The organism is Paenibacillus sp. JL3B1040 (assembly GCF_057063165.1).
On record NZ_CM169317.1, the window covers coordinates 100001 to 215343 of the forward strand.

The 115343-nt window shown below is 54.1% G+C and carries 97 protein-coding genes, 11 tRNA genes, 5 rRNA genes, 1 other RNA gene and 2 riboswitches (2 of these 116 running past the window's edge); of the genes, 89 read left to right on the forward strand and 25 right to left on the reverse strand.

Annotation, left to right across the window (positions count from 1 at the left end):
• Window positions 1-1492, forward strand: a 23S ribosomal RNA gene (locus tag ACZF99_RS00440) (it extends 1443 nt beyond the left edge of the window).
• 110 nt (window positions 1493-1602) lie between these two features.
• Window positions 1603-1719, forward strand: a 5S ribosomal RNA gene (rrf, locus tag ACZF99_RS00445).
• A gap of 666 nt (window positions 1720-2385) precedes the next feature.
• On the opposite strand, the gene tnpC is transcribed toward rrf (ACZF99_RS00445), so the two are convergent.
• Window positions 2386-3849 carry an IS66 family transposase gene (gene tnpC, locus ACZF99_RS00450; protein WP_483608110.1) on the reverse strand — a complete coding sequence of 488 codons (1464 nt, stop codon included), beginning with the start codon at window positions 3847-3849 and terminating at the stop codon, window positions 2386-2388.
• Window positions 3850-4440: 591 nt separating this feature from the next.
• On the opposite strand from tnpC, the gene ACZF99_RS00455 reads away from it, so the two are divergent.
• The 11 genes from ACZF99_RS00455 (at window position 4441) to ACZF99_RS00505 (ending at window position 15847) form a co-directional block, all read left to right on the forward strand.
• On the forward strand, window positions 4441-5265 hold the full coding sequence (locus tag ACZF99_RS00455; protein WP_483608112.1) for an RNA polymerase sigma factor: 825 nt from the start codon (window positions 4441-4443) through the stop codon (window positions 5263-5265).
• 18 nt (window positions 5266-5283) lie between these two features.
• Window positions 5284-5874: an ATP-dependent Clp endopeptidase proteolytic subunit ClpP gene (clpP, locus tag ACZF99_RS00460; protein ID WP_483608114.1), complete on the forward strand. Its 591-nt coding sequence runs from the start codon at window positions 5284-5286 to the stop codon at window positions 5872-5874.
• A gap of 377 nt (window positions 5875-6251) precedes the next feature.
• Window positions 6252-7709 (forward strand): IMP dehydrogenase, encoded by a 1458-nt coding sequence (gene guaB, locus ACZF99_RS00465; RefSeq protein ID WP_483608116.1) that lies wholly within the window; start codon window positions 6252-6254, stop codon window positions 7707-7709.
• Between the two features lie 124 nt (window positions 7710-7833).
• Entirely contained in the window at window positions 7834-9264 is a 1431-nt protein-coding gene (locus ACZF99_RS00470) for a D-alanyl-D-alanine carboxypeptidase family protein (RefSeq protein ID WP_483608118.1), read from the forward strand.
• A gap of 89 nt (window positions 9265-9353) precedes the next feature.
• Window positions 9354-10235 (forward strand): pyridoxal 5'-phosphate synthase lyase subunit PdxS, encoded by an 882-nt coding sequence (gene pdxS, locus ACZF99_RS00475; protein ID WP_068784387.1) that lies wholly within the window; start codon window positions 9354-9356, stop codon window positions 10233-10235.
• Between the two features lie 144 nt (window positions 10236-10379).
• Entirely contained in the window at window positions 10380-10958 is a 579-nt protein-coding gene (pdxT, locus tag ACZF99_RS00480) for a pyridoxal 5'-phosphate synthase glutaminase subunit PdxT (protein ID WP_483608120.1), read from the forward strand.
• Between the two features lie 141 nt (window positions 10959-11099).
• Window positions 11100-12386 (forward strand): serine--tRNA ligase, encoded by a 1287-nt coding sequence (serS, locus tag ACZF99_RS00485; RefSeq protein WP_483608122.1) that lies wholly within the window; start codon window positions 11100-11102, stop codon window positions 12384-12386.
• A gap of 62 nt (window positions 12387-12448) precedes the next feature.
• Window positions 12449-12537 (forward strand) — tRNA-Ser (locus ACZF99_RS00490).
• A gap of 851 nt (window positions 12538-13388) precedes the next feature.
• Entirely contained in the window at window positions 13389-13544 is a 156-nt protein-coding gene (locus ACZF99_RS00495) for a small acid-soluble spore protein P (RefSeq protein WP_483608124.1), read from the forward strand.
• A gap of 235 nt (window positions 13545-13779) precedes the next feature.
• Window positions 13780-14667 carry a YitT family protein gene (locus ACZF99_RS00500; RefSeq protein WP_483608126.1) on the forward strand — a complete coding sequence of 296 codons (888 nt, stop codon included), beginning with the start codon at window positions 13780-13782 and terminating at the stop codon, window positions 14665-14667.
• Window positions 14668-14773: 106 nt separating this feature from the next.
• Window positions 14774-15847, forward strand: coding sequence for a hypothetical protein (locus tag ACZF99_RS00505; protein ID WP_483608128.1), 1074 nt, complete (start codon window positions 14774-14776; stop codon window positions 15845-15847).
• A gap of 81 nt (window positions 15848-15928) precedes the next feature.
• Here ACZF99_RS00505 and tadA read toward each other — a convergent pair whose 3' ends face one another.
• The gene (tadA, locus tag ACZF99_RS00510; RefSeq protein ID WP_483608130.1) at window positions 15929-16426 is read right to left on the reverse strand and encodes a tRNA adenosine(34) deaminase TadA; all 498 of its coding nucleotides are present in this window, start codon (window positions 16424-16426) and stop codon (window positions 15929-15931) included.
• A gap of 354 nt (window positions 16427-16780) precedes the next feature.
• Between tadA and ACZF99_RS00515 the strand changes: the two genes are divergently transcribed.
• Complete coding sequence (locus ACZF99_RS00515) at window positions 16781-18679, forward strand: ATP-binding protein (protein WP_483608132.1); 1899 nt, start codon at window positions 16781-16783, stop codon at window positions 18677-18679.
• Between the two features lie 40 nt (window positions 18680-18719).
• Window positions 18720-19424, forward strand: coding sequence for a 23S rRNA pseudouridine(2604) synthase RluF (gene rluF / locus ACZF99_RS00520; protein ID WP_483608134.1), 705 nt, complete (start codon window positions 18720-18722; stop codon window positions 19422-19424).
• Window positions 19425-19471: 47 nt separating this feature from the next.
• Here rluF and motB read toward each other — a convergent pair whose 3' ends face one another.
• Both motB and motA read right to left on the reverse strand, forming a co-directional pair.
• Window positions 19472-20281 carry a flagellar motor protein MotB gene (gene motB, locus ACZF99_RS00525; RefSeq protein ID WP_483608136.1) on the reverse strand — a complete coding sequence of 270 codons (810 nt, stop codon included), beginning with the start codon at window positions 20279-20281 and terminating at the stop codon, window positions 19472-19474.
• Window positions 20265-21068, reverse strand: coding sequence for a flagellar motor stator protein MotA (gene motA / locus ACZF99_RS00530; protein WP_483608138.1), 804 nt, complete (start codon window positions 21066-21068; stop codon window positions 20265-20267). Before motA ends, motB begins: the two co-directional genes overlap by 17 nt.
• Before the next feature lie 190 nt (window positions 21069-21258).
• On the opposite strand from motA, the gene ACZF99_RS00535 reads away from it, so the two are divergent.
• Both ACZF99_RS00535 and ACZF99_RS00540 read left to right on the forward strand, forming a co-directional pair.
• Window positions 21259-21552 carry a hypothetical protein gene (locus tag ACZF99_RS00535; protein ID WP_483608140.1) on the forward strand — a complete coding sequence of 98 codons (294 nt, stop codon included), beginning with the start codon at window positions 21259-21261 and terminating at the stop codon, window positions 21550-21552.
• A gap of 169 nt (window positions 21553-21721) precedes the next feature.
• Window positions 21722-22021 carry a 4a-hydroxytetrahydrobiopterin dehydratase gene (locus tag ACZF99_RS00540; protein ID WP_483608141.1) on the forward strand — a complete coding sequence of 100 codons (300 nt, stop codon included), beginning with the start codon at window positions 21722-21724 and terminating at the stop codon, window positions 22019-22021.
• A gap of 88 nt (window positions 22022-22109) precedes the next feature.
• On the opposite strand, the gene ACZF99_RS00545 is transcribed toward ACZF99_RS00540, so the two are convergent.
• From ACZF99_RS00545 to ACZF99_RS00570, 6 genes are all read right to left on the reverse strand, one after another.
• Window positions 22110-22469, reverse strand: a complete 360-nt coding sequence (locus ACZF99_RS00545; RefSeq protein WP_483608142.1) for a c-type cytochrome — start codon at window positions 22467-22469, stop codon at window positions 22110-22112.
• Between the two features lie 164 nt (window positions 22470-22633).
• Complete coding sequence (locus ACZF99_RS00550; RefSeq protein ID WP_483608144.1) at window positions 22634-23131, reverse strand: GNAT family N-acetyltransferase; 498 nt, start codon at window positions 23129-23131, stop codon at window positions 22634-22636.
• 269 nt (window positions 23132-23400) lie between these two features.
• The gene (locus ACZF99_RS00555; protein ID WP_483608146.1) at window positions 23401-23892 is read right to left on the reverse strand and encodes a C40 family peptidase; all 492 of its coding nucleotides are present in this window, start codon (window positions 23890-23892) and stop codon (window positions 23401-23403) included.
• 4 nt (window positions 23893-23896) lie between these two features.
• A riboswitch (cyclic di-AMP (ydaO/yuaA leader) is annotated at window positions 23897-24114 on the reverse strand.
• A gap of 242 nt (window positions 24115-24356) precedes the next feature.
• Window positions 24357-24848, reverse strand: coding sequence for a C40 family peptidase (locus ACZF99_RS00560; protein ID WP_483608148.1), 492 nt, complete (start codon window positions 24846-24848; stop codon window positions 24357-24359).
• Window positions 24849-24852: 4 nt separating this feature from the next.
• Window positions 24853-24989, reverse strand: a riboswitch (cyclic di-AMP (ydaO/yuaA leader).
• A 220-nt stretch (window positions 24990-25209) separates the two neighbouring features.
• Entirely contained in the window at window positions 25210-26043 is an 834-nt protein-coding gene (locus tag ACZF99_RS00565) for a hypothetical protein (RefSeq protein WP_483608150.1), read from the reverse strand.
• A 77-nt stretch (window positions 26044-26120) separates the two neighbouring features.
• Complete coding sequence (locus tag ACZF99_RS00570) at window positions 26121-28121, reverse strand: M1 family metallopeptidase (RefSeq protein WP_483608152.1); 2001 nt, start codon at window positions 28119-28121, stop codon at window positions 26121-26123.
• 771 nt (window positions 28122-28892) lie between these two features.
• Here ACZF99_RS00570 and ACZF99_RS00575 point away from each other — a divergent pair.
• Complete coding sequence (locus tag ACZF99_RS00575; RefSeq protein WP_483608154.1) at window positions 28893-29405, forward strand: YwhD family protein; 513 nt, start codon at window positions 28893-28895, stop codon at window positions 29403-29405.
• Between the two features lie 174 nt (window positions 29406-29579).
• Here the strand turns inward: ACZF99_RS00575 and ACZF99_RS00580 are convergent, their stop codons facing one another.
• From ACZF99_RS00580 to ACZF99_RS00595, 4 genes are all read right to left on the reverse strand, one after another.
• Entirely contained in the window at window positions 29580-31817 is a 2238-nt protein-coding gene (locus ACZF99_RS00580; protein WP_483608156.1) for a heavy metal translocating P-type ATPase, read from the reverse strand.
• Window positions 31818-31821: 4 nt separating this feature from the next.
• Entirely contained in the window at window positions 31822-32187 is a 366-nt protein-coding gene (locus tag ACZF99_RS00585) for an ArsR/SmtB family transcription factor (RefSeq protein WP_483608158.1), read from the reverse strand.
• Window positions 32188-32288: 101 nt separating this feature from the next.
• Complete coding sequence (locus ACZF99_RS00590) at window positions 32289-32978, reverse strand: DNA-3-methyladenine glycosylase (protein WP_483608160.1); 690 nt, start codon at window positions 32976-32978, stop codon at window positions 32289-32291.
• Window positions 32979-33065: 87 nt separating this feature from the next.
• Window positions 33066-35141 carry a transglycosylase domain-containing protein gene (locus ACZF99_RS00595; protein ID WP_483608162.1) on the reverse strand — a complete coding sequence of 692 codons (2076 nt, stop codon included), beginning with the start codon at window positions 35139-35141 and terminating at the stop codon, window positions 33066-33068.
• A gap of 208 nt (window positions 35142-35349) precedes the next feature.
• Here ACZF99_RS00595 and speE point away from each other — a divergent pair, with 208 nt between their 5' ends.
• The 5 genes from speE (at window position 35350) to argS (ending at window position 40383) form a co-directional block, all read left to right on the forward strand.
• On the forward strand, window positions 35350-36177 hold the full coding sequence (gene speE, locus ACZF99_RS00600; RefSeq protein WP_483608164.1) for a polyamine aminopropyltransferase: 828 nt from the start codon (window positions 35350-35352) through the stop codon (window positions 36175-36177).
• A gap of 14 nt (window positions 36178-36191) precedes the next feature.
• Complete coding sequence (gene speB / locus ACZF99_RS00605) at window positions 36192-37061, forward strand: agmatinase (RefSeq protein ID WP_483608166.1); 870 nt, start codon at window positions 36192-36194, stop codon at window positions 37059-37061.
• Window positions 37062-37195: 134 nt separating this feature from the next.
• Entirely contained in the window at window positions 37196-38125 is a 930-nt protein-coding gene (locus ACZF99_RS00610) for a hypothetical protein (RefSeq protein WP_483608168.1), read from the forward strand.
• A 158-nt stretch (window positions 38126-38283) separates the two neighbouring features.
• Window positions 38284-38703: a YwiB family protein gene (locus ACZF99_RS00615; RefSeq protein ID WP_483608170.1), complete on the forward strand. Its 420-nt coding sequence runs from the start codon at window positions 38284-38286 to the stop codon at window positions 38701-38703.
• Entirely contained in the window at window positions 38704-40383 is a 1680-nt protein-coding gene (gene argS / locus ACZF99_RS00620; RefSeq protein ID WP_483608172.1) for an arginine--tRNA ligase, read from the forward strand.
• 149 nt (window positions 40384-40532) lie between these two features.
• On the opposite strand, the gene ACZF99_RS00625 is transcribed toward argS, so the two are convergent.
• Window positions 40533-41681 carry a S8 family peptidase gene (locus ACZF99_RS00625; protein WP_483608174.1) on the reverse strand — a complete coding sequence of 383 codons (1149 nt, stop codon included), beginning with the start codon at window positions 41679-41681 and terminating at the stop codon, window positions 40533-40535.
• Window positions 41682-42106: 425 nt separating this feature from the next.
• On the opposite strand from ACZF99_RS00625, the gene rpoE reads away from it, so the two are divergent.
• From rpoE to ACZF99_RS00680, 11 genes are all read left to right on the forward strand, one after another.
• A complete protein-coding gene (gene rpoE, locus ACZF99_RS00630) occupies window positions 42107-42676 on the forward strand; it encodes a DNA-directed RNA polymerase subunit delta (protein WP_483608176.1) in 570 nt (189 codons plus the stop codon).
• Window positions 42677-43015: 339 nt separating this feature from the next.
• Window positions 43016-44617 (forward strand): CTP synthase, encoded by a 1602-nt coding sequence (locus ACZF99_RS00635; protein ID WP_483608178.1) that lies wholly within the window; start codon window positions 43016-43018, stop codon window positions 44615-44617.
• Window positions 44618-44785: 168 nt separating this feature from the next.
• Window positions 44786-45163, forward strand: coding sequence for a response regulator (locus ACZF99_RS00640; protein ID WP_483608180.1), 378 nt, complete (start codon window positions 44786-44788; stop codon window positions 45161-45163).
• A 189-nt stretch (window positions 45164-45352) separates the two neighbouring features.
• Window positions 45353-45943: an SH3 domain-containing protein gene (locus tag ACZF99_RS00645; RefSeq protein ID WP_483608182.1), complete on the forward strand. Its 591-nt coding sequence runs from the start codon at window positions 45353-45355 to the stop codon at window positions 45941-45943.
• An 11-nt stretch (window positions 45944-45954) separates the two neighbouring features.
• A complete protein-coding gene (locus tag ACZF99_RS00650) occupies window positions 45955-46668 on the forward strand; it encodes a hypothetical protein (protein ID WP_483608184.1) in 714 nt (237 codons plus the stop codon).
• A 353-nt stretch (window positions 46669-47021) separates the two neighbouring features.
• Complete coding sequence (gene fba, locus ACZF99_RS00655; protein WP_483608186.1) at window positions 47022-47876, forward strand: class II fructose-1,6-bisphosphate aldolase; 855 nt, start codon at window positions 47022-47024, stop codon at window positions 47874-47876.
• Between the two features lie 198 nt (window positions 47877-48074).
• Window positions 48075-49331, forward strand: a complete 1257-nt coding sequence (locus ACZF99_RS00660) for a UDP-N-acetylglucosamine 1-carboxyvinyltransferase (RefSeq protein ID WP_483608188.1) — start codon at window positions 48075-48077, stop codon at window positions 49329-49331.
• Window positions 49332-49443: 112 nt separating this feature from the next.
• On the forward strand, window positions 49444-50808 hold the full coding sequence (gene rho / locus ACZF99_RS00665; RefSeq protein WP_483608190.1) for a transcription termination factor Rho: 1365 nt from the start codon (window positions 49444-49446) through the stop codon (window positions 50806-50808).
• Window positions 50809-50861: 53 nt separating this feature from the next.
• Window positions 50862-52130 carry a radical SAM family protein gene (locus ACZF99_RS00670; protein WP_483612463.1) on the forward strand — a complete coding sequence of 423 codons (1269 nt, stop codon included), beginning with the start codon at window positions 50862-50864 and terminating at the stop codon, window positions 52128-52130.
• Between the two features lie 101 nt (window positions 52131-52231).
• A complete protein-coding gene (gene rpmE / locus ACZF99_RS00675) occupies window positions 52232-52429 on the forward strand; it encodes a 50S ribosomal protein L31 (protein ID WP_155608687.1) in 198 nt (65 codons plus the stop codon).
• Window positions 52430-52449: 20 nt separating this feature from the next.
• Entirely contained in the window at window positions 52450-53226 is a 777-nt protein-coding gene (locus ACZF99_RS00680) for a DUF559 domain-containing protein (RefSeq protein ID WP_483608193.1), read from the forward strand.
• Between the two features lie 675 nt (window positions 53227-53901).
• Here the strand turns inward: ACZF99_RS00680 and ACZF99_RS00685 are convergent.
• Window positions 53902-55167 carry a stalk domain-containing protein gene (locus tag ACZF99_RS00685; protein WP_483608195.1) on the reverse strand — a complete coding sequence of 422 codons (1266 nt, stop codon included), beginning with the start codon at window positions 55165-55167 and terminating at the stop codon, window positions 53902-53904.
• A 186-nt stretch (window positions 55168-55353) separates the two neighbouring features.
• Here ACZF99_RS00685 and ffs point away from each other — a divergent pair.
• The 25 genes from ffs to ACZF99_RS00810 all read left to right on the forward strand — a co-directional run bounded on the left by ffs (window position 55354) and on the right by ACZF99_RS00810 (window position 71626).
• Window positions 55354-55620: signal recognition particle sRNA large type (gene ffs, locus ACZF99_RS00690), an RNA gene on the forward strand.
• Between the two features lie 125 nt (window positions 55621-55745).
• Window positions 55746-57512, forward strand: a complete 1767-nt coding sequence (gene dnaX / locus ACZF99_RS00695) for a DNA polymerase III subunit gamma/tau (RefSeq protein ID WP_483608197.1) — start codon at window positions 55746-55748, stop codon at window positions 57510-57512.
• 26 nt (window positions 57513-57538) lie between these two features.
• The gene (locus ACZF99_RS00700; RefSeq protein WP_483608199.1) at window positions 57539-57850 is read left to right on the forward strand and encodes a YbaB/EbfC family nucleoid-associated protein; all 312 of its coding nucleotides are present in this window, start codon (window positions 57539-57541) and stop codon (window positions 57848-57850) included.
• Window positions 57851-57877: 27 nt separating this feature from the next.
• A complete protein-coding gene (gene recR / locus ACZF99_RS00705; protein WP_059040434.1) occupies window positions 57878-58477 on the forward strand; it encodes a recombination mediator RecR in 600 nt (199 codons plus the stop codon).
• A 147-nt stretch (window positions 58478-58624) separates the two neighbouring features.
• On the forward strand, window positions 58625-58915 hold the full coding sequence (locus ACZF99_RS00710; protein WP_483608201.1) for a DUF2508 domain-containing protein: 291 nt from the start codon (window positions 58625-58627) through the stop codon (window positions 58913-58915).
• Between the two features lie 26 nt (window positions 58916-58941).
• The gene (locus tag ACZF99_RS00715; RefSeq protein ID WP_483608203.1) at window positions 58942-59205 is read left to right on the forward strand and encodes a pro-sigmaK processing inhibitor BofA family protein; all 264 of its coding nucleotides are present in this window, start codon (window positions 58942-58944) and stop codon (window positions 59203-59205) included.
• Window positions 59206-59532: 327 nt separating this feature from the next.
• Window positions 59533-61086 (forward strand): 16S ribosomal RNA (locus ACZF99_RS00720).
• Between the two features lie 102 nt (window positions 61087-61188).
• Window positions 61189-61305: ribosomal RNA gene (gene rrf / locus ACZF99_RS00725) — 5S ribosomal RNA — on the forward strand.
• A 38-nt stretch (window positions 61306-61343) separates the two neighbouring features.
• Window positions 61344-61420 (forward strand) — tRNA-Ile (locus tag ACZF99_RS00730).
• A 47-nt stretch (window positions 61421-61467) separates the two neighbouring features.
• Window positions 61468-61543 (forward strand) — tRNA-Ala (locus ACZF99_RS00735).
• Between the two features lie 295 nt (window positions 61544-61838).
• Window positions 61839-64771: ribosomal RNA gene (locus tag ACZF99_RS00740) — 23S ribosomal RNA — on the forward strand.
• The 16S, 23S and 5S rRNA genes sit together here with 10 tRNA genes alongside, the layout of an rRNA operon.
• Before the next feature lie 128 nt (window positions 64772-64899).
• Window positions 64900-64991 (forward strand) — tRNA-Ser (locus tag ACZF99_RS00745).
• A gap of 20 nt (window positions 64992-65011) precedes the next feature.
• Window positions 65012-65088, forward strand: a tRNA-Met gene (locus ACZF99_RS00750).
• 9 nt (window positions 65089-65097) lie between these two features.
• A tRNA-Val gene (locus ACZF99_RS00755) sits at window positions 65098-65173 on the forward strand.
• 35 nt (window positions 65174-65208) lie between these two features.
• Window positions 65209-65284 (forward strand) — tRNA-Thr (locus ACZF99_RS00760).
• A 10-nt stretch (window positions 65285-65294) separates the two neighbouring features.
• Window positions 65295-65371 (forward strand) — tRNA-Asp (locus ACZF99_RS00765).
• Between the two features lie 83 nt (window positions 65372-65454).
• A tRNA-Phe gene (locus ACZF99_RS00770) sits at window positions 65455-65527 on the forward strand.
• A gap of 52 nt (window positions 65528-65579) precedes the next feature.
• Window positions 65580-65665: transfer RNA gene (locus tag ACZF99_RS00775), tRNA-Tyr, on the forward strand.
• Between the two features lie 7 nt (window positions 65666-65672).
• Window positions 65673-65745 (forward strand) — tRNA-Lys (locus ACZF99_RS00780).
• A gap of 130 nt (window positions 65746-65875) precedes the next feature.
• The gene (locus ACZF99_RS00785; RefSeq protein ID WP_483608205.1) at window positions 65876-66973 is read left to right on the forward strand and encodes a PucR family transcriptional regulator; all 1098 of its coding nucleotides are present in this window, start codon (window positions 65876-65878) and stop codon (window positions 66971-66973) included.
• Window positions 66974-67101: 128 nt separating this feature from the next.
• The gene (locus ACZF99_RS00790) at window positions 67102-68223 is read left to right on the forward strand and encodes an ABC transporter ATP-binding protein (RefSeq protein WP_483608207.1); all 1122 of its coding nucleotides are present in this window, start codon (window positions 67102-67104) and stop codon (window positions 68221-68223) included.
• Window positions 68224-68480: 257 nt separating this feature from the next.
• Window positions 68481-69422, forward strand: a complete 942-nt coding sequence (gene hprK, locus ACZF99_RS00795) for an HPr(Ser) kinase/phosphatase (RefSeq protein ID WP_483608209.1) — start codon at window positions 68481-68483, stop codon at window positions 69420-69422.
• Between the two features lie 11 nt (window positions 69423-69433).
• Complete coding sequence (gene lgt / locus ACZF99_RS00800) at window positions 69434-70477, forward strand: prolipoprotein diacylglyceryl transferase (protein WP_483608211.1); 1044 nt, start codon at window positions 69434-69436, stop codon at window positions 70475-70477.
• Between the two features lie 7 nt (window positions 70478-70484).
• Entirely contained in the window at window positions 70485-71138 is a 654-nt protein-coding gene (ppaX, locus tag ACZF99_RS00805; protein WP_483608213.1) for a pyrophosphatase PpaX, read from the forward strand.
• Window positions 71135-71626 (forward strand): acyltransferase, encoded by a 492-nt coding sequence (locus ACZF99_RS00810; protein ID WP_483608215.1) that lies wholly within the window; start codon window positions 71135-71137, stop codon window positions 71624-71626. Before ppaX ends, ACZF99_RS00810 begins: the two co-directional genes overlap by 4 nt.
• A 408-nt stretch (window positions 71627-72034) precedes the next feature.
• Here ACZF99_RS00810 and ACZF99_RS00815 read toward each other — a convergent pair whose 3' ends face one another.
• Complete coding sequence (locus tag ACZF99_RS00815; RefSeq protein WP_483608217.1) at window positions 72035-73426, reverse strand: DUF4179 domain-containing protein; 1392 nt, start codon at window positions 73424-73426, stop codon at window positions 72035-72037.
• Complete coding sequence (locus tag ACZF99_RS00820; RefSeq protein ID WP_483608219.1) at window positions 73419-73943, reverse strand: sigma-70 family RNA polymerase sigma factor; 525 nt, start codon at window positions 73941-73943, stop codon at window positions 73419-73421. Before ACZF99_RS00820 ends, ACZF99_RS00815 begins: the two co-directional genes overlap by 8 nt.
• Window positions 73944-74160: 217 nt before the next feature.
• On the opposite strand from ACZF99_RS00820, the gene ACZF99_RS00825 reads away from it, so the two are divergent.
• From ACZF99_RS00825 to ACZF99_RS00880, 12 genes are all read left to right on the forward strand, one after another.
• A complete protein-coding gene (locus ACZF99_RS00825) occupies window positions 74161-75378 on the forward strand; it encodes an acyltransferase (RefSeq protein WP_483608221.1) in 1218 nt (405 codons plus the stop codon).
• A gap of 249 nt (window positions 75379-75627) precedes the next feature.
• Window positions 75628-76827, forward strand: a complete 1200-nt coding sequence (locus tag ACZF99_RS00830; protein ID WP_483608223.1) for an ATP phosphoribosyltransferase regulatory subunit — start codon at window positions 75628-75630, stop codon at window positions 76825-76827.
• Between the two features lie 63 nt (window positions 76828-76890).
• Entirely contained in the window at window positions 76891-77517 is a 627-nt protein-coding gene (gene hisG / locus ACZF99_RS00835) for an ATP phosphoribosyltransferase (protein WP_483612465.1), read from the forward strand.
• A gap of 57 nt (window positions 77518-77574) precedes the next feature.
• Entirely contained in the window at window positions 77575-78885 is a 1311-nt protein-coding gene (hisD, locus tag ACZF99_RS00840; RefSeq protein ID WP_483612467.1) for a histidinol dehydrogenase, read from the forward strand.
• Window positions 78872-79483 (forward strand): imidazoleglycerol-phosphate dehydratase HisB, encoded by a 612-nt coding sequence (hisB, locus tag ACZF99_RS00845; RefSeq protein ID WP_483608225.1) that lies wholly within the window; start codon window positions 78872-78874, stop codon window positions 79481-79483. Before hisD ends, hisB begins: the two co-directional genes overlap by 14 nt.
• A 4-nt stretch (window positions 79484-79487) precedes the next feature.
• Entirely contained in the window at window positions 79488-80123 is a 636-nt protein-coding gene (gene hisH / locus ACZF99_RS00850; protein WP_483608227.1) for an imidazole glycerol phosphate synthase subunit HisH, read from the forward strand.
• 366 nt (window positions 80124-80489) lie between these two features.
• The gene (locus tag ACZF99_RS00855) at window positions 80490-81650 is read left to right on the forward strand and encodes an IS4 family transposase (RefSeq protein ID WP_483608229.1); all 1161 of its coding nucleotides are present in this window, start codon (window positions 80490-80492) and stop codon (window positions 81648-81650) included.
• Window positions 81651-82003: 353 nt separating this feature from the next.
• On the forward strand, window positions 82004-82747 hold the full coding sequence (hisA, locus tag ACZF99_RS00860; protein ID WP_483608231.1) for a 1-(5-phosphoribosyl)-5-[(5-phosphoribosylamino)methylideneamino]imidazole-4-carboxamide isomerase: 744 nt from the start codon (window positions 82004-82006) through the stop codon (window positions 82745-82747).
• 28 nt (window positions 82748-82775) lie between these two features.
• On the forward strand, window positions 82776-83534 hold the full coding sequence (gene hisF, locus ACZF99_RS00865) for an imidazole glycerol phosphate synthase subunit HisF (RefSeq protein ID WP_483608233.1): 759 nt from the start codon (window positions 82776-82778) through the stop codon (window positions 83532-83534).
• Window positions 83531-84253, forward strand: coding sequence for a bifunctional phosphoribosyl-AMP cyclohydrolase/phosphoribosyl-ATP diphosphatase HisIE (gene hisIE / locus ACZF99_RS00870; protein ID WP_483608235.1), 723 nt, complete (start codon window positions 83531-83533; stop codon window positions 84251-84253). The genes hisF and hisIE overlap by 4 nt, the downstream gene beginning before the upstream one ends.
• 18 nt (window positions 84254-84271) lie before the next feature.
• A complete protein-coding gene (gene hisJ / locus ACZF99_RS00875) occupies window positions 84272-85102 on the forward strand; it encodes a histidinol-phosphatase HisJ (RefSeq protein ID WP_483608237.1) in 831 nt (276 codons plus the stop codon).
• A 103-nt stretch (window positions 85103-85205) separates the two neighbouring features.
• Window positions 85206-86153, forward strand: coding sequence for a ribose-phosphate diphosphokinase (locus ACZF99_RS00880; protein WP_483608239.1), 948 nt, complete (start codon window positions 85206-85208; stop codon window positions 86151-86153).
• A 98-nt stretch (window positions 86154-86251) separates the two neighbouring features.
• Here ACZF99_RS00880 and ACZF99_RS00885 read toward each other — a convergent pair whose 3' ends face one another.
• Window positions 86252-86650, reverse strand: a complete 399-nt coding sequence (locus ACZF99_RS00885; protein WP_483608241.1) for an iron chaperone — start codon at window positions 86648-86650, stop codon at window positions 86252-86254.
• A 317-nt stretch (window positions 86651-86967) separates the two neighbouring features.
• Here ACZF99_RS00885 and ACZF99_RS00890 point away from each other — a divergent pair, with 317 nt between their 5' ends.
• The 14 genes from ACZF99_RS00890 to ACZF99_RS00955 all read left to right on the forward strand — a co-directional run bounded on the left by ACZF99_RS00890 (window position 86968) and on the right by ACZF99_RS00955 (window position 104545).
• Complete coding sequence (locus tag ACZF99_RS00890) at window positions 86968-88704, forward strand: tetratricopeptide repeat protein (protein WP_483608243.1); 1737 nt, start codon at window positions 86968-86970, stop codon at window positions 88702-88704.
• A gap of 111 nt (window positions 88705-88815) precedes the next feature.
• Window positions 88816-89775, forward strand: a complete 960-nt coding sequence (gene trxB, locus ACZF99_RS00895) for a thioredoxin-disulfide reductase (protein ID WP_483608245.1) — start codon at window positions 88816-88818, stop codon at window positions 89773-89775.
• 1541 nt (window positions 89776-91316) lie between these two features.
• Entirely contained in the window at window positions 91317-91502 is a 186-nt protein-coding gene (locus ACZF99_RS00900; protein ID WP_483608247.1) for a hypothetical protein, read from the forward strand.
• A gap of 166 nt (window positions 91503-91668) precedes the next feature.
• Window positions 91669-92529 carry a MurR/RpiR family transcriptional regulator gene (locus tag ACZF99_RS00905; protein WP_483608249.1) on the forward strand — a complete coding sequence of 287 codons (861 nt, stop codon included), beginning with the start codon at window positions 91669-91671 and terminating at the stop codon, window positions 92527-92529.
• A gap of 295 nt (window positions 92530-92824) precedes the next feature.
• The gene (locus ACZF99_RS00910; RefSeq protein ID WP_483608251.1) at window positions 92825-94126 is read left to right on the forward strand and encodes an ABC transporter substrate-binding protein; all 1302 of its coding nucleotides are present in this window, start codon (window positions 92825-92827) and stop codon (window positions 94124-94126) included.
• Window positions 94127-94186: 60 nt separating this feature from the next.
• Window positions 94187-95086: a carbohydrate ABC transporter permease gene (locus tag ACZF99_RS00915; protein ID WP_483608253.1), complete on the forward strand. Its 900-nt coding sequence runs from the start codon at window positions 94187-94189 to the stop codon at window positions 95084-95086.
• Between the two features lie 197 nt (window positions 95087-95283).
• The gene (locus tag ACZF99_RS00920) at window positions 95284-96114 is read left to right on the forward strand and encodes a carbohydrate ABC transporter permease (RefSeq protein ID WP_483608255.1); all 831 of its coding nucleotides are present in this window, start codon (window positions 95284-95286) and stop codon (window positions 96112-96114) included.
• Between the two features lie 48 nt (window positions 96115-96162).
• Entirely contained in the window at window positions 96163-97704 is a 1542-nt protein-coding gene (locus ACZF99_RS00925; protein ID WP_483608257.1) for a DUF4127 family protein, read from the forward strand.
• A gap of 75 nt (window positions 97705-97779) precedes the next feature.
• The gene (locus ACZF99_RS00930) at window positions 97780-98481 is read left to right on the forward strand and encodes an N-acetylmannosamine-6-phosphate 2-epimerase (RefSeq protein WP_483608259.1); all 702 of its coding nucleotides are present in this window, start codon (window positions 97780-97782) and stop codon (window positions 98479-98481) included.
• Between the two features lie 31 nt (window positions 98482-98512).
• Entirely contained in the window at window positions 98513-99418 is a 906-nt protein-coding gene (locus tag ACZF99_RS00935) for an ROK family protein (RefSeq protein ID WP_483608261.1), read from the forward strand.
• Between the two features lie 24 nt (window positions 99419-99442).
• Window positions 99443-101038, forward strand: coding sequence for an FAD-dependent oxidoreductase (locus ACZF99_RS00940; protein WP_483608263.1), 1596 nt, complete (start codon window positions 99443-99445; stop codon window positions 101036-101038).
• Window positions 101039-101237: 199 nt separating this feature from the next.
• Window positions 101238-102647, forward strand: a complete 1410-nt coding sequence (locus tag ACZF99_RS00945) for an ABC transporter substrate-binding protein (protein WP_483608265.1) — start codon at window positions 101238-101240, stop codon at window positions 102645-102647.
• Between the two features lie 71 nt (window positions 102648-102718).
• Window positions 102719-103687 (forward strand): carbohydrate ABC transporter permease, encoded by a 969-nt coding sequence (locus ACZF99_RS00950; protein WP_483608267.1) that lies wholly within the window; start codon window positions 102719-102721, stop codon window positions 103685-103687.
• 3 nt (window positions 103688-103690) lie between these two features.
• Window positions 103691-104545: a carbohydrate ABC transporter permease gene (locus ACZF99_RS00955; RefSeq protein WP_483608269.1), complete on the forward strand. Its 855-nt coding sequence runs from the start codon at window positions 103691-103693 to the stop codon at window positions 104543-104545.
• 108 nt (window positions 104546-104653) lie between these two features.
• Here the strand turns inward: ACZF99_RS00955 and ACZF99_RS00960 are convergent, their stop codons facing one another.
• The 5 genes from ACZF99_RS00960 to ACZF99_RS00980 form a co-directional block, all read right to left on the reverse strand.
• A complete protein-coding gene (locus ACZF99_RS00960; RefSeq protein ID WP_483608271.1) occupies window positions 104654-105394 on the reverse strand; it encodes an ABC transporter permease in 741 nt (246 codons plus the stop codon).
• Between the two features lies 1 nt (window position 105395).
• Window positions 105396-106112 (reverse strand): ABC transporter permease, encoded by a 717-nt coding sequence (locus tag ACZF99_RS00965; protein WP_483608273.1) that lies wholly within the window; start codon window positions 106110-106112, stop codon window positions 105396-105398.
• The gene (locus ACZF99_RS00970) at window positions 106109-107023 is read right to left on the reverse strand and encodes an ABC transporter ATP-binding protein (protein WP_483608274.1); all 915 of its coding nucleotides are present in this window, start codon (window positions 107021-107023) and stop codon (window positions 106109-106111) included. Before ACZF99_RS00970 ends, ACZF99_RS00965 begins: the two co-directional genes overlap by 4 nt.
• Window positions 107024-107094: 71 nt before the next feature.
• A complete protein-coding gene (locus ACZF99_RS00975; protein ID WP_483608276.1) occupies window positions 107095-108489 on the reverse strand; it encodes a sensor histidine kinase in 1395 nt (464 codons plus the stop codon).
• Window positions 108486-109166, reverse strand: a complete 681-nt coding sequence (locus tag ACZF99_RS00980) for a response regulator transcription factor (protein ID WP_483608278.1) — start codon at window positions 109164-109166, stop codon at window positions 108486-108488. The genes ACZF99_RS00975 and ACZF99_RS00980 overlap by 4 nt, the downstream gene beginning before the upstream one ends.
• Window positions 109167-109361: 195 nt before the next feature.
• Between ACZF99_RS00980 and ACZF99_RS00985 the strand changes: the two genes are divergently transcribed.
• Entirely contained in the window at window positions 109362-110645 is a 1284-nt protein-coding gene (locus ACZF99_RS00985) for a DUF438 domain-containing protein (RefSeq protein WP_483608280.1), read from the forward strand.
• A gap of 333 nt (window positions 110646-110978) precedes the next feature.
• Window positions 110979-111929 (forward strand): ROK family glucokinase, encoded by a 951-nt coding sequence (locus tag ACZF99_RS00990; RefSeq protein ID WP_483608282.1) that lies wholly within the window; start codon window positions 110979-110981, stop codon window positions 111927-111929.
• A 380-nt stretch (window positions 111930-112309) separates the two neighbouring features.
• Here the strand turns inward: ACZF99_RS00990 and ACZF99_RS00995 are convergent, their stop codons facing one another.
• Window positions 112310-113500: an IS4 family transposase gene (locus ACZF99_RS00995; RefSeq protein ID WP_483606373.1), complete on the reverse strand. Its 1191-nt coding sequence runs from the start codon at window positions 113498-113500 to the stop codon at window positions 112310-112312.
• 473 nt (window positions 113501-113973) lie between these two features.
• Here ACZF99_RS00995 and rapZ point away from each other — a divergent pair, with 473 nt between their 5' ends.
• Window positions 113974-114864 carry an RNase adapter RapZ gene (rapZ, locus tag ACZF99_RS01000; protein ID WP_483608284.1) on the forward strand — a complete coding sequence of 297 codons (891 nt, stop codon included), beginning with the start codon at window positions 113974-113976 and terminating at the stop codon, window positions 114862-114864.
• A 123-nt stretch (window positions 114865-114987) separates the two neighbouring features.
• On the forward strand, window positions 114988-115343 hold the beginning of the coding sequence (locus ACZF99_RS01005; RefSeq protein ID WP_483612468.1) for a gluconeogenesis factor YvcK family protein. The gene runs 589 nt beyond the window's last position; only the first 356 of its 945 coding nucleotides appear in the window; the start codon lies at window positions 114988-114990; the stop codon falls past the right edge of the window.

Sequence of the window (115343 nt, forward strand, 5' to 3'; positions counted from 1 at the left end):
TTCCTGTACCACCGTAATCCGTTATGAGCGATGGGGTGACGCAGCAGGGTAGTGACGCGGGGCGATGGAATGCCCCGTCCAAGCAGTGAGGCTGGTGTGTAGGTAAATCCGCACACCGTAAGGCTGGGCTGTGATGGGGAGGGAAAATTTACAGTACCGAAGGTCATGATCTCACACTGCCGAGAAAAGCCTCTAGCCAGGAGAAGGTGCCCGTACCGCAAACCGACACAGGTAGGCGAGAAGAGAATTCTAAGGCGCGCGGAAGAACTCTCGTTAAGGAACTCGGCAAAATGACCCCGTAACTTCGGGAGAAGGGGTGCCCCGGTAGAGTGAATAGCTCGAGGGGGCCGCAGTGAAAAGGCCCAAGCGACTGTTTAGCAAAAACACAGGTCTGTGCGAAGCCGCAAGGCGAAGTATACGGGCTGACGCCTGCCCGGTGCTGGAAGGTTAAGGGGAGCGGTTAGGAGGCAACTCCGAAGCTGTGAACCGAAGCCCCAGTAAACGGCGGCCGTAACTATAACGGTCCTAAGGTAGCGAAATTCCTTGTCAGGTAAATTCTGACCCGCACGAATGGCGTAACGACTTGGGCGCTGTCTCAACGAGAGATCCGGTGAAATTTTAATACCTGTGAAGATGCAGGTTACCCGCGACAAGACGGAAAGACCCCATGGAGCTTTACTGCAGCTTGATATTGGACTTTGATACGATTTGTACAGGATAGGTGGGAGCCTAGGAAGCCGGAGCGCCAGCTTCGGTGGAGGCGCCGTTGGGATACCACCCTGATCGTATCGGAGTTCTAACCTGGTACCGTAAGCCGGTACGGGGACAGTGTCAGGCGGGCAGTTTGACTGGGGCGGTCGCCTCCTAAAGAGTAACGGAGGCGCCCCAAGGTTCCCTCAGAATGGTTGGAAATCATTCGCAGAGTGCAAAGGCAAAAGGGAGCTTGACTGCGAGACTGACAAGTCGAGCAGGGACGAAAGTCGGGCTTAGTGATCCGGTGGTACCGCATGGAAGGGCCATCGCTCAACGGATAAAAGCTACCCTGGGGATAACAGGCTTATCTCCCCCAAGAGTCCACATCGACGGGGAGGTTTGGCACCTCGATGTCGGCTCATCGCATCCTGGGGCTGAAGTAGGTCCCAAGGGTTGGGCTGTTCGCCCATTAAAGCGGTACGCGAGCTGGGTTCAGAACGTCGTGAGACAGTTCGGTCCCTATCTGTCGTGGGCGTAGGAAATTTGAGAGGAGCTGTCCTTAGTACGAGAGGACCGGGATGGACGCACCGCTGGTGCACCAGTTGTTCCGCCAGGAGCACAGCTGGGTAGCTAAGTGCGGACGGGATAAGCGCTGAAAGCATCTAAGCGTGAAGCCCCCCTCAAGATGAGATTTCCCAGTATGTAAGACCCCTTGAAGACGACGAGGTTGATAGGCCTGAGGTGGAAGTGCAGCAATGTATGGAGCTGACAGGTACTAATCGGTCGAGGGCTTATCCAAAACAACTCCAAAAAGTGGCGTCAGGCTGAACAAGCCGATCCGAGCACTTGCGGAGACTAAAACGCAAATGAAGTTTCGTATCCAGTTTTCAAGGATTAAACCTTGAACCGTTTGGTGGCGATGGCGGAGGGGTTCCACGCGTTCCCATCCCGAACACGACCGTTAAGCCCTCCAGCGCCGATGGTACTTGGACCGCAGGGTCCTGGGAGAGTAGGACGCCGCCAAGCAAAGGGAAAGAGCACTACCGTTCATCCGGTGGTGCTCTTTTATTTGAACAATAAGTGCAGATCTGCAGTTATTTCCCGACAATCCGCCGTTTATGGGAGATTAGTTGCCTGTATGCAGTTATTTTCGGCGATGATCGCGGAATGCGGCCGTTTGAACGAATTTAGATGCATTGGTGCAACTATTGAGCCTGATTTGCCGAAAAGGTGAGAATTAACTGCACAGGCACAACTATTTCAGTAACTAGCTCTACTTCGTCAAGGGATGACAACAAAGAGCACTACCGTTGATCCGGTGGTGCTCTTTTAGTTTTTTACAATAAGTGCGGATCTGCAGTTATTTCCGGACAATCCGCCGTTTTTGGGGGATTAGTTGCCTGCATGCAGTTATTTTCGGCGATGATCGCGGAATGCGGCCGTTTGAGCGAATTTAGATGCATTGGTGCAACTATTGAGCCTGATTTGCCGAAAAAGATGAGAATTAACTGCACAGGCACAACTATTTCAGTAACTAGCTCTACTTCGTCAAGGGATGACAACAAAGAGCACTACCGTTGATCCGGTGGTGCTCTTTTAGTTTTTTACAATAAGTGCGGATCTGCAGTTATTTCCGGAGAAACAGCCGTTTATGGGAGATTAGTTGCCAATCTGGTTACTACTTAGGTGCTGTTAGAAACTGAATTGACCTTGAAGTGCAGAAATCAGGGAGTTTAAGATGGGGAGTTGTTTTTTGCGAAACGTGGAGATGACGCCGCGGATGCGAGCGAATTGCTCCGCACCTTGCGAAGTGCGGAATCCACCAGATATCTTCGTTTTGACTTTCACCATACGGATATCTCGCTCCGCTTGGTTGTTGTCAAAAGGAATTCGGGCATCACAAAGAAAGGCGAGTACGGCGTCTTTGTACGCCAGAAACCTCCCACCTAGATTGGCTGCTTTGCTCTTGGATTTTCTTCCGCGAGGTCCCGTTTTCTCGGGCACGGCATCTTTCGCCCATTCTTCACGACCTCGCTGCAGAATATCATCATAACGGGATCTGAATGCTTGGACCACCGCATCAGATAGAGGCTGTTGAAGGCTGCGAGCTATGCGTGCAGCTTTCCAACTCTCTTGCAACAGCGTCGTCATATCGGTTGCCCATTGATGGTTATCGTACTGGGCAATTTCTTTACAATCCCGCAGCAGGTGCGCATTGCAAAGCACATGACGGAAAGCATACTGGTCTTTAAAGTAAGAGGCGTAGCAGTCATGAACGAGATTCCCCTTATAGTGGGGTAATACATTCATGGCATCCATTCCTTTGCTTCCGCGGCTGGGATGGGCGAACAAGAGTGTCCACTCTTGGTTACACACGGTATGCATCCAGTACCCTTTTCCGTTGACGCGAAATCCCGTTTCATCGGCGTGTACCACGGGGCTGGCTAACAGCTGCTCGCGAATGGTTCGCTCTAGCGGCTGAAGACGACTTGTCATCTCTTCCAGTTGAGCAAGTAAGGTGGCCTCGCTCGGGCGGTATCCCGTGAGATCGGCATAGAGCTGTCCAATACGCTCAAGCGGCAACAATTGATAGGCATGAAGATAAGCCGTCCATGCTGCCATTTCTCTTCCGTATTGCACAGACGCTCGAACATGAGAAGGAAAGGAAGCGGTCTGTTGGACGCAGCATTGCGGGCAACATTTCTTTTCAGCCTGATGTTCGGTGATGACCATGCGAGGGGCTGGTAAGTCAAAGACTTGTCGCTTCTCTAGCTCTTGTGCGGGTACCTGTTTCAAGGAAAAACCGCAGCTGGAACAGGTTTCAAGCGGATGAACCATGACATAATCCGGGTTCGTAACCACATGCAGCGTATGACCTTCGTGACCTTTAGGAGCGCCTTTTTTCCCTCCTGGTTGGCGTAAATTGGTTGGTTTACGGAATCCGTCACTCGAAGGCGGTTTGCTGCTGTTCTGACTATTCTGGCCGAGTTGGCGCTCCAGTTCCTGAACTCGCTTCTCCAATTGTTGAATGCGTTTGGCTTGCTTCTCTACGATTTGGGTGAGCTTCTCATTTTGATCCAGCAGCGCATGAAAGTAACTGGCAATCTCCTGATCGCCTTTACAAATAGTATTGACCTGTTGTTTCGTCAGCTTCATACGGCTCACCTCATGATTCAATGGATAATATTACATTCGACGTTTGCATGGGAATTACTGCTTGAGACAAAAAAAAATCTCCTCGCGATAGGAGGAGACCTAAGTAGTAACCGGATCTGCAGTTATTTCCGGAGAAACCGCCGTTTATGGGAGATTAGTTGCCTGCATGCAGTTATTTTCGGCGATGATTGCGGAATGCGGCCGTTTGAGCGAATTTAGATGCATTGGTGCAACTATTGAGCCTGATTTGCCGGAATCGTGCGAAATAACTGCGCTGGTGCAACTATTTCAATAACTTTGCCATAGGTATATTTCGAATCGGGGGCAACTCGGGGGGGTGAGCCTCAAAAGCCAATGGAGGATCCTTCGATCCGTTCGTGAATAGTGTATGATAGGAGTATCCTTATGACGGTTTAAATTTTTGGGGGAGGGGCGTATCGATTCCGCCGAATTTTACGTTTATACCGGTGAGTAAGAAATATAACTTACTCCAGGTTGGCGATGGAACCAATAGCGAGAGACAGGGACATGAATCGGGTTAGCCGGAGCGGGCAATCCTGGTCTAGTGAATGGATTGGAGGTGCGTGTGGGATGGCAACAACGGCAGTAAAGGAGCGAAACCCGCGAATACCCGAGGAACCCTCGACCCATCGGGTTCGGGGCGATTTTCCGGCATGGGTGCAAGCCCATGGGTCGGCGTTGCGGAGTTATTGCCGCTCCTTGGCGGGCTCGCCTTGGGAAGGCGACGATTTGGCGCAGGACACGTGGCTGAAGATTTGGTCGGCGGCGCGCAGCAAAGGCGAGGCCTTTCGCCTGACGCGCACTTACCTGTTCCGGACGGCACGGCATGCGTGGATCGATCGGCGCCGCAAGAAGGTACTTCCGGCCGAACCCTATCCCATGGACGAATTGCCGCAAAAGCTCGCGCAGACCGATCCGGCCGCGTTGTGGGCAGCGATGGAAACACTGGTCGGCGAACTGGCGCCCATTCAACGCACGGCGCTGCTGTTGATCGATATTTTGCAGTATACGGCGGCGGAAGCGGCGGAGTTGGTTCAATCGACGGAAGGCGCGGTAAAAGCGGCCCTGCATCGAGCAAGAGTCAAGCTGCGAAAGGCAGTTACGGACTCGGCACGGGACAAACAGGGGGCTTTGGACCAAGCTGCTCGTCACGATGGGGAGGTTCCCCCCTCCGCTGCGAACGAAGCGTTGGTCTACGCCTACATGGATGCGATCCGCCGGCAGGACGCCGCCGCGCTTGCGCTGCTGTTGAACGACGTCCGGCCTCAGGATATGGTTCCGGTATTAACACTCCAATCGTATCGCCGCGATTCCCAGCGAAGTCTATCTGGCTCACAAGCTGCCCAGCCGATACAAAGTCGGCTGATCCCCATGTCCTTCGCTCATGCCGCCTGATCCAAAGGAGGGTACACCATGAGTTCGGTTATTCCTTATGTCATTGAACAAACCGGCCGAGGTGAGCGGTCGTACGACATTTATTCGCGTTTGCTGAAGGATCGGATTGTGTTTCTTGGATCGGCGATCGACGATCAGGTCGCCAATAGCGTTATGGCGCAGATGCTGTTTTTGGCGGCGGAAGATCCGGAGAAGGATATTTATTTTTACATCAACAGCCCGGGCGGCTCGACCTCAGCGGGGTTTGCGATTTACGACACGATGCAATACGTGAAGCCCGATGTTCAGACCATCTGCTCCGGGTTGGCTGCGTCCTTTGCCGCAATCCTGCTTTTGGCCGGGGCCAAGGGCAAGCGGTTCGCCCTGCCCAACAGCGAAATCATGATTCACCAGCCGCATGGCGGCGCGCAGGGGCAGGCCAGCGATATTGCCATTAGCGCCAAACGGATTTTGGGAATTCGGGAGCGCCTCAACCGCATTGCTGCGGAATGCACCGGACAGCCGCTGGAGCGGATCGAAAAGGATATGGACCGCGATTATTTCATGAGCGCGGAAGAAGCGCGCGAGTATGGGATCATCGACCAGGTCATTACTTACGACAAGCGTTAGCGAAACGAAGAAATGTGTATAGAAGGACGGAGAAAGGCGCTGACGGCCTCTCCGTCCTTTTTCCTGTCGCGGAATCAAACCGGAGGAATTGGGGCAGGATGAGCATCAGGATCCATACGGCCACAGGGCTAATGTATGCGTGAAATGGACACTCGTATTTGCTGGGCGGCCGTTGTTTTTTTTGACTGCGGTTGTCCTTGACAGCCTGGGGGGGCTTTGCTAAGATGGGAACAATATATTTTCGTAAGCGGCTATTCGGTCTTGATATATAAGGGTTATGTCTTCATAGGGATTACAGGGGCAGTTGTTTTTTTTTATACCCGGATTTCAGGAAAGAGCCAACAAAACCAAACAAAATCGAAGGAGGATTCATCGCGGTGTGGGAAAGTAAATTTGACAAGGAAGGCTTAACGTTTGACGATGTGCTTCTCGTTCCCCGTAAATCGGAGGTATTGCCGAAAGAGGTAGACGTGTCTACTCGGCTCAGTGACAAGGTGAAGCTGAATATTCCGCTAATCAGCGCGGGCATGGATACGGTCACGGAAGCGGCGCTGGCGATCGCGATCGCACGGGAAGGCGGCATCGGAATCATTCATAAAAATATGCCGATCGAACAGCAAGCCGAAGAGGTCGACCGGGTGAAACGCTCCGAGAGCGGCGTCATCACGAATCCTTTCTCACTGACTCCGAATCATCTTGTATCCGACGCGGAGCAGGTGATGGGGAAATTCCGCATTTCCGGTGTGCCGATCGTGAATGAGGAGCATAAACTGGTCGGCATTTTAACCAACCGCGACTTGCGTTTCGTGCATGACTACAGCATCAAGATCAGCGATGTCATGACGAGGGACAATTTGATCACCGCACCGGTAGGAACTTCTTTGCAGGAAGCTGAAGTCCTTTTGCAGAAGCATAAAATCGAGAAGCTCCCGTTGGTGGACGAACACAATACGTTGAAGGGCCTTATTACGATCAAGGATATTGAAAAAGCGATCCAATTCCCGAATGCCGCCAAGGATGTGCAAGGGCGGTTGCTTGTAGGCGCAGCTGTCGGAATCTCCAAGGATACCTTTGATCGGACCGATGCGTTGGTTAAGGCCGGCGTCGATGTGATTACGGTGGATTCGGCGCATGGCCACCACATCAACATCCTTGAAGCGGTAGCCGAGCTTCGCAAACGGTATCCGGAACTGACGATTATCGCAGGTAACGTCGCCACGGGCGAAGCGACGAGAGCCTTGATTGAAGCGGGGGCCTCCGTGGTGAAGGTCGGGATCGGACCCGGTTCGATCTGTACCACCCGCGTCATCGCCGGGATCGGCGTGCCGCAGATTACGGCGGTATATGATTGTGCGACGGTCGCTCGCGAATATGGAATCCCGATTATCGCGGACGGCGGCATCAAGTACTCCGGCGAGATCACCAAAGCGATTGCAGCCGGCGCGCATGCGGTCATGCTGGGCAGTTTGTTTGCCGGCACGGAGGAAAGCCCTGGCGACTCGGAAATCTACCAAGGCCGCCGGTATAAAGTCTACAGAGGCATGGGGTCGTTGGGCGCGATGAAGCAAGGCAGTAAGGACCGCTACTTCCAGGATGACGACAAGAAGTTGGTGCCGGAAGGAATCGAAGGGCGCGTCGCGTACAAAGGACCGATTTCCGATACGATCCATCAACTGATCGGCGGTCTGCGTTCGGGGATGGGGTATTGCGGAACCAATACGCTTGATGAGTTGCGCAATGATACGCAGTTTATCCGCATCACGGGTGCCGGCCTGCGCGAGAGCCATCCTCACGATGTGCAAATCACCAAAGAAGCGCCAAACTATTCGCTGTAACCAGCGAATAAGGGCTCATAGACAACAACCCATAATCTTCCACGTTTGGCAGGGCGTTTTCCGCCCTGCTTGTCTTTTTTTGCGGATACCCCTGTGATAGAATAGAAAAAGCAAATGAAAGAATATGAGGGGAGCTTTAAGGGCATTGAAACTCAAACAACGACAACGTAACTCGACAACCAAACGGCGTTTCCTGCGCAAAAGCGTAGCTTCCGTATTGCTGCTGAATCTACTGTGTTTCTCTCTCGTTCCGGCGATGGCACTGGCGGAGGGAGAAAATACCGAATCTACTTCTACTGAATCTACGACAACCGAAGCGACGACAGTGCAAACAGCGACCTCAATTCCTTCCGTGGAGTCTTTAGGTTTGGAGGTAAGTTCCGCCATTTTGCTGGAGCCTGTCTCCGGACAAATTCTACTGAATATTAATGGAAGTCAACCGTTACCTCCGGCAAGCATGACCAAAATGATGACGGAATACATCGTGGCTGAACTTGTCAAGCAAGGGCAGTTCAGTTGGGACGAGGTCGTGACGGTCCAGAAGAATGCCGCCAAAACGATTGGTTCGCGGATTTTTCTGGCCGAAGGAGACCAACATACTATAGAAGAACTATACACGGCGATGGCGATCGCCTCGGCCAATGACGCAACGGTCGCTCTGGCGGAGCATGTTGCCGGATCGGAACAGGCCTTCGTGAAAATGATGAATGACGAAGCGAAACGCATGGGCATGACAACGGCTCATTTCGCCAACTCTACGGGTCTCGACATCGCCGACATGCCGGAAGAATTCCGCCCGGCGGACGGCAAAGAAACCGTGATGTCCGCGCTCGACGCCGCGATTTTGGCTAAATATATCGTAACCGATCACCCGGACTTCACCCGTTTCACCACGATTCAAAGTAAAAAGTTCCGCGACCGCGATAAAGAGCCTATGGTAAACCTGAACTGGATGCTGGAGGCCAACAAAGATAACGTGTATTTAAGACAATTTGCTTACGAGGGTCTGGACGGTCTCAAAACGGGACATACTTCCAACGCCGGCAACTGCTTTACCGGAACGGCCGAGCGCAACGGAATGCGCTTGATCAGCGTCGTCATGGGCACGAAGTCGGACAAGGCCCGTTTTGTCGAAACCCGCAAAGTCTTGGACTACGGGTTCGACAACTTCGAAACGAAACAGATCGTACCGCCGAAAACGACGGTAGTTGGCACAGAAACCGTTACCGTGAAAAAGGCGAAAAATACGGAAGTTCCCGTTGTGACCGATCAAGCGGTCAGCTTCGTCGTGCCGAAAGGCGCGGATACAAACGCAGTGCAACCTCAGGTGGCGTTGGCCGACGAAAGTGCCTTGATCGCACCGCTGAAGCAAGGAACGAAGGTCGGAACCGTAACCTATTCCTTTAAGGCTCCGGGCATGGACCAGACGCTGGAGAAAACGGTGAACCTGATCACGGCGGAGGATGCGGAGAAAGCGGGCTGGTTTAAGCTGCTGATGCGGGCGATCGGCGATTTCTTCAGCGACTTGTTCAATGGGATCAAAAATCTTTTCTAAGCGTCCTTTTCAAATCCGAGTAAATGAGTTGTGTATTTGGAGTGGATCTTGTAAAATAGTTAGTTAGATTATTATCGGGAGGATTGGACATGGAAACAGGAACATCACGTGTTAAAAGAGGTATGGCTGAGATGCAAAAAGGCGGCGTCATTATGGACGTCATGAATGCGGAACAAGCCAAGATCGCCGAAGCGGCCGGGGCTACCGCCGTCATGGCGCTGGAACGTGTGCCTTCCGATATCCGGGCGGCCGGCGGCGTAGCCCGCATGGCGGATCCGACGATTGTCGAGGAAGTCATGAAGGTCGTCTCCATCCCGGTGATGGCCAAGGCGCGGATCGGCCATTATGTGGAAGCGAAAGTTCTGGAATCGCTAGGGGTAGACTATTTGGACGAAAGCGAAGTGCTGACCCCGGCGGATGAAGTGTTCCATATTGATAAACGGGATTTCACCGTGCCGTTCGTATGCGGCGCGAAGGATTTAGGCGAAGCGTTGCGCCGGATCAGCGAAGGCGCGTCGATGATCCGGACCAAGGGCGAACCGGGAACGGGCAACATCGTGGAAGCGGTGCGCCATATGCGGCTGATCAACAGCCAAATTCGTAAGGTACAGAACATGTCCAAGGATGAGCTCTATGCCGAAGCGAAAAACCTCGGTGTCGCTTACGACCTGCTCCTCGAAGTTCACGAGAACGGCAAGCTTCCGGTCGTTAACTTCGCAGCGGGCGGCGTAGCGACTCCGGCGGATGCCGCTTTGATGATGCATTTGGGGGCGGATGGGGTATTCGTTGGCTCCGGTATTTTCAAATCCGATAATCCGGAGAAATTCGCCCGAGCCATCGTCGAAGCGACCACGCATTACACGGATTACAAATTGATCGCCGAAGTATCCAAAAATTTGGGTACGCCGATGAAAGGCATCGAAATTTCCAAACTGTCTGCGGCGGAGCGGATGTCGGATCGCGGCTGGTAATCATCGGTTTGCGAAGTCATCGTAGAATTAGAAGCAATTCATCCACCCCGGCCGTCTCTTTACGATGGCCGGGGTACATCATGGTGAACTACCGTTTTAATGAATGTTCAAAAAGTGTACCTATATAGAGAAAGAAGGTTTGTCATGCGAGTGGGAGTGTTGGCGCTGCAAGGCGCGGTTGCGGAGCATATCCGCAGTTTGGAGAAGACCGGAGTTGAAGGCGTGGCCGTGAAGCACGCCGAACAGCTTGCCGAGCTGGATGGACTGATCATTCCCGGCGGCGAAAGCACGACGATCGGCAAACTGATGCGTAAATACGGTTTTATTGAGGCCATTCGGAATTTTTCCGGGCAAGGCAAGCCGGTATTCGGGACTTGTGCGGGATTGATCGTGATGGCGAAGGAAATCGAGGGCGGCGAGGAAGCCCATTTGGGCTTGATGAACATCAAGGTGTCGCGCAATGCGTTCGGGCGTCAGCGCGAAAGCTTCGAAACCGATCTTGACGTGAAGGGACTTGCGGTTCCGTTGCGGGCGGTATTCATTCGTGCCCCGCTAATCACGGCGGTCGGAGAAGGCGTCGAGGTGTTGTCGACTTATCAGGATGAAATCGTGACGGCGCGCCAGGGACATTTGCTCGTATCGTCTTTCCATCCGGAGTTAACGGACGACTTCTCGTTACATACGTATTTTGTGGAGATGATCAAGCAAGCCAAGCAGCCGTAAACAGGCCTTGACTCCTTTGCGGGTTGAGGTTTTATCTGTTTTACCGGCGTTTTGAACTTCCGATAGCAGCCTTTCCGTCCGCGGGTCTCCCCAGATGAAGGTCGGCAGGTCTGTGCGGGATCATTCTAGGAGGGACTACTCATGTTAGATGTGAAAATCATGCGAAACGAATATGCGCGCGTTGAGGAAGCGCTGAAGAATCGGGGGAAATCGCTGGAGCTGATCTCCGGGTTTGCTGCGCTGGATGAGAAACGCCGGGGGCTGCTCCAAGAGAGCGAAGCGCTCAAAAACCGCCGGAACACGGTTTCCGCGGAAGTGGCGCAGCGCAAGAAAAACAAGGAGAACGCCGACGAGCTGATCGTGGAGATGCGTGAAGTCGGGGATCGCATTAAGGAGCTGGACGAAGAGGTACGGGAGCTGGAGTCGAAAATCGACGAGCTGATGCTCTCCATTCCGAACCTTCCGCATGCGAGCGTACCGGTAGGCGCTTCGGAAGAAGAGAATGTTGAGGTTCGCCGCTGGAGCGAGCCGCGGAAGTTCGAGTTTACCCCACGAGCCCATTGGGAAATCGCGGCCGACCTGGGGATCCTGGATTTCGAAGCGGCCGCGAAGGTTACCGGTTCGCGCTTCACGTTCTATAAAGGGTTGGGAGCTCGCCTGGAGCGTGCGCTGATCAACTTTATGATGGACCTGCACAGTAATGAGCATGGCTATGAGGAAATGCTGCCGCCGTACATCGTCAATCGCGACAGCTTATACGGGACCGGTCAGCTTCCGAAGTTTGAGGAGGATTTGTTTAAGCTCTCCGGCGGCAACGACTACTACCTGATTCCGACCGCCGAGGTGCCGGTGACCAACTACCATCGCGACGAAATCCTGAATGCGGAAGACTTGCCGCGTTATTATGTCGCTTACAGCTCCTGCTTCCGTTCTGAAGCCGGCGCGGCGGGCCGCGATACCCGCGGTTTGATCCGCCAACACCAGTTCAATAAGGTGGAAATGATCAAGATCGTCCATCCGGAGACATCTTATGACGAGCTGGAAAAAATGACGAACAACGCCGAGCGCGTGCTGCAACTGCTGAACCTGCCTTACCGTGTGCTCGCGTTGTGTACCGGCGATATGGGCTTTACGGCCGCCAAAACGTACGACCTGGAGGTATGGCTTCCGGAGAGCGGGGTGTACCGCGAAATCTCCTCTTGCTCCAACGTGGAGGATTTCCAAGCCCGCCGGGCGAACATCCGGTTCCGTCCGGAGCCCAAAGCAAAGCCGGAGTTCGTGCATACGTTAAACGGCTCGGGGCTGGCCGTTGGACGCACCGTAGCCGCCATCCTTGAGAACTACCAACAGGAAGACGGCAGCGTGGAAATTCCGGAGGTTTTGCGCCCGTATATGGGGAATTTGCAGAAGATTACCAAGCGCAATTAGCTTGCGAACCTGTCGCTGATATGGTAGAATCTGATTTGTTACGCTAAATCGGATTCACCTATGGAGAGGTACCGAAGCGGTCATAACGGGGCGGTCTTGAAAACCGTTAGGGTGCAAGCCCACGTGGGTTCGAATCCCACCCTCTCCGCCATACGAGAATAATAAACCGATTCCTGAAAAGGAGTCGGTTTTTTGCGTAAGGCGAAAGGTGGGATTCGAACGGGCCGTGAAGCGGACATGCCCTAAGGCATGTTCGTAGGCCCCGGCGTGATAGTCGTACAGCGTTGCCGCACTTGAAAGGCTACGTACGACGGAGCGAATCCCACCCTCTCCGCCATACGAGAATAATAAACCGATTCCTGAAAAGGAGTCGGTTTTTTGCGTAAGGCGAAAGGTGGGATTCGAACGGGCCGTGAAGCGGACATGCCCTAAGGCATGTTCGTAGGCCCCGGCGTGATAGTCGCACAGCGTTGCCGCACTTGAAAGGCTACGTACGACGGAGCGAATCCCACCCTCTCCGCCATACGAGAATAATAAACCGATTCCTGAAAAGGAGTCGGTTTTTTGCGTAAGGCGAAAGGTGGGATTCGAACGGGCCGTGAAGCGGACATGCCCTAAGGCATGTTCGTAGGCCCCGGCGTGATAGTCGCACAGCGTTGCCGCACTTGTAAGGCTACGTGCGACGGAACGAATCCCACCCTCTCCGCCATACGAGAATAATAAACCGATTCCTGAAAAGGAGTCGGTTTTTTGCGTAAGGCGAAAGGTGGGATTCGAACGGGCCGTGAAAGGACATGCCTTAAGGCATGTTCGTAGGCCCCGGCGTGATAGTCGCACAGCGTTGCCGCACTTGAAAGGCTACGTACGACGGAGCGAATCCCACCCTCTCCGCCAACTATCGATTAGCCAGAGAGCAGAGATGCTCCCTTTTTTCGTGCATAAGGAAGGCCGTTTCTTCGCACATTAACCCTGTTGATCAAACCAAGGGAGGCGTTACCCATTATGACGAAGCCGCAAACCTACCAAACCTCGGGCTCCGGCAACGGACAGAACCGGGAACACCGGCGGAACGATGAGAAAAGCGGCCCTGAACCGCTGTCGGGATCGAAAAAGGTGAAAATCAAAAACCAGGTGGGTCACAATAATCCGGAAGGTTAATCGATCCGGAGTGGTCGCCGCCCAACCCTACCCCAGCCCCGGCTGGGTTTTTTTGTGTCGTTCAGGCCTGCGGGCTAGGTTGAATTAGAGAGGACAACAAGCGGAGAAAGTGTCATAATAAAGAAAGAGGCCTTATACGGGAATATGATTTTTCTTGACAGAATGGTGAGAGGGAAGCATTGTATAACATACTGAAAGGTCGTGATGCCATTTGAACACGGTTAATCCAAGCCAGATGATTCCGCCAGCGGCAGCCCAGGTCCGTCAACATAAACAGCGTACCCTGAAAAGCAACATCTTCAGATCCCTGTTTATCGTGATCGGGGCAATCATTGTCTCCGTTGCGTTGGAGTTGTTTTTGGTACCCAACAAAATCACGGATGGCGGCATAACCGGCATTTCCGTAATGACTTCCTACTTGTCGGGCCTCCCGCTTGGGATCTTCCTCTTCCTTTTTAACCTCCCCTTTCTCATTGTCGGCTACAAGCAAATCGGCAAGACGTTTGCCGCATCCACGCTGCTAGGCATCACCGTGATGTCTGTCGGTACGGCGCTGCTGCACCCGGTAGAGGCTTTTGTGAGCGATACCTTACTTGCTTTTGTGTTTGGCGGCATTTTACTTGGTTTGGGAACCGGCTTGGTCATCCGCTTTGGCGGTTCGTTGGACGGGACTGAAATCGTCGCCATTCTCATTTCTCGCAAAACGGTGTTTTCCGTTGGCGAAATCATCATGTTTTTCAACTTCTTTATCCTGTTGAGTGCAGGTTTCGTATTTAGCTGGGAACGCGCTTTATTCTCGATACTAGCTTATTACATAGCGTATAAGACGATCGACATCGTCGTGGACGGTATGAACGAATCAAAATCGGTTTGGATCATCAGCGACCAAATCGATGAAATCGGCGACGCGATCTTAAGCCGTTTGGGGCGTGGCGTTACGTATCTGTCGGGGGAAGGCGGCTTTTCCGGCGACCCGAAAAAAGTAATATTTTGCGTCATCACCCGCTTGGAAGAAGCTAAGCTGAAGGAAATCGTGAATCATTACGACGAAAATGCATTTTTGGCAGTCGGAAACATCCATGACGTCAAGGGCGGCCGTTTCAAGAAAGAGGCAATTCATTAGTTCCGCGAACGGATTCCGTAATCCTTGCGAATGGTTTAGAATAGGTGATGTTGTTAAGCAAAAGTTTGCTTTAAACTGACGATGAAGGAGTAAGAGAGGAGAAGGTATGTCTAAGAAGGTATTAACGTCCTGCTTGCTGGTGGTACTGTTCGTCGTGTTGGTATTATCCGGCTGCAGCAGCAAGAAGGCACCGAAGGAAGCTTTGAGCAGCGCGGCTGTCAAGGCGCTTGAGATGAACTCGTACATGTTGGAGAACCAAATCAAAATTTTGGATTTCTCCGTTGAGGCGGGGGAAGCGGAGTCGCCGCAAATGGGCGCCGTATTATCCATCCTGAAGAACGCCGAGATCAATATCAAGCAGGTTTACCAGAAGGACCCGATGCAAACCGAAGCAACGCTGGAAGTTAAACTGACGGGGGATATGACGACGACGATCACGATTCCGCTCGTAATGACGCCTGAGAAGTTATTCGTCAAAATTCCAAGTATTCCGTTCCTGCCGATGCCGGAGTCGGTTATCGGGAAGTTCCTGACTCTTGATATGAAAGAGCTGGCGGAGCAGAGCGGCGGGGAGTTTAATCCGGATCTGTTCAATTCCGACAAGAACCAGAAACTGAGTATGGAATTGATGGGGGCTTTGTTCGCCGAGTATGATTCGGAGGCTTACTTCCAAAATGTCGATCCTCAAGAGGCTTCGCTGCCGGAGGACTTTAAAGCGAAGCAGGTCGTTCGGTTTGCGATCACGAATGAGAACGTGAAAGAAGCGGTGACGATCCTGATCAACCAGGCGTTGCCGAAGATGCTGGATATTTTGGCTAAAGAGGAATACCGTTCAATGCATCAGTTGACGCCCGAGGAAATCGAGCAGACGAAGAAGGAATTGCAAGAGGGCAACCAGGATGAGCTGGGCAAGGCGCTTGACGAGATGAAGAATCATCTGCAAATCAATAGGTTCACGGTGGATACCGCGATCGATAAAAACAATTATCCGGCTTATTACAATGTTCAGGCGGATGTTGCCGTGAATGATCCGGAAACGCAGGAGAACATCAAGGTGGCCGTGCAAGTGACCAGCCGCTTTACCCAAATCAACGAGAAGCCGGTCTTTGAAATCGGCATCCCGACGGATACGCTGACATTGGAGCAGTTGCAAGAAGAAATGGGTCAGTTTGGTTATTAATCGCACGGAATGGTGCACCATTCAAACAACCTCCAGTTCCATGGTCTCATGGGCTGGAGGTTTTTGATGTGCGGTTTTCTTTTATTTTTTGCGGAGCCGACGAAAAAACTCGGTCAACAACGAAGCGCACTCTTCTTGCAGGACGCCGGATGTGATCTCGGTGCGGTGATTAAACCGCGGTTCCTGCAGCAAGTTCATCAAGGTGCCGGCACAACCGGCCTTCGGGTCCGGGGCTCCGTAAATCACATGTGGAACGCGACACTGCACGATCGCTCCGGCGCACATCGGGCAAGGCTCCAGCGTGACGTAGAGGCGGCAGTGGAGCAGCCGCCAGGCTCCGAGGCGCTCACTGGCTTCGCGAATCGCCATCATCTCCGCATGGGCGGTCCCGTCGAAGGAGCTCTCGCGGAGATTATAGCCACGTCCGACGATGTCATCGCCCCGGACGATGACCGCTCCAATGGGGACTTCACCGATGGCCTCCGCTTTACGGGCTTCGCGAATCGCCTCCGCCATCCAATGCTCATGGGGATAAGCTGAAGCTGGAGGTTCGGGAAGCAAAGAGAATGGGGATGGCATGTGAGCAAATCAACTCCTTATCAGGGTATCCACAAGTTTTGTCCAACGAACAGGCATTCGTTGTTAACATGTTGTGGGTAAGGTTGTGTATAACTCCAGGATTATCCCCATTATTATACACATTTTATCCCAGCGCGTTGTGAGTATGTTAGTATCCTGTGGATAACTAAGCAGGTTATAAACGGATGGCTCTGCGTCTTGAGAACCAAACTTGTAGGCATTTCTACATATTGTAGGGAAAGGATCTGGGAATTTCAACGTCTTTGCAAAACATGTCGCAAAAGGTATGATGGATGTAGAAAATTCTGAATCCCATTTATATCCAAAAACTAGTTCCAGAGGTGGGATAAACGCTTGACTATAAAAACAAAGCTTGCTTTGATTATATCTTGTTTTGCGCTGATTATCCTCACTCTGAATATCGTCTTGAGTTATTTCACGGTACGGGACAATTTGCGCAGGGACATCGAAGCGAATATGATGCTGACGGCCAACCAAATTGCCATTGCCGTCGAACAGAGTCGTTCGGTCTACGATTATGTCAAACTCACGTTAGGCGGCAGAATGAGCAAAGACATGACCGATGCGATCCTGACCATGACCAGTCCGGAGCGGGTTTCACAAAGATCGTTAGGTACGAACCGCAGTCTATTGGAGATCACGGGGATTGATCCGGATCGCATCGCGGAGTCGCATTTGCTGTTTGGGACGTATCGTTACAAAAACGATCAAGGGTTAAAGCGCTCCGTCGCGGAGGCGATTTCCCAAAATCGCAGCTTACTGGTGGATACGCGAATCAACGGTGAAGATGTCTTGGAGAGTTATGTCCCGATTATGAACGGCGGTGAGAAACCTTACGTCATTCGCGTCGTCTCCAGTTATGCCCCGATCAACGAGGCGATCTCCAAGCAGATGGTCAGTCAATTGATCGTCTCCCTTGGCTTGCTGGGATTGATGATGATGGGGAGCTACGGGTTGGCCGGGAGGTTGACGCGCCCGCTCCGTCATATTCTGGACCAGGTTAATGTACTGTCATCGGGAAAGCTTGAGACCCGGTTGAAAGTCGGCAGTTTCGACGAGCTCGGCCTGTTGGCCCACAAAATCAACATTATGGCGGACAACCTGGGCCGTTATACGACGGAGCTGAAGCGGAAAAACGAAGAGAACCGGTCGATGAAAGAATACCTGGAATCGATTATCAGCCAGACCGTCGATGCGATTCATATCACGGACCACAAGGGGCGGGTGCTGCAAGTGAATGCCGCTTTCGAGAGGTTGTACGGTTGGCGAAGCGACGAGATCGTCGGTACCCATTTGGATTTTCTCCCCGAGTCCGAAAGGGATGGAAGATCGATCTGGCGTCCGGAGACGGAAGTGCTCGAAACCGCCGAATCGGTATTGGCTGAGACGGTCCGATTGCGGAAAGACGGCAGCTTAATAGAAGTGAGCATTAGCGTATCCCCTATTTTTGACCAAGGGGGGAAAATCACCGCGCTAATCAGCATTTCTCGGGACATGACGGAGCACAATAAAATGGAAGATCTCCTGCGGCGCTCGGAAAAGCTGACCACCGTCGGTCAGCTTGCCGCCGGCGTGGCGCACGAAATCCGCAACCCGCTGACGACGCTCCGCGGTTTTCTGCAAATGCAGCAGCGAACTCGGGTTGTGAACGTGATGCATACCGATGTTATGCTGGCGGAGTTGGACCGGATAAATCTGATCGTCAGCGAATTCCTCATTTTAGCCAAGCCGCAGGCGGTGCAATTCCAGACTAAGGACGTCCGTTTTACGATGGGGGACGTCGTCTCTCTGCTGGATAGCGAAGCGCATTTACATAACATTGAATTCGAAGTTCATTTCTCGCCGAGCCCGGTTCTGGTACACTGTGAAGAGAACCAACTGAAGCAGGTATTCATCAACTTGTTGAAGAACGCGATGGAGGCTATGCCGGGGGGCGGGAGGATTCTCCTGCAGGTCGAAAAGGACGGACATGGGCAAGCCGTGCTGCGCGTGATCGATGAAGGTGAGGGAATCGCCAAGGAGCGGCTCCAGAAGCTTGGAGAACCGTTCTACACGAACAAAGAGAAAGGGACCGGACTTGGCCTGATGATCAGTCAGCGAATCATTGAGGGACACCGTGGGACGCTGAAGATCGACAGCGAGTTGGGCCAAGGAACGGCCGTAACCATTACCCTCCCGCTCGCGCAAGAGGGTGAAGAACATATCGAAGGGCCGGCGGAAACCGCGACTTGAAGCGGACCGCACGCCATGCGGAGGGACCGAAGGCACCATCATGAGAATCAATAAATTTATCAGCGAAACGGGATTTTGTTCCCGGCGGGAAGCGGACAAGCTGGTCGAGTCGGGCCAAGTGACGATTAACGGCGTCAAGGCGGTCCTGGGCAGCCAGGCAGAGCCGGGGGACGACGTCAGAGTAAACGGGAGACCCGTCGAGACCAAGCGTTCCAAGCACGTGTACATCGCTTTAAACAAGCCGGTAGGCATCACCAGTACGACGGAAGCGCATGTGAAAGGCAACATCGTCGATTTTGTCGGACATTCGGAACGGATTTTTCCGATCGGACGGCTGGACAAAGATTCGGAGGGCCTCATCTTGCTTACCAGCGATGGTGACATCGTGAACAAGATTTTGCGTGCCGAAGGCAAGCACGAGAAGGAATACGTAGTGACGGTGGATCGGCCGATTACGCCAAGTTTTGTGAAAGCGATGAGCGAAGGGGTCAAAATCCTAGGCGAAATGACGCTCCCTTGCCAAGTGACACGGATCTCGGACCGCGTATTCCGAATCATCCTGACCGAGGGGAAGAATCGGCAAATCCGCCGCATGTGCAGTGCGCTGGGGTATGAGGTGCGGAAGCTGCAGCGTATCCGGATCATGAACATTCGTCTCGGCCAGCAAAAGATCGGCACCTGGCGCGATTTGACCGAGCAAGAGAAGCGGGAATTGGGCCTGGCCCTGAAATACGAGCTTTCCTAACGCAAGACGGCAAACAGGCCAGCCCCCGAGGGGCTGGCCTGTTTGCATTATTCGTGGGCGGCCGTTACGCCAAGCTGTTCGCTGTTGTCCGTATATTTGCGGATGATCGAGACCTCGACCCGGCGGTTCTGAGCACGGCCGACCGCCGTATCGTTGCCGGCGACGGGATGGTACTCGCCGTAACCGATGGCGCTGAACATTTTCGGATCCAAATTCGTGTTGATCAGCAAAATTTTCATGAAATTCAAGGCCCGCGCGGAGCTCAGGTCCCAGTTGGACGGAAACTCGTAGGTCGAGATCGGTACGTTGTCCGTATGCCCCGATACGATAACCTCGTAGTCCGGAAATCGCTGAAGCATCGTGGAGATCGCTTTGGCCAACTGCCGGGCTTCCGGCTTCACGATGGCTTCCCCGGAGGCGAAGAGGGCCTTGTCGCTGATCGTGATCATCAGTTGGGATTGATTCAGCTTGGTTTCCAGGTCATCGGTCAACCCGTTCTCCTTAATATAAGTATCGAGCTGCTTCTTCAAAGCTTCCAGGTTCTGCTGCTCCTGACGTTGCAGTTCGTTCTTCTTTGTCATTAAGCCGTCCGAGGAAGGCTTGGGGAGCTCGCTGTCACTGTTGAAATTGTTGTTGTTGCCGGTTATGGAGTTTTGCTCCAGGACGCCAACGCCTCCGGTTAGTACGCTCTTGAACGCTTCGCTCATCTCTTGAAACTTCTGGGCGTCGACCGAACTCATACCGTAAAGCACGATAAACAGCGCCAGCATAAGCGTCATTAAATCGGAATAGGGAAGCAGCCAGCTTTCGTCGGCATGTTCTTCGTGGTCTTGGTGTTTTTTAGTCTTTTTGCTCACCTTCACCGACCCCCTTTTCTAGAATTTTCGCACGTTCCGCAGGGGTTAGGAACACGGCAAGCTTCTGTTGGATCGCGATTGTGGATACGCCCGATTGAATGGACAGCAATCCTTCTACCATCATTAATCGAATCTCCATCTCTTTCTTGGACAGTCGCTTCAGCTTATTGGAGATAGGGTGCCACAACACGTAACCGGTAAAGATACCGAATACCGTCGCGATAAATGCGCCCGAGATCGCGTGGGCCAGCTTCTCCATTTCGCTCATGTCGGACAACGCTGCGATCAGGCCGACGACGGCGCCAAGGACACCGAGGGTCGGTGCGTACATGCCCGCTTGGGAGAACATCAGCGCCCCCGCTTTATGTCGTTCCTCGGTGGCAGCGATGTCCTCGGTCAATACGTCCTGGACGAATTCCTGATCGTTTCCGTCGATAATCATCCGCATGCCGCCGCGCAGAAAATCGTCATTGATCTCCTCGACCTTTGCCTCCAGCGCCAGCAAGCCTTCGCGGCGGGTGATCGTCGCCCATTCCATGAACAGGGTGATCAATTCGGCTTTGCTGATCATTTTGGGTTTCACGATCGTCAATTTAAGCAAGACCGGAAATTTTTTTAACTCTGACATCGGGAAGGCCATGAACAATGTTGCCGCCGTCCCGACAAATATGATGACGAAGGCCGCAGGGTTTTCGACCAAGCTTTGCACTGGCGCGCCTTTCAGGAACATACCCAACACCAGGGCGACCACTCCGAGAATCAAACCAATAATTGTTGAAATTTCCATTGTACACCTCGTCCTTGAGAGAAATTAAACCTTTTCTTCCCTTCCCGCATCCTTGCGGAAAGGGGCCTGCCTGCACCGTTTGAAACGATTAACTATTTTATCGACAGATTTCCCTTTTTTTTTAAGTGGATTTTTCCGGTATAATAAGATTACGGTCGAAATGGAGAGTGCCAAAAGGGAGGATATCGCAGTGGGCGTAAAACACGGCAGGGATTATGAATTTATTTTGGCTGATTTGACGAAAGCGGTTGGCCGGATTCAGGATAGTTATCTGTTCTTCGAAATGGAACCTTCCGAATGGGAGGTGTTGTCCGACGCAGATCGGGACGAGGTGTTCGAGGCGCTGGCGGAAGACTTGTTTTATGGGCTGGGGACAGAGCCGGTGATCGAGGTGGGCGGCGCGGTTGTGATCTACGATCCTGAAGGCCACCGTATCAATTTTCTAATCGGAGATGCAGAGCTGACCTCGGTTTCCTTGATTTGACCCGGGTTCGATCGCCACTGGGCCCGTCAGCGGCCGGTACGCATGAAGGCGCGGGTTCGAGAATACAATAATTGGAGACGGGGCTAGGACAAATCAACTTCAGATCCTGGTGCGTGACGAGGATGCTTACATATACAGGAGTTCTTGAAGAGAACGGGGAGGAAGAAAAATGCCGTTTACACCGCAAGAAGTAGAAGCGCATTTGGAAAAGCTGGAAGGCTGGGAGCTTGAGGAGGGGCGATGGATTTTCCGCAAATACACGTTCTCCAACTTTATGAAGGGGATCGCGTTTGTCGATGAGGTTGCGGCGATCTCGGAAGCGTTTAATCACCATCCGTTCATCACCATTGACTATAAAACGGTAACGCTCCGCCTGACTTCATGGGAGGAAGGTGGCATTACGGCTGTCGACATCAAAGAGGCTCAGCAATACAACGAGGCGTTCGAGAAGATGCACTCGGGAGATTAACTTTTCAAGAGATCAGGTCTGATCGGTGTGGACAAAATACGCCCGCCGGGAACATGATATTCCCGGCGGGCGTGCTTTTCGTATGCCTTTATTTTTTCTCCGCAAGCCACATGGCGACGTTAGCGATTTCCTCTTCCTTTAAACGATCCTTAAAAGAGGGCATCATGCCGCCTTTCCCTTTAGCAATAATCGAATACAGCTGTTCCGCCGTCAACTCCGAGCCAATCTTCTGCAGATCCGGGCCCGCTCCGCCTTGCAGCGTATCGCCATGGCAGGAGATGCAATTCGCTTTGACGATGGCTTCGGCTTGTTCGGCATTCATCGTGATTTCAGGCAATTGCGGTTTGGCTTCCTGCTCGGCCTGTTCCCGGCTTGGCAGGGTGAACATCAATACAAGGGCCAAAGCTCCTGCGATGACGAACAAACCGCTCATGATCCACTTTTGCATTCCAATCGCCCCTCCTATGTATACTACCTAACATTATAACGGAACACGCTGTCCGATCATAGTCTTTGTGTCAAAAATAGGAACAAAAATAACGGACATTCACCTAAATGTGTGCCGTATGTCATAGCGAGGTTTGGTCCGAGGTGTAAAAAAGGAGCTCGCCCTTATCCGGGTTGCCCCTTATATACCATGCAGTAAAACGGTTTGGACACACCGCCGGGCGTCATCTTCTCATAAAGATCGGTGATGACGAACCCGGCCTTCTGGTAGGCTCGGATCGCCCGAGTGTTCCACGTGAGCACCTCAAGGTCGATTTGGTTGTCCGGTTTGCGGCGCCGGGCTTCTTCTACGATGACCGAGACAAACCGCTTGCCCAACCCCTGTCCGCAAAGGTCAGGCTTCATGCCGATCCCGAGCCGGGTCACCCCCTCCATCGGGAAATATTGGGCAAAGCCGGCCAGGTCGCCAGCCTCATTTAGTACCGAGACATACTGCTCGGCGCGGATCGCCGGATTTCCAAACTCCACGTCGAGCGCTTTCATTTGATTCCAGGGCAGCCAGCTGTAGATATCGTACGGGGAATCGTAACGCCAGGTACATATGACTTCGCCATGCGCTTCTTCCATCGGCACGATCCGAAACGGAGACATCGTTTGGTCCATATTGCCCCTCCTTTGTTAGAGGTAAATCCGTCGTGTTTTCTTCTATTACCCTCACAATAGCCGGATTTACTTGGCTTGTAAAGTCCTTTGCCTTCAGGAGGTAACTCATGGTTTTTTTCGCCGGATTTCCAAGTTTCCGGTAACCTTTTGGCCGGATGTCTCGTTATATAGATAGGGGTGCGGACAAAAAAGACCGCAAGCTGTTCCGAGTCGGAAACTTGGGCTTGCGGCGAGAGACGATGAACTTGTTGAAACCCGTAAGAATAAGATTAAGATTCCGCAGCGTAGACGGAGTATCCGTATTTACTGAGAACCCGCTTCGCGCCAACGTAGCGGTTCTGGTAGTAGCTGCTGCTCAGCTTGTCGATGCGAATGCCTTTGGATGAGGATGCGTGAGCGAATTCGCCGTCGCCGACGTAAATGCCGACATGAGAAACTCTGCTTGCCCCCGTGGTTTTGAAGAAGACGAGATCCCCTGCCTGGAGTTCGCTCTTCGCTACCGGCGTTCCCTGCTTATACTGGGCGGAAGATACGCGTGCAAGCTTGATGCCCATTTGGCTGAACACGTACCGGGTAAACCCGGAGCAATCGAATCCCGATGTGGTGGTGCCTCCAAATTTGTAGGGTGTCCCGTACACGGAATCGACGATGCTGGCTAGCGGCGTCGGTTCTGCGGCTTGCGCGTCGGCAAAGGCGCTCCCCGCCCCCAACGTGCACAGAAGAGCCAAACTCGTTACCGCTGCTGTCAAGGTCTTTCTCAAGATGTCAAACTCCTTCCAAGGCCTACGAGGTTAGCTTATGGATTCGGTTGAAGGTTCCCCTATGATCTCACTATACAAGGAGGGTTAAAAAGTCATCTTTCATCCAACCTTCTCGGTGCTCCAAACTTAACTTTTTGAACCTGTACCCTATTGTTGAGACCAATTCACCCTATGCTGGGTCCCCCGTTTCCCGGGTGCTTGGGAATTCGGCAGTTTCGTTGTAGGTTGCACCCAAGCTGTTGCCTTAAGATCAATTACAGCAATCATTACAAAGTTGTTACCATTTACGTTGTTCATTTTACCAAAGGCGTCCAGAGTTGACAAGTTTATTGGGGAAAAGGCTTCTTTTGGCCTGTTTTGACGAAGAAAATCGAGGATAAATGGTTCCTAAGGGGGGGCAACGGAAAAGAAAAAAACCCGCAGAGACGTTGTGATCAACATCCCCACAGGCTTCGTGGCGGTTCTTATTGAACATCATCGTGATCAGTAACATCACCGGTTACATCTTCATACTTGTCGGTGCTCATGATGCGTTTAGCTCCAACGTAACGCTCGACGTAATACTTCTCGCTTAATTTGCTGATGACTACGCCTTTGGAAGAGGAGGCATGAGCAAATTTGCCGTCGCCGACGTAGATGCCGACATGGGAAACGCCTTTGCCGGAAGTATTGAAGAAGACCAAATCGCCGGTGATCAATTCGCTTTTCTCGACTGCGGTTCCCATTTTGTACTGAGAGCCGGATTGGTGAGGCAGCTTGATGCCGATTTTCGAGAAGACGTACAGGGTAAATCCGGAACAGTCGAAACCGTCTGTGGTGGTGCCGCCGGAAACGTAGTTGCTTCCCAACGCGCCGTCGATTACGCTGTCCAATTTGGAATCGGCGAAAACGCTACCAGTTCCAATGGTGAAAAGTAAGGCAAAACTTACTGCTGCTACCGTCAAACGCTTCTTCAAGAAGTTATGCTCCTTCCAATGCCTACGAGGTTAGCTTAAGGATTCGGTTGAAGGTTCCCTATGATCCCTCTAAGACGAGACCAATTCACCCAAAGTGGTTCCCCCGTTTCCCTGGTGAAGGGAATTCGGCTTTGATTTCACACCTGAATTTACTTATTCGACATCCGGCGTCATTCTCCTGCCAATGATGACAAAAATAATTACAAAACTGTTACTGAAATTGCGTTGTTGTTATTGTAACAAAGCCAGGTATCTTTTGGCAATGGTTAATTCGCAAGATTAAGAGGGGAAATAGGGATCAAGGCCTTCGCCAAACGGCGAAGGCCTTGATTTTACTGGGTTTTGGAGGGGTAAAAAAATTTTAACTTTTTCGTGCTTTCGACTGCCAAAGATGAAATTGAGAGGAGACCTTCCAAACTTTAAATGCGCTGCGAAAAAGAGGGTAGATCTGCTGCAGGATAAGGGCCAACAGGCCGGTCCAAAACCAGGAGACCGTCCCGAACAGCAGGAAAAGAAGCACACCAAAAGCCCCGAGAATCGCCGTGATGCCGATCGCTTGCAGGAGGCTCTTGAAGCAGAGCAATAGGGAACTCCAGACGCCGGCTTTAAACAAATAACCGAACTGGGCAAATAACAGGAACTGCCGGATTAACCAGCCATAGATCAACCAGCCCAGCACCAAGCCGATCCCGACGAGCCAGGCCCTAAGCGGGGCTCCTCCTCCCCCCGCCAACTCCGGCCAAAGGGATAGCAGCCGGGGCACAATCCAGAAGGCGGGCAGCATCGTTAGCATAAGCTCCAGTGCGTAAAACAGAATCACCGGCTTGCCGAACTTCTTCATTCCCCGGAAGAGGGGGAAACCCGGGTTTTGTTGATCGGCCGGCGTGAAGCCGTAGAAGATCCCCGCTTGAATCAACGGGGTCAGGATCATGCGGACAACCGCCATTCCCCCCAGTAGCCAGCAATATAACCGAACATCCGGATTGCTCCATAAATTGATTTGCCCTTCCAGCAGGAACAGAATTTGCGACAGCGCGGTAGGCGGCGGGTTGGGATATCTTTGCAGCAGCGCGGTAACGGCCGTATCGACCAGCCGGTACAGAAACAGTCCCCACAGCAGTTGGTACAGGAACAAGATGATGACCGAGGGAAATTGGCTTTTCAGGGTGGTCCACCCCAAACGAACGAAACTCATTTCTTTCCCTCCTTTAGAGGTGGATTAACAAAGTCTTTTGATCGAGAAGTTCTTCCGAATAAGGAACTGCTGTCGAGCTACCACAGGAATGTCCCCAGTATCGCCTCGAGCAGTTTCGTGACGCTCATGTTGGAGCGGGACAACGTGGTCTCCGGGATTTCCGCCTTCAGGTAGTTGTTGAGATGCATGTTCTCCACCGTTAAGGTGTAATCCGGGTCGATTTGGACCCAAGCCAGAGGCGCTTTATATTGCAGCTTGATTTCGACGCGGGTGTCTACCCCGTTCCACTGCTTGCGCACCGTGTGCCCGTCGGTGAAAGTGAACAGCAGAGGGACCTTCGGGTGAGTCGCCCCTTTGCGGGAAAATACCACACTTGACTCGTATAGGCGGTTCCCCTGTTGGGTGATCGGGGTGACTTGAATCCGGTCTACGGCGAAATCGGCCATTTTGCCGTCGTAGACGTATTGCTGAAAATAAGATTTCCAACTCCGGCTGGTCACTTGCTCGACTACCCGTTGAAAGTCGGCCGTCGTCGGGTGTTTGAACCGGTATTTATGGCTGTATACGCTCATGATCCGTTTCATCGTCTTGCTGCCGACCTGACGCTCGATATCGAGCAGGATCAGTTTGCCGCGGTAATACGCGTTTTTGGCGTAGCCGTTTCCGGAGCCATACTTCCAGGCGTTTTGGGTCAGCGGGGCCGGCGATGTAATCAAAGCGGACTGAATCGGCAGGTTCGGGGCGATCCCGAACTCCTGTTCCATCAGCTTATCCTCCGCGTAGGAGGCAAAGGCCTCGTCCAGCCAGGCTTCCTCGAACTCGTTGTTGGCGATCATCCCGTAGAAAAACTGGTGGGCAATCTCATGGATGACCGTGCGCTCCAGTTCGTCGTAACCGGGCGAATCGCTGGTGGCCCCGAATGCGGTGACCAGGGTCGGATATTCCATGCCGCCCGCACCGTTGCCGCTGGCCGGCGGGACAACGACCGACAACGTGGAATACGGGTAGCGGCCGTACCATTTGCTGTAGTTCGCCAGCGCCACCTTGGCGGCATAGAAGTATCGTTCTTTCAGGTCTTTATGGGCGGGATCGAGATACAGCTTAATGCGCACGCCCGGAACCTCCGCGGAGGAGAAAGGCTCTTCCGCATAGACGAAATCCGGCGAGGCTGCCCAAGCGAAATCGTGAACGTCGTCGGCGTAGAATTGAACGGTTTTCCGCCCTTCCTTCCGCACCGCCTTTTTGGTCTGAAAACCGGTGGCTGCCACGGTATAGGTTTCAGGAACGTTAATCCTCACGCTATAAATTCCGAAGTCGGAGTAAAATTCCGAATTCCCGTGGTACTGATGGAGGTTCCAGCCCTCCGTCGTCCGCCCCCGAGTGCCCACCGGCTCATACACGCTGATTTTGGGGAACCATTGTCCCGCCATGACGAAATCGTCGGCCACACCCATCCGAGCAAAAATTTTCGGCAGCTTTACGGTGAACTTCATTCGCAGCGTCAGGCTTTCGCCGCCTTGGACCGACACGGGTAAACGCACTTTGGCCAAGGTTTTGTCTTTCGTATTGCCGTCATCGGGCTGGACGTATTGAATCCGATGCAACAGGGAAATGCCGTCGGTCGTCCGCAGCTCGGTGATCTCCATGGATCCCCAGCCGTCCTTCGGCATGACGTCGTTCCGCAGCTTCCCGCCCGATTCCTTCATAAAGGTTGTATCCTCGGAGGCAAACGCGTTAGGGTATAAATGCAAATACACTTCGTTGATCGTTTTTTTGCCGGGATGGGTCCAGGTCAGCGTCTCCGAACCGGTCAACGTGCCCGCCTGCTCGTTCAGCGTGACGTCGATGTGGTATTCGACGACCCGATTGCTGAGCACTTCGGCGGTCGGTTGCTGAATGCTTTCGGCTTGCGGCGGTACAGAGGTTTGTCCGTTTTTTTGGACTGCCTTGGGCCCCGCCTTTGCCGGGACGAATGAAGCCATCGAGTCCCCGCCCCCACGCAGGGTCAGCCAGGCGGCTCCGAGGGTGAGGCACAAGGCAAGGATAGAAAGGCCGTAAATCATAGTACGTCGGGTCATACAATGGATACCTCCCGTTGACAAGCATCTACAGCATGTATATGTTTGCAATTGGAAGATTATTAGCTAAAATTGAGAGGTAGTTCAAAAAGAAGGATTTTGATCACGATGTGGTTTCTAGAGGCTGACTCGACATCGAATCTTGGACTCAACCGGGCCCTCCGTTGCTCACGTAGGTTTTGCCTACGCTCCGCTACTCGGTCCCTAGTTTCGTCCAACCTTCTCGGTGCTGAAAAGCCGTCTTTTTGAACTTTGATTAAAATGAAGAGGTAGTTCAAAAAGAAGGATTTTGATCACGATGTGGTTTCTAGAGGCTGACTCGACATCGAATCTTGGACTCAACCGGGCCCTCCGTTGCTCACGTAGGTTTTGCCTACGCTCCGCTACTCGGTCCCTAGTTTCGTCCAACCTTCTCGGTGCTGAAAAGCCGTCTTTTTGAACTTTGATTAAAATGAAGAGGTAGTTCAATAAAGAAGGATTTTGTCACGATGCGGTTTCTAGAGGCTGACTCGACATCGAATCTTGGACTCAACCGGGCCCTCCGTTGCTCACGTAGGTTTTGCCTACGCTCCGCTACTCGGTCCCTAGTTTCGTCCAACCTTCTCGGTGCTGAAAAGCCGTCTTTTTGAACTTTGATTAAAATGAAGAGGTAGTTCAAAAAGAAGGATTTTGATCACGATGCGGTTTCTAGAGGCTGACTCGACATCGAATCTTGGACTCAACCGGGCCCTGAATTCATGAAAGGCAAGGGCGAGGAAAATGGAGGGAATTATGGATCAGACACCGAAATCGGGTAAAAAGATTTTTGCCCTCAATATTATCAGCAATGACGAGAAGAGCAAACATAAAGGATTCGGCGCGGGTTCGATCGATTTGAACAGCATGTCTCCGGTCATTATCGACGGCGATGAGGTGTACATTGACGTCGGGGCGATGCACGCCAAAAGCAAAGTGGAGAAGGGGATTAAATTCTCGACCAACCGCGAGGACGTACCGAACGGCCGTCAAGTCTGGATCGTTTGGGTGGCGGTGGACCGGGGACCGGAAGGGCAGTTTTACGGCGGAATGACGGCCTGCGAGATGTGGATCGATACGGAGGCGCGACGCGGCTGGAAAATACTCGCCGACCATGTGAACAAAATGGATTACGCGCTGAAGCGCAGGGTGATTTTGGACGGGGTGAGCAAGGAACAGAAGGCGGGACTGAAACGGCTGCTGATCGAGACCAACGCAGAATGGTGGGATCGTTCACCGGAAGAACTGAAGGCGGCGCTGGAAGTATAACCGAATAGACGATAAGCAAAACAAGCGACCATCTCGGGGTGTTGAATCCCAGGGAGGGTCGCTTTTTTAACGAGCTTTATGCGATCTGAGCTTGGTATCTGGAGAACCGATTCGCCCTATAGAGTAGTACGCAAGACAACAATCGCCCTCAATCGGTCCCGTCGGGCGTTTGCCTCAGCTTTTAGAAATGGCTTGGACGATAGGCGAGTCCGCGGTTTTGGGATCCTTGCCCAGCAGAATCGTCAGCCCCAGCAGCGTAACGACGATTGTTGCCCCCATATCGGACATGACGGCGATCCATAGCGTTAGCCAACCGGGGATCGTGAGCAGCAGGGCGATCAGCTTCAAGGACAGCGAGAGGCCGATGTTCCAAGCGATGATCCGACTAGCCCGACGGGCGATGCGGATGGCGCGGGGCAACTGGCCGAGATGATCCTGCATCAGCACGATGTCGGCGGTCTCCACGGCGCTGTCGGTACCTTGGCCCATGGCGATCCCGAGGTCGGCGGCGGCCAAAGCCGGCGCATCGTTGATCCCGTCGCCGACCATCGCCACCTTGCCGTGGCCGGCCAGCGCCTGGATGTGCGCGACCTTCTGCTCCGGCAGCAGGCCGGCGTGCCATTCGGTGACGCCGCTTCGGGCGGCGATCCCCTGGGCTGCCGCGGCGTGGTCGCCCGTCAGCATGACGGTGCGGGCGACTCCGGCGCGGTGCAACGCGCGGACGACGTCCGGAGCTTCCGGACGGAGCTCGTCGGCGAGGCCGAACAGGCCCAACACGCGCGCGGATTCCGCGGCGAGCACCACGGTGAGGCCCTCCGCCTTCAGGCGCGCGAGGTCCGCGGCGACGCGCGCCTGCTCCTCGCCGCCGAGGGAGAGCTGCGCAAGCAGCGCTTCGCTGCCGACGAAGCAGCGGATGCCGTCGACCTCGGCGCTCAGGCCAACGCCGGGCAAGGTCACGAGCCCGGCGGGCTGCGGCCGCTCGGTGCCGCCGCTGCGGGTGGCGACGTAGCGTACGACCGCAGCGGCCAGCGGGTGTAGGGAGCCGCTTTCCAGAGCGGCGGCCACCGCATACAACCGCTGCGGATCATACGCGATCTCGCGCTGCACCTCCGGCTGCCCCATCGTCAGGGTACCGGTCTTGTCGAACGCGATCGCGTCCACCTTCCCGAGCTGCTCCAGATGCACGCCGCCCTTGATGAGCACGCCAAGGCGGGCGCAGCGGGTCATCCCGCTGACCAGGGCGATCGGCGAAGACAATACGAGGGCGCAAGGGCAGCCGACGATCAGGATCGCCAGGCCTTCGTAAACCCATTTCATCCAGGGCTGCCCGAACAGCAGCGGCGGCACCAGCATCACCAACGCAGCCAAAATCATAATGGCGGGCGTATACCCCTTCGCGAACCGATCGATGAACAGCTCGGTTGGGGTTTTCTTGTCTTGCGCTTCCTGCACGAGATGCATGATTTTGGCCAGGGACGAGTCCTCATACGGCTTATCGATCCGTACCTGAAGCAGGCCTTCGGTATTGACGCTGCCGCCGAATACCGGCTGTCCGGGCCGTTTCGTTACCGGAATGGACTCCCCGGTAATCGCCGCTTCGTTGACGGCGCTGGTTCCTTCCCGAACGGTGCCGTCCGAAGGGATCTTCTCCCCGGCCCGGACAAGCACCACGTCTCCGACTTTGAGTTGCGTGATCGGAACGACGGATTCCCGCCCGCCCTGAAGCACAACCGCTTCTTTCGGAGCGGCCTCCAGGAGCGAGGACAGGGATCGGCGAGCGCGGCTCATGCCGTAGCCCTCCAGCAGCTCGTTGAGGCCGAACAATATCGCGACTAGCGTTGCCTCTTTCCATTCGCCAATTACTGCCGCACCGGTTAAAGCAACGGTCATCAGCGTATCCATGTTGAACTTCAACCGGATCAGGTTGCGTAGCCCGCGCTGGAAAGTAGAGTATCCGCTGATGACGATGGCCGCTAGGTACAAAGCAATTCGCATCGCGCCCGGAACATCGGGCACAAACGTCACTCCGTACATCGCGGCGGAGAACACCAGCAGCCACAGGCCCAAGCGGCTTTCGTGTTCTTTGGGCTCACCGGTGCGCCCGGTTTCGACGGCGGCTTGGGCTGCAGATCCGACACCCGTCGCAGCCGCCACCTCGTCAAAGCCTGGATCCGATGGAATCAAAGTTGCCCCGTCCCTTTTCAGAATGCGTTCGACCTGCTGCAAATCCACGCCGGGGTCGATCAGCAGGCGCCCGCTATTATATAGAAGAGAGGCATCCTGCCCATGCTCGAGGCGTTGGATTTCCTCCTGCATCTCTCGCGTGCAGTTGGGGCAGGACAGTCCTTGAACGCGATACTCCACGCGACGGCTTCCCTCGGGTTGCCGGTGATTTTCCACAGTCGGATTCATCCGTTCATCGCTCCTTTTGATGCTCCAGTGTCATGGCCACCAACGTTTGAATATGGTGGTCGCTTAACGAGTAGAAGACGTTCTTGCCATCTCTTCGCGATTTGGCGATATGAAGCGACTTCATCTGGCGCAGGTGATGGGAAGCCGTCGCCACCGAGACGTCCAGCAAAGCGGCGATATCGCAGACGCATAGTTCCTGATGCTGCAAATAATATGCGATCTTTACCCGATTCGGATCGGATAAAGCTTTAAACAACTGGACCATTCCGTTAACATCCCGCTCCTCCAGGCTTTCCCGGAGCCCGTTCGTGCGGGAGGGTTCGGTACAATATTGCTCGCATACCTCAGCAGCCTCGACCAAATCGGACATGGATCGCATCCTCCTCTATATTCAAACTTATGTTTGAATGTGTTTGATATCAAGTATAAGTGATTTTTCATAATATTCAAAGAACCTTTTGAATGTTACGGTCAAGCTTCAAAGCCCCCGGGCCAAACTTTGGCCTGCTTGTCGATGACCGACACATAAGGGTTGCCGCGAAAATAAAACCGCCACGGCTTCGCCGCATATTCCTCCGCATAAGCGATGCCGATTCGCGGCGCTTGGACAATCGTCTCTTCCGTCCCCGTTCCCTCCGTCCTCGGCCCGCCTTCCAGCCATAGCTGCCCGCCGGGCTGAACGAGCGGCAGGCCATTCAACGCCTTGCTGATGTCCAGCGCGCGGCACAACTTGCCGGGCCCGCCGGACAAGTCGGCCGGCTTGCGGGCAGCGGTGCCGCGGTTGCGGCGCATCCGCGCTTCGTCCGCCGAAGACAAGGGCTCCACGGCGCGGATCAGCACGGCCTGCGGATCTCCTTCCGCTCCGGTCACGACGTTCAGGCAGTTGTACATGCCGTAGATCAGGTAGATGTAGGCGTTCCCGCCTGGGCCAAACATAATCTCCGTCCGCGCCGTCCGGCGTCCGCCATGAGCGTGGCTGCCCTTATCTTCGATACCACCATAGCTTTCGGTTTCCACGATGCGGCAGCGGATGTCGCCTTCTTCCGTACGGCGAACGAGCGTCTGCCCGAGCAGACGGGGGGCGGCTTCCAGGGCCGTCAATCGATAAAAAGCCGGGGGCAGCGGCGCCCCCGGTTTGATCTGTTCCAAGATAAAGTCCATAGAAAAGGAAGTCTCCTTGATCCAGTTTCAACTTCGGCTTGCTTCCTTTATCGTAAGAGCTTTTGCGTGCGTTGTCCAACCCCCGTGTTAATCCATCCACCAGCGCTTGAGGTCGTTCCACCAAGAGTGGCTTTCCTTCTTCTCCTCCTCGGCCGGAGGCGGTAGCGGATTGGGCTCGCCCTCTCCGTGCGCGGTGCAGAATTCCGTCGGTTCGGTGCCCTGAATGAACACCTCCCGTTTCTTGTCCGGGCAATCCTTGGTCGCCAGCAGCCCCGTCTCGGGGTCGATATACACGCTGACCACGCCGTCGGGGATCGGAAAAATCTTCGGAGGTACCTTTTCCAGCGCCTTCTCCGTGTACTTGGCGAAGATCGGCGCGGCTTTGCGCGACTCCGACGTGCCGAGCGTCTTGCCTTTGTCATAGCCGACCCAAACCGCCGTCGACAGCTCCGGCGTAAAGCCGACGAGCCAGGCGTCCGTGCTGGTCGTCCCGGTCTTGCCGGCGACCGGCCGTTTGATCTCATTCGAGACGCGGTTGCCCGTCCCCCCGGTTTCAAACACGCTTTCCATCAGATGCGTCAGTACGTAGGCGGCAGCGGGCTCGACGACCTGCTCGCCTCGGGCCGGTTTGGCCTCGTACAGCACGCGCCCGCTTGAATCGGTTATTTTCAGCACCGCCACCGGCTTGACGCTGCGGCCCTGGTTGCTGATGACCGCAAACGCCGAGGCCATCTCGAACGGGCTGACCGGCGACGTACCGAGCGCCAGCGACGGGACGGCTTGAAGCGGGCTGGTAATGCCCATTTTTCGCCCCATCTCGATCACCTGATCCGCCCCGACCGTCAGAATCGTATTGACGGCATAAATGTTGTCCGAAGCGGCGATCGCTTGGCGCATATCGATTTCACCCAGATATTTGTCGCCGAAATTTTTCGGGCTGTACGTTTTGCGGTTGTCGTCGTAGTGGAACAGGGTCGGCTGGCTGCTGAACTTGCTGGCGCTGGTCATTTTCCCCGAAGAGAGCGCCGTCAGGTACATAATCGGTTTAAAGCTGGATCCGGGCTGGCGGGTTGAGGCGAATACATGGTTAAATTGGCTCTGCTTGTAGTTCGCGCCGCCAACCATCGCTTTGACGAAGCCATTTCGCGGATCGATGGAGATCAGGGCTGCCTCCAGCTCCGGAGCGTTCGCGAGCTCCGAAGCCACCGCCGCTTCCGCTGCCTGCTGCGCCTCCGGATCCAGCGTCGTGTAGATGTTGAGCCCGCCGTGCTCAAGCAGCATCTCGTCAAACCCCAGCTCGCCAACCACCACGTTCCGGATATAATCGCGGAAATACGGAGCTTTATCGGTGGGGCTTTGCCGTTTCGGCGATTGAAACTTCAGCATGGCTTCGTAAGCCTGATCGGCTTCCCGCTGCGTAATCTCCCCCGTGGCGACCATCGCCGACAGCACGGTCCGCTGGCGGTCCTTGGCGTTCTTCATATGATTAAACGGCGAATAATAGGTGGGCCCTTTTGGAACTCCGGCCAGCATCGCGCTTTCCGCCAGGTTCAAGTCCTTGGCCGGCTTCCCGAAATACATCTGCGCCGCGGCTTCGATACCGTACGCGCCATGACCGTAATAGATCTCGTTCAGGTACATGCGCAGAATGTCATCTTTGGAGTATTTCATCTCCAACTGAGCGGTGTACATCGCTTCCTTGACTTTCCGCGACCAGGTCCGTTCATGAGAGAGGTATAAATTCCGCGCCAGCTGCTGGGTTAAGGTGCTGGCTCCTTGGACAGTGCCCATTTCCTTCAGGTTGACGAGGGCGGCCCGGGCCATCCCTTTCAGATCGAAACCGAAATGGCTGTAAAACTGCCGGTCTTCGGTCGCCAGTGTCGCCTTGACCAGCCAGGGCGAGATGTTCGCCAGCTCGACGCTTTCCCGGTTCTTTCCGCCGTCCGAGAACACGGCGATCGTCTCTCCCCGGCTGTTGATCAACTGGGAGTTCCGGTCCGAGTCGGCGAGGGGCAGCTCCGCTTGGGACAAGTAGAGCAACAGGATGGCGGCGGTGCACAGGCCGAGCAATCCGGCGCCGATCGTCAGCTTGAACAGCAGAAGCCACGGACGGCGGGGTTTGCGTTTATGACGATGTCGGTCACTGCGAACAAGTTTCTGCACGAGGGACTCTCCTTTCCGATCCTAAAACGTATCCGTGCTGCGGTTATCTTCTGTTTAGTATGGGAAAGTTTGGGAGAGATCATTCACGCCGGATGAGGCTGCCGCGCCGATTTCCCGGGAGATGTGTTATTATTTTTTCGTTTGGTACAATATAGGAAATGAACTTTCGACGAAAAGGCGCTGATTACTGGGAAAGAAGGTAGAGAGTATGGAATTATGGTTTACGGAGAAACAAACACCCGTCTTCGGGATTACGGCGAAAATACGCGAGACGTTGGTCACGGAACAGACCGAGTTTCAGGATTTGGCGATGCTTGACACGGAGGAGTTCGGCCGGATGCTTGTTCTGGACGGCATGGTTATGACCACGGTCAAAGATGAGTTTGTGTATCACGAAATGGTGGCGCATCCGGCACTATTCACCCATCCGAACCCCAAGCGCGTGCTCGTGGTCGGCGGCGGGGACGGCGGGGTCATCCGCGAGGTAATCAAACATCCCGAAGTGGAGCAAGCGGTATTGGTGGAGATCGACGGCAAAGTCATCGAATATTCCAAGAAATATTTGCCGGAAATCGCCGGAGAGCTGGATCATCCGAGGGTGGATGTACAGGTGGCTGACGGCTACATGCATATTATTGAGAGCAAAAATCAATACGACGTCATCATGGTCGATTCGACCGAGCCGGTCGGACCGGCGGCGCCTCTGTTCGAACGCGGGTTTTATCAAGGCATTTACGAAGCGTTGAAGGACGACGGCATCTTTGTGGCGCAAACCGACAACCCTTGGTTTAAGGCCGACCTGATCCGGAAAGTGAACAAGGACGTCAAAGAAATTTTTCCGATCGTCCGCGTTTACGGGGCCAACATTCCAACCTACCCGAGCGGGCTGTGGACGTTCACGATGGGCAGCAAGGTCCATGATCCGCTGCAGGTGGACGAAACGGGCATCCCCGAGCTGGATACGAAATACTATACCCCACGGCTGCATAAGGCGGCATTCGTGCTGCCCAAATTCGTGGAAGACCTTGTGAAATAAGGAGGGCCGCGCCGATGAAACTCGATCCCGCCTATTCCGGCAACGTGTTCATTTGCAGCTCAGAGGATTACGCTTCGGCAAAGGCGGTCATTTACGGCATGCCGATGGACTTTACCGTCAGCTTCCGCCCCGGTTCGCGGTTTGGCCCGTCCCGGATTCGCCAAGCCTCGGTCGGTTTGGAGGAGTATAGCCCTTATCTGGACAAAAGCATCCTCGACCTCACCTACTTCGACGCCGGGGACCTGCTGCTTCCGTTCGGCAATGCCGCGCGCAGCCTGGAGATCATCCGCGATTATGTCCGGGGGCTGCTGAATGACGGAAAGTTCCCGTTCGGACTCGGGGGAGAGCATCTCGTCAGTTGGCCGGTTATCGAAGCCATATACGAAAAATATCCGGATCTGGCGCTCATTCACATCGACGCCCATGCCGATCTGCGCGAGCAGTACGAAGGCGAACCCTTGTCCCACTCGACGCCGATCCGGAAGGCGGCGGGGCTGATGGGCGGGAAGAACATTTATCAGTTTGGCATCCGTTCCGGTTCGATCGAAGAGTTTCGGTTCGCCCGCGAAGAGACCCGTTTGTATCCGTTCGACGTGGCCGCACCATTGGAGAGCGCTTTGCCGGAGCTGGGCCGCCGCCCGGTCTACGTCACCATCGACATCGACGTGCTGGACCCGTCCTGCGCGCCGGGAACCGGTACGGCGGAAGCCGGCGGCATCACGTCGCGGGAGCTTCTGCAAGCGGTCCACCTGATCGCCGGCTCGGACGTTCGCGTCGTTGGTTGCGACGTGGTAGAGGTGGCTCCGGTTTACGACCCCACCGAGCAGACGCAAATCGTTGCGGCCAAGTTAATCCGTGAAATGCTGCTTGGGTTCGTGAAATAAATACGACATACGGACTATAAATGACCTGGTAAAATTATGTTAGTATGCATTTATAACATTACTCACTAATGGGATAAGGCGGGATTCTTATCAAAACGAAGAACCCGGCCCGAAGTATGCTCGCGGGCCTAACGATGATCATTGTTGTAATGGTGGCCGGCTGGATCTTTTACGGCCACCCCGATGCTCCATCCGACGTTTCTACGAACGCACCGATCCAAGCGCCGGCCGCGGAACCGGGGGAGGATGCTGTCGGAGAGGGGAATATCGGCGCGGAAGCCGAATCGCCGTATTTACTGGACCATCTTCCCTTTAAGGAGGAAGAAGTTCTGGCGATTGCAGCCGGCGCAAACGGCATCAATGCCGACATTCCGGCGGACCGGCAATTCGCGGTGCTGCAATCGCTGCGCTACACGGATATGAAGAGCGCGCTCGCGGTTCCGATTCCGGCGGCTTCGCGAAAGCCGATCGTGCTGCAATTCAAGCTGACGGATACCCGCTACGAACTGACCTATGATTTGACCGATAACGCCTTTGAGTACCAGGGGCAATATTATTACGCCAACGACCAGGTGCTGCTGCTGATGCAAGGGCTGTTCCGCGAGCGGGAGGAGCTGGCTTCGCTGGATGCGCTGTTGGAACAAGCAAGGGTGGAGCAGGAGCGGGCCGGGACGGTAGATCCGGCTCCGTTGGAGGCGGAGGACGCCTTGGTGGACGGACTTGATTTCGACGGTTGGGAGCGGCGGTTGGCCGAGGCCGGGCCGGAGACCCTCGCTTGGGCGAAGCCGTTTTACGACGACGGCACCGGCCAGGTGAAACAGGCTCGTTTGTTTAAGGACGGGGTGTTGGCTTTGAATCGGATGATCGTCTTTACCCGATCGGAGCATCAAGCGGCGGACGGCGTGAAGACCGGGATCGACACGGACGCCGTCATGGCGAAGCTGGGGCCGGAAGCCCTGAAGCTGGTCAGCCGCTGGAGCTACAAGGTCGGCGATTATTTTCGGTTTCATCTGTATTTTGCGGACGGAAAAGTGAAATACATCGCGTTAAGCCAACCTCTATAAACTACGATGAACCCTATCTTGATCGGGAGAAGGAAGCCGCTGTTGCAGCGGCTTCCTTTTGGATTGCGGGCGCGCCGTTTGGCCGCATGTATTGAATTGCCGGGACGAACTGGCTATAGTAGTACAGTAAGGATCGATGCCGGAAGGAGAATTGCCGTATGCCGGAGACGAAGCCGGTGAGCCTCGTACTGACGAGCCGACAGGGAACGGAGGAAACGGTGCAGCATCTGCGGGGGAATGCCGTTCGCCGGGGCGAGTCTGTGTACATTCGATACGAAGAGCCCGACTCGGGGCCGGATGGGGCAAAGACGCGCACGCTGATTAAAGTGACCGGCGACGAGTTGAAGATCATGCGCCACGGTGGCGTGGAGGCCGAGCAGACCTTTCGCACGGGACGCCGCTTGCCGGGGTTTTACCGCTCCCCGTTCACCCGGTTTAACCTGTCCACCGATACCGTGAAGTTGGAGACCCGGTGGGAGGACACGGTTGGCCAGGTAGCCTGGGAATACGATCTATACGTGTTCGAAGAACTATCCGGACGTTTTGAACTCAGTTTATATATACAGGAGGACGTATAAATGCCACACCATCCGTTGGAACAAATGAACCAGGCGCTGAAGGAAGCGATTTTGGACGCGATCGTATCCGCAGGGCTGGCGCAAAGGGATGAGATCCCGGCCATTGTGCTGGAAGTGCCGAAGGAAAAAGCACACGGCGATTTTGCCACCAATGCGGCCATGCAGCTGTCGCGGATCGCGAAGAAAAACCCGCGCCAAATCGCCGAAGAAATCCTCGGCAAGCTGGATCACGGAAAAGCGGGCATCGAGAAGGCGGAAGTCGCCGGCCCGGGGTTCATCAATTTCACATTAAGCAAGAGCTATCTGTACCCGATTCTGCTGCAGGTGTACCGCGATGGCGAGAACTACGGCCGCACCGGTCTGGGCCAAGGAAAGAAGGTGCAGGTCGAATTCGTCAGCGCCAACCCGACGGGCAGCCTGCACCTCGGACATGCCCGGGGCGCGGCCGTAGGCGACGCGCTGTGCAACGTGCTGGATTTCGCCGGGTATGACGTGACGCGCGAATATTATATCAATGACGCCGGAAATCAGATCGTCAATTTGATCAAATCGATCGAAGCCCGCTACCGCCAAGAGCTTGGACAAGACGTGGAGATGCCGGAGGACGGATACCACGGCGAAGATATCAAAGGATTCGCCAAGGAGCTCGTCGCCGAGCAGGGCGACAAGCTGCTCGCCATGCCGGAGGAAGAACGGACGGCGTTCCTGCGCCAGTTCGGTCTGGACAAAGAGCTCGCCAAAATTCAACGCGACCTGGAGCGCTTCCGGGTTCGCTTCGACGTCTGGTTCAGCGAAACGTCCCTGTACCAGGACGGCCAAGTGGAAGCGTCGCTCGCCGAGCTGCGTGATAAAGGGCAGACTTACGAGCAAGACGGGGCAACCTGGCTGAAAACGACGGAGTACGGGGACGACAAAGACCGCGTATTGGTGAAAAATGACGGTACGTACACCTATTTGACGCCGGACATCGCTTATCACCGCAACAAATATGACCGCGGCTTCGACCGGATCATTAACATCTGGGGCGCCGACCACCATGGTTACATTCCTCGGGTGAAGGCAGCGATGCAGGCGATCGGCAAGGATCCGGAGAAGCTGACCGTGCTGATCGCGCAAATGGTCAGCCTGTTCCAGGATGGCGAGAAGGTGAAGATGTCCAAGCGGACCGGCAAAGCGGTCACCATGGTGGACTTGATGGACGAGGTCGGCGTCGACCCGATCCGCTATTTCTTCACGATGCGCAGCATGGATTCGCATCTGGATTTCGATATGGATCTGGCGATTTCGACTTCGAACGAAAATCCCGTGTATTACGTGCAATACGCGCACGCGCGGATCTGCAGCATTTTCCGCCAGGCGGAGGAGCAGGGGATTCGGGTTCCGGCCGCAGAGAACGTGAATCTCGGCAAGCTGACGGCCGAGCACGAATACGATCTGCTGCGGAAGCTCGGCGAGCTGCCGGAGGAAGTCGGCGTGGCCGCAGAGAATTACGCGCCGCACCGGCTGGTCCGCTATGTGTACGAACTGGCGGCGCTGTTCCACAGCTATTATCGGGCGGAGCGCGTCATTACGGAGGACGCGGAACAGACGGCGGCGCGGCTGGTGCTGCTCGGCGGGGTGCGCATGGCGCTCGCCAATGTGCTCCGCTTGATCGGCGTGTCCGCACCGGACAAGATGTAATTCCCGGGGTTAAGATTCTTTGCTTGGACGCTTTGCATCTTTATCCCGTTTGATCAGGAAGGTCATCCCGCTCCCTTAACAAAAGGGATCATCGCGCTAAGTGAGGGTCAGCGACGACCAGTCCCAAGTTAAGCGTTGCCGGGGTTCGGCTAGCTGCGGCGTCCCGGCTTGGCGCGCAGCAGGCGCGCCGCGCTCAGCTCGCCCGCGCCGCCGCCTTTGGCCTTGGCCGCAGTGCCGGGCAGCGGCTTGGCGGTGCGGCGCAGGCGCCGCTTGATTTCGCCCGGCTTCAGATCCGGCTTCATCGCCAGCAGCAAAGCGACGGCGCCGCTGACGTGCGAAGTTGCCATGGAGGTACCGCTCATTTCGCGGTAGCCTCCGCCCAGCCAAGACGAGCTGATTTTTTCTCCGGGGGCGTAAATATCGATATTGGGACCGTGGTTGCTGAAGGAGGCGATTTTGCCGTCCTTGCCGGTCGCGCCTACAGAGATGGTTTGCGGGTAACGCGCCGGGAAATCGGCGCCGCGGCCCTTTTTGTCGTTTCCCGAGGAGGCGACGACCACGATCCCCGCGTTATGGGCTTTGCGGATGATGTTTTGCAACGAGGCGCTGTTGCTTTTCATGCCGAAGCTCATATTTACGATGTGCATCCGGTTGCGTACGCACCAGTCGATGCCCAAAATAATGTCGGAAACAAAGGCGGAGCCGTTATGGTCAAACGCCTTAACCGGAAAAATCAAGGACCGGGGGGCGACCCCCATCATCCCTTGCGATCCGCCGGAGGCGGCGATCGTTCCGGCGATATGCGTACCGTGTCCGTTATCGTCGTACGGAAGGCTGATCCGATTCAGCAGATTGATCCCCCGGGCCAGGGAATGGCGAAGATCCGGGTGGCTGAAATCGGCCCCCGTATCGATGACGCCGATGCGAACCCGGTAGCCAGTGGATACGGACCAGGCTTCCGGGGCGCCGATTCGCCGTACCCCCCAAGGGATCACGGTGTTTTGCCCCTTATTGGCCGGGGCCGGGCTGTGGACGCTGACGATGCTGTCTTCTTCGATCCGAAGGCCGAAGCGGGAGCGGGCGGTTTCCCCCCGCAGTCCGAGGGGACAGATAAGCGCCTGCAGCAGCGATGAGGCGCGGATATGCCGCAGCGCGGGATGCTGGCGCTTGTGCTTGAACAATTGGCGTACGCATTCGGCGAAATCGGCCGAGTGCGCAAAGCGGAGGATGATACGACCGCTTTTTCCGGAGGTGTCGACATGATCGTTCAAATACCTGAGGAATCCGGAGTAGTCCATGTATAAGTAGCCCCTCCTACGAAGCGTGTTGCAGTATAGTATGACTTTCCTTTTTTTCTTGAATGGGGAAGCGGCCCTGTTTTGCGGAAATGGGCCCGGCATCCCGTTTTTGGCTCCAATACAGCGTGTCAAAGTACAAATCTGGACATAGGATGAAGGGAAGGCCTTACGGCTTTCGCCAAACCTAGGAGAGGGCCAGGGCCTTCTTTGGGGAAGGATACAGTCAAGGAGCGGGGAACCGGGGGTTCTCCGCTCCTTCCCTTTTGCCGGGGGACTTTGGTGTACTTTTAAAACTTGCAATTTGGTTCCAAATAGGTTTTACTAAGGTGTGATATGGATATGTTAGTGAAGGAAACCGGTCCTATGGATAGGGTTTCGTCTTTGCTTTATAGTGAACTATTTGCGTGAGAGGAAGTGTCCGTAACGTGAGTACCCCGCTGAATTTGAAAATCGACCCGGAGAAGGTCCAGGAAATCCCGATGGTCGACTTGGCCTTTATGATCTTGAAAGCGGCGAATACGCCGTATTACTACCGAGACCTCATGAATGAGGTTGCCCGGCTTCGCGGCATGACCGAGGACCAAATTAACGAAGCGATTGCGCAGCTTTATACGGAAATAAATATCGACGGACGGTTTGCCTGCGTCGGCACCAACCTGTGGGGCCTGAAGCGCTGGTATCCGATCGAGCGTTCGGAGGATCCGGTCGGTAATTCCAAACGTCCGCGCATCATTAACGATGACGACGATGATCTGGAGGACGACGATTTCGTGGAAGAGGACGATACGTACGTATCTGACGACGAAGAGGATTACGATGCGATCGACGAGGACTCCGACGAAGAGCTGTTCCCGGATGACGACGAGGACGATGTGGAAGACGTCGAAGAAGATGAATTGCTTCCGGACGAGGAGTTGGAAGAAGACGACGAACTCGCCGAAGAAGAGGAAGATTTGGATTCCGGCGAAGATTACGACAATGGCGACGAAGATTAAGCCGCCCCGGAATCGGTTTTGCAGTTGTTGAGCGGTGTTTGGAGGACGGCCCGGGCCGTCCTTTTTCATGCCTTATTTTGTTCAGAGAATGCCTGCGGCCTTCACTTGACACGGACTGGGGTAACGGGTAAACTATTGCATGGGCTTATGATTCAAACCTATAACATATGAATTTTTAAAAAGTGCCCCGACCTATTCGGCGGGTGTCACTTTTTTGTTTTTTTATGCCGTTTTGGCTATGTTTTACCGGATAATAGGTTACGCTAATGATCTAAGTTGCCTGAATTTCTGCGATCCGATGGGTTTGTGAACACGTACTACTTTAGGGGGTTTTAGGCTGTGGCAAAATACATTTTCGTGACAGGCGGGGTCGTATCCTCACTGGGGAAGGGCATTACGGCGGCTTCGCTGGGCAGGCTGCTTAAGAACAGGGGTTTGAAGGTAACGATCCAGAAATTCGATCCATACATCAACGTCGATCCGGGCACCATGAGCCCGTATCAGCACGGAGAAGTGTTCGTCACGGACGATGGCGCCGAGACCGACTTGGATCTGGGCCATTATGAACGTTTTATCGATATCAATCTTTCGAAGAACAGCAACGTTACGACGGGAAAAATCTACTCCTCGGTCATCGGCAAGGAACGCCGCGGCGAATACCTTGGCGGAACGGTCCAAGTTATCCCGCATATTACGAACGAGATTAAAGAGCGCGTCTTCCGCGCCGGGCGCGAAGCGGGCTCCGACGTGGTCATTACCGAGATCGGCGGGACCGTCGGCGACATCGAAAGCTTGCCGTTCCTGGAAGCGATCCGCCAAATCAAGAGCGACATCGGACGCGAGAACGTGATGTATATTCACGTGACGTTGATTCCGTATATCAAAGCGGCCGGCGAAGTCAAAACGAAGCCGACCCAACACAGTGTCAAGGAGCTGCGTAGCATCGGGATTCAGCCGAACGTCATTGTCTGCCGGACGGAGCATGAGCTTTCCGACGACATCAAGGGAAAAATCGCCCAGTTCTGCGACGTCGACGCCAGCGCGGTCGTGGAGTGCCGGGATGCGGATACGTTGTACGAAGTGCCGCTCAACCTGCGCGACGAAGGGCTTGACGAGATCGTTGTCAACCATCTTAAACTGACCACGCCGGCTCCGGATATGCGGGAGTGGGAGAGCCTGGTGGAGCGCATCAACAAGCTGGAGAAAACGGTGGAAATCGCGATCGTCGGGAAATACGTGGCGCTGCACGACGCTTATCTTAGCGTGGTTGAATCGTTGTCCCACGCCGGATTTGACGCCAATGCCGACGTGAAAATCCGCTGGGTGAACGCGGAAGAAGTGACGGACAAGAACGTTGCCGAGCTGCTGCAAGGCGTCGGCGGGATTCTCGTGCCGGGCGGCTTCGGCGATCGCGGCATCGAAGGCAAAATCAGAACGATTCGTTATGCCCGCGAAAACCGGATTCCGTTTTTCGGGATATGCCTGGGGATGCAGGTTGCGGTCATCGAATACGCCCGCTCGCTGGCCGGACTTCAAGGCGCTAACAGCTCGGAAATTAATCCGTCCACCGAGTACCCGGTCATCGATTTGCTGCCGGAACAGAAGGATATCGAGGATCTCGGCGGCACGATGCGGCTTGGGCTGTACCCGTGCAAGCTGACGCCGGGTTCGCTCGCCATGCAATGTTATGACGACGAGCTGGTGTACGAACGCCACCGTCATCGGTATGAATTCAACAATGCGTACCGCGAGACGCTGGAGCGCGTCGGCCTGCGCATTTCCGGAACCTCGCCGGACGGGCGGCTGGTGGAGATCGTCGAACTTCCGGACCATCCTTGGTTCCTGGCGGTGCAGTTCCATCCGGAATTCACCTCCCGGCCGAACCGTCCGCAGCCGCTCTTCCGCGAGTTTGTGAAAGCCTCGATCGCGCATTTGTCTTAAAGGCAGACTAAGCGCAAGTGCCGGTGCCCGTCCCGGGACCCCCTGTCCATTTTGGGGCGACCGATTTTTTAAGGCTCTTTTTTCCAGTGGAGAAGGGTTTTGCAAATCGGGAGCGAAGTATTTAGTTATGACCAGGATTACAGGGTGGACTTGTAGGAGGGCTTTTCGGTGGAAGAGAAGAAAGTATTAATTGTCGACGATCAGAACGGTATCCGCATTTTATTGATGGAAGTGTTCAGCAGCGAAGGGTATAAAACGTTTCAGGCGGCCAATGGCAAAATGGCTTTGGAAATCGTCCGCAGCGATTCGCCGGATTTGGTGCTTCTCGACATGAAAATCCCGGGCATGGACGGTTTGGAGATCCTTAAACATATCAAGGAGGCAAATCCGGAGATCAAGGTCATTATGATGACGGCCTACGGCGAGCTCGATATGATCAAGGAAGCGACAGACCTTGGGGCTCTGATGCATTTTACGAAACCCTTTGACATTGATGAAATGCGCGCGGCGGTGAACATGCAGCTTAAAAGCGGAAATGTACTTTAAATCAAAAGATATTTTGAATAATAAACCTCCTGAGGATTACGGTGTGCTTTCCAATCGGATCTTGGGGGGTTCTTTTTTATTTTCATTTCATAAATAAACTTATTATTTATTTTTTTGGAAATTTAGAAAAACTTTTTTCGTGCTTTATGTGTATATACATACGAAATACAAATTTTGGAGGTGTTGGATTTGTTTAAAAGAATTGGCTTGTTTGTTGGTTTATTGTCGGTTTTTTTAATTATTTCACAGACAACATCTGTATATGCTGAAGGAGGATGGTACGGAAAGCACACAACAGTCATGGATGTAAAGCTAACGGGTTTAAATGTAAGGAGTGGACCGGGTACATCTTACGCAATAATTGCACAAGTTAGCAAAGGTGAAGATTTAGTTAATTATTGTCCAACTACACCTAATGGATGCTCTCCAGTTAGCGCTGACGGCCAACATTGGTTGAGAAATTACTATCCTGATGGGAATATAGGCTATTATGCGAATGCTGCTTTGGGTTGGCTGGCTTGGTACAGTGATAGCGGATTGTCAAATAAAAATTATGATTATACACAGACCGCAAAAGTAATTAGAACATCGTATCTTTATACTGGTGATTGTCCTAATCTAAATTCAAGGAAACAAACCTATGATTCCCCTGGTGATTATCAGCCTGCATATGATTCGGAGTTATCGGCATCTGTATGTAATCCGAATGCATGGCGTGTTCGGAATAACGATATAACCGACTATGGTTTTGCTAACGGTTGGAATCTAAATGCTGAATAGGAGGGACTAAAGTGAACAAATATATTAAATTGGGGTCAACCATATTACTCGGGTTATTATTCTTAGGTGCAGCCGCTTTGTTCAGTAATAAAGATGGATCGGTAAGCGCCCAGAGCCAAGTAATTGAGGCGGCTGACAAATCAACTTCTGGAAAAGTCGAATATATTAAAGTTTCAACTTCAGCAGAAGATTATACGGTTCATGTTCGTGATAAAATTAAATTGGTGGAAGTAAGTGAAACATATCTTAATGGACAGCTTCAAAATAAAATTATTGTTTCTGAAGGTGGAAAAAGAGTTACTTCTATTGGGAGAGATCATGAAACAGGTAAACTCGTGGGAACCACATGGTTACTTCCCAAAAATATTGCTGCGGAAAATGAACGGATTCTAAAAATTTCATTGTTAGAAAAACAAAAGGAAGAACTGAAGTTGAAAAAATGGAATATGACACAAACTTTGAAGGAAGATGGGAGATCTTTGCAACAGGTAACATCGGAACAGACCGATCAAAAAGAGATTGTTTATATCGATGAGCTAACAGGATTGCCTGTAAAAAGAGAAATTTATCTTAAGGACGCTCAGGGGGAATGGAAGAAAGATACCGAGAAAATAGAGGAATATAAGTATCTTGAGTCATTACCGTTTCAGTTTTTAAGCATAGAGAATATTGAGATAAAAGAACGCCCTGCCCCAATTAAAGAAGATAAAATATTTGCAGGGTAACTCTATATAACGGAAAAATTTGGGCCTTAATTCACGGTTCTCTACGAATTAAGGTCTTTTTGTGTATGGGGAAATTGAACAAAACATCCTTTATTAAAGATATTTCTTAAAACGATAACGGAAATACTCTTTTGAGTCCATTTTCTGACTATTCCTATAATTAGTATCAAATTTACAGTTGCGGGCAGTTGCGGGTTTTGCGGTGAAGGTATTTTCGTAAGTATCAGCACAAGGCGTTCACAAACGGAAGGAAAGCATGAATAGTATTTTTGACAGGTTGTGGTATAATAAAAAAGTGTGTGAATGTCGGCTAAATAAGATAAAATCCCACATCCTTAGGAGGATTGAAACCCATGCCATTAGTATCGATGACAGACATGTTGAACAAAGCCCTTGCCGGCAAATATGCCGTAGGCCAGTACAACATCAATAATTTGGAATGGACGCAAGCGATTCTGGCTGCAGCCGAAGAAGAGAAATCCCCGGTCATTTTGGGCGTTTCCGAAGGGGCTGCCCGTCATATGGGCGGTTTCTACACCGTTGTCAAAATGGTGGAAGGCTTGCTGCACGACATGAAAATTACGGTACCTGTTGCGATTCACCTCGACCATGGTTCGAGCTTTGATAAATGTAAAGAAGCGATCGACGCCGGCTTTACCTCCGTCATGATCGACGGGTCCCATCATCCGATCGACGAGAACATCGCGATGACGAAGCAAGTCGTTGATTACGCGCATGCCAAGGGCGTTTCGGTTGAAGCCGAAGTCGGCACGGTCGGCGGTCAAGAAGACGACGTCATCGGCGGCATCCAATATGCCGATCTGAACGAGTGCGTTCGCATCGTCAAAGAAACCGGCATCGATACTTTGGCACCGGCTTTGGGTTCCGTGCATGGTCCTTACCATGGCGAACCGAACCTCGGGTTCAAAGAAATGGAAGAAATCCGCGATGCCGTTAAGCTTCCGCTGGTGCTTCATGGCGGGACAGGCATTCCGACACATGATATCACCAAAGCGATTTCGCTGGGTACGTCCAAAATCAATGTGAACACGGAGAACCAAATTGCGTTCACGAAAGCGGTCCGCGAAGTATTGGCCGCGAAACCGGATGTATATGACCCTCGTAAATACATCGTTCCTGGCCGTGACGCGATCAAAGCGACGGTTGTTGGCAAAATCCGCGAATTTGGTTCCAACAACAAAGCTTAAGGATCAACGTCAAGCGCATGCGCCGTATTCCCGTTAGGGCGGGTTGCGGCGCAAGCTTTAGGACGGGACAAGGGATTGGTTCGTCCAGTTGAATAAGGGGACTTGGAGAGCACACCGCTTAGACGGTGTCTTTCCATTTCTGCCGCCTAAAATCATGGGCTGTGTACCGACGCAAATACGTAGGGGGATCCTGGACTTATGGAGAAATTAATGATCCGTGGCGGACGTCCGCTGCGCGGAAGCGTTTCGATCAGCGGCGCCAAAAACAGCGCGATCGCGTTGATTCCGGCCGCGATCCTGGCAGAATCCGAAGTGGTTCTGGATAACTTGCCGATTTTGAGCGACGTGGCGGTATACTCGGAGATTTTGGAGGAGTTGGGTGCCCGTGTCATGTGGGACGGCAGTCAGATGCGCATCGATCCCGCCCAGATCCGTTCGATTCCGATGCCCAACGGGCCGGTAAAGAAGCTGCGGGCTTCCTATTATATGATGGGAGCCTTGTTAGGACGTTTCAAAGAAGCTACCATCGGCTTACCCGGGGGCTGCAACTTTGAGCCTCGTCCAATCGACCAGCACATCAAAGGTTTTGAAGCGTTAGGGGCGACCGTGACCAACGAACACGGGGCCATTCATCTGCATGCGAAGGAGCTGCGCGGCGCGAAGGTTTACCTTGACGTCAGCAGTGTGGGTGCGACCATTAACATTATGCTGGCGGCGACAAGAGCCAAAGGCGCTACGATTATCGAAAATGCGGCGAAAGAGCCTGAAATTATAGATGTGGCAACGTTATTAAACTCCATGGGGGCAGTGATTAAAGGGGCTGGCACGGAGACGATCCGGATTGAAGGCGTTACCGAACTGAAGGGCTGCCGCCATTCCATTATTCCCGACCGCATCCAGGCCGGGACCTACATGATTGCTGCCGCGGCAACGCGGGGCGATGTTTTGATCGACGGCGTCATTCCGAAACACTTGGAGGCGTTGACGGCGAAGCTGCTGGAAATGGGCGCTCATGTGGAGGAACTTGACGAGAGTATCCGCGTGGTCGGCCGCCCGGACTATTATCATGTCGACGTCAAAGCGTTAGTCTACCCCGGTTTTCCGACGGATATCCAATCGCCGATGACCAGCTTGCTAACGCAGGCGAAAGGAGTCAGCGTGCTGAGCGATTTCGTTTATAGCAACCGATTTAAGCATGTGCCGGAGTTGGTACGGATGGGGGCAAAAATCCGCGTAGAGGGCCGTTCGGCCATCATCGACGGCGGACCGCTCAACGCGGCCAAGGTCAAGGCGGCCGATTTGCGCGCCGGGGCGGCGCTGGTCGTGGCGGGGTTAACCGTGCCGGAGGGCGTTACCGAGGTTTTCGGCGTGGAGCTGATTGACCGGGGGTATGACCATCTGGTGCCGAATTTGCGCGCATTGGGTGCCGATGTATGGCGGGAGGCGGAAGAATAACTTTTCGCTGATCCGCATAAGTTGCCAAAGATAGGGCATACTAGGCGAATAAGTCTATCATTATGCCCTACTTCATAGATTTTAATAAAATTGAATAGGTGGTTATTTTAATATGGATCTTCAAATCGCCGATCTGGAAGGGATGAAGCTCACCGAGCTGTACAAGCTGGCGAAGCAGTACCAAATCCCTTATTACGGCCAATTAAAGAAGAAAGAACTGATTTTCGCCATTTTGCGGGCACAGGCCGAACAAAGCGGGCTGATGTTCATGGAAGGCGTGCTCGAGATTTTGCCGGAAGGGTACGGATTTCTGAGACCCATTAATTATTTGCCCAGTACGGAGGATATTTACATTTCCGCTTCGCAAATCCGCAAGTTTGATCTGCGTACCGGGGATCTCGTATCCGGGAAGTGTCGGACGCCGAAGGAAAACGAAAGGTATTTCGGCCTCCTGCAAGTTAACGCCGTCAATGGCGAGAACCCGGCCATCGCGGCGGAACGTCTGCATTTCCCAGCATTGACTCCACTTTATCCGCAGACCAAATTGGTGCTCGAAACTTCCCCAAATCACTTATCTACCCGTATTATGGATTTGCTCGCCCCGGTTGGATTAGGCCAACGCGGTTTGATCGTGGCGCCGCCGAAAGCAGGGAAGACCTTGCTTCTTAAGGAAATTGCCAACAGCATCTCCACCAACAATCCCGAAATTGAGTTGTTCGTATTGTTGATCGACGAACGTCCGGAAGAGGTAACCGACATGCAGCGTTCGGTCAAAGGCGAAGTCATCGCCTCTACGTTCGACGAGCTGCCGGAGAATCATATCAAGGTGGCGGAGCTTGTGCTGCAGCGCGCCTTGCGGCTGGTGGAGCACAAGAAGGACGTCGTTATTTTGCTGGACAGCATTACGCGTCTTGCCCGGGCGTATAACTTGGTCGTTCCGCCGTCGGGACGGACGCTCAGCGGGGGGATCGACCCGGCCGCTTTTCATCGCCCCAAACGGTTCTTCGGCTCGGCCCGGAACGTGGAGGAAGGCGGCAGCCTGACGATTTTGGCCACCGCTTTGGTGGATACCGGTTCGCGGATGGACGATATTATCTACGAGGAATTTAAAGGCACCGGCAATATGGAACTGCACCTGGATCGGAAGCTGGCGGAACGCCGGATCTTCCCGGCCATCGACATTCGCCGTTCCGGCACGCGCCGCGAGGAAGTGCTGCTCAGCAAAGAAGAACTCGATACGATCTGGTCGATCCGCAAAAATATGAACGACTCTTACGACTTTGTCGAAGGGTTCCTGAAAAAACTGCGCGACTGCAAGACCAATGCCGAGTTTCTGGCCTCCTTCGACGTCTCCGGCAACCCCCCTTCGGGCGGCGGCAGCGGCGGGGCACGCCGACCGGTCCGGTCGGGCTCGGCATCTCCACGCACCGGTTCGGCTTCTTCGGGTGCCGGAAGCACGCATAATTCCACGGTTTAAGAGAGCTAATCCGGGAGGGCACTCTTCCCGTGATGATACAAGAGGAGAACACCATGTACTTAGTGTATGCAGATGAACAAGGACAGGTCTACGATCACCCGTCGCTGTTCGGCTTGGCTCGCAGCGCGGATATGATTGTGGAAATCATGGAGGATGAGCTGATTCCGCTTCCGGATGGGGCAACCTTGGTAGGTCTGCCGTCCACCCGGCCGATCGGCATGGACCCGGATACCGGCGAGATGAAGCCGCTCCCCGGCAATGTTCAGGCGGTAGGCGCTCTGCTTCCGCAAGGCTATACCCGTCTTTGTCTGCCGGGGTATGTGAAGACCGACAAGGACTATAAGCTGCCATTGTTCGGTTATTCGGCGGTGGTCTGGAAGGAGGGCCGATTTTATGTAACGGCCCGTTTGTCCGACGATCCCGAGAAGTGGAATCCGCTGAATTGCGATCCTCTTGCGTTGAAGAGTCAAGTCCAGGCTTATACTTCCCGTTACCCGGAAAACCGGCTGTACGAGCATTTATCGAACTGCGCCTTGGGTTATGAATGCCTGACGGCGTCCAATACGTTTCTCAATCGCTGGGAAGGGGCGGTTCCCGTCTCTTATTCTTGCAATGCGGGTTGTTTCGGGTGTATCTCCGAGCAGCCGGACGACAGCGGATTCGTCTCGCCGCAGACGCGGATGAACTTCCGCCCGCGCGTCGAGGAGCTGGTTGAAGTCATGCTGGAGCATCTGACTACGCCGGAATCGATCATCAGCTTCGGCCAGGGCTGCGAAGGGGAACCCTCCACGCAGGCCAAGCTGATTATCGAGGCGATTCGCGAGGTTCGGCGCCGGACCGACATGGGATACATCAACATTAATACGAATGCAGGGCTATCCGATCATATCCGGGGGATCGTCGATGCGGGCTTGGATCTGATGCGGGTCAGCACAATCAGCGCGTTGGACGATCACTACAACGCCTACTACAAACCGCGCGGCTATACGCTCGCGAATGTCGAGAAGTCGTTGAAGTATGCTGCCGATCAAGGGGTCTACACCTCGATCAACTATTTGATTTTCCCCGGGGTGACGGACCGCGAGGAAGAAGTCGAAGCGATGATCGAATTCGCCCGGCGCAGCAAGCTGAAGCTGATTCAGCTGCGCAACCTGAACATTGACCCCGAAAGCTATCTGGATTTGATACCGAGGGCCAAAGGGGAGATTCTCGGCATGAAGCAGGCCATCGAGATTTTCCAGGAGGAGCTCCCGGATGTCGTCATCGGGTCGTATACGCATGTGCCTCCGGCCGAATTGGCCCGCGTCAAGGTGCGAGGATAAAACAGGCAATTGCGTGAAAGAAAGGCCCGTGCTATAATGCGATTATGTGTCATTATAACTCTGGGCACGACTGAGGCTCAGGGCGGAAAGAGGTGAAAGTGATGAAAGAAGCAGTTCAACCGAAATATCACGTGACTACGGTAACTTGCGCTTGCGGTAACACGTTCGAAACAGGTTCCGTAAAACAAGACCTGCGCGTTGAAATTTGCTCCAACTGCCATCCATTTTTCACAGGGAAACAGAAATTCCTGGATGCTGGTGGACGTGTGGATAGATTCAAAAAGAAATACGGTATCTAAGATATTTCTGCACAAACGACATGACGAAGAACGTCTTTGCCTATCTGATGATGGGCGGAGGCGTTTTTTTCTTTTTCCGGCGGATTGGTTCGGGTTATTTAACAAAGGTCAGGGGAGCGTTGCATATGGAATTTGAGGAAGTATATCGGCTATGGTTGCAGTCGCATCGCAAACGTCGGTCCGGCGAACGGAAGGATCGTTTGGTGCGGGGTCATGGGCATGGCGAGCAGCTATTTTTGCGTAACGTATGGTGGCCATTGCGGAGTAGCTTGGACGATCTGCATCCGGAGTATGAAATCGCGGATTGGCGGGGGCGCTCGTATTTTGCGGACTTCGCTTGGTTGACGGAAGCCGTGAAGCTTATTATTGAAATCAAAGGCTACGGGCCGCATGTTCGGGATATGGACCGCACGATGTATAGCCGGGAGTTAAACAGGGAGGTCTTTCTCCAAGCTTTGGGTTACCGAGTGATTTCCTTATCTTATGACGATGTGGAACGACAGCCCGAAATTAGCATCATGCTGCTTCGGATGTTTTTGAGCCGTTTCGAGGCGCCCCGACAGACGAGCTTGCCCACGTTGGCGTTGAAATCTACGCTGCTGCAGGCGGCGCAATGGGGCAAGCCCATTCGTCCGAAGGATGTGGAGGGACAGCTGGGCGTAAATCATCGAACTGCCGTGCGGTATCTGCAGCAATTATGCCGACTGGGCTGGCTTCGTGCCGATTCCAGCGGCGAGTCCGGGCGGGTTCTGAGGTATGATGTGGTGCGGCGGGATTGGGATGCGTTTGATTGGTAGAGGGAAGGCGTGGTTATTTCGAAGGGTTCTTCAACTAGTTAACCCCGACGCTGTGGAACGGACTCGGATGTTCTCGGAGGGCCTTCAACGCCTGCGGACGGGCTCCGATACTCGCAGACGTTTCGACGCCTGCGGACGGGCTCGAATGCTTGCCGACACCTCCGATTCCGCCGAGGCTCTTCCGGATTGCCCCTGGACGGGCCGGGCGGCTCCCAACTGACTTCTAACTGCTCCCTAACTGACTCCCTAACTGCCTTCCAACTGTGCCTCCCAACTGCCTCCCAACTGCCTCCCAACGCCCTTAGTGACCCTCGCCAAGTGTAAAAGTGCAGTTGATCGGAGCTCAAATCGGACAATATGCTTGTTGGAATGTAAAAGTGCACTTCAAAAAGGCGGAAAAGGGGGGGATTCGCAGCAATAGGCAGAAATAGACTGCACTTTTGCATTTGAAGCGGCAAATATAGGATGATTTGGCGAAATGAACTGCACTTTTGCAGTTCAGTCTCAAAAGGAGAGGCTGCGGTTCATACTCAGAAGAGAGGCGTAAGTGGGAGGCGAAGAGGCGGTACAAATAAGTAAGTGGGAGGCAATGAGGCGGTACAAGTAAATATGCAGGCCGAAGACGATGGCCGACACCCGTCCGCCCTCAACTCCCGCCTGCTTAGTATTGAATGTTTACTTCTTGAACTCTACGCTTTGCTTGAGGCTGGTCCACTCTTCAGCATTGATGATGCCCAGTCGCCATAAGGCGATACCCTTCAAATCATAGCGTTTCGCCAGACCGGTCAATGTTTTGACGCTGTTATGATCTTCGCTGTATAGGTTAAGACCGAGGATCAGCTTGCTGGCGTTGGTCTCCTGCAAAGCCAGCCGTATCGCTTCATCTACTTTATCCAGAGGCTGCGGCTTGTCTTTGTTATCACCCGGAAGGTAATCGTAAGCCATAATCACGATCTCGTCCGCGAGCGCCCCCAGCGTCTTATAATCATACCCATGATAAGATGAGTTCAGCGGGTGAAGGGCGAGAGAAAGCTTGAGCCCAGCCGCCCGAGTCTGCTTGGACAACTCTTTGACGAAATTGTTAAAAGCTTGCCGCGTCGCCGTCTTATCCGTCGTTAAGCCCAGTCCCTCAAAATCGAGCATAATGCCTTGGAACGCCTTCTCTGTAGCGGCTTTGACCATATCGCTGATGGCTTGTTGGCGCAATGTCGGGTCTTCGATGATTTTGGTCAGCTCGCCCTTGGTATCGCCGGAATAAACCATCAAGTACGGCAGAGTTCGTGCATTGGCCGCATCGGCAACCAGGCTGTCCGCGGTTGTTTCGCCCGATGGCTGCGGCAGCTTGAACACCTCGCCCGACCCGCCGGTTTGCGTAAATTGCCCACTCTCGTCGATACGGCCCCAACCGAAAGCGACGGCGTCCAGACTAGGAACCACCCCGACCTCCGAGAAGGAGGAAATGGCGTAGAAGCCCAGCGTATACATTCGCTCCTGCGGAGAGACGATGGATACAGTCCGCGAAGCTTGATCCCACCCGACCTGGGCGCCAAACTGCTGGCTGAAGAAGCTGAGCGGAATCAGTGTATTGCCGGCTACGGACCTGGGCGCGACTGCCAATGGAATGGAGGCGTTGTTCACCTTCGCCGTTTTGCTGTTGAGCGTTAATTGCACGTGAATCGCATCGGCCCCTGCGCCTTTGACGGCGGTGATCGTTTTGGAGGCCTGATTCCAGGTGACCGTAATCCCGAGCGCTTCGGATATGGAGCGGAACGGAACCAGCGTCGTGCCGTTCACGATCATCGGTTCGCCGGAAAAGGCCAGCGGGTATCCGTCCAGCATGATCCGTACCGATGGTGCCGCCTCCGCCCGAGGCGGCTGCATTCCGGCCAGGCTTCCGGCCAAAAGAGCGCTGGCAAGCAAGAGTTTCCCGATTGATTTCATTTGTTTCCCCTCTCTTATGCTCTTTAAGTTCCAGTTTCTTATTCTATTAATATATCAAAATAAAACTAGAGTTGCATTGAGAAGAAGACGCATAAATCAGTGACAATCGAGGCATAGGCCGGACACTCCAGCCAACTTCTTCCCTCCGGTTGCATTTTGTACAGGCATGAGATATACTTAGTTTCACCGTGCTAGATGGGGAGGTAGCGGTGCCCTGTAACTCGCAATCCGCTGTAGCGAGGTTGAAGTCCTGTTAGAGGTCTTGTCGATGTGAGGCCGGTCTTTACGGCAGACGTTGACGGACGGGTCCTCCGCAAGGAGTACCTGCGAACCTGGTCAGGTCCGGAAGGAAGCAGCCATAAGCAGTATCACTCCTGTGCCGGAGGGCAGCCTGTCCCGAGTCATGCCGTAAAGGTGCCGCTCGGATCGCAACGATCAATAACAGGTGCACGGTGAATACTCGATAAGAATACATCTTTGTCTGCGGACAGAGGTGTTTTTTTGTACATAGACCAAATGGCTATAGTATAATAAGGAAACGACAACCGTCGTTTGAGGAAAGAAAGAGGTGCCGCATAATGGAGCATATTGCGCTGTACCGGGCTTGGCGGCCGCAGTCGTTTCAAGACATGGTGGGGCAGCAGCATATCATCCGCACGTTGCAGAATGCGATCCGTGAGCAGCGGCTGTCGCACGCTTATCTGTTCAGCGGTCCGCGGGGAACCGGGAAGACCAGTGCCGCGAAGATTTTGGCCAAAGCCGTAAACTGCGAAAAAGGACCTGCGGCGGAACCGTGCAACGAATGCGATGCGTGCCGGAGGATTACGGCAGGCGCCGTCATGGATGTGCTTGAGATTGACGCCGCTTCCAACCGGGGGGTTGAGGAGATCCGCGATTTGCGGGAGAAAGTCAAATATGCCCCTACGGAAGTGCGGCAGAAGGTTTATATTATCGATGAAGTCCACATGTTGACCACGGAAGCCTTTAACGCGCTGCTGAAAACATTGGAGGAGCCGCCTCCGCATGTGATGTTTATATTGGCGACCACCGAACCGCACCGCTTGCCCGCAACCGTGATCTCGCGCTGTCAGCGCTTTGACTTCCGACGGGTATCGCTGGAGGAGCAAAGCGAACGGCTGCGGATGATCTGCGAGCAGGAAGGCATCGCAGCCGAGAAGGAAGCGATCGAGTATATCGCCAGATTGTCCGACGGCGGGATGCGCGATGCATTAAGCATTTTGGATCAAATCGCATCTTTCTCGGGCCGCAAGGTCTCGTACCAGCAGGTGCTGGATATGACCGGCGGCATCGCCTCCCGGCAGTTTGCGGAACTGGCAAAGACGCTGCTGGCCGGCGACATCGGCGGGATGCTGCAGATGATCGACGGCTTTATGCAGGAGGGCAAAAGCGCGGACAAATGCATGGAGAACCTTCTCTATTATTTCCGCGACTTGCTGATGGTCAAAATGGTGCCGAAGGCGGACAAGTTGACGGAACGCGTGCTGGATCCGCAGGATTTTGCGGAGATTGCCGAGGGCTTTTCGAGACCGCAGTTGTTCCGCATCATCGACACACTGAATCACTATCAGACGGAAATGAAATACGCCGTCCAACCGCAAACGCTGTTTGAGGTCGCTTTGCTGAAGATCTGCACGTTTGAAGGAGAGGGCGCCGTAGAGCAGCCGGCTTCGGCCCGCAGTGCGGGAGCGGGTGCCGGCGCGGCGGCCGATCCCTCCGAGGTCCAGCAGCTCCGCCGTCAGCTTGCCGAATTGGAGGCGAAGCTGGAACGAGCGTTGCAGGGGGGGCTCGCCGCAGGCGGCGGCAGCGCGGGAGGCGCGGCGGCCGGAGGAAATCGCCCTTCGCGCAGCCCAGCTCCGCGCGTGGCCTCGAAGGCGAAAATCCCGGCTGGGATGGATCAGTATCTTGCGGCTCGCAACAGCCCGGATTTCCTGGAAATCCAGCAAAAATGGAACCAGGTACTCCAGGCCGTCAAGGATGCCAAGATTACGATCCATGCGTGGTTTGTGAACGGAGAGCCCGTATCGGTATCGGAGGATAACGTGCTGGTCGCGTTCAAAAACGATATTCACCGCGAGACGACCGAGAAGCCGGCCAATAAGCAGGTGATCGAAACGGTCATGGAACGCCAATTGGGCAAACCGTACCATTTGGTGACCATGATGCTGAAGGATTGGACCGATGCGCTGCAAGGCGCGTCCGAACAGCCCGGCGGTGAACCGTTTAAATTGGAGCCTCCGCCGGAGGATGGCGAATCCGGGAAAGAACCTTGGGTGGATGAAGCCTTGAATATTTTCGGGGATGACTTGGTCGTCATCAAGGAATAACTAAAATTTAAGGAGATGTGAACGAAGTGAATAATATGAACCAAATGATGAAGCAAGTCAAAAAAATGCAAGAGCAAATGCTCAAAGCGCAGGAAGAACTCGCGAGCAAAACCGTAGAAGGCAGTGCCGGCGGCGGCGTGGTGACCGTGCAGGTCAACGGCCATAAGAAGGTTTTGTCCTTAACGATCAAACCGGAAGCCGTGGATCCGGACGACGTGGAAATGCTGCAGGATTTGGTGCTCACTGCGGTCAATGACGCATTGACGAAAGCCGAAGAACTGGCGAACCAGGACATGGGCAAGTTTACGGGCGGAATGAAAATTCCGGGCCTGTTCTAATTATACGGACTGAAGGAGAAGGCCCCATTGTATTATCCCGAACCGATCGCGAAGCTGATCGATGCTTTTACCCATTTGCCCGGCATCGGGCCGAAGACGGCGGCCAGGCTGGCTTTTCACGTGCTGCGCATGAAGGAAGACGACGTCATCGATTTCGCCAAAGCGCTCGTGAGTGTGAAGCGCAACCTTCATTACTGCTCCGTCTGCTGCAACATCACGGATACGGATCCCTGCCGGATTTGTCAGGATAAGACCCGCGACGCTTCCGTGATTTGCGTCGTGCAGGAATCCAAGGATTTGGTGGCGATGGAGCGGACGAAGGAATTCGATGGCTACTATCATGTGCTGCAGGGGGCAATCTCGCCAATGGAAGGCTTGGGGCCGGATGATATCCGGCTCAAAGAGCTGCTCAACCGGTTAAGCGATGAACGGGTGAAGGAGCTGATTTTGGCGACGAACCCGAACATTGAGGGGGAGGCTACCGCCATGTATATTTCTCGTCTCGTCAAGCCGTTCGATATTCGCGTCACTCGGATCGCTCATGGGCTGCCGGTTGGCGGCGACCTGGAGTATGCGGATGAAGTGACGTTATCCAAGGCGCTGGAAGGGCGCCGAGAACTAAATTAGATTTTTTTCTTTTGAAGCAAACCGGAGAACTTTAGGCCCTGCGCTTTCGTTTGGGGCTTAAAGTTCTTTTTTTTGCCGCCGCCGCTGTTCTAAGTTTGTCCTTTCCCCGATACACATGAAATAAAACCGGTTGGGAGGCGATCAAACTTGAAGAGATTCAAACTCTGGGGAGGCGAAGGCCGCTCAAACCTGATTCGCAGGAACGAAGCGATGGAGTACAAGCAGGAGTTGTATATGGAGGTCATCAAAGCGCTAAGGGAGTGGGAGCGGGCTTCCGTCGCTTTTCAGGAGGCGGTGGGACACGATGAGGTGGACGTGGCGATCTACACCCTGGAGGCGGCGGAGCGAAGATACCAAATTCAGCTCAAAGCGGCAAAGCAAGCTCAGGTGGATTGGGACGCCTTTCGAAACGGATCCTATTTTGGGGAAAGCTCGTGAACATTTGATAGAGGGAGGGGAAAAAGATGAAGCTTGTGCTGATCGGCATTTTTGTCGTATCCCTGGTGCTGCTGCTCTATATTTTGTTCTCGCGTAAAGTCGGATTGGTGTGGCTTTCGCGGCTCGGACTGCATATCGTTCTGGCAGCGCTTGGCATCTATGTGATCAATTTCTCCGGATTGTTGACTGAAGCGTATATTCCATTGAATCCGGTTACCTTAAGCACGGTATTGGTGCTTGGCTTGCCCGGCGTCGCTTTGTTGGTCGGCCTGAAATTAACTATGATCTAATGGTGATCTGACGGTTGACTCGGCTTGATCATCTATGGTACATTATAAATCGCTTCGCTGGCGGGACAAGCCGGACAAGAGATTCCCAAATGGTGGAACAAAAAAAGACCTTGACTAAAGGGCGAACAGTGTGGTACCTTATAAAGGTCGCTGCTGAAACGAAGCGATAGCAAAATGATCAAGTTTGATCTTTGAAAACTGAACAACGAGTGAGTAATAAACTGAGATTTAAGGATGAATTTCAAACCGGTTCACTCCGGCCTTGAAATTCGATCCGATCTCGTCAGATTCAAAATGAGCTATCAGCTTGTTCAATAAGTTTCAACTTTATTGGAGAGTTTGATCCTGGCTCAGGACGAACGCTGGCGGCGTGCCTAATACATGCAAGTCGAGCGGAGTTAATCGGGAGCTTGCTCCTGATTAGCTTAGCGGCGGACGGGTGAGTAACACGTAGGCAACCTGCCCGTAAGACTGGGATAACTACCGGAAACGGTAGCTAATACCGGATACGCAAGTTCCTCGCATGGGGGATTTGGGAAAGGCGGAGCAATCTGTCACTTACGGATGGGCCTGCGGCGCATTAGCTAGTTGGTGAGGTAACGGCTCACCAAGGCGACGATGCGTAGCCGACCTGAGAGGGTGAACGGCCACACTGGGACTGAGACACGGCCCAGACTCCTACGGGAGGCAGCAGTAGGGAATCTTCCGCAATGGACGAAAGTCTGACGGAGCAACGCCGCGTGAGTGATGAAGGTTTTCGGATCGTAAAGCTCTGTTGCCAGGGAAGAACGTCCTCTAGAGTAACTGCTAGGGGAGTGACGGTACCTGAGAAGAAAGCCCCGGCTAACTACGTGCCAGCAGCCGCGGTAATACGTAGGGGGCAAGCGTTGTCCGGAATTATTGGGCGTAAAGCGCGCGCAGGCGGCTGTTTAAGTCTGGTGTTTAATCCTGGGGCTCAACTCCGGGTCGCACTGGAAACTGGGCAGCTTGAGTGCAGAAGAGGAGAGTGGAATTCCACGTGTAGCGGTGAAATGCGTAGAGATGTGGAGGAACACCAGTGGCGAAGGCGACTCTCTGGGCTGTAACTGACGCTGAGGCGCGAAAGCGTGGGGAGCAAACAGGATTAGATACCCTGGTAGTCCACGCCGTAAACGATGAATGCTAGGTGTTAGGGGTTTCGATACCCTTGGTGCCGAAGTTAACACATTAAGCATTCCGCCTGGGGAGTACGGCCGCAAGGCTGAAACTCAAAGGAATTGACGGGGACCCGCACAAGCAGTGGAGTATGTGGTTTAATTCGAAGCAACGCGAAGAACCTTACCAGGTCTTGACATCCCCCTGACCGGTCTAGAGATAGGCCTTTCCTTCGGGACAGGGGAGACAGGTGGTGCATGGTTGTCGTCAGCTCGTGTCGTGAGATGTTGGGTTAAGTCCCGCAACGAGCGCAACCCTTGACTTTAGTTGCCAGCAAGTAAGGTTGGGCACTCTAGAGTGACTGCCGGTGACAAACCGGAGGAAGGTGGGGATGACGTCAAATCATCATGCCCCTTATGACCTGGGCTACACACGTACTACAATGGCCGGTACAACGGGAAGCGAAGCCGCGAGGTGGAGCGAATCCTAGAAAAGCCGGTCTCAGTTCGGATTGCAGGCTGCAACTCGCCTGCATGAAGTCGGAATTGCTAGTAATCGCGGATCAGCATGCCGCGGTGAATACGTTCCCGGGTCTTGTACACACCGCCCGTCACACCACGAGAGTTTACAACACCCGAAGTCGGTGAGGTAACCGCAAGGAGCCAGCCGCCGAAGGTGGGGTAGATGATTGGGGTGAAGTCGTAACAAGGTAGCCGTATCGGAAGGTGCGGCTGGATCACCTCCTTTCTATGGAGAATCGTCTTCTGTAACGAAGACATTCAAATACAAATCAGGCCTCGGCCTGTTGCTCACTCGTTGCTCAGTTTTGAGAGTTCAAGCTCTCATGCGTTTGGTGATGATGGCGGAGGGGTTCCACTCGTTCCCATCCCGAACACGACCGTTAAGCCCTCCAGCGCCGATGGTACTTGGACCGAAGGGTCCTGGGAGAGTAGGACGTCGCCAAGCGCAGCCCATTTTTGGGTTCACAAATAAATATTCGTTATGGGCCCTTAGCTCAGCTGGTTAGAGCGCACCCCTGATAAGGGTGAGGTCGGTGGTTCGAGTCCACTAGGGCCCACCATAAATCCCGTAACGAATGGCATGATGCCCGTTTCAGGGTTTTATTTTGGGGCCATAGCTCAGCTGGGAGAGCGCCTGCCTTGCAAGCAGGAGGTCAGGAGTTCGATCCTCCTTGGCTCCACCATCACTTGTCTTTCCAACACTTACCGGTTGAACGGGGTGACGGGAAATGATAAGATATTCTTCCGCCGGTAAGACGGCGAAGAACTTGATCCTTGAAAACTGGATAAACGAAACGAAATTTGCGTTTTAGAAACCATCCTTTTAGCTGAACTTGTGTCAAAACAAGTGAAATAAGAGGTAGTGACGACTAATGCGGAGGTTTTGTGATGGCCGATTCTTTGGGAGTGCGCGGCTGCTTGCGAGAGCAAGTCAGCAAGCGACGGACAACGAGCGGACAGCACAATACCGAGCAACTTGGTTAAGCTACTAAGAGCACACGGAGGATGCCTAGGCGCTAGGAGCCGAAGAAGGACGTGGCGAACAACGAAACTGCCTCGGGGAGCTGTAAGCAAGCATCGATCCGGGGGTGTCCGAATGGGGAAACCCGGCTGGGGTAATACCTAGTCACTCATCACTGAATCCATAGGTGATGAAGAGGCAGACCAGGGGAACTGAAACATCTAAGTACCCTGAGGAAGAGAAAACAAAAGTGATTCCGTCAGTAGCGGCGAGCGAACGCGGATTAGCCTAAACCGAAGAGCTTGCTCTTCGGGGTTGTGGGACGTCTCACATGGAGTTACAAAGGAACCGATTAGACGAAGAGGTCTGGAAAGGCCCGCCAAAGAAGGTGAAAGCCCTGTAATTGAAAGTCTGTTCCCTCCGAGACGGATCCCGAGTAGTGCGGGGCACGTGAAACCCCGTATGAATCTGCCAGGACCATCTGGTAAGGCTAAATACTCCCTAGTGACCGATAGTGAAGCAGTACCGTGAGGGAAAGGTGAAAAGCACCCCGGAAGGGGAGTGAAAGAGAACCTGAAACCGTGTGCTTACAAGAAGTCAGAGCCCTCTATATGGGTGATGGCGTGCCTTTTGTAGAATGAACCGGCGAGTTACGTTTGCAAGCAAGGTTAAGCCGAGAAGGTGGAGCCGCAGCGAAAGCGAGTCTGAATAGGGCGACTAAGTTTGTAGGCGTAGACCCGAAACCGTGTGATCTACCCCTGTCCAGGGTGAAGGTGCGGTAACACGCACTGGAGGCCCGAACCCACGTACGTTGAAAAGTGCGGGGATGAGGTGGGGGTAGCGGAGAAATTCCAATCGAACTCGGAGATAGCTGGTTCTCCCCGAAATAGCTTTAGGGCTAGCCTCGGTAGGACAGTCGTGGAGGTAGAGCACTGATTGGGTGCGGGGCCCGCCAAGGGTTACCAAGCTCAGTCAAACTCCGAATGCCATAGACTGATTAACCGGGAGTCAGACAGTGAGTGCTAAGATCCATTGTCAAAAGGGAAACAGCCCAGACCATCAGCTAAGGTCCCCAAGTGTGTGTTAAGTGGGAAAGGATGTGGAGTTGCACAGACAACCAGGATGTTGGCTTAGAAGCAGCCATCATTTAAAGAGTGCGTAATAGCTCACTGGTCGAGTGACTCTGCGCCGAAAATGTAACGGGGCTAAACACACCACCGAAGCTATGGCTTGATGTGTATGCATCAGGGGTAGGGGAGCGTTGTGTATGCGTTGAAGGTGTACCGTAAGGAGCGCTGGAGAGTACACAAGTGAGAATGCCGGTATGAGTAACGAAAAGATCAGTGAGAATCTGATCCGCCGAAAGCCTAAGGGTTCCTGAGGAAGGTTCGTCCGCTCAGGGTAAGTCGGGACCTAAGGCGAGGCCGAAAGGCGTAGTCGAAGGACAACAGGTTGAAATTCCTGTACCACCGTAATCCGTTATGAGCGATGGGGTGACGCAGCAGGGTAGTGACGCGGGGCGATGGAATGCCCCGTCCAAGCAGTGAGGCTGGTGTGTAGGCAAATCCGCACACTTTAAGGCTGGGCTGTGATGGGGAGGGAAAATTTACAGTACCGAAGGTCATGATCTCACACTGCCGAGAAAAGCCTCTAGCCAGGAGAAGGTGCCCGTACCGCAAACCGACACAGGTAGGCGAGAAGAGAATTCTAAGGCGCGCGGAAGAACTCTCGTTAAGGAACTCGGCAAAATGACCCCGTAACTTCGGGAGAAGGGGTGCCCCGGTAGAGTGAATAGCTCGAGGGGGCCGCAGTGAAAAGGCCCAAGCGACTGTTTAGCAAAAACACAGGTCTGTGCGAAGCCGCAAGGCGAAGTATACGGGCTGACGCCTGCCCGGTGCTGGAAGGTTAAGGGGAGCGGTTAGGAGGCAACTCCGAAGCTGTGAACCGAAGCCCCAGTAAACGGCGGCCGTAACTATAACGGTCCTAAGGTAGCGAAATTCCTTGTCAGGTAAATTCTGACCCGCACGAATGGCGTAACGACTTGGGCGCTGTCTCAACGAGAGATCCGGTGAAATTTTAATACCTGTGAAGATGCAGGTTACCCGCGACAAGACGGAAAGACCCCATGGAGCTTTACTGCAGCTTGATATTGGACTTTGATACGATTTGTACAGGATAGGTGGGAGCCTAGGAAGCCGGAGCGCCAGCTTCGGTGGAGGCGCCGTTGGGATACCACCCTGATCGTATCGGAGTTCTAACCTGGTACCGTAAGCCGGTACGGGGACAGTGTCAGGCGGGCAGTTTGACTGGGGCGGTCGCCTCCTAAAGAGTAACGGAGGCGCCCCAAGGTTCCCTCAGAATGGTTGGAAATCATTCGCAGAGTGCAAAGGCAAAAGGGAGCTTGACTGCGAGACTGACAAGTCGAGCAGGGACGAAAGTCGGGCTTAGTGATCCGGTGGTACCGCATGGAAGGGCCATCGCTCAACGGATAAAAGCTACCCTGGGGATAACAGGCTTATCTCCCCCAAGAGTCCACATCGACGGGGAGGTTTGGCACCTCGATGTCGGCTCATCGCATCCTGGGGCTGAAGTAGGTCCCAAGGGTTGGGCTGTTCGCCCATTAAAGCGGTACGCGAGCTGGGTTCAGAACGTCGTGAGACAGTTCGGTCCCTATCTGTCGTGGGCGTAGGAAATTTGAGAGGAGCTGTCCTTAGTACGAGAGGACCGGGATGGACGCACCGCTGGTGCACCAGTTGTTCCGCCAGGAGCACAGCTGGGTAGCTAAGTGCGGACGGGATAAGCGCTGAAAGCATCTAAGCGTGAAGCCCCCCTCAAGATGAGATTTCCCAGTATGTAAGACCCCTTGAAGACGACGAGGTTGATAGGCCTGAGGTGGAAGTGCAGCAATGTATGGAGCTGACAGGTACTAATCGGTCGAGGGCTTATCCAAAAACTCTACCCACCAAAGTGAAGAGCAGCTACGAAGCTGAGTCCGAATACTTTGGCGGGGCCCGAAAAGGCAAACGCAGATTTGTTTCGTATCCAGTTTTCAAGGATTAAACCTTGAATTTATGGCTTGGAGAGATACCCAAGTGGCTATAAGGGGACCCTCTGCTAAGGGGTTAGACTGCGTAAGCGGTGCGAGGGTTCGAATCCCTCTCTCTCCGCCATTTGTACAAGCTTATATTGTGGCGGCGTAGCTCAGCTGGCTAGAGCGTACGGTTCATACCCGTGAGGTCGGGGGTTCGATCCCCTCCGCCGCTACCATAACATTTCGGAGGCTTAGCTCAGCTGGGAGAGCATCTGCCTTACAAGCAGAGGGTCGGGGGTTCGATCCCCTCAGCCTCCACCATCATCGACACCTTGCAAATGAATAATTTACACCGTGCCGGTGTAGCTCAACTGGTAGAGCAACTGACTTGTAATCAGTAGGTTGGGGGTTCAAGTCCTCTCGCCGGCACCATTTCCTATGCGGAGCCGTGGTGTAGAGGCCTAACATGCCTGCCTGTCACGCAGGAGACCGCGGGTTCGAATCCCGTCGGCTCCGCCATGTATTTAAATATTTCCACCGTAAAGTGGGAAAGTGGCCAACTTCACCGCTTTATTTTTTTGGAAATTTACCGTAAAACCTACGGCTCGGTAGCTCAGTCGGTAGAGCAGAGGACTGAAAATCCTCGTGTCGGCGGTTCGATTCCGTCCCGAGCCACTTTTATGCTTCCGGCATCGTTTTCGATCCGCTTGGGCAGCATAATCCATATGGAGGCTTAGCGAAGTGGCCAAACGCAGCAGACTGTAAATCTGTTCTCTGACGAGTTCGGTGGTTCGAATCCATCAGCCTCCACCAGTTTTATGAGCCATTAGCTCAGTTGGTAGAGCACCTGACTTTTAATCAGGGTGTCGAAGGTTCGAGTCCTTCATGGCTCATGCGAAAAGCCGTTAACCTTAGGGTTGACGGCTTTTTTTTACATTAAGGCGGGATTTACGTTTCCTTCGGCGGGTATGATAAAATGAATTTAATCAAATCACTAAAATGCTTGGAGAGAAAGGCAACGCTATGGATATCAAATTGCTGAAGAAGCAAGTGGAGAGCGTCATCGGTACGTCACTATCGGAGAGTGTCTGGGAAACGCGTGCATGGAACACCGCCATTCGAACGGCGGACGACCGGGGAGATGGTCTTTTTCGCGTCGACCAACGATGGATGTGGCTCGTGGAGCGCCAACAAGGGGGCGTGCGCGTTTTTGAAACGGAGACCTCCAAAGTGTCCGAGGCGGAGGCGCAGTTGATTCAACTCCTCTTAAAGACCGCACGGGAGCCGTCACCCGGCCCCAACCTAAAACGGGATGATGAGGCGCGCAGTATCGAACTTGGGGAATGGCTGCAGGAGCGGTTGGAGCGGAGTGAGTTTAACGAGCAGCTCCCCAAGCATCTGACTCTCGAGGCGAAGCTAAGGGGACGAATGTTGCCCTTTTTACTGAATTGGGATAGCCCGGGGCAGGGGCAGGCCATTTCTTTTTCGAAGCTGAGCAAGCTCTTGAGAAGTTACTTCGGCGGCGAAGTGATCTTGGTTCCGCTTAGAGAAGACTGGCTGATTTTACTGGGTGAAGATCTGTTTATGAACTTGCGGGAGGAGAGCGAAGAGGCGGCGGAGACGGAACGCGACTTACTGGGCGCGCTTTGTCAGGGGTTATACGAACTCGTGACCAACGAATGGGTGGGGGGCTTTCACCTTACAGTTGGGAGTGCATTCATCGTGGAGACCGAATTGGCGTCGGTTACGTTGTTTTTACGGCAGACGTTGGCTCTCGGCCGTATTTTTAATGTAACGGATCAAATTCACCTGCCCTGGGAGCTAAAGCTGGAACGCCTGGTCTATAGCATACCGGAAGAACAGCGCCTTCAATTTTCCATGGAGCTTGGGGATCGGGCCGGATTGCTGCAGGATGAGGAGACGTTGACGACATTGGAGACATTTTTCGCGTTGGACTGCAACGTGAGCGAAACGGCCAAGCGGCTTTATATTCACCGGAATACGTTATTATACCGAATCGATAAATTCAAACAGGAGACCGGACTGGATGTACGGACGTTCAACGACGCCGTTTTGGTCAAGCTGGAGCTGCTATTGTATAAAGTGACGAAAAGGGCATAAGTTTTTTGTGCAGTTTGTGGATGGATGGGTGAACTCCTATCGACTAATATATAAATATAAAATGTATCCGATTTCATAAAAGTCATAGAACCTTTAACACCAAATTTATTTAATGGGAGGCCAAACACATGGCAGGCGTACGCTTAGAACACATTTTCAAAAAATATCCGGGTGCTGCAAAAGCAACCGTAGAAGACATCAATCTCGATATTGCGGATAAGGAATTCCTCGTGCTGGTTGGTCCGTCCGGTTGCGGTAAATCCACGACCCTTCGGATGATCGCCGGTTTGGAAGAAATTACGGAAGGCAAATTGTACATCGGCGACCGCGTCGTAAACGACGTTGCTCCGAAAGACCGCGACATCGCGATGGTATTCCAATCCTACGCGCTGTATCCGCACATGAACGTATATCAAAACATGGCGTTCGGTTTGAAACTGCGTAAAGTAAAGAAAGACGAAATCGATCAACGCGTTCGCGAAGCCGCAAAGATCCTCGACATCGAGCATTTGCTGGACCGCAAACCAAAAGCCCTTTCCGGTGGTCAACGTCAACGGGTTGCCTTGGGCCGCGCGATAGTCCGCGATCCTCAAGTGTTCCTGATGGACGAACCGCTTTCCAACTTGGATGCTAAACTGCGCGGTCAAATGCGCGCGGAAATCACGAAGCTGGTAAAACGTCTGGAAACCACTTGCATCTACGTAACCCATGACCAAATCGAGGCGATGACGATGGGTGACCGGATCGTGGTTATGCACGACGGCATCATTCAACAAGCGGCTTCTCCGGAAGAACTGTACAACCAACCGGGCAATATCTTCGTTGCCGGCTTTATCGGTTCTCCGACGATGAACTTCGTGAATGGTACTTTGGCGGAAGAAGCCGGAACGGTTCGCTTCAAAGCAACTAACATGGACGTTGTTGTGCCTCAAGGCAAAGCTACGGTTCTGAAGGAGAAAGGCTACATCGGCAAAGATGTGATCATGGGTATTCGTCCGGAGGACATCCATGAAGAGCCTGTTTTCCTGGAAGCTTCCCCGCAAACCACGTTTACCGCTAACGTGTACCTGACGGAAAACCTGGGTCACGAAATGCAATTGTACCTGAACGGTGCTGGCGGCGACGGCCTGATCGCTCGCGTTGACGGCCGTTCCACCACGCGTGAAGGCGATAACGTGAAACTGGCGATCGATATGAACAAAATTCATATCTTCGACAAGGAAACAGAACGCAACGTGTTCTTCGGCTAAATCGTAAAACGTTAAAGAAACCGCCCTTCGAGGCGGTTTCTTTTTGTTAACCGGAAGAAATCGCAGTACGGAAGGCGGGTCCCGGGGCTGTTCCCGGGGCAATGATTGATTTACGTGACAATTTCCTTTACGATGAATACATTGAGTGATCCAGCAACAAGATGGAATGAATGCCGTCAAGGCAGCTTATATTGGAGCCGGAGCTCATTCGAGACGATCGCCTTGTCTTGGATGCCGGCAGGGAAAGGAAGAGCACCATGGCTAAAAAAGTGAAAGTTTCCGAATTGGTCAACCAGTTCGGGCTCGAGGTCGTTTCCGGAGAACAGGGGTTGAAGCGTGCGATTACGGTTGATGATCTCTATCGTCCGGGACTGGAGATGGCCGGTTATTTCGAATACCATCCGCCGGAACGCGTTCAAATTTTGGGTAAAACCGAGCTGGCTTTTTTCGAGATGCTTCCGGAGAAGGAGCGTAAGGAGCGAATGGAGCGGCTCTGCAGCAGCGAGGATACCCCTTGCATTATCGTCACCCGGTCTTGGAAGGTTCCGGAGGAATTGCTTGAAATCAGTTCGGAGAAGCAAGTTCCGGTACTCCGCAGCAGCATGGCGACAACGATCCTGTCGAGCCGGATCACCAGTTTCCTGGAACGGAAGCTGGCGCCTACGGCCACCATTCATGGCGTTCTTGTCGACGTTTACGGCGTAGGCATGCTGATTACCGGCAGCAGCGGGATCGGAAAGAGCGAAACCGCACTTGAGCTGGTCAAGCGTGGTCACCGCTTAATCGCGGACGATGCTGTGGAAATTCGGCAAACGTCGGACAATCAATTGCACGGTTCGGCTCCCGAACTGATCCGTCACCTGTTGGAAATTCGCGGCGTCGGGATCATTAACGTCATGACGTTGTTTGGCGCCGGGGCGATCCGTAACAATAAACGGATTACGCTGGTCGTGAAGCTGGAAGCCTGGCAGCAGGAGAAGCAATATGACCGGTTGGGACTGGATGAAGAGACGACGCGCATCATCGATACCGATGTACCGCTGGCGACGATTCCGGTACGCCCCGGACGGAACTTGGCCGTAATCATCGAGGTGGCCGCGATGAACTTCCGTTTGAAACGCATGGGGTATAACGCCGCACTGCAGTTTACGACAAAACTGACCGAAACGATTTCGGAAGATATCGACGATTTGGATTAGGAGCGTGAACGATGGGCACTTTGTTATTGGACCCGATCGCATTTTCAATCGGGGGCTTAAAGGTACACTGGTATGGCCTGATTCTGGGAAGCGCTGCATTGGTCGGTCTTCTGTTGGCCGTATGGGAGGGGAAGCGGTTCCGCATCCCCCAAGAGTTTTTTATGGACTTGCTGTTGCTCGGAGTGCCGTCGGCGATTATTGCCGCGCGGATTTATTACGTCGCCTTTATGTGGGACGATTACAAGGACAACTTCTGGGATGTCTTCAAAATCTGGAACGGCGGCATCGCCATCTACGGGGCGCTGATCGGCGCGATTATTTGCGCGGTTATCTTTGTCCGGCGCCGCGGCTATAATTTCTGGCGGATTGCCGATATCTGTGCGCCTTCCTTGATCATTGGGCAAATGATCGGACGCTGGGGGAACTTCGTCAACCAGGAAGCCTATGGCGGTCCGACGACGGAAAGTTTCCTGCGGGATAACCTGAACTTGCCGTCGTTTATCGTCAATCAGATGAATGTGCAGGGGACGTTCCATCACCCGACGTTTTTGTATGAATCGTTGTGGAACTTGGCCGGGCTGATCTTGCTCCTGATTTTGCGCAGACAGAAATTTTTGCGGTCCGGTGAATTGTTCGCATCGTATTTCATTTGGTATTCGATCGGGCGGTTCTTCATCGAAGCGCTGCGGACCGACAGCTTGGCCTTCCAAGGCGCCGCCTGGCTTGCGTCGTTCGTGAACGGATTGTGGTCGCCGATGACCTGGCTTGGTTTTGAGCAAGGGTATCTGGCGCCGTCTTACGGCAACATCCGGATTTCCCAGCTGCTGGCCATCGGGATTGTGATTGCGGCGATCATCTTCATTATTGTACGCCGCCGCACGGTACGCGACCTGCCGTACTATAGCGATCCAATTACGTCCACGAAAGTGGCGGCTGCAGGGGAAGGGGCGCCGGAAGCAGGCGGAACGGCCGAACCGGAGCAGGCGGAGCCAACCCAGACGACAGAGACGACCGTGGAGGAGAAGCCGGAAGTTCCGGAAGAGAAGAAGGAGTAGCAGCCCTATGATAGACACCGTGTTATTTGATCTCGACGGAACGATCATTAATACCAATGAACTGATTATTACGACATTTCAGCATGTCATCGAGAAAAACGGCTTGAAGCCGCATACCCGGGAAGAAATCATCCCGCATATGGGCATGACGCTGGAGCATCAACTGCGGATATTCTCGGGCCGAGAGGATGTGGCGGATCTGGTGGCGGACTACCGGAAGTATAATCGAGCGCGCCATGATGAACTGATCCGTGATTTTCCGCATGTGAAAGAAGTAATCTCCAGGCTGCACGAACGGGGGATCACGATGGGCATCGTCACGACGAAAATCAAGGAAACGACGCTGCTTGCCTTGAACATGTTCGGGTTGAAACCGTATATGAAGGCGGTCGTAACAGTGGATGACGTGAAGCATCCCAAGCCGCATCCCGAGCCGATTCTGACGGCGCTGCGCGAGTTGAACGCCGATCCGGCTCGAACCTTGATGGTCGGCGACAGCGCGGCCGATCTGCAAAGCGCAAAGGCCGCGGGCGTGCAGGCTGCCGGCGTGGCTTGGTCGTTGAAAGGCGAGGCGTTGCTGCGCAAGTATGATCCTGACTACATCCTTCAGGATATGACCGATCTTTACGGAATCCTAGGCTTTAAGCAGGTGAGGTCGTGAGACAAGTCAAGCGTTACCCGGTCGAAGGACCCAACGCGCTTTGGCAGCTGTACCGGACGGTAAGCCCATGGAAGGGCGTCCGTAATTTTATATTTATTCAAATCGCCCGATATTGCCCGATTCTTTCCGTCAAAAATGCGATCTATCGGCGCGTGCTTGGCATGAAAGTGGGGGAGCACACCGCGTTTGGGCTGATGGTGATGGTAGACGTATTTTTTCCGGAGCTGATTACGGTCGGCCGGAACTCGGTAATCGGGTACAACACGACGATTCTCGCCCATGAGTATTTGATTAAGGAATACCGGTTGGGCGAGGTGCGGATCGGCGACGAGGTGATGATCGGGGCGAACACCACGATTCTCCCGGGCGTCACGATCGGGAACGGTGCGGTCGTCGCCGCCGGATCGGTTGTACATAAGGACGTGGCTCCGGGCACGTTTGTCGGCGGCAATCCGCTGCGGGTGCTGGAACGGAAGAACCCCAGTTGATGCAAGCTTCGTCTCATGCCGTAGGGAGCTCGATAGGGTGGTCCAGTAGCAGTCAGATGCATCTAAACACAATTCGAATGCGCTAACGCTGATCAGGAACGCTATTGTGGCCAATTTGGCGCTGGGGAAATTCTAACGACGCTGAGTAACGCTATTTTGTGGAATACACCTGATTTCGGCAGCAAAAAGAAACAATAAGCATTGTGGTCAGCGTTAGAATCGCAAAACATTGATATCGGGCGATATAAGCTTGGTGGTAAGCGTTAGACGCTAAGCTGACGTCCCTCGGAGCGAGGAGCGGCGACGACGTAATGGAGGATCTGCAAATCTACGGCAGCTACGGACCACAGCATAAAGAAAAGCGGTCACGAACCCGGCATCTTGCCGGTCGGGACCGCTTTTTGCTCGTTACTTGAGTGGGATCTTGATTTCTTGGGGTTTGTAGTCCAAGGTTTCCGTGAGCGTGAAGTTTAGCGGTTGGTGATATTGCCGCGACTCCAGTTTGAAGCTGATCGTTTCCGCCTCGCCGTCGAGACGATACGTAGGGGAGCCGTTTTCCCTCAGAACTCGATAGGAGGTTCCTTCGTCGTCCGTAAAATAATCGTCAACGTGGTAAGGCATCGCTATTTTGGATTTAGGATTTCTGTTCATCTGAAAGCGAACCTCGAGGGATTGTTCCCCGGGAACGACTTCAACCTTCTCTACGGCCTGGTTTGGAGTGATGAGTTGCTTTTTGTCCGTATCCACCGCGAGATTCAGTGTTCTTGAAATCGGGGTTCCAAAACCGTCGAATTGGAGCGTGACTTCGTTCCAATCCGTGTAATAAAGGCTTTCGAAATCAATCCCCGAGAGATAAGGCGTCGACGTCTTCCCGTTCCCGTAATCGTAAAGAATATCTCTGGATTTCGTGTATCGCCAAAATTGATCCTCCCGGTGCTCGCCCAGATACAGCTTGGCCGCGAGGTGATCCGTCATGAATTTATCCACGAATTCCTGCGGCTTGAACAGGAGCGTCGTACTTAGCGGACGCAGGACGAGTTGGTCAACGGTCAATGGCTTGCCGTAGAGGGTCGCGGTTTGATTTACGCGAAAGGTCTTCTTCGTCTTGGCATAAGGACGGCCGCTCCATTCGATAGGGATCTTCGCCTGGACATTGATATCCGATATCCGGGAATTTACCGCAAGGCTAGACTGAGTTGGCGCATCTCGATCGGTAAAGATGATCTTATAGTAGCTATGCTTGATATCTTTAGAATCAGTGAGTGACGTGCCTTCTTTACGAGGCAAGCTGTCGTATAGATTTCCATCCTTATCGACCAGATAGGCATACAAGTTATTCACGGCCTTCACATCTTCAGGATTGACCATCGAATAAAACACCACTACCGTTCGCCCATCGGCCAGCACGCCGTCGACGGTCACCTTCGTTCCCGCCACTTCCGTCGATTTCCCGATCGGCTGGTACAAGCCATGTTCGGCGGCCCGCTCCATCTCGGAGGTCATCAGGGACGAGACATAATCCGGAATGCCGGCAGGCTGACCGGCCGTCGTCGTTGAAACACCGCCCGGCAGCCCTCCGCCTTGCCAGATGAGCACCAGCATCAAACAAACGGCAAGCGTCCCAATGGCCCCGACGGTCCAGGCCAGCCCCCGACGCATCTGCCATTTGCCTTGCAGGTTTTTTCCCTTATCCAGGCCACGCCGGATCGACGCGTCCAGCCGTTCATCGCCGATCTGTTTCTCGGCAAGACGAACGCCGTCAAAATAACGAGCCAGCTGATTTTCCTCCCGATCAACCATAATAAAATTCACCTCCCACATTCATATGGCGGCGAAGCTGCTTCAGGCCCTGATGCAGCCAGGTCTTGACCGTCCCCTCCGGGCGATCCAGCACCCGGGCGATTTCCGCCAAGGTCATGTCCTGATAATATTTCAGCGTCAAAACATGGCGGTATTTCGGCTTTAACCGGTCCAGCGCAAAGTCCAGATCCATTTTGAATACGCTGACCATTTCTCCGCTTGCCTGCACCGACTCCGCCACGTACGGAAGAACCCGTTTCCGCCGTTTAAGCTCATCAATGCAGCAGTTGATCAGGATTCGGATCAGCCACGGAACGAAGGCCTCGGGATCCTTGAGGCGCCGGCATTTGATCCAAGCCTTGCATACCGTTTCCTGGATGACCTCCAAGGCGTCCGATTCGTTGCGCAGATAGCTGTGGGCGATACCGTACAGCCTCCGCCGATGCTTGGATATCAATTGATAAAACGCTTGCTCGTCTCCGCTGCAGGCAGCGGCGGCCCATTCTCTCTCTTCCAAAGCGGGCTCCTTCCTTCCCATGTAGAGTGCAGCGAACAGGGAATACCGGCCGGTATTTCACTTCCCTATCCTAAGGACGGCGAAGCGGGCCAAACGGTTTTACGATGGACCAACTTCTGGTATAGTGAAAAGAGCAGTCCGGCAGGATCTATTGCCATAAACAGGCGTCTAGTACATAAATAAGGCTACTTCTTAATTATGAATAGGGGTTGGTTGAGTGAGCAAGGGGGTCAAGGAACGTTTGCCGCAGCTGGACATCTTTCGAGCGTTAGCCATCATCAGCGTGATCCAGGTGCATGCTTCATCGTTCGCGGCGGCGGAACAAGCGCTGAATTCACCGGTCTACTACTTTTATAATTGGATGAACATTTTTTTCAAAATCGGTACCCCGTCTTTTATCTTCCTGAGTAGTTTCGTGCTCTTCTACAATTATTACGAACAGCCGATCAGCCGCAAGCTGGTGGGCAAGTTCTACAAGAAACGCCTTACGTACATCATCTTGCCCTATTTATCGGTCTCCTGCTGTTATTTCCTGCTAATGGCATTCTACCGTCATGATTTCATGAATAACTCCAAAATGTATGAGCTGAAGTCGCTGGGGACGGCGCTGCTGCACGGAACGGCTTATACCCACCTCTATTTCGTATTTATCAGCATTCAATTCTACCTGTTATTCCCGCTCTTCTTGTGGCTGTTTCAGTCTTTTCGCAATCGCCGCGTGCTGCTTGCGCTTATTCTCCCCTGCGGTCTCGCGCTGCAGTGGGGGTTCGTGTTCTGGAACAAATACGAGCTGCAACTGCCGAACAAAGCGAGCTACGCGCTTTCCTACATGGGTTACTACATGCTGGGCGCGGTGTTGGCGATTTATTTCGGCAAAATCAAGGCCTGGCTCACAACGGATTGGAAAGCGCTCTCGAAGGGGCTAAAGGGATGGACGGCCGCCTTATGGATCGGATGGCTGGCGATCGCCCTTGTTCATGTCCAGGTCTGGTATTCGTTCCGTCAAGGCTTAGGGTCACCGAATACCCTATGGTTCGAATTATTATGGAACGTGCACTCCCTGCTTTCGGCGTTGGTACTGATGAAGGCGGCCTTTTATATTCAAAGGAAAGGTTCGGCATATTGGAACCGAACGCTGACCCGGCTGGGCGAGCTTTCCTTCGGCATTTATTTGTTTCATCCGTTTGTACTGTTCGTGTATCGGCTCTTCTGGAGCGAGCAGAAGTTGCCCGGGGCTTCTTTCGGCTACCTGTGCTATGTCGTGGCCGGCTCCCTGGGGGCGTTGTTCCTCTCTTGGGGGTTCGTGCAGCTTTGCTTCCGGCGGCTGCCGTTTGCCGCGTGGTTTCTCGGGAGTATTCCGGTTTCCTTGCGCAAAAACAAATCGTCCGCACGGCAAGGAAGCGGACCAAGCCCCTCGGTTGGCGCGAATCTGTAACTTGGCGGATCCCTTGCCGGTCTGGGCGTACCAGACCGGTTTGCCGCATTTTTCGGCATCCGCAAGGGTTATGCCCCCGCTTGGGGAATACTTTAATGCAGGCGATGAAGCGGGAGACCGATCGGGAAGAAGCGATTGACGGTACGAAAGAAAATATGATAAAATTGGGCTACTCTTTAATTTGGTAGCATGGTAGCACTTTAATATAGTAAAGAAATTGTGAGAGAGAAGAACGGTGAGGTGAAACGCTTGTCGAAACCAAAAGGCTTTGAAAAACCGGCGGGGGTCCGCGATTATCTGCCTTTTGCCGTGGATAAACTGCGCGCCATCGAACGGCGCGTGCTGGATTGCATGGCCGGCTGGGGTTACCGGCAGATCATGACGCCGACGATGGAATATTACGACACGGTCGGCGTAGCCAGCTCGACGTCGGATCAGAAGCTGTTTAAATTGTTGAATAACCGGGGCACCACCATGGTACTCCGTTCCGATATGACGGCGCCGATCGCCCGGGTCGTCGCGTCCTTGCTGAAGGAGGAACCGCTGCCGCTCCGCTTGTCGTATCACGCCAACGTGTTCCGGGCCATTGAGGAGGAGGCGGGACGGGAAGCGGAGTTTTTCCAAACCGGGGTCGAATTGGTCGGGGATGATTCCCCGGACGCCGATGCGGAAGTGATCGCCTTGGCCGTCGCGTCGTTGCAGGCTGCGGGCGTGAAGTCGTTTAAAATCGCGGTCGGGCACGTCGGCTTCTTGAATGGTTTGTTGGAAGAGGCGGTTCCGGGACGTGAGGATATTCAGGAGGCGCTAAAAGATGGGCTGCTGCATCGAGATTATGTCGGTTACCGCGAGACGCTGGCGGAATTGTCCCTGTCGCCGCAGCAGCGTGACGAGCTGGAAGGGATCCTTCGATTGCGCGGTGGGAAAGAGGTTTGCGGCCAGGCGCTGGAGCTGAGCGGGAATCCGCTCGCCCAAACATCCATTCGCCATCTCTGCCAGGTGTGGGAGGCGCTGGAGGATTTCGGCGTGGCCGAACACGTGATGATCGATCTGACGATGATCGGCGATTTCTCCTATTATACGGGCATGACATTCGAGGGGTATGCGGCGGAGCTCGGCTTCCCGGTGTGTAACGGCGGGCGGTACGACAACCTGTTGCAGCAGTTCGGACGCCCTGCGCCGGCAACGGGGTTCTCGCTGAAGACGAACCGGATCCTGGACGGCGTGGGCGGGCTGGAGACCGAGCCGGATCTGCCGGTCGTGCTGCAGTACGATACGCCGAACCGGAAGCGGGCGTTCGCCGAAGCGGAGCGGCTGCGCGGCGAAGGCCGCAGCGTGCTGATGCGGCGTGCCGAGGGCCCGGAGGATCTGTTAAGCGTGCCGGAGTCCGCGCGGAAGACAGGGCCGCTGGGGCCGTCGTACGGGGATATCCTGACGTTGGTTAGCTTTTGACTCAAGGCATGAGGTTGCCTGCAAGGAGGTCGCAATCCATTGAAACAAATCATTAAGGTCGCCATGCCCAAGGGGCGTATTTATAAGAAAGCGTCCGCCTTGTTCCGCGAGGCCGGGATCGAGATTCCGGACGATGTGGACGAAACGCGCAAGCTGGTCATTCCGCTCCCGGACATCGGTATGGAGTTTATTCTGGCCAAGCCGGTGGACGTGCCGACCTACGTGGAATACGGGGTAGCCGATATCGGCATCGTCGGCAAGGACGTGTTAATGGAGGAGAATCGGGACGTTTACGAGCTGCTCGATCTCGGCATCGCTCGCTGCCGCATGTCGGTTATTGCGCTCCCGGATTGGAAGCCGGGGATTCAACAGCGGGTCGCGACGAAATATCCAAATGTGGCGTCGCAGTTCTTCCGTGAGCACGGTCAGCAGGTCGAAGTGATCAAGCTGAACGGCTCGATCGAGTTGGCGCCACTGATCGGTCTTGCCGACCGGATCGTCGACATGGTTGAAACCGGGCAGACGTTGAAGGAAAACGGACTGGTGGAGATGGAGAAGATCTTTGACATTACCAGCCGCTTGGTGGCCAATCGGGTCAGCTACCGGATGAAAAACGCCGAAATCCAGGCCGTGTGCGATGCGCTGAGCAAGGTGGTCCGAACCGTCGCGGGCGAGGTCAAGCGGGCTTAGGATGGGCGAAGAAGGCGATATGAAATAAGAAATGAAGAAAGCAGGGGATGCCGGATGATGAAACTGGTATCGGCACAGGATTTTGATTTGCGGCGGGAAGTGGAATACGGCTCGCCGGAGCAGAACGAAGCGGTCAAATCGATCGTACAGGCGGTCAAAGCGGAAGGCGACGCGGCCCTGCTCCGTTACACGGAGCAATTTGACGGCATGAAGCTGGATGCGAACGAGTTGCGCGTGACGCGGGAAGAACTGAAAGCGGCGTATGACGCGGTGGCGCCCTCGTTCGTTACGGCGATTCGGGCGGCGGCCGCCAATATCCGGGCGTTTCACGCCCGGCAGAAGCGCAACTCCTGGATGGATTTGCAGCCGGACGGGAGCTTGCTTGGACAGATCATCCGGCCGCTGAAGCGCGTCGGGGTTTACGTTCCCGGCGGGAAGGCGGCTTACCCTTCCTCCGTGCTCATGAACGTGATCCCCGCGCAAGTGGCGGGCGTGCCGGAGATCGTGATGGTGACGCCGCCGGCGACGGGCGGCAAAGCGGGCATCGACCCGTATATCCTCGTGGCCGCGGCGGAGGCCGGCGTGCACGAAATCTACCGGGTCGGCGGGGCCCAAGCGGTTGCCGCGCTCGCGTACGGCACCGACACGATCCGGCCCGTCGATAAAATCTGCGGGCCGGGCAACATCTACGTCGCGTTAGCCAAACGCGAAGTGTACGGCGTCGTCGATATCGACAGTATCGCCGGTCCCAGCGAAATCGCCGTGCTGGCCGACGACAGCGCCGATCCCGCCTATGTGGCGGCGGATCTGCTGTCCCAGGCCGAACACGACGAGATGGCGTCGGCGATCCTCGTGACGCCGTCGGAGGCGTTCGCGAAGGCGTGCCAGGCCGAGGTGGAGCGGCAACTGGCCGCGCTGCCGCGCAAGGCGATCGCCGGAGCTTCCATCGAGCGCTACGGCGCAATCCTTCTCGTTGATTCGGTGGAAGCCGGGATCGACGTGATCAATCAGCTGGCGCCGGAGCATTTTGAGCTGATCGTCGACAATCCGATGGGCTATCTGGGGCGGGTGGAAAATGCCGGGGCGATTTTCCTCGGGCCGTACAGTTCGGAGCCGGTTGGCGATTATTTCGCCGGACCGAACCATATCATTCCGACCAACGGCACGGCGCGGTTTTCGTCGCCGGTCGACGTGGACGATTTTATCAAGAAATCAAGCGTGATTTACTATAGCAGGGAAGCGCTGCTGGAGAACGGAGCGACCATTATGGAGTTGGCGCGGCGGGAAGGCCTGGAAGGCCACGCCCGGGCGATCGAGGTCCGGCTGCAGCAGGAAGGAAAGGCGGGGAACGAACATGACCAACAATAACGGGGGAGCGGCGGTACGCCAAGCGAGCGTCAGCCGCAAGACGAATGAGACCGATATCCGGCTGACCTTTGCGGTCGATGGGAGCGGAAACGCACAGTTAGAGACGGATGTGCCTTTTTTGAACCATATGCTCGATTTGTTCGCCAAGCACGGACATTTTGACTTAGCGGTGCAGGCGCGCGGCGATATTGAGATCGACGACCATCATACGGTCGAGGACATCGGCATTTGTCTGGGGCAGGTACTTCGGGAGGCATTGGGCGATAAAAAAGGGATCAAACGTTATTCGAGTGTGTTTATTCCGATGGATGAAGCGTTGGCTCAAGTGGTTATCGACGTTAGTAACCGGCCGCACTTCGAATACCGCGCGGAGTATCCTTCCGACCGGGTCGGCAGCTTCGAAGTGCAGCTTGTCCACGAGTTTCTATGGAAGCTGGCGCTGGAGGCGCGGATCACGCTGCATGTGATCGTGCACTACGGCCAGAACACGCACCACATGATCGAGGCGGTGTTCAAGGCGCTCGGGCGGGCGCTTGACGAGGCGACAAGCATCGATCCGCGCGTCAGCGGGGTGCCGTCGACGAAGGGAGTGCTGTAACGCGATGAACATCGCCATCGTCGATTACGGGATGGGCAACCTGCATAGCGTTAGCAAAGCGGTGGAGCGCCTCGGCTACGAAGGGCTCGTCACGGCGGACGAGGCCCAGATTCTGGCCGCGGACGGCGTGCTGCTGCCGGGCGTCGGGGCTTTCGGCGACGCGATGGAGCATCTGCGCGCGTCGGGGCTGGACGCCGTGGTGCGGCAGGCGGCCGATCAAGGTGCACCGCTGCTCGGTATCTGCCTCGGGATGCAGTTGCTCTTCGGCGAGAGCGAAGAGCATGGGCGGAATGAGGGGCTGGGCTTGCTGCCGGGCCGAGCGGCGCGGTTTGCGGGCACCGAAGGGTACAAGGTGCCGCATATGGGCTGGAACCGGCTGGAGTTCCTGCAGCCGGACAATCCGCTGCTCGCCGGGCTGGAAGAGGGACACGTCTACTTCGTCCACTCTTACCACGTGTTGGCCGAGCAGCAGGAGGATGTGCTGGCCGTGACCGACTACGGCCATCCGGTGACCGCCATCGTCGGCCGCGGCAACGTCTTCGGGATGCAGTTCCATCCCGAGAAGAGCGGCGAGCTCGGCATGGCGCTGCTCCGCAATTTCCTGACGCTGGCGGAGCGGCGGCAGGCGCAGGTAGGCTGAGGTGCAAGCAATAACAAGCCGCAAGCCACAACAAGCCGATAGCAGCTAGCCGCTAGCCGCGCACGGTAAGAACTTAGCGGTAATTTATGGCCTTATTTTTGCGGATCAGTGGGTATGCGGTAAAATAGCGGTAAAAAGTGGTCTTATTCTGAGTTTCATTGCACTAGCCTTGCACCAAACCTGACATAAGAAAAATAATGTTCTCACAAATTCCTAAATATTGAAGAAATTGATGGAATCACTCTGGAAATCCATAAAAAAACTCCTAATGTTGAAGGATAGGCATGTTACCCATTCCTCTCACAAAAGGAGCTCACTATGGGTAATGTACCAGATCAGACCGTCATTTGTAAATGCCTAGATTACATGGATTTATCCGACGATCATTTTCCGTTGTTTAATTATCGTCGCAAGTTCACTTTCGTCAAAGCGGTTAAGCTGTTGATCGAAGCCCAATTAAGCCAACGTAGCGATCTGGAGACCATTAGCCTTCATCTCGATGCGAATCCGCAGTTACAACAAGATATTGGTCTTGTCCGCATCAGCGCTTCTCAGATTGACCGGACCTTAAACGCACTTCCATTAGTGGAACTGCAAGAGCTTTGGTTCCAATTGATCTCTAAGCAAAATCAGGTTTGTTCAGCGCAAAAAGGGGCTCATCTCGGAAAGCTGCGCATCATCGATTCGACGGTGTTGTCTCTTCCAGAGATGGCGGGTAAATGGGCTTATAATTCACAGACAAGCAATGGCATTAAGATTCATACGAGTGTCGTATTAGCCCGCCCAGGCCTCTGCTATTGCGATCAGATGGTCTGTTCCACTCGAGGCGTCGCAGACTCGGAAGTCGCGCTGGATCTCGTCGTCGATCCCAAGGCGATTCATGTGATGGACCGCGGTTACATTGTGTATAGCCAATTCAAGCATTGGTTAGAAAACAATATTCGCTTCGTCGCACGTATCCAGAAAAACAGCCGAACCGTTGTGAAGGAAGAACGCGATGTTTCCGAGTTCCCTTCGATCCTTCGCGATGCCGATGTCACCGTATCCTACACGGATAAAGAAACGAAAGAACAAGTGGAGGTTTCTTTGCGATTGGTGGAGTACATCGATGACAAAGAACGTCTGTACCGGGTTCTGACAAACGTATGGGATCGAACAGCTGTACAGATCAGTGACATCTATCGTGGGCGCTGGGCCATCGAGCTGTTTTTCAAATGGATGAAACAACATGTAAGTCTTGTTCATCTATACAGCTACAAGCCAGAGGCGGTGTGGAACCAAATCTATTTGGCGATGATTGCTCATGCCTTACTGCAGTTGATTCATCAAGAGTCCGCACCCCCTCAGCGCTTGTGGTCCTTTTTGAAGATGCTGCGAGCGTATATAACATCCTCATGGACTGCATTTGTGGAGCGATTGAACCGCAAGCCGACCAAGCATTCACTTGGTAGGCGTAAGAAAAAGAAGCTCGGTCGCCCTCGAAAGCATCCTAAGGTGCACAAGACCGTAAAATTGATCAAGAAATAGTTACACAAGGGCATATATACAATAATTGGTAACATGATCCTATGCTTACAGGGAGATCGACTTTTTGGCGATGAGCCTGGATAACTAACTGCAAAATATTTGGTCTAGATACACTTCATGTATACTTTTGATTCTTAATCCAATCCATGTCAGCTTCTATGCAAGGCTAGTGGTTTCATTGCCCGAATCTGGGTTACTTGGACAAAATAACGCCAGAAAACACCGCTATTTCACTCACAACGCACGAATGCGCCGAAATAGCGCCATAAATTACCGTTATTGCAATTGCTGCAATCGTAATGCGATTGGATCGCAGTTTATAGATCATCAACAGCGGGAGGTCGTTTCATTCCATGTCATCTTTTATTATTTATCCGGCTATCGATATTCGCGGCGGACAGTGTGTGCGTCTGGTCCAAGGCGATTACGACCGCGAGACGGTGTATAACGCCAACCCGGTGGAAGTGGCCCGTTCCTGGGAAGCGCAAGGCGGGACGTTTATTCACCTGGTCGACCTGGACGGCGCCAAGGCGGGGCATCCGGTCAACGACGCGCTGATCGGCGAGATCGCCCGCAGCGTGCAGGTGCCGGTGCAGGTCGGCGGCGGGCTGCGCACGCTGGACGACGTCAAGCGCCTGCTGTCGCTCGGCGTGAGCCGGTTGATCCTTGGCACGGCGGCGATCGAGGACCGCGCGTTTACCGAGGCGGTGCTTGGCACTTACGGCGATCGGGTCGCGATCGGCATCGACGCCCGGAACGGCTTTGTCGCCACGCGCGGCTGGCTGGAAACGTCCGAGGTGCAGGCCGAGGTGCTGGCGAAGGAATTGGCCGCCAAAGGGGCGGAGACGTTGATCTTCACCGACATTTCCCGCGACGGGATGATGCAAGGTCCCAACGTGGAGGCGATCCTGTCGCTGGCGAGGGCGTCCGGCAAGACGGTCATCGCTTCCGGAGGCGTGACGGTGCAGGACGATTTGCTGCGGTTGGCCGCGCATGCCGATCAGGGGATCGGCGGGGCTATCGTCGGCAAAGCGCTGTACACCGGAAACATCGATTTGGCCCAAGCGATTGCGGCGATCGGAGCCTTGGAGTCTTAACGTAGAATAGAAAGGAAGTCGAACCAGCATGCTCGCAAAGCGAATTATTCCCTGTCTTGACGTGAAGGACGGGCGGGTCGTCAAAGGCGTGAATTTTGTGAACCTGCGCGATGCCGGCGATCCGGTAGAGCTGGCGGCGTTATATGATCGGGAGGGAGCGGATGAGCTTGTGTTCCTGGACATTTCCGCGTCGCATGAGGGGCGTGCCACGATGGTCGAGGTCGTGAAGCAAACGGCCGGTGAAATCGCTATTCCGTTTACGGTCGGCGGTGGGATTTCCCAGGTGGAGGATATGAAACGCCTGCTGCGGGCCGGAGCCGATAAAATCGGCATTAATACGGCGGCGGTGGTGAACCCCGAGCTGATCTCCGACGGGGCGCGCCGCTTTGGGTCCCAATGCATCGTGGTGGCCGTGGACGCCAAATACAACGCCGAGTGGGGCGAATGGGAAGTGTACACTCACGGCGGACGTAAACCGACGGGGATCCGGGCGCTTGCCTGGGTACAGGAAGCCAAGAAGCGGGGTGCCGGGGAAATTTTGCTGACGAGCATGGACGCCGACGGCACCAAGGACGGCTTCGATTTGCCGCTGACGAGCGCGGTAAGCCGGGCGGTGGGCATTCCGGTCATCGCCTCCGGCGGGGCCGGGACGGCGAGCGATTTTTACGAGGTGTTTACCGAAGGACAGGCGGATGCGGCGCTGGCGGCGACGATTTTTCATTATAAAGAAATTGCGGTGCCGGATTTGAAACAAGAGCTTAGAGCCAAAGGGGTGGAAATACGATGACCGCAGGGAATCAACAACCGCTGCAATGTTTGCTATCGATGGAGGAGCTGGAGCAAGCGGTGAAGTGGGATGCGTCGGGACTCGTTCCGGCCATTGTGCAGGAGGCGGGCAGCAAGGAAGTGCTGATGTTGGCTTACATGAACCGCGAATCGCTGCGCCAATCGGTGGAATCCGGGTTGACCTGGTTCTGGAGCCGGTCGCGCGGCGAGCTGTGGAACAAAGGGGCAACTTCCGGCAATACCCAGCGGATCACGGCCTTGAAATACGATTGCGATGGGGATACGCTGCTGGTTGAGGTGATCGCGAACGGGCCGGCCTGCCATACCGGGGAGCCGACCTGTTTCTACCGGACGGCGGCTGCGGGCGCTGAGGCAGCGGCCGCCTCGGCGGGGCCCGGCAGCGGCGGGGCCCATGCCCATGAGCGCTTCAAGGTGCTCGCCGAGCTGGAGCAGCTGATCGCCGAGCGTTACGCGGAGCGTCCGGAAGGGGCCTATACGACGTATCTGTTCGAAAAAGGACTCGATAAGATCTTGAAGAAAGTCGGCGAAGAAACCGCGGAGTCGATCATCGCGGCCAAAAACGGCGATAACGACGAGCTGCGTTACGAAGTGAGCGACCTGATCTATCACCTGCTGGTGCTGCTGCGCGAACGCAACCTGCCGCTCGATGACATCATGCGGGAGCTGGAGCGGCGGCATGAGCGGCCGCGGCGCGACTAGAACGGAGGCGTAGACCAGATGCTGATCGATTACCATACGCATCATGAGCGCTGCGGACACGCTGTCGGCGCGTTGGAGGAATACGTTCTTCGGGGGATTGAGATCGGACTCTCCCAGCTTGGCGTCTCCGACCATATGCCGCTGCTGCATGTCGATCCGGCCAAGTATTACCCGGAAATGGCCATGCCGATGGAGGAACTGCCGCGCTACGTCGAGGAAGCCTTTCGGCTGAAGGAGAAATACCGCGGGCAAATCGACGTCCGGGTCGGCCTGGAGGGCGACTATATCGAAGGCTGGGAGAAGCGCATCGAACAAATCGTCAACGCTTATCCTTGGGATTATGTGATCGGTTCGGTGCATTTTCTCGGGGAATGGGACGTGTCGGATTTCCGCCAGGTTCACAACTGGGACGGTCAGGACGTGTTTGCGGTGTACGAGCGTTACTACGATGCCGTGGCCAAAGCCGCGCAAACCGGGTTCTACGATTTCCTCGGCCACCTCGACGTGATCAAGCGGTTCGGGTACAAGCCGGGACCGGAGCTGGAGGAAGCGACGATCCGGCTGGAGCGCAGGACTTTGGCGGCCGTGAAGGAAGCCGGGATCGCGATGGAGCTGAACGCCTCCGGCTTGTCCAAGCCGTGCGCCGAGATGTTTCCGAGCGAACGGATTTTACGGGCGGCGATCGAGATGGGGATTCCGCTCACCGTAGGGTCGGACGCCCATGATCCGCTGAAGCTGAGCGAGCATCTGGATCAGGCGCGTACTCTGCTGTATAACCTGGGCGTGCGGGAGCTGGCGACCTTCGAAGGACGCCGACGGACGATGATTCCTCTGGCGGCCGGGAAGTAAGCTGGCATTGAAGGAAGGTGCGGCGCTGGACGCGAACCTCGAATCCATGTACGATAAAAGAGAAGGCATGTCCAAGTTTTGAATAAGGATTCGGGAGGATGTTATGGAAGCCAAAATGCGCATGTTTTCCGGGTCGTCCAATCCGAAGCTGGTATCGGATATCTGCGGACGGTTGGGGATCGAACCCGGGAAAGTCAAGCTGTCGCGGTTCAAAAGCGGAGAAATTTATGTGCATTATGAGGAAAGTATCCGTAATTACGATGTGTTTCTGGTACAGTCGCTGTCCCATCCCATCAATGAGCTGTTCGTCGAGCTTCTGGTGATGATCGATGCCGCTAAACGAGCCTCTGCCCGAACGATCAACGTCATCATGCCGTATTACGGCTATGCCCGGCAGGAACGTAAATCCGCGCCGCGGGAACCAATTTCGGCCAAGCTGCTCGCGGATGTGCTGACGACGGCGGGAGCGAATCGGGTCGTGACGATCGACCTGCACGCGCCGGCGATCCAAGGCTTCTTCAATATTCCGGTCGATCATTTGACCGCTTTGGACTTGATGACCGACTATCTGAAGGCTCAGCAGATCCCGAATCCCGTGATCGTCTCGCCGGATGCGGGACGCGCCTCGATGGCGGAGAAGCTGGCCAACGGACTGGACTCGCCGTTTGCGATCATGATCAAGAAGCGCCCCGCGCACAACGAGTCGGTGATTACGCACGTGATCGGCGACGTTGCCGGGCACACGCCGATCATTATCGAAGATCTGATCGACACCGGCTCCACGATCGTCAACGTCGTGGAGGGCCTGAAGGAACGGGGCGCGGAGGACGCTTTCGTGTGCGCGACGCACGGGCTTTTTTCCGCAAATGCCTTGGAGAAGCTCGATCATCCGAACATCCGCCAAGTGGTGGTCACCGATTCGATCGCGCAGCCGGAGCTGCATTCCTCGCATGTGCAGGTGCTCTCGGTCGCGCCGATGCTGGCCCGGGCCACGCAATTCATCCTGGAGGGCGGGTCGATTGCCGCTTTATTTAAGGATCGGGGAATTTAAGGGAACTTTACGTTTTGAACCGCCTACGCCTGTGGGCGGTTTTTGTTTACACGCGAGCGAAACCGTGGACCGGCCTTGTTTGCCGTTTACAATCGTTATTATCCCCGCTTCTTTTTCGCGGATTTGGCTTCGGCTGCCCGGCGGTTTTCCGCAGCCCGGAACAGGACGATGCGGCGAATGAGATCCAGAGGCAGCGGCTGGTCCAGCGGAAATTGTACGGAACCTTTACCGCTATGGTACCGGGACAGCTCCTCTTGAAACTCCGCGATGCCGCTAGGCGTCGGATAAAAGCCGATGTGTTTCTTAAAGGCTGCGAAATGCACCAGGATTCTGCCATCCGTCTCAAACGTCGGCATTTGATAGCTGATTGTTTCGGCCGCGTCCGGCACGGATTCTCGGACCCGCTTGCGGAGTTGCTGCATCTTGTCCTGAATCTCCGGCGGGAACAGGGCGATGTATTCGTCGATGGTGGACAGCTTCGGTTGGTCTGCATTCATTTTACGGCTCATCTCCTTCATAGGGAACATGTTGTTCAACAATCCCCTCATTCTTCCGGTAAGGCTGGGTCGGTACGATTGGAAGGGTCCGACCCTCATCCGGTAGTTTTCCAACTTTTCCTCTGCCTGAACCATTAATTTCTGCGTGCAGCCCCGGTTTTCCTGTCGATTCCTTGCCGATTCCGCATATCCGTTATTTTCCGCCGGGATTCCCCGTGGGAGGACAGCTTCTCCTATGTTATACTGGGGGATGGAGAGTTTACCTGAGTGTGCGGGATGTGGACGAATCAGAATGAAATCAAAGGGAGGTGCCTTGCTTGAACGAAAAGAAGCGACCGGCCAAAACCAAACGGGGGAAAGTGCTGTCCATCTCGATGGATGCGGGTTTTTTCTTCGAGAGAGCCGTCTCTTCGTTGGATCGCTATCGCTATGACAAGGCATTGAAGTATTTTCGCAAAGCCGTGGAATACGAGCCGGGTAACCCGGTGAACCACTGCAATATGGCCGGGATTTTATCGGAAATGGGAGATTACGAAGCTTCCAATGAGGTGTTGCAAACCGTACTGGAGGAGATCGACCCGGCCATGACGGAATGTTATTTCTACATGGCGAACAACTACGCCAATATGGATATGTTCGAAGCGGCCGAAGCGGCGCTTGTCACTTATTTGGAGCAGGATGAAAGCGGCCAGTTTCTGAGCGAGGCCGAAGAGATGATCGACCTGCTGCAATACGAGCTGGACCGGCCGACCCAATTGAGAAGCATCAAGTCCCGGCATGGCGTATACGAGCACGATCAGGCTCGCGCGCTGCTGGAAGAGGGCAAATTCGCCCAAGCCGTCAAAATGCTGGAGGAGCTTGTGCGGAGCCGGCCCGATTTCTTGGCGGCCCGCAACAACCTGGCTTTGGGTTATTACTACCTGGGCTTGTTCCGCAAAGCGAAGGATACGGTAGGCGAGGTGCTGGCGCAGGATCCCGGCAATTTGCATGGCTTGTGCAACTTGGCGATATTTTATCAGCATGAAGGGAACCTCGGTGCGCTGGAGGAGTTGGCCGGCCGGCTCGAGAATATCGTACCCTTCCATCAGGAGCATGTTTTCAAACTGGCGACGACGATGGGCATTTTGGGCCGTCATGAAGCGGCTTTCGGCCATTTCAAACGGTTGCTGCGCGGCGAAGAGGCGCCCTTTGAGGCCAGCTTGTACCACTATGCGGCAGTGGCTGCGTACCATACCGGGCGGTACTCCGAGGCGGAACGGATGTGGAATGCGGCGAAAAGGCTGGACCCCGGCTCGGGTGTGCCGGACTATTACTTGAATTGTCTCGCCCAGGAGCGCGTGTATCCCGAGGCCGGTCCGTTTCCGTTGCATTATCAGTATCAGCTGCCGTTCGAGGAACAAATGAAGCGCTGGGAGATTTCGGATTACAGTATTCCTGCCGATTTGAAGGAGAACCCGCTGATCCGCTCCTCGTTCTTCTGGGCGTTGCGCCATGGGGACACGAAGACGAAACTGCAGGTGATTCAGGCCTTGGGCCTGATTGCCGATCGGGAGGTTGAGGAGGCGCTGCAAGCTTTTCTGCTGGAGCCGGAGGAAGATGCCTACCTGAAGGAAATGGCTTTGTTCGTGCTCCGGAACCTCGGCGTGAGCAGCCCGCTGCCCGTCCGATCCGGCGCGACGACGACGATGGTCGATCCGAGCCGCGTGACGACGGCGCTGCCGGTTTGGCGAAGCGAATGGCAGGCGGTCGTGGATTTGGCGATGGAGCGAATGAAGCGGAGCTTCGATCTGCAACAGCAGCATGATATGGAGACGTTATGGGCGGATTTTCTCACCCGGTTATATCCGGATACGCCGACGATCTCCCATTTGGAGGGCTGGGCGGCGGCGCTCGAATATTTGACGGCCAAGATGCACGGTCTTGCCGTCACCTACGAGCAAGTCGCACAGAAATACGATATTTCCGCGTCGACCGCACGCCGCTATGTTCGCCGCGTGGATGAGGTGTGCGGCGTGAAGGAGAAGATCGCGGCGATTTTTCCTTCGGTCCAATAGTTTGCGGGTAAAGCGGGTCCAACTTGGGGAAAATTTGATGGAACATTCCATTCCATTACATAGGAATCGGCGGGTCGATCTATTTTCTAGGAACCAAGGAGGTACGAACGTATGCATAAAGTATTGGTGATCGGAACGGGGCCGGCCGGGCTTACGGCGGCGATTTATTTGGCGCGGGCGAATCTGAGCCCGGTCGTCATCGAGGGGCTGGAGCCCGGCGGCCAATTGACCACAACCACGGAAGTGGAGAACTTCCCGGGGTTTCCGGAGGGCATTATGGGGCCCGAGCTGATGGACAACATGCGCAAGCAGGCGGAACGCTTCGGCGCGGAATTTCGAAGCGGTTGGGTCGAGCAAGTGGATTTCTCGAAACGGCCGTTTCAGGTGACGCTGGAGGGCGGTAAGGTCCTGGAGTCGGAAACAGTGATTTTGTCGACGGGGGCGTCGGCGAAGTATCTGGGCATTCCCGGCGAACAGGAGAACGTTGGCCGGGGGGTCAGCACTTGCGCGACTTGCGACGGGTTCTTCTTCCGCGGCAAGAAACTCCTCGTCGTCGGAGGTGGCGATTCGGCGATGGAAGAAGCGAACTTCCTGACGCGATTCGCCACGGAGGTGATGATCGTGCATCGCCGGGAGGAGCTGCGCGCCTCGAAAATTATGCAGGATCGCGCCAAGTCTAACGAGAAAATACGCTGGGCGTTGAATCGCACGCCGCTGGAAGTGGTGACGGAGGACGGCGGCGGCAAAGTGAAGGGCTTGAAGGTGCGGAACAATGCCGGGGGCCAGGAGGAGCTGCTGGAAGCCGACGGGGTGTTCGTGGCGATCGGCCATACGCCGAACACGAAGTTCCTCGGCGGGGCGGTTGCGACCGACGAACACGGCTACATCGTCGTTAAGCCGGGAACAACCGAGACGAACGTACCGGGCGTATTCGCCTGCGGCGACGTGCAGGATATGCGGTATCGCCAGGCGATCACCGCGGCCGGGTCCGGCTGCATGGCGGCGATGGACTGCGAGAAGTTCCTGGAGGGCAGCATGGTGCATGATTGGAGCGGCCCGGCGGGGGATTGAGGGTGAGGGCATGCCGGCGGTTGGGGTCGGACTTCACTCGAACCATGGCCTGCCTTAAAATAGCGGTAAAAAGTCGTCTTATTTAGACGATAAGGCAGGTTTCGGCGGAAATAAGGTGATTTTATAGCGCTATTGTCGGCGAAAAGCTGAAAAAGTGACGTCTGTAGGGGAAATAGAGACATTAAGTAACGCTATTTGCGGGAATCTCCCCCAAACACCGCGCAATAGCGTTACTTCTTCACCTTATTTCCTCACCATCGCCTGAATTGAGCGAAATAGAGTGAAATTATCACCTTAAGTGACTCCCAATGCCCGCATCTCCCCTAAACACCGCGCAATAGCGTTACTTATTCACCTTATTTTCTCACCATCGTCCGAATTGAGCGAAATAGAGTGAAATTATCACCTTAAGTGACTCCAACTGCCCGCATCTCGCCCAAACACCGAGCAATAGCGTTACTTCTTCACCTTATTTCCTCGCCTTCGCCCGAATTGAGCGAAATAGAGTGAAATTATCACCTTAAGTGACTCCAACTGCCTGCATCTCCCCCAAACACCGAGCAATAGCGTTACTTATTCACCTTATTACCTCACCATCGCCTGAATTGAGCGAAATAGAGTGAATTTATCACCCTAAGTGATTCCAACTGCCCGCATCTCGCCCAAACACCGAGCAATAGCGCTACTTATTCACCTTATTTCCTCACCATCACCCGAATTGAGGGAAATAGAGTGAAATTATCACCTTAAGTGACTCCAACTGCCCGCATCTCGCCCAAACACCGCGCAATAGCGTTACTTCTTCACCTTATTTTCTCGCCTTCGCCTGAATTGAGCGAAATAGAGTGAAATTATCACCCTAAGTGACTCCAACTGCTCGCATCTCCCCCAAACACTGAGCAATAGCGTTACTTCTTCACCTTATTTTCTCGCCTTCGCCTGAATTGAGCGAAATAGAGTGAAATTATCACCTTAAGTGACTCCAAATGCCCGCATCTCGCCCAAACACCGAGCAATAGCGTTACTTATTCACCTTATTTCCTCACCATCGTCCGAATTGAGCGAAATAGAGTGAAATTATCACCTTAAGTGACTCCAAATGCCCGCATCTCGCCCAAACACCGAGCAATAGCGTTACTTATTCACCTTATTTCCTCACCATCGCCCGAATCGAGCAAAATAGAGTGAATTTATCACCTTAAGTGAATTGTGGGTTGACTTACTGGCGAACGGCCTGCGCCTAGCGATCCGGAGCAGCAGCGAAAACTGGCGGAAAACGCCAAACGGGCGGGCGGGTATCACCCCACCCACGTTGTCATCGATGCGAGAGTGCCTTACGGCCATACGACTTACCCGAGCCGGTTCGGTTATTAGGTCAGCCGTTGGTCCGACGGGCGCTACGACATGTGGAAGGGCCGCGACTATCTTCGGGATATGGCTGCCGCTCTCAAATTGGCCGGGCCGAAGGTGCTGGCGAACGTCGACGTTTTTGCCGAAGGGACGGCCGAATCTCGCGACGGGATCGCCTACGACAAGAAAGAATGGCAGGTGATGTTCTCTATAATCCAAGCCTGCCTTCCGTTCTCGCGGTGGCGAAGAAGGCTTCGGATGCGACTCTTTTCGTTAATCCGATTCATTCGGAGGTCAAACGCCACGAGTTGTCGATCATTGAAGAGAGTGCCAAAGATGATGACTTGGACGGAATCGTCCTGAACCGTTGCCGTTAACGGTGGGAAGCCTTGAGAGACACGATATGAAGTCATGCCCGGTGGGCTTCTACTTGTATATTCCAAGCGATCTCGCTAAAATAAACAACAGAAGGAAACAACCTTCCAAACCATGTAAAGATGAAGGTTATATCCTACCGATAGCCGACGGAAAGGAGATTTGCGCTTGCTGACCGTACAAGGAATGGGCAAAACTTTGCTGAATATACAGAGCCATCTGAACGGACTTACCAAAGCAGAGCAGAAAGTGGCGCAATATATTTTGGATAACGCCTCGGACATTATGTACCACTCGGTAACCGAATTGGCGGAAAAGGCCGAAGTCGGAGAAACGACGGTGCTGCGCTTATGCCGAAAACTGAAATATCAAGGATTTCAAGATTTTAAATTATCTTTGGCGCAGGATATGGTAAAACCGATCGATCATTTGCATCAAGAAGTTACCGAGGAGGACGATTCCGCCGCATTAAACGAAAAAATTATCGCCAACCATATCCGCACCTTGGAGCAGACGAGAGAGCTGGCCGTGTCGGAGCAGCTAAGCCTAGCCATTGACGCCTTGTACCGGGCGCGGTGCATTTGCTTTTTCGGCGTCGGTTCATCCGGATTGACGGCCATGCAGGCCGCGCATAGTTTCTCCAGAATCGGCAAACAAAGCAGCGCAAAGACGGACACGCACTTTCAGGCCATGGAAGCGGCTCTGATGACTCAAGACGACGTGGCGGTCGGCATCTCGATTTCCGGCAGCACGAAGGATACGATCGAAAACCTGACGCTGGCCAAAAAAGCGGGCGCCACCCTCGTCGCCATTACAAGCAACGCCCGCTCGCCGATCACCAAAGTGGCGGATATCGTGTTATTGATGATCGCCCGCGAAAATCCGCTGCAGGGAAGCTCGCTTTCCGCCAAAATATCGCAACTGGCCGTCATCGACATTCTGAATGTCGCCGTTTCGTTGAAAATGAAGGACACCGCGCTGAAGTATAGAGAGATCATGGCCAAGGCCATATCCGAGAAGTTGTTTTAAATTGCACAGCACCATCGAAAAGAAGTTAGAAGAGCCCGTTTCCGGGTTCTTTTTTTGTGCGTCCAACGTTTAATCTAGGAAAAATTTTTTATTTCATAATAAAATAGTGGATATATTCTCCACGCGATGCTACAATGGACGTGCAACGAGAGGAAAATGCATGCAGGAATCATTCATTCGAGTAAGGCATTCGGTCACGGTGTAAGCGCTTGCTTTATACAATGAGCCGACGAGATTCATGGCATTTCTGCTCTCGGTTAAAACCAACACATTGCGTACAGAAAGGATGAGGGGCATGAGTTTTAGAGGGAAAAGATGGATTTCACTACTGCTGACGTCAATCCTGATCGCAGGTCTATTGGCGGCATGCGGATCGAAGTCGTCGGGGGGAGAGGCTGCCAAGAACGGGGATGGCGGGGAGAAAAAGGCGGAGGAACAAGTCACGGTAGAGTTTTGGACCATTTCCTTGCAGCCTACCTTTAACGATTATTTCGACAAGCTGATTGCAGATTACGAAACGCAGCATCCGAACGTCAAAATCGACTGGAAGGACTATCCCTACGACGCCGTGCTAAATAAATTAATGACCAGCATCGCAGGCGGAGAAGCGCCGGACGTGGTGAATCTCAACACGGAATTTGCCAATCAGATGGGAAGCAAGGACGCATTGGTCGATTTTAACCAGGAACTGACGGCGGAGCAAAAAGCGGCCTATTTCCCGGGTATCTATTCTTCGACGGAGATGAGCGGCAAAGCGTTTGCGCTTCCTTGGTACACCGCTCTGCCGGTTCTGTTCCTCAATAAGGATTTGGTGGAGAAAGCGGGGCTCGATCCAAGCAACCCTCCGGCAACGAAAGAGGAGCTCAACGCATGGGGCCGTCAAATCAAAGAAAAAACCGACGCCTACGGCTACATCTTCACGATGGAAGCGCGTACCCTCCTGGAAGAAAACCTGCCTTTCCTGACCGAGGACTATAAAAAAGCCGCTTTCAATACGCCGGAAGTCGAAGAATACATTAATGAAAACGTAGAACTGTTAAAAGAAGGCGTCATTCCAAAGGACATCATCAACTACGACAAGCAAGTCCAATACTTTGCCAGTGAACAAGTGGCCATGTCCTTGTCCAGTTCCCCGTTTATTAACAAAATCAAAACGGCGGCGCCGGACGTTTATAGCAAAATGGTCGCCGTGCCGAGCCCGGTCGGCAAAGCGGGCATCCGCTACTCCAACACGATGAACCTCGTCGTGCCCGCGGCGACATCGCATAAGAAAGAAGCGGTCGACTTCGCCGTATTCGTCACCAATGCGGCCAATCAACTGGAGTTCTCCAAGGTCGCCAACACCTTGCCTTCGACGGTGGAAAGTGCCAAAGATCCGTTTTTTGCGGAAAACGACGGCACCGTGGAAGGCGTCGCCAAGACCGTATCTGCGGTCAGCTTGGACAAAGCGGAAGATTTCTATCTTGGGATTGAGAACGCAAACGATGTGAATCAGGCCGTCACAAAGGCTTTACAGATCATCTACTTGAACGATGGCAACGTGAAAAAAGAATTGGCGGAAGCGGAGAAGGAAGTCAATCGTATTTTGGGCAACTAATACGTTAGCTTGGGCAGGCTCGTCCTGCCCGATCTAGTGACAAAGGCAGGTGATACAGGCATGAAAACCCCTTCTTTCTTTTCCAGGCTCGGCAAATCCGAGGCGTCCGCCGCGTGGCTTTTTATGGCGCCCGGTTTGATTTTGCTGGCCCTGTTCGTTCTTTGGCCGATTGTTTACAGCGTCCCGTTGGCCCTGACGAATTATTCTGTCATCGGCAAAACGGAGTTTGTCGGATTCGATAATTTCACGCGTGCGTTTCAAGACAGGGACTTTCTCACATCGCTGATCAACTCGTTGCTTTATGTGATCGTCGTGCCGTTTATCCAACTGTTCTCCATTCTTATGGCGATTTTAGTCAATAGCAACGTGAAAGGAATCAAATTATTCCGTACCGCCTATTACATTCCCGTTGTGACCTCTATGGTCGCGGTCGCGCTCATTTGGGGATGGCTGCTGAACCAGAACGGCGTCGTGAACTACGTGCTGTCGAGCGTAGGGTTGATGCAGGAGCGGTTTACCTGGTTGTCCAACAAAAATACGGCCCTGTGGACGCTGATGTTTATTACCATGTGGAAGGGCCTCGGATACTATATGATGATTTATCTGGCGGGGCTGCAATCCATTCCGAAGGATATGGTGGAGGCGGCGATGATCGATGGCGCGAATCGGTGGCAATCGATCCGAAAAATTACGATTCCGCTGTTGAAGCCGTATGTCTTTTTCTGCTCGCTTATTTCCTTAATGGCCGCGGTTCGCGTCTTCGATGAAGTATTCGTCCTAACGCAAGGGGGACCGGGGACCGCTACCTTGACGTCCAGTTTATATATCTATCAGCAAGGTTTCCAAAAGTTCAATTTTGGCTACTCTTCGGCGCTCGGCTTAGTCGTCAGCGTGATTATCGCCGTTCTCAGCATAATCGTCTTCAGATTCAACCGGAAGGGCGGTGTCAATCCATATTAATACGTGTTCAAAAAGCTGGCTGTTCAGCACCGAGAAGGTTGGATGAAGCTAGAGACGGAGTAGCGGAGCGTAGGCAGAACCTACGTGAGCAACGGAAGCCTCGGCTGAATTCAAGATTCGACGTCGAACCCGCTTCATGACCTGCTTCGTGATCAATAGACGACTTTTTGAACAACCTCTGTTAATGGATGCGTGATATGAGAAGAAAATCATTGGGTTTCGTGAAATTAACGCTGTTGTACGGATGTTTGATTCTGTTCGCCATTTTTATGATGGGGCCGTTTTTGTGGCTGCTTAGCGTATCGCTGATGCCCGGGAAGAACGTATTCAGCTTTCCGCCGGCGATTTTCCCCACCTTTGTCGATTTTGATAATTATGTTCAAGTGTGGAATTATATGAATTTCCCGCAATATTTATGGAATACGCTCGTGATGGCCTTAATGGGCGTCGTCATGAATATCTTTTTCTCCTGCTTGACCGCCTATCCGCTTGCCGTATTCCGCTTTAAAGGCCGGGATCTTGTGTTTACGCTATTGGTGGCGACAATGATCATCCCTGCTGCGGCCGGTATGGTCGTTAACTACTTAACGGTGAAGGAGCTTGGCCTGATCGGCGGTTTTCTCGCGGTCGTGCTTCCATCGGGGATTACGGTGTTCAATGTATTTTTAATGAGACAGGCGTTTATGGGCATGCCGCACGAATTGCGCGATTCCGGCAAAGTGGACGGCGCCAGCGAGTTTCGCATTTGGTTGCAATTGGCGTTACCGATCGTCAAACCGGCAATCGCCGTTATCGGCTTATTGGAGTTTATGGGCATGTGGAACAACTTCCTCTGGCCGATGATCGTGCTGAACGATACGAGTCAATATCCGATCGCGTCCGCGCTCAGTTTTCTGAACGGACAGTTCGCCTACAATTTCGGTTGGATCGCCGCAGGAACCGTGATCTCGGTTGTGCCGATCATTGTCGTGTTCTTGTTTACGCAGCGTTATTACATGGAAGGCATCTCCGGAGCGGTCAAGGGTTAACCGCGATCCAAGGATCACAAGTCGAGGAGGTCAGGAGGCTGAGGTTGCGTGAAGAAAATCATTTACATTCCATTGGACGAACGTCCTTGCAACTACGAATTTCCGTCGCTGCTTGCCGCGGGAACCGATTATACCGTTGTGCGTCCGGATTTGAAGATGATGGGGCTCAAGAAGCGCCCCGGAGATGTCGAGAAATTGTGGGCGTGGTTATTTGAGCAGGCGCGCGATGCGGACGGGGCCATTATTGCCTTGGACACTTTATTGTACGGCGGAATTATCCCCTCGCGGCTGCATCGGCTAACGACGGAGCAATGCGAAGAGCGATTGGAGCAGGTTCGCAGGTTGAAGCAAATCAATCCTTCTTTGCAGCTATTCGCGTTTCAACTCATCATGCGTTGCCCGCGATATTCCAGTAGCGACGAAGAACCGGATTATTACGAAGAGTGGGGCGAGGAGATATTTAGGCGCGGCTATATCCGTCATCGCCTGGCGCTTGGCGTCGCGACGGAGGATGAACAAAGCGAATTGCGGCGGATCGAGGCGGTTTTGCCCGAGGAGGTATGGCGGGAATATACGGAACGTCGCGCCGTCAACTTGGCGGCGAACAAGCGATCGATCGAATTGGTGAAAGACCGGGCCATTGATTTTATGGTCATTCCGCAGGACGATTCGGCCCCTTATGGACTGACCGCGATCGATCAGCAGGAGGTCCGGGAACGAGTCAAGGCATGCCGGCAGCAATTATCCGTATATATGTACCCGGGAGCCGACGAAGCGGGCTGCACGTTGCTTGCGCGCATGATCAACCGTTTTGAGGGGCGAAAGCCGCGGGTGCACGTTCATTTTTCCAGCGTACAAGGTCCGTTTGTTACCCCTCTATATGAAGACCGTTTATTATACGAATCTGTTAAATACCAAATCATGGCGGCCGGAGGGTTGATGACGTCTTCCCTTACCGAAGCGGATATGGCGCTTTGCCTCAACACGCCCGGCGAAAGCATGATGGAAGCGGGCAACCAAGGTCAACCTCATCCGGGGTATCAAGTCTACCGGAACATTGTCGAACTGGTCGAGATGGCCGACGATATCGTTCGCCGGCTCGACAAGCCCTGTGTCATCGCGGATATCGCCTATGCCAACGGAGCCGATCTGGAACTGTTGCAGTTGCTTCGCGACAAGAAGCTGCTGTTCGAATTGGCCGGGTATGCCGGCTGGAATACAAGCTCCAACACGCTCGGAACCTGCATTGCGCAGGGCATGATCTATGCCGTTTACGGCGATACGTCGCAGCACCGCGACTTTCTGTCGCTGCGGTATGTCGAGGACGGCGGCTATTGCGCGTTTGTGCGCAGAGACGTAACCGATCGCGTACTGCCTGAGATGGGACTCGGCTATTTCGCCGTCGACGGCCGGAGAGGACGTGTCGCCGAACGTGTTCGAGCGGAATTGAACCGTTTTATCGAGACCCGCTTGCATGACGACGAGGACGAATACGAGATCGTGATCGACGATTGCTATATGCCTTGGAGCCGGATGTTCGAGGTTGGATTGAAAACGCATGTGCGCAATAAGAAGAAAGGCAATGGATAGGAGAAGAAATGAACAACGGAAATGAAACATACAGACAGCAAGGGAATAAAACGTTAGCGGAAGAGGTGGATTTCCATGAACCGACAGCCGCTGTTTGACCGCATTCGCAATGGGTTGATCGTTTCGTGTCAAGCGCTGGAGGATGAACCTCTCTACGGAGCGGAGACGATGGCCAAAATGGCGAAAGCGGCCGACGTCGGAGGAGCCGTCGCCATTCGCGCCAATGGTCCGCAGGATATCGCCGAGATCAAGAACGTTACGAACCTGCCGATTATAGGGATCGTTAAGAGAGTGTACAACGACAGCGACGTTTATATTACGCCAACGCATAAAGAAATCCAAGACCTTATGGAAGTGGGCGTCGATCTGATCGCCTTGGATGCGACCCGGCGTCCGCGTCCGAACGGGGAGTCGCTAGAGTCGCTGGTGACTTATATGAAAGAACGGGGCCAGAAAGTGATGGCCGACATCTCGACTTTGGAGGAAGGCCTTTATGCCGCTTCCTTGGGCGTAGATTGCGTATCAACGACGTTGTCCGGTTATACGCCGTATTCGCCACAACGTAACGAGCCCGACTATGCCTTGGTACAAGAGACGGCCGGGCGGCTAACGATTCCGGTATTTGCCGAAGGGAAAATTCAGACGCCGTCGCAAGCGGTGCAAATGTTCTTGATCGGAGCTCACGCCGTAGTCGTCGGCTCTGCGATTACGCGTCCCCAGGTGATTACGGAATGGTACACGGGAGAGATCAAAAAAGCTCTGAAGCAGCGAGCTTGAGCTCATGCGAACGGGAAGGGGGAAGCCTCCTATGAACGTCATCGGCATCGATATCGGCGGTACCTCGATTAAAGGGATCGTCATGAACGAACGCGGGGATGGTCTGTACGAAACGCGAGTGCCGACGGAAGCGCGTTTGGGAAAGGAGCACATCGCTCTCCACGCGGAGACGGCGATTCGCCAATTGCTCGAGTCCTATCCGGACGCGGCCGGCATCGGTATCGGCACGGCGGGCCGGGTTGACGTCGATACGGGACGAATCGTCTATGCGACCGCAAATTTGCCGGGATGGCAGGGCTTTGATTTGCGGCAAAGGTACGAAGCGATGTTTGGTCTGCCCGTTGTTGTCGATAACGACGCCAACGCGGCATTGGTCGGGGAAGCGTGGATCGGCGCGGGCGCCGGCCTGTCCGATTTGACGATGCTGACGCTCGGTACGGGCGTCGGCGGCGCCAATATGATTGACGGGAGACTATACAGGGGAGCTCATTGGAACGGCGGGGAATGGGGCCACGTTGTCTTCGTGCCGCACGGCCGACCTTGCAACTGCGGCAGACAAGGCTGCATCGAGCAATATATTTCCGGAACGGCGTTAGTTCAGCTCGCGCGGGAGGCGACGGGGCGGGACTACGATTCGGGGCGTGAAGTATTCGCCGATTATGAACGGGGCCATCAGGCGATTGCCGATGTCCTTCGTCGGTTCGTCGATAACCTGGCGCTTTTTGTTCATAACATCCATCTCGGACTAAACCCAAGCGCGATTATCGTTGGCGGAGGGGTTGTTGAAGCGGGGGCGATATGGTGGCCCTTGTTGCATAGCCGCTTGGCCGAACTGGACCCCGCCATGGACGTTCGTGCCGCATCGCTGGGAAATCGGGCGGGGGCGATCGGCGCGGCCCGTTTGGCGATGGATGCGCTCACGGGGAGTCGGCAATGAACAATTTCCAAAGGAGCTTGACATATGCATAACGAACGATTGGCGGACGTCGTCGTCCTCGGCGGAGGTCTGGGCGGATGCATGGCCGCTTTGGCCGGAGCCCAAATGGGCATGCGCGTGATCATGACGGAAGAGACGGATTGGCTGGGGGGCCAACTGACCAGCCAAGCGGTTCCGCCGGATGAACATCCATGGATCGAACAATTCGGCTGCACGCAAACGTATCGCGAGTTTCGCAATCGCGTACGCGCGTACTATAAGCAAAACTACCCGATGACGGAGGATGCGAGAAGGAACGAGTTTCTTAACCCGGGGGGCGGCTGGGTAAGCCGGCTATGCCACGAGCCGAAGGTGGCGCTGCGCGTGATTGAGGATATGTTGGCCCCTTACGTGAGTAGCGGCCGCATCACGGTACTGTATCATTTCCGGCCAACCGCGGCCGCTGTGAACGGAGACCGGGTGGAAACCGTGACGGTGACGCATATAAGCACAGGCGAGGAAGTCGTGTTAAGAGGAGCGTATTTCCTTGATGCGACCGAATGCGGAGACGTGTTGCCGCTAGCGGGCGTCGAATTTGTCACCGGCGCGGAATCCAGAAGCGAAACAGGCGAGCCGCATGCCCCCGAAGAGGCGAATCCGTTGGATATGCAATCGATTACGCATGTCTTTGCGCTCGATTATGCGGAAGGCGGCGACTTTACGATCGAGAAGCCGGAGCAATATGATTTCTGGCGCCAATTCGTCCCGAAGCATACCTCGTTTCCGCTTTTAAGCTGGTATGCCAACGACACGGACGATACGACGCAGATGAAGGAATACGGCTTGTTTCCGGACGGGCGCAAAGACGCTGCCGGGCGCGAGCTTCTGTCGCTCTGGACGTATCGGCGCATCATCGACCCGGCTTTATTTCAGCCCGGATTATATGAAGGCGAGATTACGCTCGTTAATTGGCCGCAGAACGATTACTTCCTCGGTCCGATCATCGGCGTTCCCGAAGCGGAGCGGCAACGGCATTTGAATAATGCCAAGCAGCTAAGCCTGTCGCTCGTCTACTGGCTTCAGACCGAAACGCCTCGTCCCGATGGAGGGCGAGGGTATCCGGGGATTCGGCTGCGGGCAGACGTGTTAGGCACGGCGGATGGGCTGGCGAAATACCCGTATATTCGCGAATCGCGGAGAATCAAGGCGGTTCACACGATAACGGAACAGGATGTCAGCAAGGAAATACGCGGTGCGCAGGGAATACGGCGGTACGATGACAGCGTTGGGATCGGCAGCTATCCGCTCGATGTTCATTTGACGACCGTCACGAACCGGACCTTTTATATTCCGAATTATCCGTATGAAATTCCGCTTGGCGCCCTGCTGCCGGTTCGAATCCAAAATGTGCTGCCGGCCTGCAAAAATATCGGTACCACGCAAATCACGAACGGCTGCTACCGCCTTCATCCGACGGAATGGAATATCGGAGAATCGGCCGGTTATCTGGCGGCCTACGCACTGCAAAATCAAGTCACGCCGCATGAGGTTCGCTCCAATCGGGAGCATCTTCGCGCTTATCAAGCGCTGTTAAAGCGGCAAGGCGTCTCCATTCATTGGCCGGACGATCTGGAGCTTTAAGCTTTTTCGATAGGGCGCATAGGAAAACGAAAACCGTTGCTGGGTATCAGCGGCGGTTCTTTTTTTCGTAGAATCTCATTTACCCAAAAATAGTTGAACTTTTCCCAATAAGCGCTTACTTATGGATCGGAGTGAGATGTATTAAAATATGAATGCGGTTACAAATACCGAGAAAATAAACAAAAAGGGGAGGCAAAGCATGAAACGCATGAAACGTATGAAACACCTGTTGATCGGGATCTCTGCATTGCTGGTGATGACCACGGCCCTTACGGCTTGCGGAGGAGGCTCCAATAATGAGTCGTCCTCGAACACGACTACGCCTACGGAAACGAACACTTCCGCGGGGAAGGACAGCAAAGGTGAGAAAGTTACCATCAACCTGTGGAGCTTTACGGATGAAATTCCGAATATGACGACGAAGTATTTGGAATTGCACCCGGACGCGAATGTCGAGTTCAAAACCACAGTTATCGCAACAACTGAGGGCGCTTACCAGCCTGCGCTTGACCAAGCTCTGGCCGGCGGCGGCAAAGACGCACCGGACATCTATGCTGCTGAAGCGGCGTTTGTCCTCAAGTATACGCAAGGCGACGCTTCCGGGTATGCAGCGAACTACGCGGACCTCGGCTTGACCGACCAAATGGTTAAGGATGCGGACATTGCTCAATATTCCGTAGATATCGGCAGCAAAGAAGGCGAGCTGAAAGCTCTTGGCTATCAAGCAACTGGCGGCGCTTTCATCTATCGTCGTTCGATCGCAAAAGACGTATTCGGAACCGACGACCCGGCTACAATCAAAGGAGAAGTGGGTCCCGGTTGGGATAAGTTCTTCTCGGCAGCCGAGAAGCTGAAAGCGAAAGGTTACGGCATTGTTTCCGGCGACGGCGACATGTGGCACGCGATCGAAAACAGCTCGGACAAGGGCTGGATTGTGGACGGCAAACTTCATATCGATCCTAAACGTGAAGAGTTCCTTGATCTCTCCAAGAAGTTGAAGGACAACGGTTATCATAACGATACGCAAGACTGGCAGGAAGCTTGGTTCGCGGATATGTCCGGAACCGGCCCTCAACCGATCTTTGGTTTCTTCGGTCCTGCTTGGCTCATCAACTATACGATGAAAGATAATGTAAAAGACACGAATGGGGACTGGGCGGTTACTGAGCCGCCGACAGGGTTCTTCTGGGGCGGCACCTGGCTGCTGGCCAACAAAGACGTAGCGAAAGACGAAGCGAAGAAGCAAGCGGTTGCGGACTTTATCAAGTGGGTGACACTCGACACCTCCGAAACGGGCCTCCAATATCTCTGGGCTAACGGTACGATGAAAGAGGGCGAGCAAGGTACGAAGGATAGCGTAGCTTCCTCCGTAGTTATGGCGAAGTCGAATGGTGAAGTTCCATTGCTCGGTGGTCAGAACATGTTCGACGTGTTCGTTCCGGCTAACGCGAACGCTTCCGGTAAGAACTTGACCCAATACGACGAAACCATTAATAAACTCTGGCGCGATCAAGTTCGTGACTACACGGCGGGCAACAAATCTCGTGACGATGCGATCAAAACCTTCAAACAACAAGTCAAAGACCAACTTGGCATCGAGAGCGAATAAGCGATAAGCGGTAGATGCGAAGGGGCGGGGTGTTTCCCGCCCCTTTATACCCATTAAAAGAGGTGAAAACCATGCGCCACAAAGGCGTTAATTATTCGAGATACGGGTATTTTTTTTCCTTGCCCTTTATTTTGGTTTTTTTAGTTTTCTCGCTGTATCCCATCGTGTACACACTAGTCATCGGTTTTACGAATATGCAAGGCATCATCCCAAAACCGCTTGAAATTCTAGACAACCCTTTTCAAAACTTTAAAGATCTGATCTTAGAAAATGCTTCATTCAAGAAGTCCCTGGTTAATACGGGGCTGCTATGGATAACCAATTTCATTCCGCAGATTGGCTTAGCGCTCTTGCTCACCGCCTGGTTCACAAACAAGCGGCTTAACATAAAGGGACAAGGCGCGTTCAAGATCCTGCTCTATATGCCGAATATTATCACTGCAAGTACGATTGCAGTGCTTTTTAGCTCCCTGTTCGCCTATCCGATGGGTCCAATGAACAGTCTGTTTCAAATGCTGGGCTGGTCCGATGCGCCGATCTTCTTCCTTCAGGACAAGACGACGGCGCGGGGGATTGTTGCATTCATCCAGTTCTGGATGTGGTATGGGAACACGATGATCATTCTGATCGCAGGCGTTATGGGCATAAATCCTGCTTTATTTGAGTCCGCGGCAATTGACGGCGCGAACGGATGGCAAACGTTCTTCCGCATCACTTTGCCAAGTCTTCGCACCATCTTGCTCTACACGCTGATTACATCCATGATCGGCGGCTTGACAATGTTTGATATTCCGCAATTGTTCCTGCAAGGCGGACCAAGTGATGCTACCCTTACGACTTCCGTCTTTATCTACGCGCAAGCGTTCAAGGGCAGCTACTTGTTTAACAAAGCCGCAGCCGCAAGCATGATCTTGTTCCTGATCGCAGGGATTTTGTCCGCCGCATTGTTCTACCTCATGCGCGACCGGGATGCGGCCAAATTGAAGAAAGCACAGAAACAGCAGAAGAAGGCTGCCCGTGCAGCTCAAAGGGAGGTGTAAGCCGTGGAGAAAATTAAAGAGGGTAGTGTCGTCGCTCTAAGAGTGAACCGGACGATTATTTATATCGTCTGTATCTTGCTGGCTCTACTCAGCATTCTTCCATTCTGGATCATGTTTGTGAACGCCACGCGTTCCACGCCAGAAATCCAGAGCGGCCTCTCGTTGATTCCGTCCACCCATATGATGAGCAACTTACGGGTGCTGCTGGACAAGAGCTTCGACCCGATTCAAGGGTTCTTGAACTCTTTTACGATCTCGGCTTCCGCAACCATCTTAACGGTGTACTTCTCGTCCCTGACGGCATATGGCCTTGTCGCGTATAACTGGAAGTGGCGGCAACCGTTCTTTACTTTTATTATGTGCGTGATGTTGATACCGGCTCAAGCCAGCTCGATCGGTTTCTATCAGTTCATGTATAAATTACATTGGACCAATAACTTTCTTCCGTTGATTTTGCCGGCTATCGCCGCACCGGCTGTGGTGTTCTTCATGCGTCAATATTTGCTGGCTACGTTGTCGTTGGAGATCGTCGAGGCCGCACGCGTGGACGGTTCCGGCGAATTTAAAACGTTTAACCGGATTATTCTTCCGCTGATGTTGCCGGCCATCGCGACCCAGGCCATTTTTGCTTTCGTTGCGAACTGGAACAACCTGTTTATGCCGCTCATTTTGTTGACGGATAAGAGTAAATATACGATGCCGATTATGGTCAGCTTGCTGCGCGGCGATATTTACAAGACGGAGTACGGTTCAATATACATGGGGCTGGCTTTGACGGCTCTCCCGCTATTTATTGTGTACTTCCTGTTGTCCCGGTACATTATTGCCGGTGTCGCTTTAGGTGGCGTTAAAGAATAACCTGCGTTTTAGCGGTTTGTAATCCCCCCCCTTATAAATAGAGGCCTGTAGATTGGCTATGATGAGCAAGGGCTCATCCGCTAATCTACAGGCCTTTTGTCGCCCGTGTTAAACCGCCTTGCGGCGGAAATACAGCATGCCTGCCGTCAGGAACAGCAAGAAGCTGCCGAGGACGGTGATGAGCAGGCTCTCATGCGGCAGATTAAAAGCGCCATAATCCGCCTGCCCGCGCGGCATCATGGCGAGGAGCGGCTGGGCCCAAGGGTAGAAGGGGCCGACCTTGGCCGAGTTGATGATCAACAGATTCGGGATCGTCAGCGAGACGTTGACCGCCAGCGGGGCGGCGAAGCTGGACCACACCAACGAAATGCCGAGCTGCAGGGCCGCCAGCGGTAGGCAGGCGATCAGCCCGCCAATCAGGCTCGTGGCGATCATCCCCCAAGGAACCGGGGTGGCGATCCTCTGAATCTGAGCCACGACCAGCAGTGCGGCCAGGAAGAGCAGTTGGGAGACAGCCAACAGACCGACGACGACGGTAAGTTTGGCCATGTAGACCGCGCTGCGCGAGACCGGCAGCACCAGCAGTTGCTTCCAGCCGCCGCCGGTGTGCTCGTAGCGGCACAGGAATGACGGAAATAAGCCGGCCATGATCGGCAAGAACAATAACGCGTGCAGCATCGACATCGCGCTGATCAACAGCGGCCAGACTTCCGAGCCGGCGCCTTCCGGCAGTTCGACCAAGGCGCCGATTAGGGCGGACAAGGCCGGGCTGGCCAATAGGATCAGCCATAGGCGGGAGCGCGCCATTTTGAGCCGTTCCGCGGCCAGGACGTTCAGAAACGTCTTCATCTTAATCCACGTCCTTTCGGTTGAAATGAACCAGCCCGATGAGCAGGATCACGGCGCCGACGGCGAGGCCGGCCGCGACGAACCCTTCACGGTGCGGGCCTTCGAACCCGAATACCGGCCAGTTCAACGGAAACCACTCGGACAGGTTCAACGTAAACGGCGAAACGATCGAGACGGTTACGCCGAGGGATACCGGCAGCGACTGGTTGCGATAGGTGAGCGAAAGCCAGAGTTGCAGGGCCAGCAGCGGCAGCGCGGCAAAAAAGGGATAAAATCCGATGCGCGCCAAATCCGCGTAAGGGATCGCCCCGGTCTCGAAGCCGAAGGACAAGCCCAGGATCAGCGCCCCTGCCGGGAGCAGCACGCAGGAAACCGACAGCAATAGAAAGCACAGCAGAAACTTGGCGCTGAAGACGGCGGTCCGGGAGATGGGCAGGGCGAGCAACTGCTTCCAGGAGCTGAGCTGGTGTTCCACATTGGCTACCAGCGAGCTCACCAGCGTACATCCGAGGTACAGCGCGATCGGCACGAAAAAGGAAATGTTCTGCAGCAGACCGCCCCACGGATCCTCGGCGTATTGCTTCATCATCCAGTCGAAGCGCAGCCCGTAATTGAGCGCCTGCATGGCGATCAGCCCGAACGGCGCGAGGATGATCAGGAACCAGATGCCTTTGCGCCGGATCTTCAGGAAGTCGGCCGAGAGGGAGCGCAACATCATACCGCTTCCCCCTCCCCGATCACCTGCATGAAGATGTCCTCCAGCGATTTCTTCTTCTGCTCGACGCGGTAGATGGCATGTCCGTTTTCCACCAGCCGCTTGACCAGGTGGGCGACCTGGGCGTCAGCCATCCCGGGAAACGAGAGAACTCCGCTTTGCAGCTTGCCGATCGCGCCCAGGTCGCGGGCAATCCAAAGCGCCTCATCCGGCTCGGATACGACGAGCTCCATGTCGTGCGCCGATCTAAGCCGCAGATTGTCGATCGTATCCTGGAACACCAATCGCCCTTCGCGGATAATGCCCACCTTGCTGGCCATCTGTTCCATTTCCCCCAGCAGATGGCTGGAGACCAGCACGGTGATGCCGTATCGCTGCGGCATGCTCTTGATCAATTCGCGGATCTCGTGGATGCCGGAAGGGTCGAGCCCGTTGGTCGGCTCGTCCAGGATGAGCAGCTCGGGATTGCCGAGCAGGGACGCCGCGATGCCAAGGCGCTGCTTCATCCCGAGGGAGAAGCCCTTCACCGGCCGACGCGCTTCGCCGGTCAACGCGACGATCTCCAGCACTTCGTCGATCCGCGACTTCGGTACCTGCAAAATGCGGCGGATCGCCTCCAAATTGTCGATGGCGCTCAAATGCCCGTAGTAAGACGGGGATTCGACCAGCGAGCCGATGCGGCGCAGGATCGCCAGCTTGTCTCGGTGCAACTGGCGGCCGAAGATGTGGATCGACCCGGAGGTCGGCTGGATCAAGCCGAGCAGCATGCGGATGGTCGTCGTTTTCCCGGCGCCGTTCGGCCCAAGGAATCCGTAGATGTCCCCTTTGGCGATCTCCAGGTTTAAATGGTCCACCGCGGCGCGGCCGCGGTACGTTTTCGTCAAGCTTTCCGTTTGAATGATCATTTCACTCACGATTTATCACCTCGGAAATGATCATATCGCCCGGAGTTTAAAGGCAAAGCAGGGGGAAGTTTAAGATTGGTTTAATTTTGGGAGGGGAAAATATAGACCTTCGTCCCCGCGTCCGTGGATACCGTATCCCGGGTAAGCCCCATTTCCCGCAGCAGCAGGTCGACGATTTGCAGGCCGAGCCCTGCGCCTCCGGCCGCGGAAACGGCCTGCATCCCGGGGCCGCGGTCGCTAATCGCGAGGGCCATGATACCGCTGCGGGATTCTACCGTAATCCCGGCGTAACGGCCGGAACCGGCATGGCGGACCAGGTTCTGGAACAGGTTATCCAGCACGCGGCGGAAGCCCTGTGCATCAATGTTCCAGTATAGCGGCCGCTCCGGCAACTCGATATCGGCCGTAATCCCGGCCTTCTCCCAGACGGGGTACCAGGCGGCCGCGCTCTCCCGAACCAGCCGAAGTACGTCAAGCCGCTCCGGAGACATGGCATATCGCCCGCTGGAGAGCAGGTTGTACGACAACAAATGGTCCATCAGGCCGGACAAATCGCCGATTTTGGTCTCCATCAGGGCCAGCGATTGCCGGCCTTGATCCGTTAAGGGCTCCCGACGGAGCGAATACAAATGGCTGCCCAGCACGGTCAGCGGCGTACGCAGGTCATGCGACAGGTGGCTGATCAGGCTTTTGCGCAGTTCTTCTTCCTCGCTTTCGCGTTGGCGGCTGTCCTTCAGTTCGAACACCATATGGTTAAAGGCTTGCTCCAATCGACCGATTTCGTCCGCCCGTCCTTCCTGGATGGGCGACGGCAGCCCGTCGGGGCCGGGACGGGTCATGCCGGCCTCCAAGCGCAGCAGCCGTTTGCGGATATCGCTGAAGAACAGGTAAGACAGCAGCACGAACGCACCCAGCAGTATCGCCAGAAACACGCCGTAAAAACGGTTGTCGCTTTGCCGGTTCGCGTCTTGGACAATCATGAATTTACGCGGGAGCTCCAGCACCATGAAGCCCTGCTTCGCCTGCTCGTCCCCGCCAATGAAAGCGACCACCGTAAAAGGGTCGGCGTCCACGCGTTGCTTCATGAAGGCGATGGTGTCCTCCAAGCTCCACTGCTTCGGCACCGTCGCTTGCTCCGGCAGCTGCAGACGGGTCTTTCCGGCCGTGTCGACCCAATACAGCGCGGCGTCGGGATAACGCTGCTTCAGCTCCTTGAGCTTCCCGTCGATGGCTTCCGGAGAAGCCCCTTTCAGCCCGGCGGCAGCCTGGTGCCAGGTGGTTTCGATGTCGAGGCCCGTCCCGTAGGGGCGTTGGGTTTGCCCTAGATGTTCCGGGTTCATCAGCAGATTGACGCCCCATGACGCAAAGAAGCTAACCGGAATGAGGACGGGGATGAAGGCGAAGGCGAGAACCAAGATCAAGACGTAGCGCGTCAGCAGCGACTTGCGGAACCTGCGAACCGGACGGAATCTCATGCTCTCACCCGATATCCGATGCCGCGAATCGTCTCGATGACTTCGGGATTCGCGGCATCGCGTTCCAGCTTCTCGCGCAGGTGGCGGATATGAACCATCAAGGTTTTGTCCCCGTCCAGATAGGGTTCGTTCCATACCGCTTCATAGATCTGCTCTTTGGTCAGGATTTGCCCGAGATGGCGCAGCAGGTAGGCAAAAATATGAAATTGCTTACCGGTCAACACAATTTCTTCGCCGGTGTCCTGGTTGATGATCCGGTTTTCTTTTTCATACACAAGCAAATGCTTGAGACGCAGCGGTTCCGGGTCGGCGGAACCCCCGCTGCGGCGCAGCAGCACCTCGATCCGGGCCGCCAGTTCGTCCGGATGGAACGGCTTCGTCAAATAGTCGTCGGCGAACGCCAGTCCCTGCAGCTTGTCGTCGATCGAGGTTCGGGCCGACAGCATCAGCACCGGCAGCTCGGGGTACTGCTGCTTTAACCGTCCTCCTACGCTGAAGCCGTCCAGACCCGGAAGCATCACATCGAGGATGACAAGCCGGCAATCGGCGGCCTTCTCCACGGCCTGTTCGCCGCTCTTCAGCCAGGTGACGGCGTATCCGCGTTCCTGCAGGTTTGCGCTGACCCATTCTCCGATTTCGGGATCGTCTTCGATATATAGCAAGTTCGTAATAGGCATAGTGACATTCCTCCTGCTTCTATTTTGGCAAAAGACGGCGAAAAAAGAAACGGGAGGAACCCCAATTCGCTCGTTTTATTTGTGATTACGATCACAAGTCGGCCGTTTTTCCTGTGCTACGTTGTTCTTGAGAATGGTTATCAGCGAGAAGTGTCGGAACGAACCTGGGGGGACTCATATAAGGAGGGGTTGGCGATGAGCGAATTGATCAATAACCGGGAGTTTGGCGTACCGGAACAAAGCCGCCGGCAGCAATTATTGAAAGAAATCATTAAGGAACTGCATCAGGGCAAGAGCGTGGATGAAGTAAAGGCGCGGTTCGAGTCGGCGGTCGGAGACGTTACGGTCGCGGAGATTTCCGCGATGGAGCATGCGCTGATGGAAGAGGAGGGCATCCCGGTCGAGGAGGTTCAGCGGTTGTGCTCGGTGCATACGGCGATTTTCAAGGGCTCGATCGAGGAGATTCACCGCTCGTCCAAGCCGGAAGAGCAGCCGGGTCACCCGGTACACACCTTTAAGCTGGAAAATCGCGAGATCGAGCGGCTGGTTAATTTCAAACTGCAACTGCACCTCGATAGATACCGGAAGGAAGCGAGCGAGGAGCTGGTATTTAAGCTGTTGGAGGATTTAAGCCTGCTTATGGACCTCGACAAGCACTATAGCCGCAAAGAAAACCTGCTCTTTCCGTATCTGGAGAAGTACGGCATTTACGGCCCGACCAAGGTGATGTGGGGGGTAGATGACGGCATCCGCAGGATGATCAAGGAAACGAAGGGCAAACTGGCGGACGGCAGCGCGGACCAAGAGACGATCCTCATGGATCTCGAACGGATCATTAAGGAAGTTAACGAGATGATCTTCAAGGAAGAGAACATTTTGCTGCCGATGGCCCTTGAGAAGTTAACGGAGGACGAATGGGTCAGCATCGCCAGGGAAAGCGATCAAATCGGCTTCTGCCTGACGGCGCCGGAGCGCGAATGGATCCCGGAACGCGTGCCGCTGCAGGCCTCCGGTGCGGAGGGGGAAGAGGCCGCCGAAGCCGGGGGAGCTGCGCCGGAAGGGAAAGGCGTCCCGCAGGGCTTCGTCAAATTCGAGACCGGCATCCTGTCGATGGAGCAGTTGGAGGCGGTGATGAACCATCTCCCGGTGGACCTGACGTTTATTGACGAGAACGATGTCGTCCGGTATTTTTCCCACGGCAAGGAACGGATATTTGCCCGGACGAAGGCGGTCATCGGCCGCACCGTTCAAAATTGCCACCCGCCGCAAAGCGTTCATGTCGTCAACCAGCTGTTGGAGGACTTCAAGGCGGGACGGAAGGATGTCGAGGATTTCTGGATTCCGGTGAAGGACAAATTCGTGTATATTCGTTATTTTGCCGTTCGCAGCGAGACCGGCCGTTATTTGGGAACGCTCGAGTTTACGCAGAACATCGCTCCAATCCGCGAGCTGGAAGGGCAAAAACGGATTTTGTCTTAGGCCCGGATAAACGCTTTATCGTTGTCTTCGGTTTACCTGCCTACTTTCGGCGTTCGCATTTGCGAATGCCGTTTTTTTGTGGGATATCCGGTTGGCGAACGCTCACTCTGTGATCTATGTCATTTACTGAAATCCCTTATATCTACTGGGGTTCCCGATTCTTCCCTTCTCTTGACCGAACCGAAGGGTTCGCTTATAGTTGGTACGTAGGAGAAACTACTTGCGAAGGCGTTTTCAGTCATGGCGCGGGCAGCGCGGTGATGGATCGAGAAAGGCCTTTTTGCACGTATGGACGCGTAAATCTATTATTTAAGAAAAAGGTGGCTTGTGAACATGTCTGAGAAAATCTACATTGGCGTTGACTTGGGCGGTACGGCAGTCAAAGTCGGCATTTGCAATGAAGAAGGCCAACTTCTTCATACGTATGAAGGCCCGACCGAAGTCGAAAAAGGCCCGGATACGATCGTCGCGAACATCGAGAAGTACGTTCGGCACGTCGTGGAGGAATCGCCGTTCGCCTGGGAGCAGGTGGCAGGGGTAGGCGCCGGTGTGGCCGGGTTTACGAATGTCCGCGAAGGGATCATTATCTTGGCGCCGAATGTAGGTTTGAAGGATTTTCCGATTCGCGAGATTTTGGAGCAGCGACTGGGCAAGCCGATCAAAATAGACAACGATGCCAATGTTGCGGCGCTGGGCGAAGCCTGGGGCGGAGCCGGCAAAGGCATCGAGAACTGCGTATGCTACACGCTGGGTACCGGCGTTGGCGGCGGGATCATCATTAATGGTAGAATTTATCAAGGGTTTTCCGGGATGGCCGGGGAGCTCGGACATATATCCGTGGTTCCGGATCTGGAAGCGATCGGCTGCGGCTGCGGACAGATGGGCTGCCTGGAAACCGTCTCTTCGGCAACCGGCATTATCCGTATGGCCAAAGACGCCGTGGCGCGCGGCGACCGGACGTCGCTGTCGCATGTGGAGAACATCATGGCCAAGGACGTCTTTGACGCGGCTAAGGCGGGGGACGAAGCGGCGATTCGCATCGTGAATCGCGCGGCGTTTTACCTGGGCAAATCGATGGCGGCCGTGGCGGTCGTCCTGAATCCGGAACTGTTTATCGTCGGCGGCGGCGTATCCAAAGCAGGCGACATTCTGTTTAACGAAGTCCGCAGCGTATTCGCCAAATTGACGCCGGAACCGGTGCAAAGAGGCATGAGAATCGTGCCGGCTACGCTTGGTAATGATGCGGGGATGGTTGGCGCCGCCGGCCTCTTCCTCCGCTCCTGATTGGGAGGTCGTTCAAAAAGCCGTCTTTCCATCACGAAGCAGGTCGGTGAAGTCTAGTCGGCGTCGAATTTTGAATTCAGCTGGGCCTTCCGCTGCTCACGTAGCCTCCAGCTACGCTGCGCTGCTCAGTCCCTAGCTTCATCCAAACTTTCTTGGTGCTGAAAACCCGTCGCGGGGGCTTCGGAGGCGTGTAACGGACACCAGAGGCGTTATTCGCCTATCGTAACACTAGCGTTGCATTAAGTAATTTTCGTCACGATAGAATTGAATTGATATCAATAAAATGAATATTTTTACATCTTTGTTTCCTCTGGATAAACTAAAATGGCTAAGGGGGAATAGATCCACGAGTTATCCATTTTTTTAATTTTCATTTGTCATTAGCGTACGATCAGTTTCGGCTCCATTGACTTCGTTGCCTTTTTCGGGGGCCTACCATTTCGCTTAGGTCGTCCCTTCGATGTTCGCGTTGGCTTGCGGTAGATCGCTACTAAAAAATCGTCCCATGGTTTTTCCGCATAGATTCGCATCAGTTGGAGCAGATCCCACGCTGATTTCTTACAGTTCAGAGTTAGTTTAACAAGTAAACATAACGCATAGGCGATCAAAGCAATATACATTTGGTTCCATATCGCTTCGGGCGTATAACCATGCGGTTTGACCAATCGAATATGCTGTTTGACCCACTTGAAAAACAACTCGATATGCCAGCGATTTCGGTAAACCTCAGCGATTTGGTGCGCAGACAAGTCGAAGCGATTCGTTACAAGACAATAGGTTCGCTTCTGGTCATCGCAAAACTCGATTAAGCGAAAGATCCCGGGAAAGTCCGGAAGTTTCACGTCGGCATCTCGGATGAATCCCTTCTGTCTTTTGGGCAGTTCCCTTTCTCGGATGACCGTTAGTCGGCTATTTTCCTTGACGCGGCAGACAAACTTGATTTTGTCCTTTAGCCATTTCTGAAAATGCTTATATACTTGGTAGCCGCGATCCATCACGTAAGTCGCGTCTTTGGCGATCGTAAATTCCAGAGCCACTTCATGGTCCGCGACGTCCTTGGTGGAAGCGATGATTTTGTCCGGATACATGGTTTTGGAATCCATGACAACCAAGGAAGTGTGCATCTTCACGCCATGATTCGTCTCTGAGCAGTAGCACCATTTCGCGAGAATAGGCGGCAAGGTAATCCCCGTCGAATCGATGAGTTTGAGCCTACCCATGCCAGGAGTCACCCCTTTTAAATCCTTTGTTCTTTGCTTGATTTGCTCGATGATCGAGAAAAAAAGGGTTTGAAGGTTGGCCATAGGCAGCCGCTTCATTTTCCGCGATAACTGGGCAGCACTTATGCTTTCGAGTTTCAGCAGTTTCTGAAATTCGCGATTGGCGGCTAAATGCTCTGACATGACCTTGTAAGAACTGCGCTGGTGCAACTGAGCTTCGATAAACAAGAGCGTCGAAGCGCCGACAAATAATTTCCGAGACCGATAGTCTAAAGTTGCATCCCGGGAAGAATCCACATTTAACAGTTTCAGACATTGACAAATGACGGTTTGATTCGGTACGTTATCCATAGTCATCTCCTTATTGTTGAGGCGTTTTATGGATAACGCGTGGTTAACTCAACAATAGGAGATGTCTTCTTTTTTGTCTGCGAATTTTAATGCAACGCTAGTGCTATCGTAAACACATTACGGTTTCTAACGGACCGAGGAGACCTTATTTCGGGCAAATACGGCTAAATGGCCATCCCAAGAGCCTATTAAGACCTCTGGGGTCCGTTACGGCGGGAAATAGTCGGGAAATCGACAAATAAGGTCATTACGGTCCGTTACGTTCTGTACTGTTACGTTCTGTACTGTTACGTCTGTACTGTTACGTTCTGTACTGTTACGTTCTGGTCCGCTACGTTCTGTTCCGTTACGCTTGGCTGTGCTGGATGCAGAGGGCCGGATATGGGTTTGCGGAGGGTCTAACTATTTCTCTTTATCGGATGGTGTGGAAATCGAACATGGGACAAGGAGAATTTCGCGAGGAGGGAACAATGATGCCGGAGAAGGAAATGGGTTCGGTCGCCAATCTGATCATTATCACAGGCATGTCGGGGGCTGGTAAGTCGCTGGCCGTACGCAGTTTGGAGGATCTCGGATTTTTTTGCGTGGATAATTTGCCTCCGGTGCTGATTCCCAAATTCGCCGAATTGATTGAGCAGTCCAAAGGGAAAATCGCCAAGGTCGCGCTCGTTATCGACCTGCGCGGCCGGGAGTTCTTCACGGCGCTGTCGGAGTCGCTCGGCTATATTAAGGAACATTTCACCATCAAGTGCGAAATCCTGTTCCTGGATGCCACCGATTCGATTCTCGTGCAGCGGTATAAGGAAAGCCGCCGCCGTCACCCGCTGGCCCCGGACGGCATGCCGCTGGACGGCATCCGGCGGGAACGCAAAATGCTGGATGAATTGCGGATGTCGGCAACCCAGGTGATCGATACCAGCAATATGAAGCCGGCGCAGCTCAAGGAGAAGATCATTTCTCGCTTCTCGCATCTGGAGAGCAGCAATTTATCGGTGAACATTACTTCTTTCGGATTTAAATACGGCATTCCGATCGACGCCGATCTGGTATTCGACGTACGTTTTTTGCCGAACCCGCATTACATTGAGCAGCTTCGTCCGCACACGGGACAAGACAGCGATGTATATGAATATGTTATGAAGTGGCCGGAGACCCAAACGTTCCTGTCCAAACTGCTGGATATGCTGCATTTCCTGCTGCCGCAATACCATAAAGAGGGGAAGAGCCAGGTGATCATCGGGATCGGCTGCACCGGCGGCAAACACCGCTCGGTGGCGATCGCCGAATATCTGGGCCGGATGCTTGGCGCAAGCGAAACGGAAACGGTTCGCGTCAGTCATCGCGACGAAGGCCGGGATCGTTAACCCGGCTCCCCCAAGTATAGAGGCTATTCAAAAGGATCATCCGATTTCTTTTTGAACCCTCATTAAGAGGTGAACCAAGTGATACATCGGGCTGAGAAAACCAGAGTTCCGCGGATCGTCGTGATGGGCGGGGGCACCGGATTGTCCGTCATGCTTCGCGGATTGAAAGAGAAACCGCTCGATATCACGGCTATCGTAACCGTAGCCGACGATGGGGGCAGCTCCGGGATTTTGCGCAATGAATTGCAAATGCCGCCACCCGGCGATATAAGAAACGTATTAACGGCGCTTGCCGATGTCGAGCCGTTGCTGTCGGATATGCTGAACTACCGGTTTGCGGCGGGTTCGGGTCTGGCCGGCCATAGTTTGGGAAATTTGATTTTGGCCGCGATCACGGACATTTCCGGCGATTTCGTGACGGCGGTCCGCGAGCTTAGCCGCGTCTTTGCCGTTCGCGGGCGCGTGTTGCCCGCCGCCGG

Coding starts and splice junctions, on each gene's coding strand:
- tnpC (WP_483608110.1), bottom strand. CDS start 3,849: ATGAAGCTGACGAAACAACAGGTCAATACTATTTGTAAAGGCGATCAG.
- ACZF99_RS00455 (WP_483608112.1), top strand. CDS start 4,441: ATGGCAACAACGGCAGTAAAGGAGCGAAACCCGCGAATACCCGAGGAA.
- clpP (WP_483608114.1), top strand. CDS start 5,284: ATGAGTTCGGTTATTCCTTATGTCATTGAACAAACCGGCCGAGGTGAG.
- ACZF99_RS00470 (WP_483608118.1), top strand. CDS start 7,834: ATGAGGGGAGCTTTAAGGGCATTGAAACTCAAACAACGACAACGTAAC.
- pdxS (WP_068784387.1), top strand. CDS start 9,354: ATGGAAACAGGAACATCACGTGTTAAAAGAGGTATGGCTGAGATGCAA.
- pdxT (WP_483608120.1), top strand. CDS start 10,380: ATGCGAGTGGGAGTGTTGGCGCTGCAAGGCGCGGTTGCGGAGCATATC.
- serS (WP_483608122.1), top strand. CDS start 11,100: ATGTTAGATGTGAAAATCATGCGAAACGAATATGCGCGCGTTGAGGAA.
- ACZF99_RS00495 (WP_483608124.1), top strand. CDS start 13,389: ATGACGAAGCCGCAAACCTACCAAACCTCGGGCTCCGGCAACGGACAG.
- ACZF99_RS00500 (WP_483608126.1), top strand. CDS start 13,780: ATGATTCCGCCAGCGGCAGCCCAGGTCCGTCAACATAAACAGCGTACC.
- ACZF99_RS00505 (WP_483608128.1), top strand. CDS start 14,774: ATGTCTAAGAAGGTATTAACGTCCTGCTTGCTGGTGGTACTGTTCGTC.
- tadA (WP_483608130.1), bottom strand. CDS start 16,426: ATGCCATCCCCATTCTCTTTGCTTCCCGAACCTCCAGCTTCAGCTTAT.
- rluF (WP_483608134.1), top strand. CDS start 18,720: ATGAGAATCAATAAATTTATCAGCGAAACGGGATTTTGTTCCCGGCGG.
- motA (WP_483608138.1), bottom strand. CDS start 21,068: ATGGAAATTTCAACAATTATTGGTTTGATTCTCGGAGTGGTCGCCCTG.
- ACZF99_RS00540 (WP_483608141.1), top strand. CDS start 21,722: ATGCCGTTTACACCGCAAGAAGTAGAAGCGCATTTGGAAAAGCTGGAA.
- ACZF99_RS00545 (WP_483608142.1), bottom strand. CDS start 22,469: ATGCAAAAGTGGATCATGAGCGGTTTGTTCGTCATCGCAGGAGCTTTG.
- ACZF99_RS00550 (WP_483608144.1), bottom strand. CDS start 23,131: ATGGACCAAACGATGTCTCCGTTTCGGATCGTGCCGATGGAAGAAGCG.
- ACZF99_RS00565 (WP_483608150.1), bottom strand. CDS start 26,043: ATGAGTTTCGTTCGTTTGGGGTGGACCACCCTGAAAAGCCAATTTCCC.
- ACZF99_RS00570 (WP_483608152.1), bottom strand. CDS start 28,121: ATGACCCGACGTACTATGATTTACGGCCTTTCTATCCTTGCCTTGTGC.
- ACZF99_RS00575 (WP_483608154.1), top strand. CDS start 28,893: ATGGATCAGACACCGAAATCGGGTAAAAAGATTTTTGCCCTCAATATT.
- ACZF99_RS00580 (WP_483608156.1), bottom strand. CDS start 31,817: ATGAATCCGACTGTGGAAAATCACCGGCAACCCGAGGGAAGCCGTCGC.
- ACZF99_RS00585 (WP_483608158.1), bottom strand. CDS start 32,187: ATGTCCGATTTGGTCGAGGCTGCTGAGGTATGCGAGCAATATTGTACC.
- ACZF99_RS00590 (WP_483608160.1), bottom strand. CDS start 32,978: ATGGACTTTATCTTGGAACAGATCAAACCGGGGGCGCCGCTGCCCCCG.
- speE (WP_483608164.1), top strand. CDS start 35,350: ATGGAATTATGGTTTACGGAGAAACAAACACCCGTCTTCGGGATTACG.
- speB (WP_483608166.1), top strand. CDS start 36,192: ATGAAACTCGATCCCGCCTATTCCGGCAACGTGTTCATTTGCAGCTCA.
- ACZF99_RS00610 (WP_483608168.1), top strand. CDS start 37,196: ATGATCATTGTTGTAATGGTGGCCGGCTGGATCTTTTACGGCCACCCC.
- ACZF99_RS00615 (WP_483608170.1), top strand. CDS start 38,284: ATGCCGGAGACGAAGCCGGTGAGCCTCGTACTGACGAGCCGACAGGGA.
- argS (WP_483608172.1), top strand. CDS start 38,704: ATGCCACACCATCCGTTGGAACAAATGAACCAGGCGCTGAAGGAAGCG.
- ACZF99_RS00625 (WP_483608174.1), bottom strand. CDS start 41,681: ATGGACTACTCCGGATTCCTCAGGTATTTGAACGATCATGTCGACACC.
- fba (WP_483608186.1), top strand. CDS start 47,022: ATGCCATTAGTATCGATGACAGACATGTTGAACAAAGCCCTTGCCGGC.
- ACZF99_RS00660 (WP_483608188.1), top strand. CDS start 48,075: ATGGAGAAATTAATGATCCGTGGCGGACGTCCGCTGCGCGGAAGCGTT.
- rho (WP_483608190.1), top strand. CDS start 49,444: ATGGATCTTCAAATCGCCGATCTGGAAGGGATGAAGCTCACCGAGCTG.
- ACZF99_RS00670 (WP_483612463.1), top strand. CDS start 50,862: ATGTACTTAGTGTATGCAGATGAACAAGGACAGGTCTACGATCACCCG.
- rpmE (WP_155608687.1), top strand. CDS start 52,232: ATGAAAGAAGCAGTTCAACCGAAATATCACGTGACTACGGTAACTTGC.
- ACZF99_RS00680 (WP_483608193.1), top strand. CDS start 52,450: ATGACGAAGAACGTCTTTGCCTATCTGATGATGGGCGGAGGCGTTTTT.
- ACZF99_RS00685 (WP_483608195.1), bottom strand. CDS start 55,167: ATGAAATCAATCGGGAAACTCTTGCTTGCCAGCGCTCTTTTGGCCGGA.
- dnaX (WP_483608197.1), top strand. CDS start 55,746: ATGGAGCATATTGCGCTGTACCGGGCTTGGCGGCCGCAGTCGTTTCAA.
- ACZF99_RS00715 (WP_483608203.1), top strand. CDS start 58,942: ATGAAGCTTGTGCTGATCGGCATTTTTGTCGTATCCCTGGTGCTGCTG.
- ACZF99_RS00785 (WP_483608205.1), top strand. CDS start 65,876: ATGGATATCAAATTGCTGAAGAAGCAAGTGGAGAGCGTCATCGGTACG.
- ACZF99_RS00790 (WP_483608207.1), top strand. CDS start 67,102: ATGGCAGGCGTACGCTTAGAACACATTTTCAAAAAATATCCGGGTGCT.
- hprK (WP_483608209.1), top strand. CDS start 68,481: ATGGCTAAAAAAGTGAAAGTTTCCGAATTGGTCAACCAGTTCGGGCTC.
- lgt (WP_483608211.1), top strand. CDS start 69,434: ATGGGCACTTTGTTATTGGACCCGATCGCATTTTCAATCGGGGGCTTA.
- ppaX (WP_483608213.1), top strand. CDS start 70,485: ATGATAGACACCGTGTTATTTGATCTCGACGGAACGATCATTAATACC.
- ACZF99_RS00815 (WP_483608217.1), bottom strand. CDS start 73,426: ATGGTTGATCGGGAGGAAAATCAGCTGGCTCGTTATTTTGACGGCGTT.
- hisG (WP_483612465.1), top strand. CDS start 76,891: ATGCCCAAGGGGCGTATTTATAAGAAAGCGTCCGCCTTGTTCCGCGAG.
- hisD (WP_483612467.1), top strand. CDS start 77,575: ATGAAACTGGTATCGGCACAGGATTTTGATTTGCGGCGGGAAGTGGAA.
- hisB (WP_483608225.1), top strand. CDS start 78,872: ATGACCAACAATAACGGGGGAGCGGCGGTACGCCAAGCGAGCGTCAGC.
- hisH (WP_483608227.1), top strand. CDS start 79,488: ATGAACATCGCCATCGTCGATTACGGGATGGGCAACCTGCATAGCGTT.
- ACZF99_RS00855 (WP_483608229.1), top strand. CDS start 80,490: ATGGATTTATCCGACGATCATTTTCCGTTGTTTAATTATCGTCGCAAG.
- hisA (WP_483608231.1), top strand. CDS start 82,004: ATGTCATCTTTTATTATTTATCCGGCTATCGATATTCGCGGCGGACAG.
- hisF (WP_483608233.1), top strand. CDS start 82,776: ATGCTCGCAAAGCGAATTATTCCCTGTCTTGACGTGAAGGACGGGCGG.
- hisIE (WP_483608235.1), top strand. CDS start 83,531: ATGACCGCAGGGAATCAACAACCGCTGCAATGTTTGCTATCGATGGAG.
- hisJ (WP_483608237.1), top strand. CDS start 84,272: ATGCTGATCGATTACCATACGCATCATGAGCGCTGCGGACACGCTGTC.
- ACZF99_RS00880 (WP_483608239.1), top strand. CDS start 85,206: ATGGAAGCCAAAATGCGCATGTTTTCCGGGTCGTCCAATCCGAAGCTG.
- ACZF99_RS00885 (WP_483608241.1), bottom strand. CDS start 86,650: ATGAATGCAGACCAACCGAAGCTGTCCACCATCGACGAATACATCGCC.
- trxB (WP_483608245.1), top strand. CDS start 88,816: ATGCATAAAGTATTGGTGATCGGAACGGGGCCGGCCGGGCTTACGGCG.
- ACZF99_RS00900 (WP_483608247.1), top strand. CDS start 91,317: ATGGCAGGTGATGTTCTCTATAATCCAAGCCTGCCTTCCGTTCTCGCG.
- ACZF99_RS00910 (WP_483608251.1), top strand. CDS start 92,825: ATGAGTTTTAGAGGGAAAAGATGGATTTCACTACTGCTGACGTCAATC.
- ACZF99_RS00915 (WP_483608253.1), top strand. CDS start 94,187: ATGAAAACCCCTTCTTTCTTTTCCAGGCTCGGCAAATCCGAGGCGTCC.
- ACZF99_RS00920 (WP_483608255.1), top strand. CDS start 95,284: ATGAGAAGAAAATCATTGGGTTTCGTGAAATTAACGCTGTTGTACGGA.
- ACZF99_RS00930 (WP_483608259.1), top strand. CDS start 97,780: ATGAACCGACAGCCGCTGTTTGACCGCATTCGCAATGGGTTGATCGTT.
- ACZF99_RS00935 (WP_483608261.1), top strand. CDS start 98,513: ATGAACGTCATCGGCATCGATATCGGCGGTACCTCGATTAAAGGGATC.
- ACZF99_RS00940 (WP_483608263.1), top strand. CDS start 99,443: ATGCATAACGAACGATTGGCGGACGTCGTCGTCCTCGGCGGAGGTCTG.
- ACZF99_RS00945 (WP_483608265.1), top strand. CDS start 101,238: ATGAAACGCATGAAACGTATGAAACACCTGTTGATCGGGATCTCTGCA.
- ACZF99_RS00950 (WP_483608267.1), top strand. CDS start 102,719: ATGCGCCACAAAGGCGTTAATTATTCGAGATACGGGTATTTTTTTTCC.
- ACZF99_RS00960 (WP_483608271.1), bottom strand. CDS start 105,394: ATGAAGACGTTTCTGAACGTCCTGGCCGCGGAACGGCTCAAAATGGCG.
- ACZF99_RS00965 (WP_483608273.1), bottom strand. CDS start 106,112: ATGATGTTGCGCTCCCTCTCGGCCGACTTCCTGAAGATCCGGCGCAAA.
- ACZF99_RS00975 (WP_483608276.1), bottom strand. CDS start 108,489: ATGAGATTCCGTCCGGTTCGCAGGTTCCGCAAGTCGCTGCTGACGCGC.
- ACZF99_RS00980 (WP_483608278.1), bottom strand. CDS start 109,166: ATGCCTATTACGAACTTGCTATATATCGAAGACGATCCCGAAATCGGA.
- ACZF99_RS00985 (WP_483608280.1), top strand. CDS start 109,362: ATGAGCGAATTGATCAATAACCGGGAGTTTGGCGTACCGGAACAAAGC.
- ACZF99_RS00990 (WP_483608282.1), top strand. CDS start 110,979: ATGTCTGAGAAAATCTACATTGGCGTTGACTTGGGCGGTACGGCAGTC.
- ACZF99_RS00995 (WP_483606373.1), bottom strand. CDS start 113,500: ATGGATAACGTACCGAATCAAACCGTCATTTGTCAATGTCTGAAACTG.
- rapZ (WP_483608284.1), top strand. CDS start 113,974: ATGCCGGAGAAGGAAATGGGTTCGGTCGCCAATCTGATCATTATCACA.